105 protein-coding genes and 2 riboswitches (1 of these 107 running past the window's edge) are annotated in these 114185 nt (G+C 70.8%); of the genes, 67 read left to right on the plus strand and 38 right to left on the minus strand.

What is annotated here, in order from left to right; all coding sequences use genetic code 11:
* Window positions 1–96: 96 nt before the first annotated feature.
* The 4 genes from AB0C75_RS04380 to AB0C75_RS04395 form a co-directional block, all read right to left on the minus strand.
* Entirely contained in the window at window positions 97–1656 is a 1560-nt protein-coding gene (locus tag AB0C75_RS04380) for a leucyl aminopeptidase (protein ID WP_362886946.1), read from the minus strand.
* Window positions 1657–1889: 233 nt separating this feature from the next.
* Complete coding sequence (gene cobS, locus AB0C75_RS04385) at window positions 1890–2672, minus strand: adenosylcobinamide-GDP ribazoletransferase (RefSeq protein WP_362886948.1); 783 nt, start codon at window positions 2670–2672, stop codon at window positions 1890–1892.
* 311 nt (window positions 2673–2983) lie between these two features.
* Window positions 2984–4105 carry a nicotinate-nucleotide--dimethylbenzimidazole phosphoribosyltransferase gene (gene cobT, locus AB0C75_RS04390; RefSeq protein WP_362886949.1) on the minus strand — a complete coding sequence of 374 codons (1122 nt, stop codon included), beginning with the start codon at window positions 4103–4105 and terminating at the stop codon, window positions 2984–2986.
* Between the two features lie 114 nt (window positions 4106–4219).
* A complete protein-coding gene (locus tag AB0C75_RS04395; protein WP_362886951.1) occupies window positions 4220–5422 on the minus strand; it encodes a bifunctional adenosylcobinamide kinase/adenosylcobinamide-phosphate guanylyltransferase in 1203 nt (400 codons plus the stop codon).
* A gap of 86 nt (window positions 5423–5508) precedes the next feature.
* Between AB0C75_RS04395 and AB0C75_RS04400 the strand changes: the two genes are divergently transcribed.
* On the plus strand, window positions 5509–5709 hold the full coding sequence (locus tag AB0C75_RS04400; protein ID WP_362886953.1) for a hypothetical protein: 201 nt from the start codon (window positions 5509–5511) through the stop codon (window positions 5707–5709).
* A 96-nt stretch (window positions 5710–5805) separates the two neighbouring features.
* Here the strand turns inward: AB0C75_RS04400 and AB0C75_RS04405 are convergent, their stop codons facing one another.
* The 3 genes from AB0C75_RS04405 to AB0C75_RS04415 all read right to left on the minus strand — a co-directional run bounded on the left by AB0C75_RS04405 (window position 5806) and on the right by AB0C75_RS04415 (window position 8356).
* Entirely contained in the window at window positions 5806–6882 is a 1077-nt protein-coding gene (locus AB0C75_RS04405; protein WP_362886955.1) for a trypsin-like peptidase domain-containing protein, read from the minus strand.
* 74 nt (window positions 6883–6956) lie between these two features.
* Window positions 6957–7691, minus strand: a complete 735-nt coding sequence (locus tag AB0C75_RS04410) for a class I SAM-dependent methyltransferase (protein WP_362887593.1) — start codon at window positions 7689–7691, stop codon at window positions 6957–6959.
* Between the two features lie 65 nt (window positions 7692–7756).
* Window positions 7757–8356 (minus strand): DUF3043 domain-containing protein, encoded by a 600-nt coding sequence (locus tag AB0C75_RS04415; protein WP_362886957.1) that lies wholly within the window; start codon window positions 8354–8356, stop codon window positions 7757–7759.
* A gap of 295 nt (window positions 8357–8651) precedes the next feature.
* Between AB0C75_RS04415 and AB0C75_RS04420 the strand changes: the two genes are divergently transcribed.
* The 5 genes from AB0C75_RS04420 to AB0C75_RS04440 all read left to right on the plus strand — a co-directional run bounded on the left by AB0C75_RS04420 (window position 8652) and on the right by AB0C75_RS04440 (window position 15229).
* Entirely contained in the window at window positions 8652–9434 is a 783-nt protein-coding gene (locus AB0C75_RS04420) for a PspA/IM30 family protein (RefSeq protein WP_362886959.1), read from the plus strand.
* A 10-nt stretch (window positions 9435–9444) separates the two neighbouring features.
* On the plus strand, window positions 9445–9723 hold the full coding sequence (locus AB0C75_RS04425) for a hypothetical protein (protein ID WP_362886961.1): 279 nt from the start codon (window positions 9445–9447) through the stop codon (window positions 9721–9723).
* Between the two features lie 124 nt (window positions 9724–9847).
* Complete coding sequence (locus AB0C75_RS04430) at window positions 9848–11110, plus strand: sensor histidine kinase (RefSeq protein ID WP_362886963.1); 1263 nt, start codon at window positions 9848–9850, stop codon at window positions 11108–11110.
* Window positions 11111–11115: 5 nt separating this feature from the next.
* Window positions 11116–11802 (plus strand): response regulator transcription factor, encoded by a 687-nt coding sequence (locus tag AB0C75_RS04435; RefSeq protein ID WP_362886965.1) that lies wholly within the window; start codon window positions 11116–11118, stop codon window positions 11800–11802.
* Between the two features lie 271 nt (window positions 11803–12073).
* Window positions 12074–15229, plus strand: coding sequence for an efflux RND transporter permease subunit (locus tag AB0C75_RS04440; RefSeq protein ID WP_362886967.1), 3156 nt, complete (start codon window positions 12074–12076; stop codon window positions 15227–15229).
* Window positions 15230–15322: 93 nt separating this feature from the next.
* Here AB0C75_RS04440 and nadA read toward each other — a convergent pair whose 3' ends face one another.
* Entirely contained in the window at window positions 15323–16510 is a 1188-nt protein-coding gene (gene nadA, locus AB0C75_RS04445; protein WP_362886969.1) for a quinolinate synthase NadA, read from the minus strand.
* 220 nt (window positions 16511–16730) lie between these two features.
* Here nadA and AB0C75_RS04450 point away from each other — a divergent pair, with 220 nt between their 5' ends.
* Window positions 16731–17087: an iron-sulfur cluster assembly accessory protein gene (locus tag AB0C75_RS04450; protein WP_327119342.1), complete on the plus strand. Its 357-nt coding sequence runs from the start codon at window positions 16731–16733 to the stop codon at window positions 17085–17087.
* 84 nt (window positions 17088–17171) lie between these two features.
* Here the strand turns inward: AB0C75_RS04450 and AB0C75_RS04455 are convergent, their stop codons facing one another.
* A complete protein-coding gene (locus tag AB0C75_RS04455; RefSeq protein WP_362886971.1) occupies window positions 17172–18605 on the minus strand; it encodes a hypothetical protein in 1434 nt (477 codons plus the stop codon).
* 130 nt (window positions 18606–18735) lie between these two features.
* A complete protein-coding gene (locus AB0C75_RS04460; RefSeq protein ID WP_362886973.1) occupies window positions 18736–18942 on the minus strand; it encodes a hypothetical protein in 207 nt (68 codons plus the stop codon).
* A 160-nt stretch (window positions 18943–19102) separates the two neighbouring features.
* Here AB0C75_RS04460 and AB0C75_RS04465 point away from each other — a divergent pair, with 160 nt between their 5' ends.
* Complete coding sequence (locus AB0C75_RS04465; RefSeq protein WP_362886975.1) at window positions 19103–20077, plus strand: carbohydrate kinase family protein; 975 nt, start codon at window positions 19103–19105, stop codon at window positions 20075–20077.
* Window positions 20078–20108: 31 nt separating this feature from the next.
* Here AB0C75_RS04465 and AB0C75_RS04470 read toward each other — a convergent pair whose 3' ends face one another.
* Window positions 20109–21491 carry an aminotransferase class V-fold PLP-dependent enzyme gene (locus AB0C75_RS04470; RefSeq protein ID WP_362886977.1) on the minus strand — a complete coding sequence of 461 codons (1383 nt, stop codon included), beginning with the start codon at window positions 21489–21491 and terminating at the stop codon, window positions 20109–20111.
* Between the two features lie 274 nt (window positions 21492–21765).
* Here AB0C75_RS04470 and coxB point away from each other — a divergent pair, with 274 nt between their 5' ends.
* From coxB to AB0C75_RS04490, 4 genes are all read left to right on the plus strand, one after another.
* Window positions 21766–22734, plus strand: coding sequence for a cytochrome c oxidase subunit II (coxB, locus tag AB0C75_RS04475; RefSeq protein ID WP_362886979.1), 969 nt, complete (start codon window positions 21766–21768; stop codon window positions 22732–22734).
* Entirely contained in the window at window positions 22731–24467 is a 1737-nt protein-coding gene (gene ctaD / locus AB0C75_RS04480; protein WP_362886981.1) for a cytochrome c oxidase subunit I, read from the plus strand. Before coxB ends, ctaD begins: the two co-directional genes overlap by 4 nt.
* Window positions 24464–24862: a cytochrome c oxidase subunit 4 gene (locus AB0C75_RS04485; protein WP_362886983.1), complete on the plus strand. Its 399-nt coding sequence runs from the start codon at window positions 24464–24466 to the stop codon at window positions 24860–24862. The genes ctaD and AB0C75_RS04485 overlap by 4 nt, the downstream gene beginning before the upstream one ends.
* 124 nt (window positions 24863–24986) lie before the next feature.
* Window positions 24987–26246, plus strand: a complete 1260-nt coding sequence (locus AB0C75_RS04490) for an Ig-like domain-containing protein (RefSeq protein ID WP_362886985.1) — start codon at window positions 24987–24989, stop codon at window positions 26244–26246.
* An 86-nt stretch (window positions 26247–26332) separates the two neighbouring features.
* Here AB0C75_RS04490 and AB0C75_RS04495 read toward each other — a convergent pair whose 3' ends face one another.
* Complete coding sequence (locus AB0C75_RS04495) at window positions 26333–26734, minus strand: hypothetical protein (protein ID WP_362886987.1); 402 nt, start codon at window positions 26732–26734, stop codon at window positions 26333–26335.
* Window positions 26735–26931: 197 nt separating this feature from the next.
* Here AB0C75_RS04495 and AB0C75_RS04500 point away from each other — a divergent pair, with 197 nt between their 5' ends.
* The 6 genes from AB0C75_RS04500 (at window position 26932) to AB0C75_RS04525 (ending at window position 34076) form a co-directional block, all read left to right on the plus strand.
* Window positions 26932–27552, plus strand: coding sequence for a heme-copper oxidase subunit III (locus AB0C75_RS04500; RefSeq protein ID WP_205019672.1), 621 nt, complete (start codon window positions 26932–26934; stop codon window positions 27550–27552).
* Window positions 27553–27607: 55 nt separating this feature from the next.
* Complete coding sequence (locus AB0C75_RS04505; RefSeq protein ID WP_362886989.1) at window positions 27608–28417, plus strand: c-type cytochrome; 810 nt, start codon at window positions 27608–27610, stop codon at window positions 28415–28417.
* Complete coding sequence (locus AB0C75_RS04510) at window positions 28414–29466, plus strand: Rieske 2Fe-2S domain-containing protein (protein WP_362886991.1); 1053 nt, start codon at window positions 28414–28416, stop codon at window positions 29464–29466. The genes AB0C75_RS04505 and AB0C75_RS04510 overlap by 4 nt, the downstream gene beginning before the upstream one ends.
* Window positions 29463–31088, plus strand: a complete 1626-nt coding sequence (locus AB0C75_RS04515) for a ubiquinol-cytochrome c reductase cytochrome b subunit (RefSeq protein WP_362886993.1) — start codon at window positions 29463–29465, stop codon at window positions 31086–31088. The genes AB0C75_RS04510 and AB0C75_RS04515 overlap by 4 nt, the downstream gene beginning before the upstream one ends.
* Window positions 31089–31254: 166 nt before the next feature.
* On the plus strand, window positions 31255–32319 hold the full coding sequence (gene trpD, locus AB0C75_RS04520; protein ID WP_362886995.1) for an anthranilate phosphoribosyltransferase: 1065 nt from the start codon (window positions 31255–31257) through the stop codon (window positions 32317–32319).
* Window positions 32320–32403: 84 nt separating this feature from the next.
* Window positions 32404–32521, plus strand: a riboswitch (SAM riboswitch).
* 178 nt (window positions 32522–32699) lie between these two features.
* Window positions 32700–34076, plus strand: coding sequence for an aminotransferase class V-fold PLP-dependent enzyme (locus AB0C75_RS04525; protein WP_362886997.1), 1377 nt, complete (start codon window positions 32700–32702; stop codon window positions 34074–34076).
* 84 nt (window positions 34077–34160) lie between these two features.
* On the opposite strand, the gene AB0C75_RS04530 is transcribed toward AB0C75_RS04525, so the two are convergent.
* Together AB0C75_RS04530 and AB0C75_RS04535 are read right to left on the minus strand one after the other, a co-directional pair.
* Complete coding sequence (locus AB0C75_RS04530) at window positions 34161–34442, minus strand: Lrp/AsnC ligand binding domain-containing protein (protein ID WP_362886998.1); 282 nt, start codon at window positions 34440–34442, stop codon at window positions 34161–34163.
* The gene (locus AB0C75_RS04535; RefSeq protein WP_362887000.1) at window positions 34439–35188 is read right to left on the minus strand and encodes a rhomboid family intramembrane serine protease; all 750 of its coding nucleotides are present in this window, start codon (window positions 35186–35188) and stop codon (window positions 34439–34441) included. Before AB0C75_RS04535 ends, AB0C75_RS04530 begins: the two co-directional genes overlap by 4 nt.
* A 170-nt stretch (window positions 35189–35358) precedes the next feature.
* On the opposite strand from AB0C75_RS04535, the gene AB0C75_RS04540 reads away from it, so the two are divergent.
* From AB0C75_RS04540 to AB0C75_RS04560, 5 genes are all read left to right on the plus strand, one after another.
* On the plus strand, window positions 35359–35601 hold the full coding sequence (locus AB0C75_RS04540; protein WP_311312862.1) for a hypothetical protein: 243 nt from the start codon (window positions 35359–35361) through the stop codon (window positions 35599–35601).
* A 36-nt stretch (window positions 35602–35637) separates the two neighbouring features.
* Entirely contained in the window at window positions 35638–36999 is a 1362-nt protein-coding gene (locus AB0C75_RS04545) for an NYN domain-containing protein (protein WP_362887002.1), read from the plus strand.
* A gap of 293 nt (window positions 37000–37292) precedes the next feature.
* Window positions 37293–38318, plus strand: coding sequence for an NlpC/P60 family protein (locus tag AB0C75_RS04550; protein ID WP_362887004.1), 1026 nt, complete (start codon window positions 37293–37295; stop codon window positions 38316–38318).
* Window positions 38319–38556: 238 nt separating this feature from the next.
* On the plus strand, window positions 38557–39573 hold the full coding sequence (locus AB0C75_RS04555; protein ID WP_362887006.1) for a C40 family peptidase: 1017 nt from the start codon (window positions 38557–38559) through the stop codon (window positions 39571–39573).
* 16 nt (window positions 39574–39589) lie between these two features.
* Window positions 39590–40843 (plus strand): hypothetical protein, encoded by a 1254-nt coding sequence (locus AB0C75_RS04560; protein ID WP_362887008.1) that lies wholly within the window; start codon window positions 39590–39592, stop codon window positions 40841–40843.
* Here the strand turns inward: AB0C75_RS04560 and AB0C75_RS04565 are convergent.
* On the minus strand, window positions 40800–42056 hold the full coding sequence (locus AB0C75_RS04565; protein WP_362887010.1) for a glycosyltransferase family 87 protein: 1257 nt from the start codon (window positions 42054–42056) through the stop codon (window positions 40800–40802). The genes AB0C75_RS04560 and AB0C75_RS04565 overlap by 44 nt on opposite strands.
* A 77-nt stretch (window positions 42057–42133) precedes the next feature.
* Between AB0C75_RS04565 and AB0C75_RS04570 the strand changes: the two genes are divergently transcribed.
* Window positions 42134–43276, plus strand: a complete 1143-nt coding sequence (locus tag AB0C75_RS04570; protein ID WP_362887012.1) for a glycosyltransferase family 4 protein — start codon at window positions 42134–42136, stop codon at window positions 43274–43276.
* A 65-nt stretch (window positions 43277–43341) separates the two neighbouring features.
* Here the strand turns inward: AB0C75_RS04570 and AB0C75_RS04575 are convergent, their stop codons facing one another.
* Window positions 43342–45138, minus strand: coding sequence for an AMP-dependent synthetase/ligase (locus AB0C75_RS04575; protein ID WP_362887014.1), 1797 nt, complete (start codon window positions 45136–45138; stop codon window positions 43342–43344).
* Between the two features lie 309 nt (window positions 45139–45447).
* Between AB0C75_RS04575 and AB0C75_RS04580 the strand changes: the two genes are divergently transcribed.
* The 6 genes from AB0C75_RS04580 to AB0C75_RS04605 all read left to right on the plus strand — a co-directional run bounded on the left by AB0C75_RS04580 (window position 45448) and on the right by AB0C75_RS04605 (window position 50411).
* Complete coding sequence (locus AB0C75_RS04580) at window positions 45448–46227, plus strand: metallophosphoesterase (protein WP_362887016.1); 780 nt, start codon at window positions 45448–45450, stop codon at window positions 46225–46227.
* A 73-nt stretch (window positions 46228–46300) separates the two neighbouring features.
* Window positions 46301–46750, plus strand: coding sequence for an SRPBCC family protein (locus AB0C75_RS04585; protein WP_358977582.1), 450 nt, complete (start codon window positions 46301–46303; stop codon window positions 46748–46750).
* Between the two features lie 4 nt (window positions 46751–46754).
* On the plus strand, window positions 46755–47936 hold the full coding sequence (locus AB0C75_RS04590; protein WP_362887017.1) for an ArsA-related P-loop ATPase: 1182 nt from the start codon (window positions 46755–46757) through the stop codon (window positions 47934–47936).
* Between the two features lie 80 nt (window positions 47937–48016).
* A complete protein-coding gene (locus tag AB0C75_RS04595; protein ID WP_362887019.1) occupies window positions 48017–48496 on the plus strand; it encodes a DUF5304 domain-containing protein in 480 nt (159 codons plus the stop codon).
* 120 nt (window positions 48497–48616) lie between these two features.
* The gene (locus tag AB0C75_RS04600) at window positions 48617–49558 is read left to right on the plus strand and encodes an ROK family glucokinase (RefSeq protein WP_362887021.1); all 942 of its coding nucleotides are present in this window, start codon (window positions 48617–48619) and stop codon (window positions 49556–49558) included.
* A 91-nt stretch (window positions 49559–49649) separates the two neighbouring features.
* Window positions 49650–50411, plus strand: coding sequence for an endonuclease/exonuclease/phosphatase family protein (locus tag AB0C75_RS04605; RefSeq protein WP_362887023.1), 762 nt, complete (start codon window positions 49650–49652; stop codon window positions 50409–50411).
* Between the two features lie 6 nt (window positions 50412–50417).
* Here AB0C75_RS04605 and AB0C75_RS04610 read toward each other — a convergent pair whose 3' ends face one another.
* Together AB0C75_RS04610 and AB0C75_RS04615 are read right to left on the minus strand one after the other, a co-directional pair.
* The gene (locus tag AB0C75_RS04610; protein ID WP_362887025.1) at window positions 50418–51089 is read right to left on the minus strand and encodes a hypothetical protein; all 672 of its coding nucleotides are present in this window, start codon (window positions 51087–51089) and stop codon (window positions 50418–50420) included.
* On the minus strand, window positions 51082–51861 hold the full coding sequence (locus tag AB0C75_RS04615; protein WP_362887027.1) for an alpha/beta fold hydrolase: 780 nt from the start codon (window positions 51859–51861) through the stop codon (window positions 51082–51084). The genes AB0C75_RS04610 and AB0C75_RS04615 overlap by 8 nt, the downstream gene beginning before the upstream one ends.
* 153 nt (window positions 51862–52014) lie before the next feature.
* On the opposite strand from AB0C75_RS04615, the gene AB0C75_RS04620 reads away from it, so the two are divergent.
* From AB0C75_RS04620 to AB0C75_RS04635, 4 genes are all read left to right on the plus strand, one after another.
* Window positions 52015–52734 carry a lysophospholipid acyltransferase family protein gene (locus AB0C75_RS04620; RefSeq protein WP_362887029.1) on the plus strand — a complete coding sequence of 240 codons (720 nt, stop codon included), beginning with the start codon at window positions 52015–52017 and terminating at the stop codon, window positions 52732–52734.
* Between the two features lie 67 nt (window positions 52735–52801).
* Window positions 52802–54025, plus strand: a complete 1224-nt coding sequence (locus AB0C75_RS04625) for a DUF5931 domain-containing protein (protein WP_362887031.1) — start codon at window positions 52802–52804, stop codon at window positions 54023–54025.
* Window positions 54022–54723: a response regulator transcription factor gene (locus AB0C75_RS04630; RefSeq protein ID WP_362887033.1), complete on the plus strand. Its 702-nt coding sequence runs from the start codon at window positions 54022–54024 to the stop codon at window positions 54721–54723. The genes AB0C75_RS04625 and AB0C75_RS04630 overlap by 4 nt, the downstream gene beginning before the upstream one ends.
* A 113-nt stretch (window positions 54724–54836) precedes the next feature.
* On the plus strand, window positions 54837–55841 hold the full coding sequence (locus AB0C75_RS04635; RefSeq protein ID WP_362887035.1) for a 2-hydroxyacid dehydrogenase: 1005 nt from the start codon (window positions 54837–54839) through the stop codon (window positions 55839–55841).
* Between the two features lie 22 nt (window positions 55842–55863).
* Here AB0C75_RS04635 and AB0C75_RS04640 read toward each other — a convergent pair whose 3' ends face one another.
* Entirely contained in the window at window positions 55864–57771 is a 1908-nt protein-coding gene (locus AB0C75_RS04640; RefSeq protein WP_362887037.1) for an anthranilate synthase family protein, read from the minus strand.
* 96 nt (window positions 57772–57867) lie between these two features.
* Window positions 57868–57924 carry a trp operon leader peptide gene (locus tag AB0C75_RS04645; protein ID WP_079159714.1) on the minus strand — a complete coding sequence of 19 codons (57 nt, stop codon included), beginning with the start codon at window positions 57922–57924 and terminating at the stop codon, window positions 57868–57870.
* 104 nt (window positions 57925–58028) lie between these two features.
* Between AB0C75_RS04645 and AB0C75_RS04650 the strand changes: the two genes are divergently transcribed.
* Together AB0C75_RS04650 and AB0C75_RS04655 are read left to right on the plus strand one after the other, a co-directional pair.
* Window positions 58029–59375, plus strand: a complete 1347-nt coding sequence (locus AB0C75_RS04650; RefSeq protein ID WP_362887039.1) for a class II 3-deoxy-7-phosphoheptulonate synthase — start codon at window positions 58029–58031, stop codon at window positions 59373–59375.
* A gap of 164 nt (window positions 59376–59539) precedes the next feature.
* The gene (locus tag AB0C75_RS04655) at window positions 59540–59809 is read left to right on the plus strand and encodes a (2Fe-2S)-binding protein (protein WP_362887041.1); all 270 of its coding nucleotides are present in this window, start codon (window positions 59540–59542) and stop codon (window positions 59807–59809) included.
* Between the two features lie 3 nt (window positions 59810–59812).
* On the opposite strand, the gene bfr is transcribed toward AB0C75_RS04655, so the two are convergent.
* Window positions 59813–60292, minus strand: a complete 480-nt coding sequence (bfr, locus tag AB0C75_RS04660) for a bacterioferritin (RefSeq protein WP_362887043.1) — start codon at window positions 60290–60292, stop codon at window positions 59813–59815.
* A gap of 156 nt (window positions 60293–60448) precedes the next feature.
* Here bfr and AB0C75_RS04665 point away from each other — a divergent pair, with 156 nt between their 5' ends.
* Window positions 60449–61081, plus strand: a complete 633-nt coding sequence (locus AB0C75_RS04665) for a sulfite oxidase-like oxidoreductase (RefSeq protein ID WP_362887045.1) — start codon at window positions 60449–60451, stop codon at window positions 61079–61081.
* 18 nt (window positions 61082–61099) lie between these two features.
* Here AB0C75_RS04665 and AB0C75_RS04670 read toward each other — a convergent pair whose 3' ends face one another.
* The 5 genes from AB0C75_RS04670 to thiO form a co-directional block, all read right to left on the minus strand.
* The gene (locus tag AB0C75_RS04670; RefSeq protein WP_362887047.1) at window positions 61100–61963 is read right to left on the minus strand and encodes a deoxyribonuclease IV; all 864 of its coding nucleotides are present in this window, start codon (window positions 61961–61963) and stop codon (window positions 61100–61102) included.
* A 22-nt stretch (window positions 61964–61985) separates the two neighbouring features.
* Entirely contained in the window at window positions 61986–63908 is a 1923-nt protein-coding gene (gene pknB, locus AB0C75_RS04675) for a Stk1 family PASTA domain-containing Ser/Thr kinase (protein WP_362887049.1), read from the minus strand.
* Between the two features lie 125 nt (window positions 63909–64033).
* Window positions 64034–64828, minus strand: a complete 795-nt coding sequence (locus AB0C75_RS04680; protein ID WP_362887051.1) for a thiazole synthase — start codon at window positions 64826–64828, stop codon at window positions 64034–64036.
* Between the two features lie 2 nt (window positions 64829–64830).
* The gene (thiS, locus tag AB0C75_RS04685; protein WP_362887053.1) at window positions 64831–65109 is read right to left on the minus strand and encodes a sulfur carrier protein ThiS; all 279 of its coding nucleotides are present in this window, start codon (window positions 65107–65109) and stop codon (window positions 64831–64833) included.
* Window positions 65106–66308 (minus strand): glycine oxidase ThiO, encoded by a 1203-nt coding sequence (gene thiO, locus AB0C75_RS04690; protein ID WP_362887055.1) that lies wholly within the window; start codon window positions 66306–66308, stop codon window positions 65106–65108. The genes thiS and thiO overlap by 4 nt, the downstream gene beginning before the upstream one ends.
* Window positions 66306–66418: riboswitch (TPP riboswitch) on the minus strand. Its footprint overlaps the gene before it by 3 nt.
* A 71-nt stretch (window positions 66419–66489) precedes the next feature.
* Here thiO and AB0C75_RS04695 point away from each other — a divergent pair.
* The 5 genes from AB0C75_RS04695 to AB0C75_RS04715 all read left to right on the plus strand — a co-directional run bounded on the left by AB0C75_RS04695 (window position 66490) and on the right by AB0C75_RS04715 (window position 71078).
* On the plus strand, window positions 66490–67728 hold the full coding sequence (locus AB0C75_RS04695; RefSeq protein ID WP_362887057.1) for an FAD-dependent oxidoreductase: 1239 nt from the start codon (window positions 66490–66492) through the stop codon (window positions 67726–67728).
* A 73-nt stretch (window positions 67729–67801) separates the two neighbouring features.
* Window positions 67802–68167 (plus strand): Rv2175c family DNA-binding protein, encoded by a 366-nt coding sequence (locus AB0C75_RS04700; protein WP_326697067.1) that lies wholly within the window; start codon window positions 67802–67804, stop codon window positions 68165–68167.
* Window positions 68168–68366: 199 nt separating this feature from the next.
* Window positions 68367–69017: a thiamine phosphate synthase gene (gene thiE, locus AB0C75_RS04705; protein ID WP_362887059.1), complete on the plus strand. Its 651-nt coding sequence runs from the start codon at window positions 68367–68369 to the stop codon at window positions 69015–69017.
* A gap of 106 nt (window positions 69018–69123) precedes the next feature.
* Window positions 69124–70041 (plus strand): methylenetetrahydrofolate reductase [NAD(P)H], encoded by a 918-nt coding sequence (gene metF, locus AB0C75_RS04710; RefSeq protein WP_362887061.1) that lies wholly within the window; start codon window positions 69124–69126, stop codon window positions 70039–70041.
* A gap of 50 nt (window positions 70042–70091) precedes the next feature.
* Window positions 70092–71078 (plus strand): hypothetical protein, encoded by a 987-nt coding sequence (locus AB0C75_RS04715; RefSeq protein ID WP_362887063.1) that lies wholly within the window; start codon window positions 70092–70094, stop codon window positions 71076–71078.
* Window positions 71079–71109: 31 nt separating this feature from the next.
* On the opposite strand, the gene AB0C75_RS04720 is transcribed toward AB0C75_RS04715, so the two are convergent.
* The 5 genes from AB0C75_RS04720 to AB0C75_RS04740 form a co-directional block, all read right to left on the minus strand.
* Window positions 71110–72606, minus strand: coding sequence for an NAD(P)/FAD-dependent oxidoreductase (locus AB0C75_RS04720; RefSeq protein WP_362887065.1), 1497 nt, complete (start codon window positions 72604–72606; stop codon window positions 71110–71112).
* 10 nt (window positions 72607–72616) lie between these two features.
* The gene (locus tag AB0C75_RS04725) at window positions 72617–73207 is read right to left on the minus strand and encodes a DUF4126 domain-containing protein (protein ID WP_362887067.1); all 591 of its coding nucleotides are present in this window, start codon (window positions 73205–73207) and stop codon (window positions 72617–72619) included.
* A gap of 353 nt (window positions 73208–73560) precedes the next feature.
* Window positions 73561–74172, minus strand: a complete 612-nt coding sequence (locus AB0C75_RS04730; protein WP_362887069.1) for a TetR/AcrR family transcriptional regulator — start codon at window positions 74170–74172, stop codon at window positions 73561–73563.
* Between the two features lie 29 nt (window positions 74173–74201).
* On the minus strand, window positions 74202–76289 hold the full coding sequence (locus AB0C75_RS04735) for a YhgE/Pip domain-containing protein (RefSeq protein WP_362887071.1): 2088 nt from the start codon (window positions 76287–76289) through the stop codon (window positions 74202–74204).
* Window positions 76261–77034, minus strand: a complete 774-nt coding sequence (locus AB0C75_RS04740) for an ATP-binding cassette domain-containing protein (protein ID WP_362887073.1) — start codon at window positions 77032–77034, stop codon at window positions 76261–76263. The genes AB0C75_RS04735 and AB0C75_RS04740 overlap by 29 nt, the downstream gene beginning before the upstream one ends.
* Before the next feature lie 165 nt (window positions 77035–77199).
* Between AB0C75_RS04740 and AB0C75_RS04745 the strand changes: the two genes are divergently transcribed.
* The 3 genes from AB0C75_RS04745 (at window position 77200) to AB0C75_RS04755 (ending at window position 79332) form a co-directional block, all read left to right on the plus strand.
* A complete protein-coding gene (locus AB0C75_RS04745) occupies window positions 77200–77739 on the plus strand; it encodes an SAV_6107 family HEPN domain-containing protein (protein ID WP_362887074.1) in 540 nt (179 codons plus the stop codon).
* A 117-nt stretch (window positions 77740–77856) separates the two neighbouring features.
* A complete protein-coding gene (locus tag AB0C75_RS04750; RefSeq protein ID WP_362887076.1) occupies window positions 77857–78621 on the plus strand; it encodes a methyltransferase in 765 nt (254 codons plus the stop codon).
* Between the two features lie 306 nt (window positions 78622–78927).
* The gene (locus AB0C75_RS04755; protein ID WP_362887078.1) at window positions 78928–79332 is read left to right on the plus strand and encodes a DUF3040 domain-containing protein; all 405 of its coding nucleotides are present in this window, start codon (window positions 78928–78930) and stop codon (window positions 79330–79332) included.
* Between the two features lie 136 nt (window positions 79333–79468).
* On the opposite strand, the gene AB0C75_RS04760 is transcribed toward AB0C75_RS04755, so the two are convergent.
* From AB0C75_RS04760 to AB0C75_RS04775, 4 genes are all read right to left on the minus strand, one after another.
* The gene (locus AB0C75_RS04760) at window positions 79469–81889 is read right to left on the minus strand and encodes a DUF3488 and transglutaminase-like domain-containing protein (protein ID WP_362887080.1); all 2421 of its coding nucleotides are present in this window, start codon (window positions 81887–81889) and stop codon (window positions 79469–79471) included.
* Complete coding sequence (locus AB0C75_RS04765; RefSeq protein ID WP_362887082.1) at window positions 81886–83250, minus strand: DUF58 domain-containing protein; 1365 nt, start codon at window positions 83248–83250, stop codon at window positions 81886–81888. The genes AB0C75_RS04760 and AB0C75_RS04765 overlap by 4 nt, the downstream gene beginning before the upstream one ends.
* Window positions 83250–84296 (minus strand): MoxR family ATPase, encoded by a 1047-nt coding sequence (locus tag AB0C75_RS04770; RefSeq protein ID WP_362887084.1) that lies wholly within the window; start codon window positions 84294–84296, stop codon window positions 83250–83252. Before AB0C75_RS04770 ends, AB0C75_RS04765 begins: the two co-directional genes overlap by 1 nt.
* Window positions 84297–84485: 189 nt before the next feature.
* Entirely contained in the window at window positions 84486–85046 is a 561-nt protein-coding gene (locus tag AB0C75_RS04775) for a carbonic anhydrase (protein WP_362887086.1), read from the minus strand.
* 409 nt (window positions 85047–85455) lie between these two features.
* Here AB0C75_RS04775 and rsmH point away from each other — a divergent pair, with 409 nt between their 5' ends.
* The 16 genes from rsmH (at window position 85456) to AB0C75_RS04855 (ending at window position 103464) form a co-directional block, all read left to right on the plus strand.
* Entirely contained in the window at window positions 85456–86421 is a 966-nt protein-coding gene (gene rsmH, locus AB0C75_RS04780) for a 16S rRNA (cytosine(1402)-N(4))-methyltransferase RsmH (protein ID WP_362887087.1), read from the plus strand.
* A 52-nt stretch (window positions 86422–86473) separates the two neighbouring features.
* Window positions 86474–87028, plus strand: a complete 555-nt coding sequence (locus tag AB0C75_RS04785) for a septum formation initiator family protein (protein WP_362887089.1) — start codon at window positions 86474–86476, stop codon at window positions 87026–87028.
* 4 nt (window positions 87029–87032) lie between these two features.
* Window positions 87033–89024 carry a penicillin-binding protein 2 gene (locus AB0C75_RS04790; RefSeq protein WP_362887091.1) on the plus strand — a complete coding sequence of 664 codons (1992 nt, stop codon included), beginning with the start codon at window positions 87033–87035 and terminating at the stop codon, window positions 89022–89024.
* Between the two features lie 163 nt (window positions 89025–89187).
* Window positions 89188–90771, plus strand: coding sequence for a UDP-N-acetylmuramoyl-L-alanyl-D-glutamate--2,6-diaminopimelate ligase (locus AB0C75_RS04795; RefSeq protein WP_362887093.1), 1584 nt, complete (start codon window positions 89188–89190; stop codon window positions 90769–90771).
* Between the two features lie 4 nt (window positions 90772–90775).
* The gene (gene murF, locus AB0C75_RS04800) at window positions 90776–92194 is read left to right on the plus strand and encodes a UDP-N-acetylmuramoyl-tripeptide--D-alanyl-D-alanine ligase (RefSeq protein WP_362887094.1); all 1419 of its coding nucleotides are present in this window, start codon (window positions 90776–90778) and stop codon (window positions 92192–92194) included.
* Window positions 92191–93261 carry a phospho-N-acetylmuramoyl-pentapeptide-transferase gene (gene mraY, locus AB0C75_RS04805; protein ID WP_362887096.1) on the plus strand — a complete coding sequence of 357 codons (1071 nt, stop codon included), beginning with the start codon at window positions 92191–92193 and terminating at the stop codon, window positions 93259–93261. The genes murF and mraY overlap by 4 nt, the downstream gene beginning before the upstream one ends.
* Window positions 93243–94685 carry a UDP-N-acetylmuramoyl-L-alanine--D-glutamate ligase gene (gene murD, locus AB0C75_RS04810; protein WP_362887098.1) on the plus strand — a complete coding sequence of 481 codons (1443 nt, stop codon included), beginning with the start codon at window positions 93243–93245 and terminating at the stop codon, window positions 94683–94685. Before mraY ends, murD begins: the two co-directional genes overlap by 19 nt.
* An 83-nt stretch (window positions 94686–94768) precedes the next feature.
* Window positions 94769–96229 (plus strand): putative lipid II flippase FtsW, encoded by a 1461-nt coding sequence (gene ftsW / locus AB0C75_RS04815; protein ID WP_362887100.1) that lies wholly within the window; start codon window positions 94769–94771, stop codon window positions 96227–96229.
* A gap of 6 nt (window positions 96230–96235) precedes the next feature.
* Entirely contained in the window at window positions 96236–97330 is a 1095-nt protein-coding gene (gene murG / locus AB0C75_RS04820; RefSeq protein ID WP_362887102.1) for an undecaprenyldiphospho-muramoylpentapeptide beta-N-acetylglucosaminyltransferase, read from the plus strand.
* A gap of 48 nt (window positions 97331–97378) precedes the next feature.
* Window positions 97379–98173, plus strand: a complete 795-nt coding sequence (locus AB0C75_RS04825; protein WP_362887104.1) for an FtsQ-type POTRA domain-containing protein — start codon at window positions 97379–97381, stop codon at window positions 98171–98173.
* A 276-nt stretch (window positions 98174–98449) separates the two neighbouring features.
* Window positions 98450–99664, plus strand: a complete 1215-nt coding sequence (ftsZ, locus tag AB0C75_RS04830) for a cell division protein FtsZ (protein ID WP_362887106.1) — start codon at window positions 98450–98452, stop codon at window positions 99662–99664.
* Between the two features lie 17 nt (window positions 99665–99681).
* Complete coding sequence (pgeF, locus tag AB0C75_RS04835; RefSeq protein WP_362887108.1) at window positions 99682–100413, plus strand: peptidoglycan editing factor PgeF; 732 nt, start codon at window positions 99682–99684, stop codon at window positions 100411–100413.
* A gap of 6 nt (window positions 100414–100419) precedes the next feature.
* Window positions 100420–101139: a YggS family pyridoxal phosphate-dependent enzyme gene (locus AB0C75_RS04840; protein ID WP_362887110.1), complete on the plus strand. Its 720-nt coding sequence runs from the start codon at window positions 100420–100422 to the stop codon at window positions 101137–101139.
* Between the two features lie 127 nt (window positions 101140–101266).
* Complete coding sequence (sepF, locus tag AB0C75_RS04845) at window positions 101267–101878, plus strand: cell division protein SepF (protein WP_033303289.1); 612 nt, start codon at window positions 101267–101269, stop codon at window positions 101876–101878.
* 67 nt (window positions 101879–101945) lie between these two features.
* The gene (locus AB0C75_RS04850; RefSeq protein WP_362887112.1) at window positions 101946–102242 is read left to right on the plus strand and encodes a YggT family protein; all 297 of its coding nucleotides are present in this window, start codon (window positions 101946–101948) and stop codon (window positions 102240–102242) included.
* A gap of 49 nt (window positions 102243–102291) precedes the next feature.
* Complete coding sequence (locus AB0C75_RS04855; protein WP_362887114.1) at window positions 102292–103464, plus strand: DivIVA domain-containing protein; 1173 nt, start codon at window positions 102292–102294, stop codon at window positions 103462–103464.
* 262 nt (window positions 103465–103726) lie between these two features.
* Here AB0C75_RS04855 and ileS read toward each other — a convergent pair whose 3' ends face one another.
* Window positions 103727–106876, minus strand: coding sequence for an isoleucine--tRNA ligase (gene ileS / locus AB0C75_RS04860; protein ID WP_362887116.1), 3150 nt, complete (start codon window positions 106874–106876; stop codon window positions 103727–103729).
* Window positions 106877–107440: 564 nt separating this feature from the next.
* On the opposite strand from ileS, the gene AB0C75_RS04865 reads away from it, so the two are divergent.
* The 5 genes from AB0C75_RS04865 (at window position 107441) to AB0C75_RS04885 (ending at window position 112001) form a co-directional block, all read left to right on the plus strand.
* Window positions 107441–108082, plus strand: coding sequence for a TraR/DksA C4-type zinc finger protein (locus AB0C75_RS04865; protein WP_362887118.1), 642 nt, complete (start codon window positions 107441–107443; stop codon window positions 108080–108082).
* Between the two features lie 120 nt (window positions 108083–108202).
* Window positions 108203–108847, plus strand: a complete 645-nt coding sequence (gene lspA, locus AB0C75_RS04870) for a signal peptidase II (RefSeq protein WP_362887120.1) — start codon at window positions 108203–108205, stop codon at window positions 108845–108847.
* 23 nt (window positions 108848–108870) lie between these two features.
* Window positions 108871–109812 (plus strand): RluA family pseudouridine synthase, encoded by a 942-nt coding sequence (locus AB0C75_RS04875; RefSeq protein WP_362887122.1) that lies wholly within the window; start codon window positions 108871–108873, stop codon window positions 109810–109812.
* Entirely contained in the window at window positions 109809–110309 is a 501-nt protein-coding gene (locus AB0C75_RS04880; protein ID WP_362887124.1) for a GNAT family N-acetyltransferase, read from the plus strand. Before AB0C75_RS04875 ends, AB0C75_RS04880 begins: the two co-directional genes overlap by 4 nt.
* Before the next feature lie 105 nt (window positions 110310–110414).
* On the plus strand, window positions 110415–112001 hold the full coding sequence (locus AB0C75_RS04885) for a Na+/H+ antiporter (RefSeq protein ID WP_362887125.1): 1587 nt from the start codon (window positions 110415–110417) through the stop codon (window positions 111999–112001).
* A gap of 33 nt (window positions 112002–112034) precedes the next feature.
* Here the strand turns inward: AB0C75_RS04885 and AB0C75_RS04890 are convergent, their stop codons facing one another.
* The gene (locus tag AB0C75_RS04890; RefSeq protein WP_362887127.1) at window positions 112035–113177 is read right to left on the minus strand and encodes a mechanosensitive ion channel domain-containing protein; all 1143 of its coding nucleotides are present in this window, start codon (window positions 113175–113177) and stop codon (window positions 112035–112037) included.
* Between the two features lie 38 nt (window positions 113178–113215).
* Here AB0C75_RS04890 and AB0C75_RS04895 point away from each other — a divergent pair, with 38 nt between their 5' ends.
* Window positions 113216–113794 (plus strand): dienelactone hydrolase family protein, encoded by a 579-nt coding sequence (locus tag AB0C75_RS04895; protein ID WP_362887129.1) that lies wholly within the window; start codon window positions 113216–113218, stop codon window positions 113792–113794.
* Window positions 113795–113892: 98 nt separating this feature from the next.
* Here AB0C75_RS04895 and AB0C75_RS04900 read toward each other — a convergent pair whose 3' ends face one another.
* Window positions 113893–114185 carry the 3' portion of a thioredoxin domain-containing protein gene (locus AB0C75_RS04900; protein ID WP_362887130.1) on the minus strand. Its footprint extends 523 nt past the window's final position, so the window shows 293 of its 816 coding nt (coding positions 524–816); the start codon falls outside the window, past its right edge; it ends in the stop codon at window positions 113893–113895.

Here is a 114185-nt window from a genome sequence, read left to right on the forward strand (position 1 = left end):
ACCCAGTATCGGGGCGACCCTCCGCCTTGCGATCGCACGCACCGGACGCCGCCGGGCCCGCCCTTCGGGCGGACGGCGCTACTTTCGAAACGCGCCCTAGCCGAGGTCGCCGGCCGCGGTGCGCTCCACCAGCCGCACCAGGGTGCGGACCGAGGATCCGGTGCCGCCCTTGGGCGTGTAGCCGTACGGCGCGCCCTCGTGGAAGGCCGGGCCCGCGATGTCCAGGTGCGCCCAGGCGATGCCCTCGCCCACGAACTCCTTCAGGAACAGACCGGCGACCAGGCCGCCGCCCATCCGCTCGCCCATGTTGGCGATGTCGGCGGTCGGGGAGTCCATGCCCTTGCGCAGGTCGGCGAGGAGCGGCATCGGCCAGGACGCCTCGCCGACCTCCCCGGCGATCTCGTGGATCGACGTACGGAACGCGTCGTCGTTGCTCATCACGGCGAAGGTGCGGTTGCCCAGGGCCAGCACCATCGCGCCGGTCAGGGTCGCCACGTCGACGATCGCGTCCGGGTTCTCCTCCGAGGCGCGGGTCAGCGCGTCGGCGAGGACGAGCCGGCCCTCGGCGTCGGTGTTGAGGACCTCGACGGTCTTGCCGCTGTACATGCGCAGCACGTCACCCGGGCGGGTGGCGTTGCCGGACGGCATGTTCTCGGCGAGCGCCAGCCAGCCGGTGACGTTGATCCGGAGGCCGAGGCGGGCGGCCGACACGACGGTGGCGAGCACGGCGGCGGCGCCGCTCATGTCGCACTTCATCGTCTCGTTGTGGCCCGCGGGCTTGAGTGAGATGCCGCCCGAGTCGTAGGTGATGCCCTTGCCGACCAGGGCGACCGTCTTCTCCGCCTTGGGGTGGGTGTAGGCGAGCTTGACCAGGCGCGGGCCGTGCGTGGACCCCTGGCCGACGCCGAGCAGACCGCCGTAACCGCCCTTGACCAGCGCCTTCTCGTCCAGCACCTGCACCTTGATGCCGTGCTCCTTGCCGGCGGCGGTGGCCACGGCGGCGAAGGACTCGGGGTACAGGTCGTTGGGCGGGGTGTTGATCAGATCGCGGGCCCGGTTGATCTCCTCGGTGACCGAGAGGGCGCGCTCCGCGGCGGCCTTGAAGGCCTTGTCACGCGGCTTGGTGCCGAGCAGGGCGACCTCTGCGAGCGGAAGCTTCGCGCCGTTCCTGCCGGACGTGGCGCTCTTCGGGGCGACCTTGTCCTCGCCGCCCTGGTAGGCGGTGAAGGCGTACGCGCCCAGCAGGGCGCCCTCCGCGACGGCGCCCGCGTCCTCGGCGGACTCCGTCGGCAGGGCGAAACCGGCCTTCTTCGCACCCTTCAGCGCACGCGCGGCGCTGCCCGCGGCCCGGCGCAGTGCCTCGGCGTCGTACGTCTCGCCCTTCGCCGGGGCAGGACCGAGTCCGACCGCGACGACGACCGGGGCCTTGAAGCCGGACGGGGCGGGGAGCTTGGTCACTTCGCCCTCGGCACCTGAGGCGCCGAGGGTCTCCAGGACGGCGGCGAGCTTTCCGTTGAACGCCTTGTCCACGGCCTCGGCGCCCGGTGCGACGACCAGGTCCCCGGACTTGGACCCAGCGCCCTTGGCGACGCCGACGACGAGTGCGTCGGCGCGCAGCGTCGCCGCACCTGAGGTGCTGAGAGTGAGAGCAGTCACGGTGGTGAATTCTCGCTTCCGTTGAGTTGTGTGCCGGTCTGTGCCGGTCGAGGGGTTGGCCGACCGTGCCCGGCGCATCGTAGACGGGCCCCCGGGATGCGCCGGGAACGAGCCTACGCGCGCCCATGGCGACGGCTCACGGGGGCGGGGCCCGTCCGGGGAAGGGGACGGCCGAAAGGCCCCGAAAGGAAGCAGGAAGGAAGCAGGAAGGAGGCGAACGGCCTCGGGTCCGGCTAGCCGACGGACAGCGCCAGAAGTGCCACCGTGGCGGCCGTCTCCTCCAGTGCGCCGAACACGTCGCCGGTCACCCCGCCGAAGCGCCGCACACAGTGACGCAGCATCACCTGGGCGGCACCGAGGCCGGCCAGGGCGGCGACGGTGAGGTGCAGGGCGGCGCCGTAGCCGCCCAGGGCGCCGCCGGCCGCCGCGCAGCAGACGACCACCGCGCAGACCACGGCCGTGGCCCCCCGGGGCGGGACGCTGCCCGCCACCGCGGCCCCGAGACCCTCGGGCCGGGCGGGCGGGACCCCGCGGCGCGCGGCCAGGGTGAGCGCGAGCCTCGCGGTGACGGCGGCGGCGACCGTGCCCAGCGCGCCCTGGGCCCAGCCGCGGCCGTAGAGCTCGTGGAGCGCCGCGACCTGGGCCAGCAGCACGAACAGCAGGGTGATCACGCCGAACGGGCCGATGTCCGACTGCTTCATGATCCGCAGCGCGTCCTCGGCCGGCTTGGCGCTGCCGAGCCCGTCGGCGGTGTCCGCCAGCCCGTCCAGATGCAGCCCGCGGGTCAGCGCAGCGGGGAGCGCGGCGGAGACGACCGCCGCCACCAGGGGCCCCGACCCGCCGAGCAGGAACAGCACCCCGGGAACGGCAGCGAGCAGCCCCACGGCGAGTCCGGCGAGCGGGGCGCACAGCATGCCGGCGCGGGCGGTGTCACGGTCCCAGCGGGAGACGCGGACGGGGAGCGCGGTCAGGGTGCCGAAGGCGAAGCGCGCGCCGTGGCTGTTCAGGGAGGTCACCGCGCGCAGGCTAGCCGGTGCGTACAAGGCCCGCGGTGGCACTAGATTGGGTAAATCGACCCAAAAGCCTCATGGGTGGGTCTTCCGGTGGAGGTGGCATGGGTCACTGGTTCCAGCAGAACATCGTCGAGCCGGGCAAACTCCCTCTGCTGCTGCCAGGGCGGTGCTGAGGGCGTACCACCACGATGTGCGCTGGGTGGGACCGCGCCGCCGGTTCCAGGACCTGATCGGCGGGGCCCCTGACCGGAACCCGCTGCCCGGCCCCCCGCCCGGCGGGAGCCCCTGACGCACCGCCACCCGGGCGGCGGCGCTCAGGCCGTCGTGTCCGCGGGCTCCGCGTCCCCGGACGGCTCCTTCGCGTCCGCTTCCTCCTCCTCCTCCTCCTCGGCGGGCTCTTGGGCGCGTTCGGGAAGCTCCGCGGACAGCGCAGCCGCGGCCTGCACGAGCGGCAGCGCCAGCAGGGCTCCGCTTCCCTCGCCCACCGTCACCCCGTGGTCGAGCAGCGGGGTCAGCGCCATCCGGTCCAGCGCCTTCAGCTGGGCGGGCTCCCCGCTGAGCTGCCCCGCCAGCCACCAGTCCGGCGCCCGGAAGGCCGCCCGCTGGGCGACCAGCGCGCAGGCCGCCGAGACCACCCCGTCCAGCACCACTGGCATCCGGCGCACCGCGCTCTGGAGCAGGAATCCCGTCATGGCCGCCAGGTCGGCGCCGCCCACGGTCGCCAGCAGCTCCAGCTGGTCACCGAGGACCGGCCGGGCCCGCCGCAGCGCGTCCCGGACCGCCGCGCACTTACGCATCCACGCCAGGTCGTCGATGCCCGCGCCGCCGCGCCCGGTCACCACCGAGGCGTCCGTACCGCACAGGGCGGCGATCAGCGTCGAGGCCGCCGTCGTGCCACCCACACTCAGATCACCCAGCACCACCAGATCGGTGCCGGAGTCGGCCTCCTCGTCGGCGATGCGCATCCCGAGCCGTACTGCCTGCTCGGCCTCCTCGGCCGTCAGCGCGTCCTCGACGTCGATGCGGCCGCTGCCGCGCCGCACCCGGTCGCGTACGACGGCTTCGGGCAGCAGCTCCGGATCGCAGTCGAGACCGGCGTCCACGATCCGCAGGGGGACGGAGAAGCGCCGGGCCAGCACCGCGACGGGGCTCGCACCGTCCAGCACCGCCCTGACGAGCTCGTGCGCGGTGCCCGCGGCCCGGCCCGAGACCTCCAGCTCCGCCACCCCGTGATCACCGGCGAACAGCACGACACGTGGCCGCTCGACCGCCTTGACGGGGACCGACTGCTGGGCGGCCGACAGCCATTCACCCAGCTCGTCGAGCCGTCCGAGCGCGCCGACGGGAACGGCGAGCCGCTCCCGGCGTTCCTCGGCATCACGTCGTACGCCCCCGTCGGGGCGTTCGATCAGGTCGGAGAAGTCGTCCAGATTCACGGAGGTCTGCCTCGCGGGTCGTCGCAGGGTGGGCCGGAACCCGCCGGGGGGCTCCTGTGCGGAACAGTACCCGGCGCTCCCTCCCGTACCCCCGGCCCCGCACCCGCCCACGCCTCAGCCCCGAAGCACCAGCGCCCGTCCCGCCACCACCAGCAGCACCTGCTCGCACTCGGCCGCGAACGCGTTGTTCAGCCGGCCCAGTTCGTCCCGGAAGCGCCGCCCCGACGCCGTCGCCGGGACCACGCCCGAGCCGGTCTCGTGGGTCACGGCGACGACCGTACGGCGGGTTCCGCGCACCGCGCGCACCAGCTCGGCGACCCGGTCGCGCAGCTTCGCCTCCCCGCCGCCCGCCCACCGGGCGTCGTCCCAGGCACCGGTCCGGTCCATCGCGTCCGTCAGCCACAGCGACAGACAGTCGATCAGCAGCGGCGGGCCGTCCGCCTCCAGCAGCCCCGCCAGCTCGCAGGTCTCCTCGGTGCGCCACGCGGCGGGCCTGCGCTCCCGGTGCAGCCCGATCCTGGCCGCCCACTCCGCGTCCCCGTCGCGGCGGCCACCCGTCGCCACGTACACCACCTCGGGGAAGGTCTCCAGGCGCTGTTCGGCCTCCACCGACTTCCCCGACCGGGCCCCTCCGGTGATCAGCGTGCGCCGGGGCACATCGGGCAGGGCGCGGTAGACGCCCACCGGCAGTGTCGTCCCGTCGGGCACAGCGCGCGCCCCGCCGGCCGCGAGCCGGCGGTCCAGCTCGGGTCCTGGCGGCGCGTCGTGGTCCAGATGGACGGCGATCACCTCGGTGGTGGGCCCGACGGCCTCGACGGCCCGCAGCCTGGCCACGGCGTCAGGGCGCCCGATCACATCGCACACGACCATGTCGTACGGCTCCGCCACCGGGTCGGCCAGGCCGGCGGGGGAGGCCCCGGGCGGCAGATAGAGCAGACGCTCACCTTCCGGTGCCGTCACCTCGTAACCGGTGCCGGGTGAGTCCATCGCCAGCGCCCTGATCCGGTGCCCGCTGATCAGCGTCAGCTCCTGGCCGTCGGGGACCCGGCCCGCGGGCGGCAGCGAGGCGGGCAGCTCCACCGCCGGCCCGTCATGGGGGTGGGTCAGCAGCACCTGCCGTACGCCGGCGAGCGAGCGACCCGCACGGGCGGCGGCGAACACGGCGCCCGGGGTGAGATCCAGCAGCAGCGCGTCGTCCACGAGCAGCGCGGTCGCGGCACGCGCCCCGGTGCCGCGGGAGGACGCGCAGACGGCGCAGGGGCAGTCGGGCCGCGGCAGCCCGTCGGGGGCTCCGGTGCCGAGCAGTGTCAGTTCCACGTCTCGATCCTGCCGTGTCCATCAGCCACCTGCGCGCCCGGGACACCGACTAGTCTTCGGGGAGCAACGTGACCCAGGAGGCGGACATGGCGTGGACGTGGCGGTTCGAGAAGTCCGACGGTACGGAGACGGAGCCGGCGCTGCAGCCGGAGGAGTTCACGACTCAGGGCGACGCGGAGTCCTGGATCGGTGAGTTCTGGAAGGAGCTGCTCGAAGGCGGTGCGGACCAGGTGACACTCTTCGAGGACGCGACCAAGATCTACGGCCCGATGAGCCTCCAGGCCTGAGGCGGTCGTAAGGCCTGACAGCTTCTCCGGGGCTGTCAGGCTCCTCGGGGCCGCCGGCCTTCTGGGGGGCCGCCGGGCTCCTCGGGGCCCTCGGGCTCAGATTTCGCCCAGGGTGACATCGGCCGTCCTCTTCGAGTCCGACCGGGTGTACGTCACCGAGACCTTCCGGCCCGGTCTCTCGCCCGCGAGCACCTCCGAGAGCGAGGTGATCGTCGTGACCCGGGTCCCGCCGATCCGGGTGATGACGTCCCCGACGCGCAGGCCCGCCTTCGCCGCGGCCCCGCCCTTCGAGACGCTCACGATCGCGACACCCGCGGGCTGGTACGAGCTGTCGACGACGGTGCGGCCCGTGATGTCCAGAGCCGCGCGGCCCGAGTCGGTGACCTTCCCGGACTTGATGATCTGGTCGGCGACCGTCCGCACCATCGAGACGGGGATGGCGAAGCCGATCCCCGGCGCCGCGCCGCCGCCCTGCTCCGAGTCGGTCGCCGCGAGGGTCGGGATGCCGATGACCTCGCTGTCGAGGTTCACCAGAGCGCCTCCGCTGTTGCCCGGGTTGATGGCCGCCGAGGTCTGCACCATGTCGGCGAGCGTCGCCCCGGTGCCACCGTCCGAGCTGCCCTCGCTGACGGTGCGGCCCACGGCGGAGACGATGCCCTGGGTGACGCTGCTGGACAGCCCGAGCGGTGAACCCATCGCCAGGACGATCTGCCCCACCTCGACCTCTTCGGTGTCCCCGAACTTCGCGGGCCGCAGCCCGTCGGGGACGTCGTCGAGCTTGATGACGGCGAGGTCCTGCTCTGGATAGGAGGACACCAGGGACGCCTTGAGCACCTTCTCGCCGGTGGCGACACTGACGTCGAAGGTCTTCTCGCGGCCCACGACATGGGCGTTGGTGACGATGTGGCCCTGGTCGTCGTAGACGATGCCCGAGCCGAGCGAGTCCCCGGCGCCGATCTGCACGACGGAGGGCAGCACATCCTTGATGACGGCCTGGTACTGGTCCTCCAGGGCGTCCGTCGCCCGGGACACCGCCGCCTGCTGCCGGGCGGGGGCGGCGGACGGGGCTGTGCCGGAACCGGCGCAGCCACCCGCCAGGGCGATCACGCAGGCACCGGCGGCCAGCGGTGTGAGCGAGCGGCGTACCCGCCTGCGGGAAGGGGTTGCGTCCATGCCCGGAGTATGGCCAGGACAGGCCGCCGACGGCCTGCGCTGCTGGGCCGATCAGGCGTACGAAGGCTGCGGACTCAGCCGCGTACGCCGCACAGGTGCAGCAGCGCGGCCACCCCGCGGTACGGGTCGGTGCGACCCGCCCGGTCCTCGGCGGCGAACAGCCGCGCGAGCTCGTCGGGTGCGGGCAGCTCCGCGTCTTCGCCGACGTTGTCCGTGAAGACCCGCACGCCGTACCACGCGTGCAGCGGGGCGGCGATCCCGGCGAGGGTGGCCCGCAGGACACCGAGCCGGTCGGCCCTGACGTCCAGGCCCAGCCTGTTCGTGTACGTGTCGCTCTCGAACGCCGCGAGAGCCGCGCCGAAGTCACCGGACGTCCCCGGGCGCATCGCCAGCGCGTCGGCGTTCCGCACGAGCAGCGAGAGCAGCCCGCCGGGCGCCAGCATCCGGGCCAGGCCGGCCAGCAGCGGATCCGGCTCCGGGACGTACATCAGTACGCCGTGGCAGAGCACCACGTCGAAGCTGCCGGGCAGGAAGTGCACCCCGGTGTCACGGCCGTCGCCCTCGATGAGCCGCACCCGCTCCCGGATGCCCTCGGGCTCGCCCGTCAGGGCCTCCCGTGCCGAGCGCAGCATCCCGGGGTCGGACTCCAGGCCCGTCACGGAGTGCCCGGCCCGCGCCAGCCGCAGTGCCTGGGTGCCCTGTCCCATGCCGACGTCGAGCACCCGCAGCCGCTGCCCCACCGGGTAGCGCGCGGTTATCTGCTCGTCGAGCTGCCGGGCGACGAGCTCCTGGCGGACCGTGTTGCGCAGCCCGCCGAGCCCGCCCAGCCACCGGGCGGACACTCCGGCGAAGCCGGAGGTCTCCGTGCCCGTGCTCAGGGCCGCTCTCCCCGCTTGACCTGAGGCTTGGGAAGACGCAGCCGGCGCATCTGGAGCGTACGCATCAGGCCGTAGGCCACGGCGCCGCGCTTCGGGGTGTCGGGGAAGCGCTGGGCCAGCTGCTTCTTGAGACGGAAGCCGAGACTGACGGAGTCGACGACGATCAGCACGATCACGCCGAGCCAGAGCAGCAGCGAGATGTTCTGGATGTTCCGGATCTGGATCACGCTGAGGATCAGGATGATCACTGCGAGCGGAAGGAAGTACTCCGCGATGCAGAAGCGCGAGTCCACGAAGTCACGGACGAAGCGCCGCACGGGCCCCTTGTCACGGACCGGCAGATAACGCTCGTCACCGGACGCCAGTGCTTCGCGCTGCCGGGCCATGTCGGCCCGGCGTGCTTCCCGCTGGCGCCTCGTCGCCTCCTTGCGATCGGTCGGCGCACCACTGGAGGCACGCCTGCGCTGCGTCTGGGCCTCGCTGCGCTTGGGGGTGGGGCGACCTTTGGGAGCCTGAGGGTCGCGGGGCTGCTTGGAGAGGTCCGCCGTCACCTTGCCGGTGGGGGCCTTCTCTTCCTTGGAACGGCTACGGAACACAAAACCCAAGGGTACGGGGTCGGCCGGGAGTAGCGAGGACCGGCCGGGAACGATCCGGCAACGGCCTGCGTCCTGAAAGTGTCCCGACAGGGGCAGAACGGACGTTGCCGATCGATCCCCCAGGGGCTTCTACTCCCTGGGCGGGAGCGGTGACAGGCGGCAGTCGTCCTTGCGGAGGACCACATCCGTGCTCGAACAGTGCGGTAATAGAGGTAGGGCCCGTACTGTGGGTTCTGTTGGAGTGCTGGAGCTCAGTTAAGTCAGAAGGGGGCGCGCGAAGCCCATGAGCGGTGTCATGAAGCGTATGGGAATGATCTTCCGCGCGAAGGCAAACAAGGCCCTTGACCGGGCCGAGGATCCGCGCGAGACCCTCGATTACTCGTACCAGAAGCAGCTCGAACTGCTTCAGAAGGTGCGCCGCGGCGTCGCCGATGTGGCGACCTCGCGCAAGCGGCTCGAGCTGCAGCTGAACCAGCTGCAGGGACAGTCGTCCAAGCTGGAGGACCAGGGCCGCAAGGCACTCGCGCTCGGCCGCGAGGACCTGGCCCGGGAGGCGCTGTCCCGGCGCGCCGCCCTCCAGCAGCAGGTCACGGACCTGGAGACGCAGCACCAGACGCTGCAGGGCGAGGAGGAGAAGCTCACTCTCGCGGCCCAGCGTCTGCAGGCCAAGGTCGACGCCTTCCGTACGAAGAAGGAGACCATCAAGGCCACCTACACCGCTGCCCAGGCCCAGACCCGGATCGGAGAGGCCTTCTCCGGCATCTCCGAGGAGATGGGCGACGTCGGCCTGGCGGTCCAGCGGGCCGAGGACAAGACGCAGCAGCTCCAGGCACGTGCGGGAGCCATCGACGAGCTGCTGGCCTCCGGCGCCCTCGACGACTCGACCGGCACGGCGAAGGACGACATCGCTGCCGAGCTGGACCGGCTCTCCGGTGGTACGGATGTAGAACTGGAACTGCAGCGCATGAAGGCCGAGCTGGCCGGCGGTTCCGCCGGGCAGCAGCAGGCCATCGAGGGCGGCGCCGAGGACGCGGCACCGCAGTCGCAGCAGTCCCCGCACAAGTTCGACAAGCAGTGAGGGCGGCGTCATGATCGTACGGATCATGGGGGAGGGCCAGGTCGTACTGGCCGACAGTCAAGTCGCCGAGCTGAACAAGCTCGACGACATCCTCCTCGCGGAGATGGAGAGCGGTGACGGACCCGGCTTCCGCACCACGCTCCACGCTCTCCTGGACAAGGTGCGCGAGCTCGGCTCGCCGCTCCCCGACGACTCCCTGGAGCCGTCGGAACTGATCCTTCCGGCCCCTGACGCCACGCTCGAAGAGGTGCGCTCCATGCTTCGCGACGACGGGCTGATCCCCGGCTGACCGGGCGCCTCGCTCCGCACTCCCACAGTGCCCCGCCCGGTCCGCCCGGCGCGGGGCACAGTGCTGCGTACACACCAGGACACGCCAGGACCACCCGGTCGGCCGCACGCCGTACCGTTGCTCCGTGACCACCCTCGGAACCGGGCTCGTGCGCGCCCGCCGCTGGCTGCGCGGCCATTCCCTCGCCTTCGACGGTGCCCTCGCCGCGGTCGTGCTCGTCTGCATGCTCTGCGCGTCGTTCGCCGAGCCGAGCCAGGGCCATGGCGGGCCCGTCCTCGCGGCCAGGCCCCCCGAGGCTTCGAGCGTGCTGCTGATGGTCCTGGCTGCCGCGGTGCTCGTCCTGCGCAGGCGCAGGCCCATTACGGTGCTCGCGGCGACCGGAGCGCTGTCCGTCATCGAATTCGTCCTGACCGATCTGCCCTCGCCCATCGTGGCGAGCGCGGCCATCGCGCTGTTCACCGTCGCGGCCAGCACCGACCGCCCCACCACCTGGCGGGTGGGCCTGCTGACCATGGGAGTGCTGGCCCTGGCCGCGATGGTGGCCGGTCCTACGCCCTGGTACAGCCAGGAGAATCTCGGCGCCCTGGCCTGGACCGGGCTCGCCTGTGCCGCCGGGGACGCCGTACGCAGCAGACGCGCGTTCGTCGACGCCATCAGGGAACGGGCCGAACGCGCGGAACGCACCCGCGAGGAGGAGGCGGGCCGCAGGGTCGCGGAGGAGCGCCTGAGGATCGCCCGGGACCTGCACGACGTCGTCGCCCACCACATCGCCCTGGTCAACGTCCAGGCCGGGGTCGCGGCGCACGTCATGGACCGGCGCCCCGACCAGGCGAAGGAGGCACTCGGCCACGTACGGGAGGCGAGCCGCTCCGCACTCAACGAACTGCGGGCCACGGTCGGGCTGCTGCGGCAGTCCGGCGACCCGGAGGCGCCCACCGAACCCGCCCCGGGGCTCGCCGTCCTCGACGCCCTGGTCGACACCTTCCGCAACGCCGGACTTCCCGTGGAGGTCGCCCGCACCGACCCGGACAGCCCGCTGCCCGCCGCGGCCGACCTCGCGGCCTACCGGATCATCCAGGAAGCGCTGACCAACGTACGCAAACACGCGGGCGCCGGTGCGAAGGCCGAAGTGAGCGTCGTACGCGTCGGGAGGACCGCGGAGGTCACCGTGCTCGACGACGGCACGGGAGCGGACCCCGGCGCCGCGCCGGACGACGGTGGCGGGCACGGCCTGATCGGCATGCGCGAGCGTGTCAGCGCGCTGGGCGGCACCCTCACGGCGGGGCCCCGTTACGGAGGCGGGTTCAGGGTCCATGCGATCCTGCCCGTCACATCCCGCACACGCGCGCCGGAAGGGCCGGACGCGGTGGGGACCACGGGGGGATGACGCGCATGACGCCCATCAAGGTGCTGCTCGCCGACGACCAGGCGCTGCTGCGCAGCGCCTTCCGGGTGCTGGTCGACTCCGAACCCGACATGCGGGTCGTCGGTGAGGCGGCCGACGGCGCCGAAGCGGTGGAGCTGGCCCGCTCGACCCTCGCCGACGTCGTGCTGATGGACATCAGGATGCCTGGCACCGACGGTCTCGCCGCCACCCGGATGATCAGCGCCGACCCGGATCTGGCGGGCGTACGGATCGTCATGCTCACCACCTTCGAGGTGGACGAGTACGTGGTGCAGTCCCTGCGCGCCGGTGCGTCGGGCTTCCTGGGCAAGGGCGCGGAACCGGACGAACTCCTCAACGCCATCCGTGTCGCGGCGGCCGGTGAGGCGCTGCTCTCCCCGGTCGCGACCAAGGGGCTCATCGCCAGCTTCCTCGCCCAGGGCGGCAGCGCCCATGACCCGCACGGCACGGAGTACGCCGAGCGCCTCGCCGCGCTCACCGGGCGCGAGCGGGAGGTACTCGTCCAGGTCGCGGGCGGACACTCCAACGACCGGATCGCCGACCAGCTGGTCGTCAGCCCTCTCACCGTGAAGACCCATGTGAACCGGGCCATGGCGAAACTGGGCGCGCGGGACCGGGCGCAATTGGTGGTTATTGCCTACGAATCGGGCCTTGTCCGTCCCAGGGTGGAGTGACGGGTGGAGACCCGGCTACTCCAGCTGCGGTATGCGGGGGACCGGGAAAGCAGCCCGGGGGCCGACGTTTTCGTATCGGGAACCGGCGATCGTATAGATGGGCGGGCTGTGTCCCCGCTGTGTTTTCGGCGGTTCGGCGGTTCGGCGGTTTCGTGTTTCCCCGCGTGTTCGTGTTTTCGCGTGTTCGCGGTTCCGCTGATCCTCTGCCCACCGACGTGGGCGTGGGGAACCCGTCCACCTGCCGCGTACGCCACAGAAGAGAGACCTACCCATGTCCTGGCTGTCCAGATTCAGCCTCGCGCAGAGGGCCCTGATCGGGCTGATCTCGATCGTCGCGCTCGTCTTCGGAGCGATCGCGATCCCGCAGCTCAAGCAACAGCTGCTGCCCACCATCGAGCTCCCGATGGTGTCGGTGCTGGCCCCGTACCAGGGCGCGTCCCCCGATGTGGTCGAGAAGCAGGTCGTCGAACCTCTCGAGAACGCCATCAAGGCCGTCGACGGCGTCGACGGCATCACCTCGACCGCCAGCGAGGGCAACGCCGTCATCATGGCGACCTTCGACTTCGGTGACGAGGGCACGAAGCAGCTCGTCGCCGACATCCAGCAGGCCGTGAACCGTGCCCGCGCCGAGCTGCCCGACACCGTGGACCCGCAGGTCGTCGCCGGTTCGACGGACGACATCCCGACCGTCGTGCTCGCCGTCACCTCGGGCAAGGACCAGCAGGCGCTCGCCGACCAGTTGGACCGCACGGTCGTTCCGGCGCTCGAGGACATCGAGGGCGTCGGCCAGGTCTCGATCGACGGCGTCCAGGACCTCCAGGTCTCCGTCGTCCCCGACGACAAGAAGCTCGCCGCTGCGGGCATGAACGCCGCCTCGCTGGCCCAGGCACTCCAGTCCGGCGGTGCCACCGTCCCGGCCGGCTCCTTCTCCGAGTCGGGCAAGAGCCGCACCATCCAGGTCGGCGGCTCCTTCACCTCGCTCCGGCAGATCGAGGACCTGAAGGTCGCCGCGAAGGACCCGGCGACGGGTGAGTCCGGCAAGGCGGTCCGTGTCGGTGACGTCGCCACGGTGAAGCAGGAGCCCGCCACCGCGGTCTCCATCACCCGTACGAACGGCGAGCCGAGCCTCGCCGTCGTGGCGACGATGGACAAGGACGGCAGCGCCGTCGCCATCTCGGACGCCGTCCAGGACAAGCTGCCGGACCTGCGCAAGGACCTCGGCTCCGGCGCCGAGCTGACCGTGGTCTCCGACCAGGGACCCGCCGTCTCCAAGGCGATATCAGGACTGACCACCGAGGGCGCGCTCGGCCTGCTCTTCGCCGTGATCGTGATCCTGGTGTTCCTGGCGTCGATCCGCTCGACGCTGGTCACCGCGGTCTCCATCCCGCTCTCCGTGGTCCTCGCGCTGATCGTGCTCTGGACCCGTGGCCTGTCGCTGAACATGCTGACGCTCGGCGCGCTGACCATCGCGATCGGCCGGGTCGTCGACGACTCGATCGTGGTCCTGGAGAACATCAAGCGGCACCTCGGCTACGGCGAGGAGCGCCAGTCGGCGATCATCACCGCGGTCAAGGAGGTGGCCGGCGCGGTCACCTCGTCCACGCTCACCACCGTCGCGGTCTTCCTGCCCATCGGTCTGGTCGGCGGCATGGTCGGCCAGCTCTTCGGCTCGTTCTCCCTCACCGTCACCGCGGCCCTGCTGGCCTCCCTGCTGGTCTCGCTGACCGTGGTCCCCGTCCTCTCGTTCTGGTTCCTGCGGGCCCCCAAGGGCACCGCCGTCGACCCGGACGAGGCACGCCGCAAGGCCGAGGAGAAGGAAGCCGCCAGCCGGCTCCAGCGGATCTACGTCCCGGTGCTGCGCTTCGCGACCCGGCGCCGCATCACGAGCATCGTCATCGCCTTCGCGGTCCTGTTCGGCACCTTCGGCATGGCGCCCCTGCTGAAGACGAACTTCTTCGACCAGGGCGAGCAGGAAGTCCTCTCCATCAACCAGGAGCTGACTCCGGGCACCAGCCTGGACGCGGCCGACAAGGCCGCGCGGAAGGTCGAGAAGGTCCTGGCCGCGGACGAGGGCGTCAAGGAGTACCAGGTCACCGTCGGCTCCTCCGGCTTCATGGCGGCCTTCGGCGGCGGCACGGGCGCCAACCAGGCGACCTACCAGGTCACCCTCAAGGACTCGGCGGACTACGACGCCACCGAGGGCCGGATCGACGAGGCCCTGGGCAAGCTCGACGGCATCGGCGACACCACGATCGCCGGGGGCGACGGCTTCGGCAGCCAGGACCTCAGCGTCGTGGTCAAGGCCTCGGACGGGGACGTCCTGAAGAAGACCTCCGAAGCGGTGCGCGGTGAGGTCGCCGAGCTCAAGGACGTCACCGACGTCCAGAGCGACCTCGCGCAGAGCGTCCCGCGGATCTCGGTCAAGGCCAACGACAAGGCGGCCGACGCCGGGTTCGACCAGACCACCCTCGGCGCGGCGGTCGCCGCCGCAGTGCGCGGCACCCCGTCGGGCACGGCGATCATGGACGACACCGAGCGTGACGTCCTGGTGAAGTCCGCCGAGCCGGCCACCACCATGGCCGAGCTGAAGGCACTCAAGCTCGGTCCGGTCGAGCTCGGCAGGATCGCCGACGTCAAGCTGGTCCCCGGACCGGTCTCGATGACCCGTATCGACGGCCAGCGCGCGGCGACGATCACCGCCAGGCCGACGGGCGACAACACGGGCGCGGTCACCACGGCGCTCCAGCAGAAGATCGACGCCCTGGATCTCCCGGAGGGCGCCACCGCGACCATCGGCGGTGTCTCCGCGGACCAGGACGACGCCTTCGTCAAGCTGGGTCTTGCCATGTTGGCCGCCATCGCGATCGTCTTCATGCTGCTGGTGGCCACCTTCAGGTCGCTCATCCAGCCGCTGATCCTGCTGGTCTCCATCCCCTTCGCCGCGACGGGCGCCATCGGCCTCCTGATCGTCACCGGCACCCCGATGGGCGTCCCGGCGATGATCGGGATGCTGATGCTGATCGGCATCGTGGTGACCAACGCGATCGTGCTGATCGACCTCATCAACCAGTACAGGTCGCAGGGCATGGGCGTCGTCGAGGCAGTCATCGAGGGCGGCCGCCACCGTCTGCGTCCGATTCTGATGACCGCCCTGGCGACGATCTTCGCCCTGCTTCCGATGGCGCTCGGCGTCACGGGCGAAGGTGGCTTCATCTCCCAGCCGCTGGCGGTCGTGGTGATCGGTGGTCTGATCACCTCCACGCTGCTGACGCTGCTGCTGGTGCCGACGCTCTACGCGATGGTCGAGCTCCGCAAGGAGCGCCGCGCGAAGAAGAAGGCGGCCAAGCGTGAGGCGAAGTCCGGCGCCGCGGTCACCGACACGGCTCAGGAGACCACCTCCGAGGAGCCGGAGCCCGCGAAGGCCTGATCGGCTTCCCGCAGCGACAACAGGAAGGCCCCCGGCGCCGCACAGCGGCGCCGGGGGCCTTCCTGTTGTTTTCTTTTTCCGGGGCCCGGTCGGTTACGGCAGCGCCAGCATCCGCTCAAGCGCGAGCTTGGCGTACTTCTCCGTCTCCGGTTCGACCTCGATCCGGTTCACGAGCTTGCCCTCGGCGAGCGACTCCAGCGTCCACACCAGGTGCGGCAGGTCGATCCGGTTCATCGTCGAGCAGAAGCACACCGTCCTGTCCAGGAAGACGATCTCCTTGTCCTCCGCGGCGAAACGGTTCGCCAGCCGGCGCACCAGGTTCAGCTCGGTGCCGATCGCCCACTTGGAGCCGGCCGGGGCCGCCTCCAGCGCCTTGATGATGTACTCCGTCGAGCCCACCTGGTCCGCGGCGGCCACGACCTCCTGCTTGCACTCCGGGTGCACCAGCACGTTGACGCCCGGGATCCGTTCCCGTACGTCGTTGACGGACTCCACCGAGAAGCGCCCGTGCACCGAGCAGTGCCCGCGCCACAGGATCATCTTCGCGTCGCGCAGCTGCTCGGTGGTGAGGCCGCCGTTCGGCTTGTGCGGGTTGTAGAGGACGCAGTCCTCCAGGGTCATTCCCATGTCCCGCACGGCGGTGTTCCGGCCCAGGTGCTGGTCCGGCAGGAAGAGGATCTTCTCTCCCTGCTCGAAGGCCCACTCCAGGGCGCGCTTCGCGTTGGACGAGGTGCAGATCGTCCCCCCGTGGAGGCCCGTGAAGGCCTTGATGTCGGCGGAGGAGTTCATGTAGGAGACCGGCACGACCTGGTCGGCGACGCCGGCATCCGTCAGCACGTCCCAGCACTCGGCGACCTGCTCGGCGGTGGCCATGTCGGCCATCGAGCAGCCGGCGGCCAGGTCCGGCAGGACGACCTTCTGGTCGTCGCCCGTCAGGATGTCGGCGGACTCGGCCATGAAGTGCACGCCGCAGAAGACGATGTACTCCGCCTCGGGCCGTGCCGCCGCGTCCCGGGCGAGCTTGAAGGAGTCGCCGGTGACGTCCGCGAACTGGATGACCTCGTCGCGCTGGTAGTGGTGCCCGAGCACGAAGACCTTGTCCCCGAGCTTCTCCTTGGCGGCGCGAGCCCGCTCCACCAGGTCCGGGTCGGACGGGGAGGGCAGGTCGCCGGGGCATTCGACGCCTCGCTCGCTCAGCGGGTCGGCCTCACGGCCGAGCAGCAGCAGCGCGAGGGGCGTCGGCTGGACATCCAGGGGCTGGGCGGTGGTCACGACACGCACCCTTTCTTTTCAGCGAAAAGCCTTCTCGTCTAATTGACGTTATCTATCATAACCGCTTCGTGTCAGCTTGACGATGCCCATAGCGTCGATGTGACGCATCCCCTGATGCGGTGGTGTGCGAGCATGAGGGGAGCAGGCACGCCCCTGGCCCGGAATGAATCCGTGGCCCCGATGGTTGGACCGTCGGCAAGCAGTCCGTACAACCCCGGGAGAGAAGCAGATGTCCGTATCGGACGAGACCACCACCGTGAGCGACGGCATCCTCCTGTCCGACGCCGCCGCATCCAAGGTCAAGACCCTGCTCGAGCAGGAAGGCAGGGATGACCTCGCGCTGCGCGTCGCCGTGCAGCCCGGAGGCTGCTCGGGCCTGCGTTACCAGCTCTTCTTCGACGAGCGCTCGCTCGACGGGGACGTCGTGAAGGACTTCGGCGGCGTCAAGGTCGTCACGGACCGGATGAGCGCCCCGTACCTGGGCGGCGCCTCCGTCGACTTCGTGGACACCATCGAGAAGCAGGGCTTCACGATCGACAACCCGAACGCCACGGGCTCCTGCGCCTGCGGTGACTCCTTCAGCTGAACCCAGCGGCTGTACGACAGCGGCGGCTCTCCCGGACCAGGGAGAGCCGCCGCTGTCGTACGCGCGGGCGCCGACGGCGCACCACTACCGCTTGGGCACCGTCCCGCCCGACCCGGCGTCGACCACCTTCCGGCCGTCCAGCGGCGCGTCCAGCGTCACTGTCCGGGTGATCTCCTTGGCGATCATGATGCAGGCCTTCCCGGGGTCCGGCTCCGACACATCGATGGTGACCCGCACCGTCGTGGCGTCCTCCGTGGCACGTGCCTTGTACGTGCTGCACGCGCCGCCCCAGAAGGTCACCTCCAGTGTCCGCCCGTCCGCGCTGTACGCGATGAGGCTCGCGCCCTTGCCCTGCGGGTCCTTCGTGGGCTCAGGGGCCGGGCTGCTGCTCGGCGCCAGATGGTCCGGATCCACCGCGACCCGGACGACCGTGTGCTCGGGCCCGCCGCCTTCGGGCCGTACGGAGAAGAGCCACGACGGCACGAGGATCCGCTCGCCCTGGGCGGACTGCTGCGCCGAGAGCCCGAACCTGGCCTTCTCGACCGTCACCGTGGCGGCCGGGGCAGTGCCGCAGTCGGTCCTCGGTGTGCTCGGGCCGCCCTCCAGCGGCTCGGCGGTCGCACAGTCGCCGGCGCCGGACTTCGCGGCCCGACGGCTCTGCGCGTTCAGCTGCTCCAGGGCGTCGGCCGCGCCGGTCACCGGATAGCTGTCGCCCTTCTCCAGGGCCTTCAGGCGCCCGCTGCCGCCGACGATCTCGCCCCCGGCACCCACCTGGACGCCGGTCGACCATCCGTAGGTCGGCAGCCCGCCCACCACCGGGTCGGCGTTGACCACCCGTACGGAACCCATCAGCTGGGCCGCGTCGAGCGCGGCGTCGTCCTGCCCCACGGCCTTCAGTACGGGAGCCGCAGCGGCCTTCGCCGCCTTCTCGCCGACAGGAGAGCCGGACGCGGGGGTGTGGTCCTGCTTCGCACAGGTACGCGCGGACTCGCACGCGTCCGTGCCGCCGGAGCCGTACCGGGCGAACGTCCAGGTCCCCGGCGCCTGCTTGGTCACCTTCAGGACCGGTCCCGAACCGTCTCCGTCGCTGCCCACCTTCCAGGAGGCACCGTCCGCGTGCGGTGTGCCCGCGACCCCGAGCGCCTTCGCCAGCCGCGCCACCTCGGCCGAGGTCACCGCGGATCCGGTCCGGTGGACGGCGGCGCTGCCGGGGCCGTCGGGCAGCTCGCCCGAGGCGCGGTACACGACACCGGCGCCGTGCGGGTCGGGCTCACCGGGCGCGATGCCGGGGGGCTGCGTCGCCGGGCTGTCCGCGAGGTCCAGCGCGAGCGGCGGCGGGGAGCTGTCCCCGGAGGCCGCCCTGCCCGCGCCCGTACCGCTCTCGCCCGACGCGGTCGAGGCCCAGTACGCTGCCCCGCCGCCGGTCAGCAGCACGGCCGCCGCCACCGAGGCCACGGCGAGCGGCGGTCGCCGCCGCCGGGGGCCGGTCACGTCATTCTCGGGTCGCTCGGTGCTCACCGGATCGCTCCTTCGGCTGCCTGGCCGTCACTGGCGCATCATCCGTCCCCGGGGTGAGGACATCGGTGGGACGGGCCGGAGGAGCGCACGGTTCCCCCGTACGTGTGAGGGAGCGCGGTGAGTGGTCCGGTCAGTCGCCGTAGTCCGACATCGCGTCGATCAGACGGGCGGACGACGGCGGCACCGTGACCCCGTGGATCCGGGAGTGCTCCACCGGTTCCACCGGCTTCGCGGTGGTCCTCGCGGGGGCGGCCCAGTGTGGCGCCATCCGCGCGCAGTCACCACGCAGCTCGGCCAGGCTCATCTCGGACTCACGCGGAACGATCGTGTTCGACATATCCGCACCGTACGCATGGGAGCGCTCAGGTAGAAAGACCTACTATCGGGTAGTTTTGCCCCTTCAGGCACGGTGGCGTCACCGGGTAGCGTGAACTGTCACGCCGTCCCGGAGGGCGCGCTCACGCGTTCCCTTCGCCTTCCGCAGGAGCAGCCTCCCCGTGCGCATCGCAGTCACCGGCTCCATCGCCACAGACCACCTCATGACCTTCCCCGGCCGATTCGCGGACCAGCTGGTCGCGGATCAGCTGCACACGGTCTCGCTCTCCTTCCTCGTCGACAACCTCGACGTGCGCCGCGGCGGGGTCGGCGCCAACATCGCCTTCGGCATGGGCGTGCTCGGCACGCAGCCGATCCTCGTGGGCGCTGTCGGCTCCGACTTCGACGACTACCGCGCCTGGCTCGACCGGCACGGTGTCGACACCGGCTCGGTCCGGGTCTCCGAGGTCCTGCACACGGCACGCTTCGTCTGTACGACGGACGCCGACCACAACCAGATCGGCTCCTTCTACACGGGCGCCATGAGCGAGGCCCGGCTGATCGAACTCAAGAGCGTCGCCGACCGGGTCGGCGGCCTCGACCTCGTCTCGATCGGCGCCGACGACCCCGAGGCGATGCTCCGCCACACGGAGGAGTGCCGTTCGCGTGGCATCCCGTTCGCCGCGGACTTCTCGCAGCAGATCGCGCGGATGGACGGCGAGGAGATCCGGATCCTGCTCGACGGTGCGACGTACCTCTTCTCCAACGAGTACGAGAAGGGGCTCATCGAGTCCAAGACCGGCTGGAGCGACGAGGAGATCCTCTCCAAGGTCGGCCACCGGGTCACCACCCTCGGCGCCCGCGGCGTCCGCATCGAGCAGGCCGGCCAGGACCCGATCGAGGTCGGCTGCGCCGAGGAGGAGCGCAAGGCCGACCCGACCGGCGTCGGCGACGCCTTCCGGGCAGGCTTCCTCTCCGGCCTCGCCTGGGGTGTGGACCTGGAGCGCGCCGCCCAGGTCGGCTGCATGCTCGCGACCCTGGTCATCGAGACGGTCGGCACCCAGGAATACACCCTGCGCCGCACCCCCTTCATGGACCGCTTCACCAAGGCCTACGGCGACGAGGCCGCCTCCGAGGTCCGCAAGCACCTCTCCTGAAGCCGGCCTCGGCTGCATCGGCGGCACGCGCTCACAGGAGCCGGCGGACCACATAGGCCGAACCGTGGTCCGCCGGCTCCTCGCCCACGTACTCCTGTTCGCGCATCGCGCACCAGGCCGGGATGTCGAGGCGGGCGGCCTCGTCGTCCGAGAGCACCGTCACCGTGCCGCCCACGGGTACTCCTTCGATCACCTTTGCGAGTTCGATCACCGGAATCGGGCAGCGCCTGCCCAGCGCGTCCACCACGAGCGAGTCCCGTGACGCCGGGGAAGGGGCCGCCGAAGCGGGCGCGCCGAGCTTCGCCCGTACCCCGGCCACCACGCCCGGCAGTACGCCGAGGAAGGTGTCGACCTCTTCCCCCGTCGTCCCGGACGGAAGCGAGACGCGGACGTTCCCCTCCGTGAGAACGCCCATCGCCTTGAGGACATGGCTGGGCGTCAGGGTGCTGCTGGTGCAGGACGAACCGGACGAAACGGAGAATCCGGCCCGGTCCAGTTCATGGAGCAATGTCTCTCCGTCGACATAGAGACAGGAGAAGGTGACCAGATGCGGCAGCCGCCGCACCGGATCGCCGACCACCTCCACATCGGGCACCAGGCCGCCCACCGCCGCCCGGATCCGGCCCACCAGGGCGCGCAGCCGTTCGGCCTCGGCCTCGGCCTCCGCGCGCACCGCACGCAGCGAGGCCGCGGCCGCCACGATCGCCGGGATGTTCTGGAAGCCGGCCGCCCGGCCCGACTCCCGCTCGTCGACGGGGCCTTGGGGCGCGAAGCGCACCCCCTTGCGCACGACCAGCAGCCCGACCCCGGCCGGCCCGCCCCACTTGTGGGCGCTTGCCGCCAGCAGTGACCAGCGGCCGGGCACCGGTGCCCAGCCGAGCGACTGCGCGGCGTCCACCAGCAGCGGCACGCCCGCCTCGGCGCAGACCTCGGCGGTCTCCACCACCGGCTGTTCGGTTCCCACCTCGTGGTTGGCGGACTGCAGACACGCCAGCGCGGTGTCCGGGCGAAGGGCCTGGCCGTACGCCGTGGGGTCCACCGCCCCGGTCCGGTCCACCGGCACCTCGGTGAACGAGCCCCCTGCCGCGTCCAGGGCGGCTGCCGCGTGGAGCACCGAGGAGTGTTCGACGGCCGAGAGCACAAGATGGCGGCCGACACGCCGACGCCCGGAAAGAGCCCCGGAGACAGCCGAGTGCACCGCCCGGGTGCCCGACGAGGTGAAGACGAGCTCGTCAGGACGGCAGCCGACGGCCTCGGCCGCGGTCTCCCTGGCCGCGTCCAGCAGCAGGGCGGCCCGCCGCCCCTCGCGGTAGAGCCGGGCGGGATCGGCCCAGCCCTCGTCCAGTGAGGCATGCAGCGCCTGGCGGGCGACAGGGTGCAGAGGGGCGGAGGAAGCCGCGTCGAAGTAGGGCACACCGTCACGCTAGCCCGCAGGGGTGCGCGATCGGGTGGCCCGCTGTTCTCGTAAGGGGGGAGAGGGGGCGTCAGATGGAGGCCGGAGGCTCGCATTCCACCCCTTCGGGGTGTCGTGCGGCGCGTTGGGCACCCTCCCCGCGCGACCCCAAATAGCGTCCAGTAGGGTTTGGTCCGCATAAACATCCAAACCCCTGCCCGCGTCAGGGCCGGCGACCGACCAAGTGAGACGGCCGCGCCGAACCGTGCGGGCGAGACTCTCGGGAAGGCGCTACGTGAGTCCCAACGGCTCCGACCGCTTGTCGCGGCGCCCGATGCGGCGGAAGCTGCCGCAGGTGCTGACTGCGGGCCTGGTCCTGGCGACGGCCTCCGGTTGTTCATACAACTGGGAGGATTTCCCCCGCCTCGGTATGCCCACACCGGTAACGGAAGAGGCCCCTCGGATCCTCTCCCTCTGGCAGGGCTCGTGGGCGGCAGCGCTCGCCACGGGCGTCCTTGTCTGGGGGCTGATCATCTGGAGTGTCATCTTCCACCGGCGTAGCCGGACCAAGGTGGAGGTACCTCAGCAGACCAGGTACAACATGCCTATCGAGGCGCTGTACACAGTGGTCCCCCTCATCATCGTCTCGGTGTTCTTCTACTTCACCGCGCGCGACGAGTCGAAGCTCCTCTCCCTCAGCCCGAAGCCGGCCCACACGGTCAACGTGGTCGGCTACCAGTGGAGCTGGGGCTTCAACTACATCGAGCACGTGGAGGGCGAGCCCTCCACCGGCAACGAGGTCCCCAAGGAGCTCGACGCCATCCCCGACAAGTTCCGGAAGGACTTCCCCGCGGACGCCAACGGCGTCTACGACGTGGGTATCCCCGGTACGCGTAACCCGCAGAACGGCAACCCGGGTCCGACCCTGTGGCTGCCGAAGGGCGAGAAGGTCCGTTTCATCCTGACTTCGCGTGACGTCATCCACTCCTTCTGGGTGGTGCCGTTCCTCATGAAGCAGGACGTCATTCCGGGCCACACCAACTCCTTCGAGGTCACGCCGAAGAAGGAGGGCACCTACATGGGTAAGTGCGCCGAGCTCTGCGGCGTCGACCACTCCCGGATGCTCTTCAACGTCAAGATCGTCTCTCCCGAGCGTTACCAGCAGCACCTCAAGGAGCTGGCGGAGAAGGGTCAGACGGGCTACGTGCCGGCAGGCATCGAGCAGACGGACCCGGCCAGGAATGCGGAGACGAACAAACTGTGAGCATCCTCAATGAATCCCAGGGTGCCGCGGCGGCAGACGCCTCGTTCGAGGACGAGCTGCCGGTACGGCGCAAGCAGCCGGGAAGTGTGGTCATCAGCTGGCTGACGACCACCGACCACAAGACCATCGGCACGATGTACCTGGTCACCTCGTTCGCCTTCTTCTGCATCGGCGGCCTCCTGGCGCTCGTCATGCGCGCCGAGCTGGCCCGTCCGGGTACGCAGATCATGTCGAACGAGCAGTTCAACCAGGCGTTCACGATGCACGGCACGATCATGCTGCTGATGTTCGCGACGCCGTTGTTCGCCGGGTTCGCGAACTGGATCATGCCGTTGCAGATCGGCGCGCCCGACGTGGCGTTCCCGCGGCTGAACATGTTCGCGTACTGGCTGTACCTCTTCGGTTCGCTGATCGCCGTGGCTGGCTTCCTCACCCCGCAGGGTGCGGCCGACTTCGGCTGGTTCGCCTACTCCCCGCTGTCGGACGCGGTCCGCTCGCCGGGCGCGGGCGCCGATATGTGGATCATGGGTCTGGCCTTCTCCGGCTTCGGTACGATCCTCGGTTCGGTCAACTTCATCACCACGATCATCTGCATGCGCGCACCCGGCATGACGATGTTCCGTATGCCGATCTTCACCTGGAACGTCCTGCTGACCGGTGTTCTGGTCCTGCTCGCGTTCCCGGTTCTGGCCGCCGCGCTCTTCGCGCTTGAGGTCGACCGAAAATTCGGCGCACATATCTTCGACGCGTCCAACGGTGGCGCATTGCTATGGCAACACCTCTTCTGGTTCTTCGGGCATCCAGAGGTGTACATCATCGCGCTACCATTCTTCGGAATTATTTCCGAGATCATCCCGGTGTTCAGCCGCAAGCCGATGTTCGGCTATGTCGGTCTGATCAGCGCGACGATCGCCATCGCCGGCCTCTCGGTGACGGTGTGGGCGCACCACATGTATGTGACGGGCGGCGTACTCCTACCGTTCTTCTCCTTCATGACATTCCTCATCGCGGTGCCGACCGGTGTGAAGTTCTTCAACTGGATCGGCACGATGTGGAAGGGGTCGTTGTCCTTCGAGACACCGATGCTGTGGTCCGTCGGCTTCCTGATCACCTTCGCCTTCGGTGGTCTGACCGGCGTGATCCTGGCCTCGCCGCCGCTGGACTTCCACATCTCCGACTCGTACTTCGTGGTCGCGCACTTCCACTACGTCGTCTTCGGCACCGTGGTCTTCGCGATGTTCGCCGGATTCCACTTCTGGTGGCCGAAGTTCACCGGCAAGATGCTGGACGAGCGGCTCGGGAAGCTGACGTTCTGGACGCTGTTCATCGGCTTCCACGGCACCTTCCTCGTGCAGCACTGGCTCGGTGCCGAGGGCATGCCGCGACGCTACGCGGACTACCTCGCGGCCGACGGCTTCACCGCCCTGAACACGATCTCGACGATCTCCTCGTTCCTGCTCGGACTGTCGATGCTTCCGTTCATGTACAACGTCTGGAAGACCGCCAAGTACGGCAAGAAGATCGAGGTCGACGACCCCTGGGGCTACGGCCGTTCGCTCGAATGGGCGACGTCCTGCCCGCCCCCGCGGCACAACTTCCTCAGCCTGCCGAAGATCCGTTCCGAATCCCCGGCGTTCGACCTGCACCACCCGGAGATCGCGGCACTCGAGCAGCTCGATCACCTGTCCGAGGGTGACAAGGTCCTCGTCGGTGGCAAGGAGGACGGCAAGTGAAGATCCAGGGCAAGCTCTTCATCTGGCTGAGCGTCTTCATGCTGGCCATGGCCGTCACGTACGGCGTCTGGTCCAGGGAGCCGGTCGGTACCACCGCGCTGGTCCTGGCCTTCGGGCTGACCATCATGATCGGCTTCTACCTGGCCTTCACGGCCAACAGGGTCGACGCGATGGCCCAGGACAACAAGGAAGCCGACGTCGCGGACGAAGCCGGTGAGGTGGGCTTCTTCTCCCCGCACAGCTGGCAGCCGCTCTCGCTGGCCATCGGCGGAGCCTTCCTGTTCATGGCCGTCGTCTTCGGCTGGTGGCTGGCCTACTTCTCGGCCCCGCTGCTCCTGATCGGCCTCTTCGGCTGGGTCTTCGAGTACTACCGGGGAGAGAACCGCACCCAGTAGGACACGCCTTCACCGGCGCGTCGCACGCGTACGGGGGCCCGGTCCGCTCAGTGATGAGCGGGCCGGGCCCCCGTTTGCAGTCATTGAACGCGCTGGATCGGATGAATCTTCTTAGCGTGGGTTCATGAACCACACGCCGCGCATCCGCACCGTAGTGAGCTGCACTCTGCTGGTCGTGACCCTGGTTGCAGGTGCGACCGCCTGTGGCGAGCCGGACGGCCAGTCACTGTCCCTGAAGCCGTACGACGCAGCCGACTCGATCTCCTTCAACGGTCCGGCCGAGGACAAGAAGGCCGACCCCGAAAAGCCCCTCGAAGTCACCGTCAAGGACGATGACGCGAAGATCACCGACGTGACGGCCATCGACACCGAGGGCCGCCACCTGGCGGGTGAGCTCGACGCCGACGGGAAGCGGTGGCACTCCACCACCTCGCTCGCCGCCGGCACCCGATACACCGTCAAGGTCGCCACCGAGAACGGCGACGGCGCCCCCGGCAGCCGTACGTACGCCTTCGGTACGACCGCGGCCAAGAAGTTCCTGAAGGTCTCCTTCGGCCCGCAGGCGGGCACCTACGGTGTCGGACAGCCCCTCACAGCGGAACTCAGCGCTCCGGTCGCCGACAAGGCCTCCAGGGCCACCGTGGAGCGCGGGCTGCAGGTCCGGTCCACCCCCGCCGTCACGGGCTCCTGGTACTGGGTCGACGACAAGACCCTGCACTACCGGCCCAAGGAGTACTGGCCGGCGGACGCCACCATCGACGTCCGCAGCAACCTCAAGGGCATCAAGGTCACCAACGCCCTCTACGGCGACGCCACCAAACCCCTGAAACTCACCACGGGGGACCGCATAGAAGCGATCACCGACGCCTCGGACCACACCATGACCGTGATGCGCAACGGGGAAGTGATCAACACCCTGCCGGTCACCACGGGCAAGCCCGGCTTCGACACCCGTAACGGCGTCAAGGTCGTGCTGGCCAAGGAACAGTTCGTACGTATGCGCGGTGAGACCGTCGGCATCGCCTCCGGCTCGTCGGAGTCCTACGACCTGCCCGTCTACTGGGCGACACGCGTCACCTGGAGCGGTGAGTACGTCCACGCGGCGCCCTGGTCGACGGGCTCGCAGGGCAGTGCCAACGTCAGCCACGGCTGCACGGGGATGAGCACCGCCGACGCCGAATGGTTCTTCGACACCGTCCGTGAGGGCGACATCGTCAAGGTCGTCGGGAGCGACGGCGAGACGATGACGCCGTTCGACAACGGCTTCGGCGACTGGAATCTGGGCTGGGACGCCTGGCAGAAGGGCAGCGCTCTGAACGGCGGCAGCGACACGCCCGACTCGGGAACCGACGTCCGGACGGCGCGGCTGCGCCCCCAGGTCTGACCCGCCCGGGAGTGCGCCGCACTCCGGAGGAACGCAGCGGAGGGGGCCCAGTCCCCTCCGCCGATCAGAGGTCGCCCGACAGGCTCTCAGGCCTCCACGGAGAGCCTCTGGCGCAGCAGGGAGGCCAGGGCGTCCGCGAAGTCGACCGGGTCCACCGGATGCGTCACAGCGGCGTCCGCACGGCTCCACGTGGCCAGCCAGGCGTCCTGCGGACGTCCGATCAGCAGCAGGACGGGCGGGCAGTCGAAGATCTCGTCCTTGATCTGCCGGCAGACGCCCATGCCGCCCGCCGGGGCCGTCTCGCCGTCCAGCACGCAGACATCGACACCACCCCTGTCCAGTGCGCTCAGGACGGCGGGCAGGGTGGCGCACTCCAGGAACTCCACCGGCGGCACGTCCGCCGCAGGCCTGCGCCCGGCTGCCAGCCTCACCTGCTCGCGGGTGTTGGCATCGTCGCTGTAGACCAGGACCGTGGCGGTCGGCTGCATTGTTCCTCCGTGACGTCTGTGTTCCCGGGGGCTCTCGGGGCTCTGTGGGCATGAACCGATGGGCGGATCGTACTCCGGCGGACTGCCTGTCAGCACCGGTAAAGACGGCGATTCGATGGGCTGTTCGGTGAGGACACACCCCGCTGACACACCGAACGGCACCCCCCGGAGTGAGGGCGGGATAAGCGACCGACATAATGTCGGTCGTGGCGACAGCAACGACAGTAGAAACCGGGCACGCGCACCCGTCGGTCAATCGACCGAACCTCACCAGCGTCGGAACCATCATCTGGTTGAGTTCCGAGCTGATGTTCTTCGCGGCCCTCTTCGCGATGTACTTCACCCTGCGATCGGTGATGGGACCCGATCACTGGAAGGAGATGGCTCACCATCTGAACTTCCCGTTCTCGGCGACGAACACCACGATCCTGGTGCTTTCCTCTCTGACCTGCCAGCTCGGCGTCTTCGCCGCGGAGCGGGGCGATGTGAAGAAGCTCCGCACCTGGTTCATCATCACGTTCGTGATGGGTTCGATCTTCATCGGAGGTCAGGTCCTCGAGTACACCGAGCTGGTCAAGGACGCGGGGCTCTCCCTCTCCTCCGACCCGTACGGTTCGGTGTTCTACCTGACGACCGGCTTCCACGGTCTGCATGTGACAGGCGGCCTCATCGCCTTCCTGCTCGTTCTGGGCAGGACATACGCGGCCTCGAGATTCACCCATGAGCAGGCCACCGCCGCCATCGTCGTGTCCTATTACTGGCACTTCGTCGATGTCGTCTGGATCGGTCTGTTCGCCACGATCTACATGATCAAGTAACCGGGCTCGCACCCACCCATCATCGACGCAGAAGATCCTGACACCGGGGTAATCCGTGAAAAAGCTCTCCGCACGACGACGCCATCCACTGGCGGCCGTCGTCGTACTACTCCTCGCGCTGGCGGCTACCGGGGGGCTGTACGCCGCGTTTGCGCCTGCGGGTAAGGCGCAGGCCGACGACACCGCCCAGTCCCTCGCCATCGACGAGGGCAAGAAGCTCTACTCCGTGGGCTGTGCCAGCTGCCACGGATCCGGCGGTCAGGGCACCACCGACGGGCCCCAGCTCGTGGGCGTCGGCTCCGCCGCCGTCGACTTCCAGGTCGGTACCGGACGCATGCCGGCTCAGCAGCCGGGCGCCCAGGTGCCGAAGAAGAAGGTCATCTACAGCCAGGCCGAGATCGACCAGCTCGCGGCGTACGTCGCGTCCCTGGGCGCCGGCCCGATCACGCCGACCGGCAGCCAGGTGGACCCCTCGGGTGCCGACGTGGCCAAGGGCGGCGACCTGTTCCGCACCAACTGCGCTCAGTGCCACAACTTCACGGGCAAGGGCGGTGCGCTGACGGACGGCAAGTACGCCCCGGACCTCGAAGGCGTGAACCCGAAGCACATGTACGAGGCCATGCAGACCGGCCCGCAGAGCATGCCCTCCTTCCCGGACAGCACCATGCCCGAGCAGGAGAAGAAAGACATCATCGCGTACGTCAAGACCGTCAACGGTGATGAGTCCGCGAACCCCGGCGGCCTCTCGCTCGGTGGCCTCGGCCCCGTCAGTGAGGGTCTCTTCGGCTGGATCTTCGGCCTGGGCGGCCTGATCGCCATCGCCGTATGGGTCGCGGCCCACACCGCTAAGGCCAAGAAGTCATGAGTAGCCAACAGATTCCAGAAGAGAACCTGCCGGTAGAGCAGGGCACCGCGCACGGCGCGGTAGAGGGTGCGGGCGACCCGTTCGCCGACCCGGGGCTGCCGGCCCACAAGCCGCGCATCCAGGACATCGACGAACGGGCCGCGAACCGCTCCGAGCGGGTCGTCGCGCTCATGTTCACGTTGTCCATGCTGTCGACGGTCGGCTTCATCGCCTCGTACGTCATCTTCCCGGTCGACAAGATCGTCTACATCTGGCCGTTCGGCAATGTGAGCGCGCTCAACTTCTCCCTGGGTCTCACCCTGGGCCTTGCGCTCTTCCTCATCGGCGCGGGCGCCGTCCACTGGGCGCGCACCCTGATGTCCGACGTGGAGGTCGCCGACGACCGGCACCCCATCGAGGCGGAGCCCGAGGTCAAGGCCAAGGTCATGGCCGACTTCGCGGCCGGTGCCAAGGAGTCCGCGCTCGGACGGCGGAAGCTGATCCGCAACACCATGTTCGGTGCGCTGGCCCTGGTGCCGCTCTCCGGTGTGGTGCTGCTGCGCGACCTCGGTCCGCTGCCGGAGAAGAAGCTCCGTAAGACCATGTGGGCCAAGGGCAAGCAGCTCGTCAACATGAACACCATGGAGCCGCTGCGTCCCGAGGACGTCGCCGTCGGTTCGCTGACCTTCGCCATGCCCGAGGGCCTGGAGGAGGACGCGCACGACTTCCAGACCCAGATCGCCAAGGCCGCCCTGATGATCATCCGCATCGAGCCGGACAACATCAAGGACAAGCAGGAGCGCGAGTGGGCCCACGAGGGAATCGTGGCCTTCTCCAAGATCTGCACCCACGTCGGCTGCCCGATCAGCCTGTACGAGCAGCAGACGCACCACGTGCTCTGCCCGTGCCACCAGTCCACCTTCGACCTCTCCGACGGCGCCCGCGTCATCTTCGGTCCGGCCGGTCACCCCCTTCCGCAGCTGCGGATCGGCGTGAACAGCGAGGGCAACCTCGAGGCGCTCGGTGACTTCGAAGAGCCCGTCGGTCCTGCCTTCTGGGAGCGCGGATGAGTACTGCGACGGAAACACAGCGCAAGGCGCCCGCCGGTGAGCGGGTGGCCGACTGGGCGGACGGCCGGCTGGGCATCTACGGCCTGGCCAAGGCCAACATGCGGAAGATCTTCCCGGACCACTGGTCCTTCATGCTCGGTGAGATCTGCCTCTACAGCTTCATCATCATCATCCTCACGGGTGTGTATCTGACGCTGTTCTTCGACCCGAGCATGTCCGAGGTCGTGTACCACGGCTCGTACGAGCCGATGCAGGGCATCCGGATGTCCCAGGCCTACGCGTCGGCGCTGGACATCAGCTTCGACGTCCGCGGTGGTCTGCTCGTCCGGCAGATCCACCACTGGGCCGCGGTGATCTTCCTCGCGGGCATGTTCGTGCACATGTTCCGGGTGTTCTTCACCGGTGCGTACCGCAAGCCGCGTGAGATCAACTGGCTGTTCGGCTTCCTGCTGTTCGTCCTCGGCATGTTCACCGGCTTCACCGGCTACTCGCTCCCGGACGACCTGCTCTCCGGTACGGGTGTGCGCTTCACACAGGGCGCCATCCTGTCGATGCCGATCGTGGGCACGTACATCTCGATGTTCCTGTTCGGCGGGGAGTTCCCGGGGACCGACATCATCCCGAGGTTCTATTCGATCCACATCCTGCTGCTGCCGGGCATCATGCTCGGGCTCGTGGTGGCCCACCTCATCCTGGTGTTCTTCCACAAGCACACGCAGTTCGCGGGGCCGGGCAAGACGAACAAGAACGTCGTCGGCATGCCGCTGCTGCCGGTGTACATGGCCAAGGCGGGCGGGTTCTTCTTCCTGGTCTTCGGTTTCATCGCGATCATCGCGGCGATCGCCTCGATCAACCCGATCTGGGCGCTCGGCCCCTACCGGCCCGACCAGGTGTCCACGGGCGCCCAGCCGGACTGGTACATGGGCTTCGCCGAGGGCTTCGTCCGGGTGATGCCTGGCTGGGAGATCAACCTCTGGGGCCACACACTGGTCCTCGGAGTGCTGATCCCGCTGGTCCTGTTCGGCCTGATCCTCGGAGCGCTCGCGCTCTATCCGTTCATCGAGTCGTGGATCACCGGGGACAAGCGCGAGCACCACATCCTGGACAAGCCGCGCAACGCTCCGACCCGGACGGCGCTCGGTGTCGCCTGGGTGACGATCTACTTCGTCATGCTGATCGGTGGCGGTAACGACATCTGGGCGACGCACTTCAGTCTGTCGCTCAACGCGATCAGCTGGTTCGTCCGGGTCGCCTTCTTCGTCGGACCGGTCCTGGCGTTCGTCGTCACCCGGCGGATCTGCCTCGGCCTCCAGCGCCGGGACAAGGAGAAGGTGCTGCACGGTCGCGAGTCGGGCACCATCAAGCGCCTGCCGCACGGTGAGTTCGTCGAGATCCACGAGCCGCTCAGCCAGGAGCAGCTGCACACGCTCACGGCGCACGAGCAGTACAAGCCGGTCGAGATCGGCCCGACGGTCGACGAGAACGGTGTCGAGCGCAAGCCGTCGGCGCTGCAGAAGCTGCGGGCCAGGCTCAGCAGGAGTTACTTCGGCGAGGACAACCAGATCGCCAAGCCCACTGCCGAGGAGTACAAGGAGATCACCAGCGGCCACGGCCACCACTGATCACCTCAGCTGACCGCCACAGCCAGGAGCCCCGTCCTTCCCCAAGCTCTCGACTTCGCTCGAGCAGGGGAGACCCCAATGATGGGACGGGGCTCTTCGCTGTCCCCCGGCCTGGATAGGGTGGGAGACATCCTTGTACCGGCTGTGGACCCCCCAGGAGCGGACCATGAACGTTGTGACCCCGGACGGCGGCGACAGCGTGGCGGCCCGTACCTGGCCCGGCATCCTGACCCCTCTGCTGCGCGGCGAGCACCTGGGCGCGGACGACACCGCGTGGGCCATGGACCGCATCATGAGCGGTGAGGCCACGGACGTGCAGATCGCCGGCTTCGCCGTCGCGCTGCGGGCCAAGGGGGAGACCGTCGACGAGGTCACCGGACTCGTCCGCGCCATGTACGAGCACGCCCACACGATCGAGGTGCCCGGCCGCACGGTCGACATCGTGGGCACCGGCGGCGACATGGCCAAGACGGTGAACATCTCCACCATGTCGGCGATAGTCGTCGCGGGCACGGGCGCGAAGGTCGTCAAGCACGGCAACCGGGCCTCGTCGTCGGCGAGCGGGGCCTCGGACGTGCTGGAGAAGCTCGGCGTCAACCTCGAACTGACGCCGCGGCGTGTCGTCGCCGTCGCCGAGGAGGCGGGCATCACCTTCTGCTTCGCCGTGAAGTTCCACCCCGCCCTGCGCTACGCGGCCACGGCGCGCAAGGAGCTCGGCACGCAGACCACGTTCAACATCCTGGGCCCGCTCACCAACCCGGCCCGGGTGCGCTCCCAGGCCATCGGGGTCGCCGACCCCAGGATGGCGCCCATCGTCGCCGGCGTGCTCGCGGACCGGGGGAATTCCGCGCTCGTCTTCCGGGGTGACGACGGCCTCGACGAGCTGACCACCACGGCGACCTCGCGGGTCTGGATCGTCCGCGACGGCACGGTCCGCGAGGAGGCCTTCGACCCGCGTGACGTCGGCCTCGACCTGGTCCCGGTCGAGGCGCTGCGCGGGGCGGACGCCTCGTACAACGCGGATGTGGCCCGTCGGCTGCTCGACGGGGAGCCCGGGCCCGTGCGCGAGGCGGTCCTGCTCAACTCGGCCGCCGCCCTGGTCGCTCTGGACCCGGCGGAGGCCACGCTGAACGACCAGCTCGCGGCCGGTATCGCGCGGGCAGGGGAGTCGATCGACTCGGGCGCGGCCAAGAGGGTGCTGGAGCGCTGGGTGGCGGCCAGCAACGCCTGAGGGAGCACGGTGTGTGCAAGGGCGCGGTCCGCATCGCGGACTGCGCCCTTGCGCGTCGTCACCGGTATGGCAAGATGCTGGGCAGGTCATGAGTGACAGCGACTACGGCCCCGGCCCGCTGTCCGGCAACCCTCCGTCCGTGGCGGGGTGCCCCGGGTGAAGACCAGGCCGCAGGCAGCGAGGTCTGTGGCAAGCGCGGGCCCCTCGGCATCGTTGGATGTCACCCCTTGGGGTCCTGGTCCCGAGGAGCCTCTTGTGAGCAAGCGAATGCGATAGGGCACTACGCCCTCCTCCGCACACCCCTCTTCTCTTTCGTTCCCCGCGCTGCCGCGCACTGCCGCCGGCGCGAGGTTCTCGCCTGCCTCTTACGGGAGTTCGCCATGTCTGTCTCCACCGCTGCCGCCGACCAGTCTCTTTGTGCCCCCCTGCCGGTTCTGGGTGCTGATGTCATCGTTCCGCTGGTGACGGGCGGCGATGTCACCTATGCCGCCCTCGACTACGCGGCCAGCGCCCCGGCTCTCCAGCGGGTGTGGGACGACGTGGCGGCCTACGCCCCGTACTACGGCAGCGTGCACCGCGGCGCCGGGTACCTCTCACAGCTCTCCACGGATCTGTTCGAGGGCAGTCGCGAGACCGTCGCCGAATTCCTCGGCTGCCGTGCGGACGACCAGGTGGTCTTCACCCGCTCGACGACCGACTCCCTCAACCTGCTCGCCGCCGCGCTGCCCGCCGACTGCCAGGTGTTCGTGTTCGAGACCGAGCACCACGCCTCGCTGCTGCCCTGGCGTGACGCCCGGGTGACCTACCTCGACGCCCCGCGCACCCCGCAACAGGCCGTTGCCACGCTGGAGCGCGCCCTGGAGGAGCGCGAGCCCCAGGGCCCCGCGCTGGTCTGTGTGACGGGAGCCTCCAACGTCACCGGTGAGCTGTGGCCGGTGAGGGAGCTGGCCGCCGCCGCCCACGCGCACGGGGCCCGGGTCGTGCTCGACGCGGCGCAGCTGGCGCCCCACCACCCGGTGGACATCGCCGAGCTGGACGTCGACTGGGTCGCCTTCTCCGGGCACAAGCTGTACGCGCCCTTCGGCTCGGGCGTGCTCGCGGGCCGGTCCGACTGGCTGGTGGACGCGGAGCCGTACCTCGCGGGCGGCGGCGCCTCCCGCAAGGTCGCCCGGCGCACCGACGGCGGTGTGGACGTCGAGTGGCACACCACCGCGGCCCGGCACGAGGCCGGTTCGCCCAACGTCATCGGTGTCTACTCCATCGCCGCCGCCTGCAAGGCCCTGACCGAGGCCGGATTCGACCGGCTGGTCGACCGGGAGCAGCAGCTGGTGACCCGGGTCCTGGCAGGGCTCGCCGAGGTCCCCGAGGTCAAGGTGCTCTCGCTGTTCGGCGACGACGCCCCGAGGGTCGGTGTCATCTCGTTCGTGGTCGAGGGGTGGAACAGCTCGCACTTCGCCGCGGCGCTCTCCGCCGAGTACGGCATCGGGGTGCGCGACGGACTGTTCTGCGCGCACCCGCTGGTGCGGACCCTGCTCGGCAGCGAGCCCCAGGACCCCGGCGAGTGCGGTGCGCCGGAGGCCGGGCCGGGGGAGAGGTTTCTCAACGCGATCCGGGTGAGCTTCGGCGCCGGCACGCCGGACGAGCACATCGAGCGGTTCCTGGGCGCCGTCCGTGAGCTGGTGAGCAAGGGCGCCCGCTGGACCTACCGCACCGAGGAGGGCCGCTGCGTGCCCGACCGTGGCGCGGCGCAGGTCTGACCGGTACGACGTACGGCTCCGGCCGGGCACGGGAGGTGTCTCCCGCACCCGGCCGGAGCCGTACGCGTATGTCCTGCGTGGATGTCAGCCGTCGAGCCCGATGGCGAAGGCCGCCTCTAGGTCGTGCTGCGAGTACGTGCGGAAGGCCACATGGGTGTCGGTGGCCTCGACGCCCTGGATCTTGCTGATCCGGCCGGGGATGACATCGGCCAGATCGTCGTGCCGGGGCACCCGGACCATGGCGATCAGGTCGTACGTACCGGTGACCGAGAAGACCTCGCTGACACTGTCCAGCGCGGCGATGGCCTCGGCGATCTCGGGAATCCGGTCCACGCTGGTTTTGATGAGCACGATCGCGGTGATCACGGCTGGCTTTCTCCCTCAGTGGCCGTGGCTGGAGCCTTCACTCTAGTCCCCCGGAATCGCACCCAGGCGTAGAGGAAGCCGCCCGAGAAACCCGCCACGTGCGCGAGGTAGGCGACGCCGGGGCCGCTGCCCGCGCCCTGCGCCGCCAGCCACTGCAGGGCGAACCAGAACACCAGCACGATCCAGGCGGGGAAGCGCAGCGGCAGGAAGAAGAGGAAGGGGAAGAGGCTGGTGACACGGGCCCGGGGGAAGAGGCAGAGGAACGCGCCGAGCACCGCGGAGATCGCTCCGGACGCGCCGACCAGCGTCTGGTCGGACCCCGAGTGCACCACCGCGTAGGCGACCAGTGCGAAGTAGCCGCACACGACGTAGAAGAAGGTGAACTCGGTGCGGCCCATGCGCTCCTCGGCCATCGCGCCGAACACATGGAGGAAGAGCATGTTGCCCAGCAGGTGCAGCCAGCTGCCGTGGACGAAGAGCGCGGTCAGCGGGGTCAGGGCCGCGTGCGCGGAGCCGTCCATGAGCTCGCTGGGGATCACGCCCCACCGTTCGAAGTACCCGGCCTGGGCTGCCAGGAGCGCGTCGGCGCCGCCGGGGACGGGACTGAACCCGGAGAGCGGGCTGAGCAGGAACACCGCGCAGCACAGCGCGATCAGCCCGTACGTGACCGGAGCACCGCCGGCGGCTGCCGCCGCCCCGAGCTCTCCGGCCCGCTTCCGCCAGTGGACTTTCCGCAGCTCGGTCACGTACAGAGCATGACGCACCGGGCGAGAACGGGACAGAGCGCCTCGCCGTGTCGATAGGTATGCGCAAGGCCGTAGGGTTACGGCAGGACATCCGCAGTTCGACGGCGCACCGCGAGATCGAAGACCTGGGCACACACGAGACTCGACGAACGACGAAAGAGGACGCAACGATGACGACGGTTCCCCAGCCGACGGACGGGACCCGCTGGCGCTGCACGCTCTGCGGCAACCTCACCCGTTTCGATGTGACGCGCTCCTCGAAGGTCGTCGAGTACGTGCATCTCGACCTGGCCGGGGAATCGAGTATCGAGGAGCGCGAGGTGGTCAGTGAGACCATCGAGTCGGTGCGCTGTCGTTGGTGCAACGCCGTGGACCAGATCGAGCTGGTCGACAGGCCGGGTGCCGACTCCTGACGGGGCCGTGCGGACAGACTATTGGGGTGATGGATGGTGGAGCAGCCGACAGGCGGCGCCGGACCGGCCGACGCGGCCGACGGCACCGCGGAGTCGCTCGACCGTCCGCTGCCCGAGGGCGTACGCCGCAAGGTCGTGGCGCTGGTCTCGGACGCCTTCGGGGGTCTGACCGTCGGCGAACTCCCGGCCCAGCTGCGGCAGTACGCCCGCTTCACCCCCAGCAGGCGGGCCAAGTTCGCGGGTAACGCGATGGCCGCAGCCCTGGAGAGCGACCCGGTGTTCCGCCGGCGCATCGGTGAGCGGATCGGCCAGACCCAGCCGGAGCTGGCCGATGCCCTCACATCCGGTGCGCCGCCCGCCGCGGCCGACCCCGTCGATGTGGCCGCCGCCGCCTATGTGCTGCGGCCGGCCGGCTGGGTCAAGCTGGTGGCCGCGGCCGGCGAGGAGGTCCAGCGCGCGCACGCGGAGCGGGTGGACGAGGAGACCAGGCGCGAGTTGCGGCGGCTGCGCGAGGAACTCGACCGCGCCCGCGGCCAGACCAGGGCCGACACCGAGCGGCTGCGCTCGGAGCTGGACGCCGCGCGCAGGGAGACCGATTCCCTGCACCGCAAGCTGCGCAGCGCCCTCAGCGAGGTGAAGCGCGGCGAGGCCGCCCTGCGCAAGGCCGGGGTGGAGACCGACGCCGTACGGTCCGAGGCCGCGGCCCAGGTGTCAGCCGCCGAGAGCGAGTCCCGCCGGCTCAAGGCGCGGCTGGCCGAGGCGGAGGCCGCCGTCGAGGCGGGCCGCCGGGCGGCCAGGGAGGGGCGCTCCGTGGAGGACATGCGGCTGCGGCTGCTCCTGGACACCGTGCTGGACGCGGCCCAGGGGCTGCGCCGTGAGCTGGCGCTGCCTCCTTCCTCGCTCCGCCCCGCGGACGGTGTGGAAGCGGTGGAGCCCGGCCGGATGTCACCGAAGGACATCGCGGCCAGGGCCCTTTCGGACACCGACCCGGCGCTGCTCGACCAGCTGCTGGCCCTGCCGCAGGCGCATCTGATCGTCGACGGCTACAACGTCACGAAGACCGGCTATCCGCAGATGCCGCTGGAGAAGCAGCGGTTGCGGCTCCTGGGCGGCCTCTCCGTCCTCGCGGCGCAGACCGGCGCCGAGATGACCTGTGTCTTCGACGGAGCCGAACTGGCCGCCCCCGTCCTGCTCGCGCCGCCGCGCGGAGTGCGTGTGCTGTTCAGCAAGGCGGGGGTGACCGCGGACGAGCTGATCCGGCAACTGGCGCGCGCCGAACCCTCGGGCAGGCCCGTCGTCGTGGTCTCCACCGACCGCGAGGTGGCCGACGGGGTGGCGAAGGCGGGAGCGAGGCCGGTCGCGTCCGCCTTGCTCCTGAAGCGGCTTTCGCGCGTCTGATGCTTCATGTGCGACATGAGCGACTTGCCGGAATTTATGGAACGTACCGTCAAGTGGCCGCTACGCGCAGTGTGATGAAAGTAAAGAAGTGCCTGGTGTGACGAGATTTTCCTCGTGAGGATTTGAACTGATCACAGGATGGTCACTAGGGTCAGGCCTCGAACCTTCGCACGGTTGATCGCCCACCAGGGGTGACGGCGAAGGAACCGCCGAGTCCGTGAGTGCACGGAGCCGGGGATTCACACGTCCCCCCATACCCGGTAGGCGGCTCGAGGAAGAAGGAGCTCGCCTTCGTGGCGTCCCACCGTCGTCCCAAGCAGCCGAGCCGCACCCGCGTGACCGTGCTCACCGCGACCGCCGCCGCAGCAGTGGCCCTGACCTCTCAGGCAGCCCACGCCGACCCGAAGCCGACCAAGAACGAGGTCCAGGCCAAGGTCGACAAGCTCTACGACGAGGCCGAGGTCGCGACCGAGAAGGCCAACGGCGCCAAGGAGCAGCAGGACAAGCTCAAGAAGCAGGCTGACGCGCTCCAGGACAAGGTCGCCCGCGGCCAGGACGAGCTCAACACCCTGCGCGGCGAGCTCGGTTCGCTCGCCACCGCGCAGTACCGCTCCGGTGGTCTCGACCCGTCGGTCCAGCTGCTGCTCTCCTCGGACCCCGACAGCTTCCTCGACCAGGCCTCCGCGCTCGACCAGCTGACGGCCAAGCAGGCCGAGTCGCTGCAGAAGATCCAGGCGAAGCAGCGCACCCTCGCGCAGCAGCGCAAGGAGGCGCAGGGCAAGCTCGACGACCTCGCCGACGTCCGCAAGACGCTGAACGAGAACAAGACGAAGTACCAGGGCAAGCTCGCCGACGCCCAGAAGCTGCTGAACACCCTCACGGCCGCCGAGCGCCAGGCGATCGCCGACAAGGAGGTGCGCGCCAGCCGCGACGCCGGCGACCGGGTCGACCTCGGCAACGAGGTCCCCGCGTCCGCCCGTGGCGCCAAGGCCCTCCAGGCCGCCTCCACGCAGCAGGGCAAGCCGTACGTCTCCGGCGGCACGGGACCCAACTCGTTCGACTGCTCGGGTCTGACCCAGTGGGCCTACGCCCAGGCCGGCGTCCAGATCACCCGCACCACGTACACCCAGATCAACGACGGTGCCCAGATAGGCCGCAGCGCCCTCAAGCCGGGCGACCTGGTCTTCTTCAACAACACCTCTCACGTGGGTCTGTACGCGGGCAACAACCAGATCCTGCACGCCCCGAAGCCCGGTGCCGTGGTCCGTTACGAGTCGATGGACTACATGGGCACCTTCCAGGTCGGCGTCCGCATCTGACGCCCGAACGGGCGAATCGCGGCACCACTCGACGACACCCCGCCCCGCCGGAGACCACAGGTCACCGGCGGGGCGGGGCTGTTTCGTCCGCATTTCCGCGTCCGGCGCGGCCTTTGGCCGTCGCGTAGCCATCCGGTTACTGTCTGCGCTGCCGCGCAGCTCCCGGTCGTCGGTCCGCCCGCCCAGGGCGGCAGGGGCTGCGCACATCTGCGTACAGCGGAAGGGAGTGCGGCTTCCTGTGGTGTCGCATCGCCGCCCCACCAGACCCGGCCTCAGCCGTGGCGTCCGGGCCACCGTCCTGTCCGCCGCCGCGGCCACCGCGACGGCCGGCATCGGCGCCGCACCCGCGAGTGCCGCGCCCGACGACACCCACGAGACGGCGAAGGCCACCGTCGACCGGCTGTACGGCGAGGCGGAGCGCGCCACCGAGCAGTACAACGCCGCCAGGGAGCGCCTCGGCGGGCTGCGCACCCGGGTCGGCAGGGCCCAGGACGCGGCGGCCCGTACGCAGGAGGACATCAACCGGATGCGGGAGTCCCTCGGTTCGATGGCGGGGGCGCAGTACCGCTCAGGCGGCATCGACCCCTCGGTCGCGCTGCTGCTCTCCTCGGACCCCGACACCTTCCTGGACCGCGCCGCCGCTCTGGACCGGGTGGGCGAGCGCGGGGCCGTGACACTGAGCAAGCTCCACCGGGCCCAGCGGAAGATCGCCCAGAGCCGCGCGGAGGCCACCGGAGCCCTTGCCGCCATGGAACGCGACCGCTCGGCGGCGGCCCGCCACAAGAGCACCGTGGAGGGCAAGCTGGCCAGGGCCAGGGAGCTGCTGCGCGCGCTCCCGGCCGCCGATCGCGCCTCGCTGGGCCACGCGGACCTCGGCACCGGGACGCTGCCGGACGGCGCCGGCGCCTCCGCGCGCGGTCTCGCCGCGCTCATGGCGGCCCGGCAGGCCCTGGGCCGCCCGTATGTGTGGGGCGCCGCCGGTCCCGCCGGATTCGACTGTTCCGGGCTGATGCAGTGGGCGTACGCGCAGGCCGGGGTCGCCCTGCCGCGTACCTCGCAGGCGCAGCGGTACGCGGGCCGCATGGTGCCGCTCGCCGAGGCGCGGCCGGGCGATCTCGTGGCCTACCGCGCGGACGCCGGCCACATCGCGATGTACGCGGGAAACGGGCAGGTCATCCATGCCCCGCACCCGGGCGCTCCGGTGCGCTACGACCCCGTCGGCATGATGCCCGTCTCCTCGGTCACCCGCGTCTGACCGTACGATCGGCCCGATGGCTGTTCGGACGCAGGACGCACGGCGGGAGCGCACCCGCAGACGGAGCACGGCGGGCGCCGTGCTCGCCACTCTGCTGCTCGCGCCCGCGTGCGCCGGTCCCCAGGACTCCGCCGGCGGCCTCACCGCGCGGGAGGTCGGCGCCACCCTGGACCGCCGGGCCACGGCGGTCATGGAGCACGACACCGACGCCTACCTGGCCGCGCTCGACCCCCGTGCCGCGTCCTTCCGGGCCGCACAGCGCACCGAGCTGCACAACCTCGCCGACGTACCGCTGGAGTCCTGGGCGTACAAGGTGAAGGACGTGAGCGCCAAGGGGGACGGCGAGGTCACCGCCGAGGTCGAGCTGCGCTACCGGATCAAGGGCTACGACAAGGCGCCCATGTCCTCGTCCCGCACGGTGGAGCTGGTCCGCAGGGGAGAGGGCCGCACCTGGTACATCGCCGCCGACCGGGCCGCCGACGGGGCCCCCGGGCAGCTCTGGCAGCAGGGTGACGTCGAGGTCGTACGGGGCACGAGCAGCCTGGTCCTGGGGGTCGGCCGCCGGAAGGCGGAGCTGAGCGAGATCGCGGACACCGCCGACCGCGCCGTCCCCGCCGTCACCGGCACCTGGACGGAGCCCTGGGCGGAGCGGGTCGTGGTGCTCGTCCCCGAGTCCGTGGAGGACATGGCGGGGCTCCTGGGCTCACCCGCGGCGAGCTACCAGGACATAGCCGCCGTCACCACGGGCGAGGTCGGCGGCAGCGGCCGGGCACCGGCGGACCGGGTGATCGTCAATCCGCAGGCGTACGCACTGCTCGGCGGCTTCGGGCAGAGGGTCGTGCTGACCCACGAGACCACGCACGTGGCGACCCGGGCGTACACCTCGCCCGCCACACCCGTCTGGCTCTCCGAGGGGTTCGCGGACTGGACCGCCTACCGCCAGGAGAGCCGTACCGCCCCCGAGGTCGCGCCGGAGCTCGCCGAAGCGGTCCGCGGCGGTGATCTGCCCGCCGGACTGCCGACGGACGAGGACTTCGGCTTCGGTGAGGACCCGGCGAAGCTCTCCCGGGCCTACGAGGGCGCCTGGCTGGCCTGCGAGATGATCGCGCGGGACTGGGGCGATGAGCAGCTGATCGCCTTCTACAAGGCCGTGGGGAGCCGTGCCGGGCGTGACGGTGCCGTGGAGCAGGCCATGCACACGGTGCTCGGCACCACGCCCCAGGACTTCACGGCGCACTGGCGGGAGTATCTGAGCGCCCAGCTGGGCTGATCCGCTCCGCCGCGAGCCCCTGCCGCGCCCCCGGTACGGTGTCCCGCCACAGACGCAGCGCCGCGACGGGCGCCGCGGCGGCCAGCAGACCGTTGCGTACGGCCATGAGCGCCACGCCCTGGGCGTCACTGGCCACCACGTGCGCGAAGCCCAGCGGGAACTCCAGCAGGGTGACAGCGGTGGCCACCAGGACCAGGCACGCGGGCAGTACCATCCGGCTGCCCCGGAAGACCAGGCACACCGCGGCGACCCCGAGCGGCCACACCAGGTACTGGGGGCTGATGACCCGGCTGGTCACGGTGAACAGCAGCACCGCGGTGAACGCAGCGTCCGCGGGGGTGTGCACCGCGAACGTACGGGCCCGCAGCCGCCACACCAGCAGCCAGCCGAAGGCGAGCACGCTCAGCGCCAGCGCCAGTGTGCTCACCAGCGCCACGTGCGGGCCCGCGAACTCCATCGAGCCGTAGCGCAGCTCCACCGCGCCCTGCCAGCCGAACTGTCTGGCCACATGGAAGACCAGCGCCCCCAGCGACTCGATCTCCAGGCCGCGGTCCCGCTGGAACGTCAGGAAGGCGTACGCGCCCGGCGCCGCCAGCGCGGCCACAAGACCCAGCACGGCCGCCGTCACCGCCGCCGCCGACCAGGAGCGGCGGGTGGCCCGGCCCCGGGCGGTGCCCACGAGCAGCAGCACCGGCCATACCTTCAGCAGCGCGCCGAAGGCGGCGAGGGCCCCCAGCACCCTGGGGTGACGTACCCCCGCCAGCAGCGCCGCCACCGCGACGGCCGTCACCATCAGGTCGTAGCGGGCGTACACCGTCGGCCCGAGCAGCGGCACGCCCACCACCCACAGCCACGCTCCCGCGTCGCGCGTGCCTGGACGGCCTCCCGCGTACAGCAGCAGCCCGAGGACCAGGGCGTCACACAGCAGCACGAGGACGAAGAAGGCGGAGGCGTACTCCAGGAAGGGCAGCAGATCGGGCGAGAGCACCGCGAGAGCGGCGCCGGGCGGGTACTGCCAGGTGACGTCGTCCAGCGGGTACGAGCCGGTGCGGAGCACCTCGTACCAGCCCCGGTAGATCACCGAGACGTCGCTCGTGACATCGGGCCCCGGCACCGTGAACACCTTGAAGACACAGAGCAGCAGTACCGCCCGGGTGAGGCCCCATACGGCGAGTGACAGACCCCGGCCGCTCGTACCTGTCCTGACCGTCATGCACGCCATGATGCAGGCCGGGGCTGTGCCGGAGCCGTCAGGCAGGGCCGTCGGGCGGCCCGGTACTGTCGGCGGCGATGGACAAGACGCTGATCGTGACGAACGACTTCCCGCCCCGGCCCGGCGGCATCCAGGCCTTCCTGCACAACATGGCGCTGCGCATGGACCCCGAGCGGATCGTGGTCTACGCCTCCACCTGGAAGCGCGGCCCGGAGGGCGCCGAGGCCACCGCGGCCTTCGACGCCGAACAGCCGTTCACCGTCGTGCGCGACCGTACGACGATGCTGCTGCCCACCCCGCGCGTCACCCGGCGGGCGGTCGGGCTGCTGCGCGAACACGGCTGCTCCTCCGTGTGGTTCGGCGCCGCCGCCCCCCTCGGGCTGATGGCGCCCGCGCTGCGCGGGGCCGGTGCCCGCAGGATCGTGGCCACCACGCACGGCCACGAGGCCGGCTGGGCACAGCTGCCCGCCTCCCGGCAGCTGCTGCGCCGCATCGGTGAGGGCACCGACACGATCACCTACCTCGGTGAGTACACCCGCTCCAGGATCTCCGCCGCGCTCACCCCGCGGGCGGCGGCCCGCATGGTGCAGCTGCCGCCCGGGGTCGACGAGAAGACCTTCCATCCGGCCTCCGGCGGCGAGCGGGTCAGGGCGGGGCTGGGGCTCGCGGACCGGCCCGTCATCGTGTGCGTGTCACGGCTCGTGCCGCGCAAGGGCCAGGACACCCTCATCCTGGCCATGCCCGCGATCCTGGCGCGGGTCCCGGACGCGGTCCTGCTCGTCGTCGGCGGCGGTCCGTACGCCGGGCAGCTGAAGAAGCTGGCCGCCGAGACCGGCGTCGAGGACTCCGTGCGCTTCACAGGACCTGTGCCCTGGGAGGAGCTGCCCGCGCACTACGGCGCGGGTGACGTGTTCGCCATGCCCTGCCGCACCCGGCGCGGCGGGCTCGATGTCGAGGGCCTCGGCATCGTCTATCTGGAGGCGTCCGCGACCGGACTGCCCGTCGTGGCGGGCGACTCGGGGGGCGCCCCGGACGCGGTGCTCGACGGCGAGACCGGCTGGGTGGTGCGGGGCGGATCGGCCGAGGACTCCGCCGACCGGACCGCCGCACTGCTCCGCGACCCCGAACTGCGCCGGCGCATGGGGGAGCGGGGCCGGGCGTGGGTCGAGGAGAAGTGGCGCTGGGACCTGCTCGCGGAGCGGCTGAAGTCGCTGCTCTGACACCCCGTACGAGGGCCCCGCACCGGTGTGTCACGGTGCGGGGCCCTCGTACGGGGTGTCCGGATTCAGCCGCGGTAGATCGACTCGACCTCTTCCGCGAAGTCCTTCGCCACGACGTTGCGCTTGAGCTTCAGCGACGGTGTGATGTGGCCCGCCTCCTCGGTGAACTGCGCTCCCAGGACCCGGAACTTGCGCACCGACTCCGCCTTGGACACCGCGGCGTTGCCGTCGTCCACCGCACGCTGCACCTCGGCCAGCAGCTCGGGGTCCTCGCGCAGCGAGAGGGCCGTCGACCCGGCCGGCTTGCCGTGTTCCTCGGCCCAGCGGGACAGGAACTCCTCGTCCAGGGTGAGCAGCGCGCCGACGAACGGCCGTCCGTCGCCGACCACCATGCACTCGGCGACCAGCGCGTGTGCGCGGATCCGGTCCTCGATCACCGCCGGGGCGACGTTCTTGCCGCCCGCCGTGACGATGATCTCCTTCTTACGGCCCGTGATCGCGAGATAGCCGTCCTCGTCGAGGGTGCCGATGTCACCGGTGTGGAACCAGCCGTCGGCCAGCGCCTCGGCCGTCGCCGTCTCGTTCCTCCAGTACCCGGTGAACAGGTGCTCGCCGTGCAGCAGTACCTCGCCGTCGTCGGCGATCCGCACCACCGAGCCCGGCAGCGGCTGCCCGACCGTACCGATCTTCTGCCGGTCCCACGGGTTGAACGCCGTGGCGGCGCAGGATTCGGTGAGGCCGTAGCCCTCCAGCACCGTGAAGCCGATGCCCCGGAAGAAGTGGCCGAGCCGCTCGCCCAGCGGGGCGCCGCCGGAGATCGCGTACTCGCCGCGGCCGCCGAGCACCGCCCGCAGCTTGCTGAACACCAGCTTGTCGAAGACCTTGTGCTTGACCTTCAGGCCCACCGAGGGGCCTTCGGGGGCGCCCAGCGCGCGGCTGTACGCGATCGCCGTGTCGGCTGCCCGGTCGAAGATCTTGCCCTTGCCGTCGGCCTGGGCCTTGGCCCGCGCCGAGTTGTAGACCTTCTCGAACACCCGCGGCACACCGAGGATCAGCGTCGGCCGGAACGAGGCGAGCTCATCGGTGAGGTTCTTGATGTCCGGCACGCAGCCGAGCTTGATCGGGGCCATCACCGACGCGACCTCGACCAGCCGGCCGAAGACGTGCGCGGTGGGAAGGAAGAGCAGGACCGAGCACTCGCCGGTACGGAAGAGGGGCTTGAGCCGCTCCACGATGTTGCCGCACTCCGCGAAGAAGCTGCGGTGCGTCAGCACACAGCCCTTGGGGCGGCCGGTGGTGCCCGAGGTGTAGACGATCGTCGCCGGGTCGTCGGCCTTCGCGCTGACCATGCGCAGGTCCAGCGTCTCGTCGGAGACGCCCGCGCCCGTGGCGACGAGCTCGTCGACGGCGCCCCGGTCGATCTCCCACACATGGTCGAGGCCGGGGAGCCGGTCCCGCACGGCGGAGACGGACTCCGCGTGGACGTCGCTCTCCACGACGACCGCGACCGCGCCCGAGTCACCGAGGATCCACTGGACCTGTTCGGGGGAGCTGGTCTCGTACACCGGCACGGTGACGGCGCCCGCGCTCCAGACGGCGAAGTCCAGCAGGACCCACTCGAAGCGGGTGCGCGACATGAGCGCGACGCGGTCACCGGGCTGGATGCCCGAGGCGATCAGCCCTTTGGCGGTGGCTCTGACCTCGGCGAGGAAGCGGGTCGCCGTGACATCCGTCCAGACGCCGGCCACCTTCCGGCTCATCACCGCGACATCGGGATGCTGAGCGGCGTTGCGGCGGATGAGATCCGTCAGGTTGCCGTCCGCGGGGACCTCGTACAGGGCCGGAAGGCTGAACTCGCGCAAGACTGCTGCTCCTCATCGGGCTCCGGTTCACGGCTCTGTGCGACGCACCGGATCGGTCCAAGACTGGCAGATGCTCAGTGGGGTGAGCACGACTGGACTGGCGGGACGTTACCCACCGGTACTCGGTTCCGGAAAGGGGGTTCCGGCCAGATGTCTCATGCGTCACACCTCTTGGTGGTCCTTCGGCGCACATTAGTCCACCCGTGTCCTGATCCGGAAGTAATCGCAGGTCCGGCGGCCTCTACCCAGAGCAGCCGACGGAGACCTAGGGTGACCTCCATGGGCGCCGGTACACCGCACGATCAGCACATGATTCCCACTCGACGCACACGCGTGCACGTGGTCAGTGACGTCCACGGCAACGCGGAGGCACTGGCGCGCGCCGGGGACGGTGCCGACGCCCTGATCTGCCTGGGTGACCTCGTGCTCTTCCTCGACTACGCCGACCATTCGCGCGGCATCTTCCCCGACCTTTTCGGCGTCGCCAACGCCGATCGCATCGTCGAGCTGCGCACCGCTCGCCGTTTCGACGAGGCGCGTGCCTTCGGCCGTGAACTGTGGGCCGGTGTCGACCGCAACGCGGCGATCCTGTCCGCCGTGCGCAAGCAGTACGCCCAGATGTTCGCGGCGATGCCCACCCCGACCTACGCCACCTACGGCAACGTCGACGTGCCCACGCTCTGGCCCGAGTACGCCCATTCCGGTACCACCGTGCTGGACGGTGAGCGTGTGGAGATCGGAGGCCGGGTCTTCGGGTTCGTCGGGGGCGGCCTCAGGACCCCCATGAACACCCCGTACGAGATCAGCGACGAGGAGTACGCCGCCAAGGTCGAGGCACTCGGTCCGGTGGACGTCCTGTGCTCGCACATCCCGCCGGAGGTCCCGGAGCTGACGTACGACACCGTGGCCAGGCGCTTCGAACGCGGCAGCCGCGCCCTCCTGGACGCCATCCACCGCACCCGCCCCCGCTATGCGATTTTCGGTCATGTTCACCAGCCGTTGGTGCGCCGGATGCGGGTGGGCGTCACCGAGTGCGTCAACGTGGGCCACTTCGCCGCGACCGGGCGGCCCTGGGCCCTGGAGTGGTGACAGCACGCGATAGCCTGCAGACGGCAGGCTTCTGCCGAACGCGACCGGTACACCGCACTGGAGGGCCACGGCGATGGCTGAACACACCAGCTCGAGCATCACGATCGAGGCGGCACCGGCCGACGTCATGGGAGTGATCGCCGACTTCGCCCGCTATCCGGAATGGACCGGCGAGGTGAAGGAGGCCGAGATCCTGGCCACCGACGACCAGGGCCGCGCCGAGCAGGTCCGCCTGGTCCTGGACGCCGGAGCGATCAAGGACGACCACGTCCTCGCCTACACCTGGAACAGCCCGTACGAGGTCGACTGGACCCTGGTCAAGTCCCAGATGCTGCGCGCCCTCGACGGCAGCTACGCACTGGCACCCCTGGGCGACGGCGACCGCACCGAGGTCACCTACCGACTCGCCGTCGACGTCAAGATCCCGCTCCTCGGCATGATCAAGCGCAAGGCCGAGAAGGTCATCATCGACCGGGCACTCGCCGGGCTGAAGAAGCGCGTCGAGTCCGTCCCGAAGGCCTGAGCACGTGCGTACGGTCCTCGTCACCGGCCCCGGCGGCGCAGGCCGTACCACCGTCGCCGCGGCGACCGCGCTCGCCTCGGCGCGCGGCGGACGCCGCACCCTGCTGATCACCACCGACGCCGTGCCCGCCCTCCCGGCGGGGCCCGAGCCCGCCGAGGCAGCCGAGCGGCTGTCCTGCGTCCGCGTCGACTCCGCCGCACACTTCCGGGCCGAGCTGCTCGGCCTCCAGGGCCGGGCGTCCGGGGTGCTCGACCTGCTCGGCGCCAACCGGCTCGACGCCGAGGAGCTCACCGAGCTGCCGGGCAGCGCCCAGCTCGCCCTTCTGCACACCCTGCACAGGGTGGCCGCGGGCGACCGGTCGAAGGACGGCTACGAGGTCGTCGTCGTCGACCTGCCTCCGCTCACCGACGCCCTGGCCCTGCTCGCCCTCCCGGGGCAGCTGCGCCGCTATCTGCGCCGGCTCCTGCCCCAGGAGCGCCAGGCGGCCCGCGCCCTGCGCCCGGTGCTCGCCCAGCTCGCCGGTGTGCCCATGCCCGCCCAGTGGCTGTACGAGGCCGCAGCCCGCAAGGACACCGAACTCGCCGCCGTCGAGGCGCTGATCGAGGACGAGGCGACCACCGTGCGACTGGTCGCCGAGCCGGGGCGGGCCGCAGCTGAGGCGCTGAGCTCCGCCCGTACCGGACTCGCCCTGCACGGACTGCGCGTGGACTCCGTCGTGGCCTCCCGGGTCCTGCCCCGCCACGCGGGCGACCCCTGGTTCGCCGATCTCGCCGCCCGGCAGGAGAAGTGCCTGGACCACTGGCATCAGGAATGGGCGCAGGACGCCTCCGTACGCGAGAGCGCCCACCTCGGCCGCGAGCCGCGCACGGTGGAGGACCTGGCCCTGCTCGCCGAGACCTGCGCACCCGATGACCGCACGCCGGGACACGCCGGGGACCCCTGGTGGACCGAGGACGCGGGCGACGGCGTCATAGCCTGGTGCCTGCCGCTGCCCGGGGCGGTCAAGGAGGAGCTCCAGCTCGTCCGGCGCGGCGACGAACTCTTCCTCACCGCAGGACCGTTCCACCGGATCGTCCGCCTGGAGTCCGCACTGCGCCGCTGCACCGTCTCGGGAGCCGCGCTCACCGACGGTGTCCTGCGTGTCCGGTTCACACCTGACCCCGCGCTCTGGCCCCGGACACCATGAACCGCGTACCACCGTTCGGGTAACGTCGGTAGTACGTGGCCCGCACGGTCACGCAGACAACCGCGCCGCAGGAGCCCGCCATGAGTGAAGCCACCGATCGTCCCGTCGACGACGACGCGTGGGCGGAGGCCTGCGCCGAGGACCTCGAAGCGGAGAAGGCCCGCCGCCGGGCCGAGTACGGCCCGCAGCCGGGCTCCGCGGCCGAGGAGCTGCGCAAACTGATCGACGCCGTGGCCGACAAGGTCTCCACGCTGCAGTCGCCGCTGCTCGGCATGGCCGCCCAGGGCACCGTCCAGCAGGTGATCCGGCAGGCCAGGTCCGCCGTCGAGCCGGTCATCGAGCGCAACCCGGACCTCTTCGACCATCTCGCCGCCGCGGGAAACGAACTCCTGGCCGCCTACCGCTCCGCGGTCGAGGGCCAGGAAGGACGCTGGACCAAGGGCACCGAGGGTGCCGGCGGCACCGGAAGCGCCCCGGGCACCGGGAAGACGGCGGCCGACGACACCTCGGACCCGCGTGACGAGGGCACCGGCGGCAGCGAGCACATCGACCTGGACTGACAAGCTGTCGTCCTGTCCCGGCCGGAGCAGGACAACAGCTTCTGCCCCTGGGCAGGAAATGCCCGTCCCCGGCTCGGGTACGGTTGGCCGTAGCGGGGCTCGACCGAAACTGAGGGATTCATGGGACTCACCATCGGCGTCGATATCGGCGGCACGAAGATCGCGGCTGGAGTGGTCGACGAAGAGGGCCGGATCCTCTCGACGTTCAAGGTATCGACCCCGCCGACTGCCGAAGGCATCGTGGACGCGATCAGCGCCGCTGTGGGCGGGGCGAGCGAGGGACACGACGTCGAGGCCGTAGGCATCGGCGCGGCCGGATACGTCGACGACAAGCGTGCCACCGTGCTGTTCGCCCCGAACATCGACTGGCGCCACGAGCCGCTCAAGGACAAGGTCGAACAGCGCGTCGGCCTGCCCGTGGTCGTCGAGAACGACGCCAACGCCGCGGCCTGGGGCGAATATCGCTTCGGAGCAGGCCAAGGCCACGACGACGTCATCTGCATCACGCTCGGCACCGGCCTGGGCGGCGGCATCATCATCGGCAACAAGCTGCGCCGGGGACGCTTCGGTGTGGCAGCGGAATTCGGTCATATCCGGGTCGTCCCGGACGGGCTGCTCTGCGGTTGCGGCAGCCAGGGCTGCTGGGAGCAGTACGCCTCAGGGCGTGCGCTCGTGCGGTACGCACAGCAGCGCGCCAACGCCACCCCGGAGAACGCCCCGATCCTGCTGGGACTCGGCGACGGCTCCGTGGAGGGCATCGAGGGCAAGCACATCAGCGAGGCCGCCCGGCAGGGCTGCCCGGTGGCGATCGACTCCTTCCGTGAGCTGGCCCGCTGGGCCGGAGCAGGACTGGCCGACCTCGCCTCGCTGTTCGACCCTTCGGCCTTCATCGTCGGCGGTGGTGTGTCGGACGAGGGCGAGCTGGTCCTCGACCCGATCCGCAAGTCGTTCAGGCGCTGGCTGATCGGCGGAGAGTGGCGCCCGCACGCGCAGGTCCTCGCGGCCCAACTGGGCGGCAAGGCGGGCCTGGTGGGCGCGGCGGACCTGGCACGCCAGGGCTGATCCGGCACGCCGGGCCGAAGGCCGGGCGCAGCACGTCCGACGCCCGTCGCGCCCTTCGGGGTGCGGCGGGCGTCCGTCGTATCGTGCTTCCATGGTCATGTCGCCGATGCCGCTTCCCGACTCCCGTACCGAGCCCGACGGTTCGGCCGTCATCAGGGTGCTCAGCTACAACGTCCGCTCGCTGCGCGACGACACCGAGGCGCTGGCCCGCGTCATCCGCGCCTGCGCACCCGACCTGGTGTGCGTCCAGGAGGCCCCGCGCTTCTTCCGCTGGCGCAAGGCGGCGGCCCGGCTCGCGGCCAGGACCGACCTGGTGGTCCTCAGCGGCGGGGCGACCGCGGCCGGGCCCCTGCTGCTCTGCTCCCTGCGCGCCACCGTGGAGCGCACCGAGGACGTCCTGCTGCCGCTCACCCCCGGGCAGCACCGGCGGGGGCTGGCCACCGCGGTCGTACGGATCGCCGGGACCCGGATCGGCGTCCTGAGCTGCCACCTCGGCCTCCAGCGGGAGGAACGGCAGACGCAGGCGGAGCTGTTGCTCGAACACGTCGACGCGATGGGGGTCCCGCACACCGTCGTGGCAGGCGACCTCAACGACGTACCGCGGGGGAGCGCCTTCCGCCGGCTGGCGGGGCGGCTCCAGGACTGCCGGACCGTGCGGCCGTGGGGCGGTGAGCTCACCTTCCCGCCGGACGCGCCGCGCAAGCGGATCGACGCGGTGTTCGCGACCCGGGGCATCGAGGTGCTCGGCTGCGGCGTCCCCGATGAGCTGCCCGGTGTCAGCGGCGGCGACCTGCGGGCGGCCACGGACCACCTGCCCGTGCTCGCCGCCCTCAGGGTGCCCGCGGGGCGCTGAGCCGGATCAGACGACCGCGCCGCGCCCCGGGTCGTCGTCCTCCTCGTCGTCGGGAGGCATGCGCGCCACCAGGGTGACGAACCCGCCGAGGAAACCGCCGATGGAGAGCGTGGTGAGCCACCACGTCATCTCCCACTGCATCAGCACCGCGATCAGCATCAGCACCGGGCCGCCGACGACCGCGAGCCAGGCGAACTTGGCCGTCACATCGGCCTCGGGAAGCGGCGGCGGCTCCGGCGGGACGAAATGCCCCTCCTCGCTGTCGTCCGGATCGTTGATACCGCTGTCCTTTGGCTCCTCCAGGCCGTAGTCGCGGGGTCCCGCGACACCGGGCGCGAAGACGACCGAACCGCCGAGCGGCTTCCTCTCCCGGGGACCGTCCGGTGCCTTCCCGTCCACGCCCTTGTCCGCGTCATCGCCCGCGGCGGACTCCGGAGCGGGATCCAGGACGTTGACCTGGTCGTCCTCCAGCAGGGCCAGATCCTCGATCGACTTGAACGGCTTGGCGCCCGGCGGGTCCGGCGGTTCCTCGCCGTATCCCGCGACGATCGCCTCCCAGGCCGCGGCCTCGTCGATCGGCCCGGCCTCCTCCGTACCCTCGGGGACGGCCGTACCTTCCGTGGGGCGCGGTTCGCGCTCCTCGTCACTGCCCGCGCGCTCCGCGTCATGCTCAGCCACCGGACGTGCTCCCCTTCTTGACAGCGTCGGTTGCGAGGCGATCGATGAACCGGTAGCTCTCGTCGAAGATCCGCCCCGCATCGTGGTCCAACGTCGCGACGTGGTAGCTCTGTTCCAGGAGGATCTCCTCGACATCCCTGGACGAGACCCGGCTGAGGATCCGCGCCGAGTCCGCGGGCGGCACCACATGGTCCTGCGGACTGTGCAGCAGCACGATCGGCTGGGTCACCTGGGGCAGGGCGGCGTCGACCTGCCGGAAGAACGCCCGCAGGGAGTGCGCCGCGTGCAGCGGCACCCGGGCGTAGCCCACCTCCTGGGCGCCCTCAAGGGCGATGTCGCCGGTCAGCCCCTTCGTCGTCCGCACCAGATGACGGGCCACCGGCAGGGCGTACGCCGAGAGGCCGTGCACCTTGTTCGCCGGATTCACCAGCACCAGGCCCGCGATCCCGTCCCCGTGCTTCGCGGCGAGGCGCAGCGCCAGGGCCCCGCCCATGGAGAGGCCGAAGACGAAGACCCGCTCGCACCGCTGCCGCAGCTCGCGCAGCTCGCGGTCCACCTCCGCATACCAGTCCTGCCAGCCCGTGACCGCCATGTCCTCCCAGCGCGTGCCGTGTCCGGGCAGCAGCGGAAGGGACACGGTCAGCCCGCGCTCCGCCAGATAGCCTGCCCAGGGGCGCAGGGACTGCGGTGAGCCCGTGAATCCGTGACAGAGGAGGACACCGACCTCTCCGCCCTCGTGGCGGAACGGCTCGGATCCAGGGAGGACCGGCACCGGGGTCTCCTGTTCATGAAGCGGGACGGGGGCGGGGTGCGGGGGGTGTGCGGCAAGGATTACTTCACCGTACGCGACCGGACCGACACCGACCAGGGCCGTCACCGTCGCACAGGTTAAGGTCTCATCGACGGCACACAGGAGGCATCCGAGTTGATCTACGGCGCAATGAAGTTCTCCATCGGCGGGTCTCTGAAGCTCGCCTTCAGGCCGTGGGTGGAGGGCCTGGAGAACATCCCCGCGCACGGTCCTGCGATCCTCGCGAGCAATCACCTGTCGTTCTCCGACTCCTTCTTCCTGCCGGCCGTGCTCGACCGCAAGGTGACCTTCATCGCCAAGGCGGAGTACTTCACCGCACCCGGGGTGAAGGGCAAGCTCACCGCGGCCTTCTTCAAGGGCGTGGGACAGCTTCCGGTGGACCGCTCGGGCGGCCGGGGCGCCGGGGAGGCCGCCATCAGGGCGGGTATCCAGGTGATCGAGAGCGGCGGGCTCTTCGGCATCTACCCGGAGGGCACCAGATCGCCCGACGGACGGCTCTACCGGGGCAAGCCGGGCGGCCTCGCCCGGGTGGCCCTCGCCACCGGTGCGCCCGTCATCCCCGTGGCGATGATCGACACGGAGAAGATCCAGCCGCCCGGCCAGGTGGTGCCCAAGCTGATGCGGCCCGGGATCAGGATCGGTGAGCCGCTGGACTTCAGCCGCTACCAGGGCATGGACGGCGACCGGTTCATCCTGCGCTCGGTCACCGACGAGGTGATGTACGAGATCATGAAGCTCTCGGGCCAGGAGTACGTGGACATCTACGCCACGGCTGCCAAGCGGCAGATCGCCGAGGCGGCGAAGAAGAAGGAAACCGAACGGCCCGGTACGTAGTGGCCGTGCCCGCCGTCCGGAGCGGGCAGCACGCGAGGGCGAGAGCCGGGGGAGGGGACACGGGGACATGGCCGGGCGCGAACGAGTCGTACGGATGTCGGTCGAGCAGCCGCTGTGGCGGGCGCTGACCGCCTACCGCGTACTGACGCTGGTCTACGCGGCGCTGCTCTCCGGCTTCGGCCACACGAAGTACGAGCGGCCCTGGGTGGCCGTGGCCTTCCTGGCCTGCCTCGCCGCCTGGACACTCGCGACCCTGCCCCGGGTGGCCAACGCGGCCAGCTGCACCAAGCGCTTCCTCGGCCTGGACCTCACCGTGGCCCTGGCCGGGATCCTGCTGACCCCGCTCGCCGACTTCGACGCGCAGAGCATCGACGGCCCGACGCTTCCGTCGATCTGGACCGCGGGTTCCGTCCTCGCCTTCGCCCTCAAGGGCGGCTGGCGCTGGGCGGCCTTCGCCTCCACCCTCGTCGCCGTCGTCAACATCATCGAGCGCGGTGAGCCCAGCGAGGACACCTTCCACAACGTGGTGCTGGTCTGGGTCGCCTCCATCGCCATCGGCTACGTCGTCGAGGTGGCCCGCGCCAGTGAGCGCACCCTCGCCCGTGCCCTGGAGATCGAGGCCGCCACCCGGGAACGCGAGCGGCTCGCCCGCGACATCCACGACAGCGTCCTCCAGGTTCTGGCCATGGTCCAGCGGCGCGGCACGGCCCTGGGCGGCGAGGCCGCGGAGCTCGGCCGGATGGCCGGGGAGCAGGAGGTCGCCCTGCGGACCCTGGTCTCCAGCGGCCTGGTGCCCACGGCCCGGCCCTCACGGGACGGCGCCGACGGCGCCGATGTCCGGGCCGCGGGCGCCGACAGCGACGGTGCGCAGAGCGACGAGGACGACCTGCGCGCGCTGCTCGCCCCGCACGCCGGCTCCCGGGTCAGCTTCGCGGAGCCCGGCGCACCCGTGGTGCTCGCGGCGGACGCGGCGCGCGAGCTCGCCGCCGCGGTGAGCGCCGCACTGGACAACGTCCGGGTCCACGCGGGGCCGGACGCCCGGGCGTGGATCCTGGTCGAGGACGAGCCCGACGAGGTGATCGTCACGGTCAGGGACGACGGGCCCGGCATCCCGGAGGGCAGGCTCGACCAGGCGGAGGGGGAGGGCAGGCTCGGTATCGCCCTCTCGATCCGCGGCCGGCTGCGCGATCTGGGCGGCACAGCAGAACTGATCTCGGTCCCGGGACAGGGCACCGAGGTCGAATTGAAGGTCCCGAAGGTTTCACGGGGGAAGGCAGGAACGACCCGATGAGCACACCGCGTACACCGCAGACACAGGAATCAGGGGAGCGCGCCATCAAGGTGATGGTCGTCGACGACCACCCGATGTGGCGCGACGCCGTGGCCCGCGACCTGGCCGAGTCCGGGTTCGACGTGGTCGCGACCGCGGGCGACGGCCCGGGGGCCGTGCGCCGGGCCAGGGCCGTGGGGCCCGACGTCCTGGTGCTCGATCTGAACCTGCCGGGGATGCCCGGCGTGCAGGTCTGCAAGGAGCTCGTCGGATCTCACCCCGGGCTGCGTGTCCTGGTGCTCTCCGCCAGCGGCGAGCACGCCGATGTCCTGGAGGCCGTGAAGTCGGGCGCCACCGGCTATCTGCTGAAGTCGGCCAGCACCCAGGAGCTGACCGACGCCGTGCGCGCCACCGCGGCCGGCGACCCGGTCTTCACTCCGGGCCTCGCCGGACTGGTACTCGGCGAGTACCGTCGGCTCGCCTCCGACCCGGCCCCCGCGGCCCCGGACCAGCGGGCGGTCCCGCAGCTGACCGACCGTGAGACGGAGGTCCTGCGGCTGGTCGCCAAGGGCCTCTCGTACAAGCAGATCGCCGAGCGCCTGGTCATCTCCCACCGCACCGTGCAGAACCATGTCCAGAACACCCTGGGCAAGCTCCAGCTGCACAACAGGGTGGAGCTCGTCCGCTTCGCCATCGAGGCCGGCCTCGACGACGCCTGAGGGACAACTCGCCCGTGCTGTAGCGGAGGCGGGGGTCTTCTTCGGCTGAGCGGCGCCCCCGGGGTGCGGGCCGTATATTCGCCACAGCTCGTACCCACGACCCGGGAGCTACCGTGGAAATCCTGGCATTCGGCGTGCAGTCCGACGAGAAGCCGCTGATCGAGAAGGCCTTCGCCGGCCTGCACGACGTCCGGTGCCTGGACGTCTTCCTCACCGAGGACACCGCCCCGATCGCCGCGGGCTACGAGATCATCTCCACCAGCGTCAACGCCGACCTCGGCCCCCACGTCCTGCAGACCCTGGCGGCGGGCGGCACGCAGATGATCGCCCAGCGCTCCACCGGCTTCAACAACATCGACCTCGACGTCGCCGAACGGCTCGGCCTGCGCGTCGCCCGGGTCTCCTCCTACTCTCCCTACTCGGTCGCCGAATTCGCCTGGACCCTGGCCATGGCCGTCAACCGCCGCATCGTCCGCGCGGTGAGCCGCACCCGGGACTTCGACTTCCGGCTCGACGGGCTCCTCGGCCGGGACATGCACGGCCGCACGGCAGGTGTGGTCGGCACCGGCAAGATCGGTGAGGCGTTCACCCGGATCGCCCACGGCTTCGGCATGAATCTGCTCGGCTGGGACATCGCCGAGAACCCCGCCTGCACCGAGCTCGGCATGACGTACGTGGACAAGGAGCGCCTCTTCGCCGAGGCCGACCTGATCAGCCTCCATGTGCCGCTGCTGCCGGCCACGCAGCACATCATCGACGGGGAAGCCCTGTCCTTGATGAAGGACGACGCGATCCTGGTCAACTCCAGCCGAGGCGGCCTCATCGACACCCGCGCGCTCGTCACCGAGCTGCGGGCCGGCCGTTTCACCGGTGTGGGGCTCGATGTCTACGAGGCGGAAGCAGGGCTTTTCCACGTCGACAAGTCCATGGAGGGCATCGACGACGACACCCTCGCCCGGCTCGTCACCTTCCCGAACGTCATCGTGACCTCGCACCAGGCGTACTACACCCGTGACGCCGTGGGGCAGATCATCGACGCCACGGTGCGCAACGTCACCGACCACCTGGCGGGCCGCCGCAGCGAGAACGTCCTGGTCCCTGCGGCGCCCACACCGTAGTCCGTGCCCCGCACCGGACGCCTCAGCCGGGCACCGGCAGCGCCGCCAGCAGCCCGGTCACGATCGCGGCGCCGCGCAGCGTCAGCACCGACTCCGGGTGGAACTGCACCGAGGCGAAGCCCCGCCCCCGAAGCGCGTGCAGCTCACCGGAGGCCGTGTCCCGGCTCGCCTCGATGCCGTGCGCGCCCAGCTCGGTGGCCGCCGCCTCGTCGCAGAGCGCGGTGAAGCTGTTGTAGAAGCCGACCGTCTCGGGCCTGCCGAACAGATCGATCCGGGTCTGCGCCCCCTGGTACGGCACGGCCTTCCTCGCGATCTCCAGGCCCAGCTCCGCCGCGATCAGCTCATGGCCGAGGCAGACGCCGAGCAGCCCGTGGCGGTGTTCCCGCACCAGCTCGGCGGCCAGCCCGCGCAGCAGCCGCATCTTCGGATCGGCGGCGTCACCAGGGTCGCCGGGCCCGGGCCCCAGTACCACCGGCCCCTCGTGCGCCCGTACGGCCTCGCGGAGCCCGGGCTCGTCGTAGCGGCGCACCGAGACCGTGAGGCCCGAGGAGCGCAGCAGATGGGCGAGCATCGCGGTGAAGGTGTCCTCGCAGTCCACCACCAGCGTGTGACCGGACAGCTCCTGTGTGCGCTCCTGCATCCGCAGCCAGAAGGGGGCCAGGCCGCCGCGGCGGTCGTCCAGCGCCGCCTGCACCCGCGGATCGGACGCCAGCCGCGGGCGGTCCGCCTCCGCCTCGGGCCGCCCCGGCCGGACACCCAGCGCCGCGAGCACACCGGCAGCCTTCGCGTGGGTCTCGGCGACCTCCCCCGCCGGGTCGGAGTGGCGTACGAGCGTGGCCCCGACCGGCACCCGCAGCCGGCCGGACGCGGAGACGTCGGCGGTGCGGATCAGGATCGGCGAGTCCAGCGTCCGGTCCCCGCCGGGCTCCTGGCGCACCAGTGCCAGCGCGCCGGCGTAGTAGCCGCGGCCCCCCGGCTCGTACCGTTCGATCACACGGCAGGCGTTCTGCACGGGCGAGCCGGTGACCGTCGCCGCGAACATGGTCTCCTTCAGGACGTCGCGCACATCCAGCGAGGAACGCCCGCGCAACTCGTACTCGGTGTGCGCGAGATGGGCCATCTCCTTGAGACGGGGCCCGACCACCACACCGCCCATGTCGCCGACGGTGCACATCATCTTGAGCTCCTCGTCGACCACCATGGAGAGCTCCTCGCTCTCCTTGCGGTCGTCCAGGAAGGCCAGCAGACTCTCGGCGGTCGGCCCCTCGGCGGGGTAGCGGTAGGTCCCGCTGATCGGGTTCATCACGACGGTCCCGCCGGACATCCGCACATGGACCTCGGGGCTCGCGCCGACCAGCGTCCTGTCCCCGGTGTGGACGACGAACGTCCAGTACGCCCCGCGCTCACCCGCCAGCAGTCGCCGGAACAGCGCCAGCGCGTCGGCCCTGCCGAAGCCGGGGATCTCGCCGCCGAAGGTCCGCCGGATCACGAAGTTCGCACCCTCGCCCTGCCCGATCTCGTCCCTGATGACCCGCCGGACGACATCGGCGTACTCCTCGTCGGGGACGTCGAAGGCACCGCCCTCCACCCGCACCTCATGGCCGGGCAGCGCCGCGAGGACCTCGGCCAGCGGCAGCTCGTACGCCTTCTCGGCGACCAGCACGGCCAGCGGGGTGCCGTCGTCCCGCACGTCGAAACCGCGCTCGGCGATCTGCCGGAAGGGCACCAGGGCCAGCGAGGGCAGCTCCCCGACCGGGATCTCGGCGAGCCGGTCGAGCTCCCGCACTTCGCCGGTCAGCACCTCGACGACGTCGTGGTCCCGTCCTGGCGTGCGCCTGCGCAGCAGTGCGAAGGGCGGGGCGTCGTCACGGAGCAGCGCGGACAGCACGTCCACGGCTGGGGCGGCACGGTCGGGCGTGGGGTCTGGCATGGGTGTTCCTTCCTGCTGGAGGAACGGCTCCCTGCCCCGTAACGCGGAGAAGGCCGCCCCTCGGGCGGCCTTCGCGAAGTCTGTACGCGCGATGAATCAGCGGGCCGCCGGATGAGCGGTCCACCACCAGTTCTGGATTGTCTGCGCGAACATGCCACGTACCCTAGCGGAAGCGGGGTACGGATGAGCGCGTGTCTCAATTGCTGAGCGGGCGGACGGACCGCACGCGCCGACCCCGTAGTGTTGTCGAGGTGACCGTGAACGCCAATACCTCCGTCGCCGGTGGCCACACCTGGCGAGACCTTCCCGCGGCGCAGCAGCCCGAGTACCCCGATGCCGAGGCTCTGCGCGATGTACTCGCGGACCTCGAGTCGTATCCTCCGCTCGTCTTCGCGGGCGAGTGCGACCAACTGCGCGCCCGTCTGGGAGCCGTCGCCGAGGGCGAGGCGTTCCTGCTCCAGGGCGGCGACTGCGCCGAAGCCTTCGACGCCGTGTCCGCCGAGCACATCAGGGCCAAGCTGAAGACGCTGCTCCAGATGAGCGCCGTTCTGACGTACGCGGCCTCGGTGCCGGTCGTCAAGATCGGCCGCATCGCGGGGCAGTACTCCAAGCCGCGCTCCAAGCCGACCGAGACCCGTGACGGCGTGACCCTGCCGACCTACCGCGGCGACTCCGTCAACGGCTTCGAATTCACCGAAGCGGCCCGCATCCCGGACCCCGAGCGGCTGAAGCGGATGTACCACGCGTCCGCTTCCACCCTGAACCTGGTGCGTGCCTTCACCACCGGCGGCTACGCCGACCTGCGCCAGGTGCACGCCTGGAACCAGGACTTCGTGAAGTCCTCGCCGTCCGGGCAGCGTTACGAGGCCCTGGCCCGCGAGATCGACAACGCGCTGAACTTCATGAAGGCGTGCGGCACGGACCCGGCCGAATTCAAGGCCGTCGAGTTCTACGCCTCGCACGAGGCGCTGCTGCTGGACTACGAGTCGTCGCTGACCCGCACCGACTCGCGCACCGGCCGGCTGTACGACACCTCGGCCCACATGGTCTGGATCGGTGAGCGCACCCGCCAGATGGACGGCGCGCACATCGAGTTCGCCTCGAAGATCCGCAACCCCATCGGCATCAAGCTCGGCCCGACGACCACCGTCGACGACGCCCTCGGCTACATCGACCGCCTCGACCCCGAGCGCGAGCCGGGCCGGCTGACCTTCGTCGTCCGCATGGGCGCCGACAAGGTGCGCGACAAGCTCCCCGAGCTGGTCGAGAAGGTCACCGCCTCCGGTGCCAAGGTGGTGTGGGTGACCGACCCGATGCACGGAAACACCTTCGAGGCGGCCTCGGGCCACAAGACGCGCCGCTTCGACGACGTCCTGGACGAGGTCAAGGGCTTCTTCGAGGTGCACAAGGAGCTCGGGACGCACCCCGGCGGCATCCACGTCGAGCTCACGGGTGACGATGTCACCGAGTGCGTCGGCGGCGGCCACGAGATCTTCGTGGACGATCTGCACCAGCGCTACGAGACGGCCTGCGACCCGCGCCTCAACCGCAGCCAGTCCCTCGACCTGGCCTTCCTGGTCGCCGAGATGTACCGCGACCAGTAGGACCGCACCCGTGAGGTGAAGCCTGTGGGGCATGGATCGATGTGATTCGTGCCCCACAGGCGTACCCGGGGCTTTACGTGCGCGCGCTCGTAGGTAAGGTTAGGTTAGCCTCACCGAATAGATCGGGACGGCGCAGCGACCGAACCCGTCGGGAGGTGAACCGCGTGTACGTCTGCTCCTGCTTCGGCATCACGGAGGACCAGGTCAAGCAGCATGCGGACGGCGGAGCGTGCACGCCTCGCCAGATCGCCTCCGCCTGCAAGGCCGGCACCGACTGCGGCGGCTGCGTCCGTCGGATCCAGGCGCTGCTGGGCCGCGGCAGCTGCCCCCGCCGTGAGCTCGTCGAAGGACGCACGGCGCCGGAGGGCGCCACGGCAGGAGTTCCCGTCGCTCTCGGCGGCACGCCGGACGTCAGGCTTTCCGACGCCGCCTGAGGATCAGCTGTCCGGCTGCTCGATCACCTGGGCGATGTAGAGCGGCTCACCGAGCTTCTCGACCAGATCCAGCTGGGTGTCGAGATAGTCGATGTGATGCTCCTCGTCCTCCAGGATGGACTCGAAGATGTTCGCCGAAGTGATGTCGCTCTTGCCGCGCATCACCTCGATGCCGCGCCTGAGGCGGTCGATCGCCTCCACCTCGATCTGACGGTCGGCCTGGAACATCTCGGTGACCGTCTGGCCGACCCGCACGTGGAAGAGCCGCTGATAGTTGGGCAGCCCGTCCAGGAACAGGATCCGGTCGGTGAGGATCTCCGCGTGCTTCATCTCGTCGAACGATTCTGCCCTGGTGTACTTGGCGAGCTTCGTCCAGCCGAAGTTGTCCTGCATCTTCGCGTGCAGGAAGTACTGATTGATGGCAGTCAATTCGGCGGTCAGCTGTTCGTTCAGGAACTCGATGACCTCGGGGTCGCCCTGCATCGCAGAGGCTCCTTCCAACCGGTGAACCAGGCATGTTTGCGCGCATCCTCGCATCGCGCCGTCACGGCCGTCCAGTAAGTGCATGCTTAGTATGAGTTGCCCGAATCGGCTCTCCCCTGGTCATCACCACCCCTGCCTGTCTGTCACCATGGAGGTATGGGTCAGCCGGATAGCCGGGTAAGCGGCACAGCAGGGCAAGCCGGGCTTCCGCCGGGACAACGGCTGCAGCGCGGCTGGCCGGTCACCCATTACGGTCCTGTTCCCAAGTTCAAACCGGACCGCTGGGAGTTCCGGGTCTTCGGGGCCACGGCCGACGGCGACAAGCACTGCTGGAATCATCAGGAATTCACGGAGCTTCCCTTCTCGTCCGTCGTCGCCGATCTCCACTGCGTGACGAAATTCAGCATGCTCGGAGCCGAATGGGGCGGAATCCTGGCCCGCGATGTGGTGGAACTCGCGCCGCCCGCGCCCCAAGTCACCCATGTCATGGTCTGGGCCGAATACGGATTCAGCTCGAATCTGCGTATCGCCGACTTCATCTCGGACCGAACGCTGTTCGCCACCCATAAGGACGGTGAACTGCTCACGGCCGAACACGGATTTCCGCTGCGCCTCGTCGTACCCGGCCTGTATGCCTGGAAGGGGCCCAAATGGGTCCGGGGCATCGAATACATGCAGGCCGACCGCCGTGGCTTCTGGGAAGAGCGCGGATACCACAACATCGGTGACCCGTGGAGCGAGCAGCGCTACTCCTACCAGGAGGAGCCCGGGGACGGCCCCGAGCTCTGAGCCCCCGCGGTCCTCAGCTCACCCGGCGACGGAGCCCCGGAGCTCCTTCAGCCGCGCCACGTCCGCGGCGTGGCCTTCCTTGCCCCCGGGCGTCTCGATGATCAGCGGCACGCCTTCGGTCGCCGGGTGCGAGAACAGCTCACGGAACGGCCCGGCACCGATATGGCCGGCGCCGATGTTCTCGTGCCGGTCCTTGTGGGCGCCCACCACGTCCTTGGAGTCATTGGCGTGGATCAGCTTCAGCCGGCCTTCGCCGACCGTGTCCACCAGGAGATCCAGGGTCTGCCGCATGCCGGCGGGGCCGGTCAGGTCGTGGCCCGCCGCGTAGATGTGGCAGGTGTCCAGACAGACCCCCAGCCTGGGGTGCGAGTCCAGCGCCTCGAAATACGGACCGAAGTCCCAGGTGCGCGAACAGAGCGAGAAGCCCTGTCCTGCGGTCGACTCCAGCAGCAGGAAGGGGTCGTCGTCCCGCGTCAGCTCGTCCAGCAGCGGAAGCATGTGCGTACGCACCTGGGCGAGTGCCACCTCGCGCGGGCGTCCGCCGGTCGCCGAGCCGGTGTGCACCACCACCCCCAGGGCGCCGATCTCCCGCGCACGGCGCAGCGAGTGGCGCAGGGACAGGACCGACCGCTCGACGGTGGCCTCGGTGTGCGAACCGAAGTTGATCAGATACGGGGCGTGGACGTACGCGGGCACCGACCTGGCCGCGCACTCCGAGCGGAACAGCTCGTCCTGCGCCGGGTTCCCGGGCGGTGTCGCCCAGCCGCGAGGGTTGGCGACGAAGACCTGCACGGTCTCCGCCGCCAGCTCCTGGGCGTAGCCGAGGCCGGTCTTGGCGAGTCCGCCGGCCACGGGAACGTGGCCACCGATGGGGTTGCGCATGTGCTGCCGGTCCTCGGGGTCGCTACAGGGTCTTGGTCTTGATCGTGATCGTGGAGCCTTCGGCGGCCTTCTCGCCGCCCTCCACCGACTGGCTCTTGACCGTGTCGCTGAAGGAGAGGAGCGGGCGGTCGACCTTGACCTCGAACCCGGCGTCCTCCAGTGTGTCGCGGGCCTCGTCGACGTCCTTGCCCGTGACATCGGGGACCTGGAGCATGCGCGGGCCCTTGGAGACCGTCAGCTCCACGGTCTCACCCTCGGCGGCCTCCGCGCCGTCCCCGGGCGACTGCCGGGCGATCTCGCCCGCAGCCTCGGGGGAGTTGACCCGGTCGGGCAGCACCTTCGCCTTCAGACCCTCCTCGTCCAGAGCGGCCGTGGCGTCCTCGACGGAGAGACCGGTGACATCGGGCACGTCGACGGGGCTGCCCTTGCTGACGACCAGGGCGACCGCCGAGTCGGGGTGACGCTCGGTGCCTGCCTGCGGATCCGTACGGATCACCTTGCCCCGGTCGATCTCCTCGCTGAACTCCCGGGTCTCCATTCCGGGCGCGAGGCCCGTCTTCGTCAGCTCACGCCTGGCGTCGGCGAGGGCGAGCCCCTCGACATCGGGAACCTTCACGATCTCGGGGCCGCGCGAGATCACCAGCTTCACCGAGGCGTTGCCGCGGACCCGCTCACCGGAACCGGGATCGCTGCTGATCACCGTGCCCCGCTTCACCGTGTCGCTGTAGGCGCGCTCGACACCCTTCAGATCGAGGCCCTCGCCCGCGAGCCGCTTCTCCGCCGCGCTCCGGGTCTGGCCCAGGAGGGACGGGACCCGGGTGAACTGGCCCGAGTTGATGTACCAGACGCCCGCGCCGGTCCCCAGCACCAGCAGGACGGCGACGACCACGGCGAGCATCCCGCGCCGGCCGCGGACCGCGAACGGCCCGAGCCGTCCGCGCCCGGGCCGCAGGGGGGAGGACGGGGGCATCTCGAGACGGCTGGTGTGGTGCGCGGTGCCCTGGCCTGCCGGGATCACCCGGGGGATCACGCTCGTACGGTCCTCGGCCGCGTCGTGCTCGTCCGAGACGGCCTGCGGAGGCATCGCGGCGAGCTGCTCATCGGTGAGCGCCGCCCGTATCTCACGGGACCGGGCCAGCAGGGCCACGGCGTCGGACGGACGGCCGTCGGGGGTGCGCGCCGTCGCGGCGGCGACCAGCTCGTCAAGACCGGTGGCCAGGCCGGGAACGGCACGGGAAGGCGCCGGGACGTCCTCGTTCAGATGCTGGTAGATGACCTGGGCGGCGGTGTCCCCGCTGTGGGGCTTGCCGCCGGTCAGCATCTCGTAGAGCACGACACCGCAGGCGTACACATCGGACCTGGTGTCGGCCGTGCCCTGCTCGATCTGCTCCGGAGCGAGATACGAGACCGTGCCGAGCAGCGAGCCGGTGGTGTCCGTGGAGGTGCCCACCGCCCGCACGAGCCCGAAGTCGGCGACCTTCACCCGGCCGTCGTCCCCGATCAGGACGTTCTCCGGCTTCATGTCGCGGTGGACGAAGCCCGCGCGGTGCGCGGCGCCGAGAGCCGCCAGCACCGGTTCGAGGATGTCCAGCGCGGCCCGGGGCTGCAGCGCCCCGCGCTCGCGCAGAACATCGCGCAGGGTGCACCCGGCGACGTACTCCATCGCCAGGTAGACGTACGCACCCTGGGCGCCCTGGTCGAAGACGGCCACCACATTGGGGTGGGCGAGCCGGGCGACGGACTTGGCCTCGCGGATGAAGCGCTCGACGAACGCCGCGTCGGTCGCCAGCGCCGGGTGCATCACCTTGAGGGCGAGCACCCGGTCGAGCCGGGTGTCCATGGCCCGGTAGACCGTGGCCATGCCACCGACGGCGATGCGTGCGTCGATGCGGTAGCGGCCGTCGAGCAGCTGCCCGACAAGGGGGTCCTGGAGGGTCGTGTCCACAGTGCGAGTCTACGAGCTGCCACGGACACCACGGGATGGGCCAGGTGTTCCGGACGGATCCGGTGCCGAGCCGTGACAGGGACATGCGCATGTTGTGACGGGAGGGAGCCGCAGGCGCCCGGACCTCAGAACGCCGGGCGCTCCGGATCCAGCACCGCGCGGCCCGCCACGGGCGAGGACGCCTCGGCGAAATGACGGCGCGGGATGCGTCCCGCCCGGTACGCCAGGCGTCCGCCGTCCACCGCGTGCCGCATCGCCGCCGCCATCAGCTCGGGCTCCTGCGCCCGGGTCACCGCCGAGGCGAGCATCACAGCGGCGCAGCCCAGCTCCATCGCCAGCGCCGCGTCCGATGCGGTGCCCGCTCCGGCGTCCAGGATCACCGGGACCCCGGCCTGCTCGACGATCAGCTGGAAGTTGTGCGGATTGCGGATGCCGAGCCCGGAACCGATGGGAGAGCCCAGCGGCATGATCGCCGCGCACCCCACGTCCTGGAGCTTGCGGGCCAGGACCGGGTCGTCATTGGTGTACGGCAGGACCGTGAAGCCGTCGTCGACCAGGATCTCGGCGGCGTCCAGCAGCTCGACGGTGTCGGGCAGCAGGGTCCGCTCGTCGGCCACGACCTCCAGCTTGATCCAGTCGGTGCCCAGCGCCTCCCTGGCCAGCCGGGCGGTGAGCACGGCCTCGCCCGCCGTGAAACAGCCCGCCGTGTTCGGCAGGATCTGGATGGAGAGGCGTTCCAGGACGGAGAGCACGGAGCCCTGCACGGTCGGGTCGAGCCGGCGCATCGCCACGGTGGTCAGCTCGGTGCCCGAGGCGATCAGGGAGCGTTCCAGCACATCGAGGCTGGGCGCGCCGCCCGTCCCCATGATCAGCCGCGACGAGAACGCGGTGGGCCCCAGGGTGAAGAGATCGTCGGACATGGTCAGCCTCCCTGGACGGCGGTGAGGACCTCGACGCGGTCGCCGTCGGCGAGCGTGGTGGCGGACCACTGGCCGCGCGGGACGACGGCCTCGTTGACCGCGGCGGCGACCCCGGCAGGCGCGGTGGTCAGCGCCGCGATCAAGGTGTCCAGCGCGGTGCCTACGGGGACGGTGCGGTGTTCTCCGTTGACGGAGACGGAGACGGAGACGGAGACGGAGGCGGCGGCGGAGGCGGGGCCGGGGACGGCGGCGGGACCGGCGGCGGGCACGGGCTGTGTCATACGGGCTGCTCCTGCGACGCGGGGGCGGTGTCTTCGGGGGAACGGGGCCGGGCAGCCGCCGTGAAGCGGCGCGGCGAGAAGGGGCGGCCGAGCTCGGGCAGCTCGCCCGTGGTCAGCACCTGGGCCATCACATCGCCCGTGACGGGGGTCAGCAGCACCCCGTTGCGGTGGTGCCCGGTGGCGAGATGCAGGCCGGGCAGGGCGGTGGGGCCCAGCAGCGGCGCGTTGTCGGGCGAGGCGGGGCGCAGACCGGCCCGGGTCTCGGTCAGCGGCAGCTCGGTGATGCCGGGCACCAGCTCATGGGCGTCCCGCAGTAGCTCGTACACCCCGCCGGCGGTGACCGTGGTGTCCCAGCCCAGCTCCTCGGTGGTCGCACCGACCACCAGCTCGCCGTTGGCACGCGGGACCAGATAGACATGGCTGCCGCGTACGACGGCCCGCACCGTCCTGCTCAGGAAGGGGGCGTACGCGGGCGGCACGGTCAGCCGCAGCACCTGCCCCTTGACCGGACGTACGGGCGGCACGACCGATTCGGGCAGCCCTTCGAGCCGGCCGCTGAGGCTGCCGCCCGCGAGTACCACCTGGCCTGCGGCGAGCCGCGCACCGTCCGCCAGGACGACGCCCGTCGCCCTGCCGTCCGTGACGGAGAGCCGCTGGACCCAGGCGCGGCGGAAGCCCACCCCCGCCCGCTCGCACGCGGTCAGCAGGGCCGAAGCCAGCCGCCTGGGGTCCACCTGGTGGTCGCCGTCGACCCGCAGCCCGCCGCGAACCCCGGGGGCGAGCATCGGCTCGAGCCGGCGGCACTCACGGCCGCTCAGCCACTCGGACTCGAGCCCCGAGCGCTGCTGCAGCACGTGCAGCTCCCGCAGATGCGCCCGGTCGTCGGAGTCCAGTGCGACGGACAGGGTGCCGCAGGCACGGAAGCCGGTCTCCTGCCCGCTCGCCTCCTCCAGCTCGGCGACGAACGCCGGATAGCGCGCTGCGGAGGCCACGTTGAGGCCGAGCAGCGTCTGCTCGCCGTAGTGGAGTTCGGTGACGGCTGCGAGCATCCCCGCCGCGACCCGGGCGGCGCCGCCGCCCGGGTCCGGATCGGCCAGCGTGGTGCTCAGGCCCTGCTGGGCGGACCGCCAGGCGGTCACCAGACCGATGATGCCGCCCCCGACGACCAGGACGTCGGAGCTGTTCGTGGAGATACGCATGGGCGTCCAGCCCCTCCCTTCGCCGGCATGACCCGGATCAGGTTCGTACGGTCGGAGGCCGGTCAGCCTCCCTCTCAGCCCGGTGCGTCCGGACTCCCGCGAGTCTCTTACGGTGGCCAGCCTAGACCCCGCCCCCGACAGCCGGATACGGGCCCGGGAACCCGGTCATTAGGGTGGACGGGTGAGCGAGCAGACACCGGAACCGGCGCCGGGACAGCCGGCGCGCGCAGTCGTGATCGTGGGCGCCGGCATGGCCGGTGTGCAGACGGCCGTGGCCCTGCGTGAACAGGGCTTCACGGGCCAGGTCACCGTGCTCGGTGCCGAACCGCACCAGCCGTACGACAGGCCGCCGCTCTCCAAGGCGGTCCTGCTCGGCAAGGCGGAGCACTCCGCCTTCGACATCGACTTCGAGGCACTGGACATCACCCTGCGCCTGGGGCTCCATGTGACGGGCCTGCGCGCCGGTGAGCACGAGGTGGACACCCTGGAAGGGCCCGTCGCCTACGACGCGCTGGTCATCGCCACCGGAGCTGAACCCGTCGCACTGCCCGGTTCCGACGGCGTGCCCGGTGTCCATCTGCTGCGCACCCTCGACGACGCCGCGCGGCTGCGGCCCGTCCTCGAACAGCAGCACGACATGGTCGTCGTCGGAGCGGGCTGGATCGGCGCCGAGTTCGCCACGGCGGCCCGCGCCGCCGGCTGCGCGGTCACCGTCGTGGAGGCCGCGGACCGCCCCCTCGCGGGCACGCTGCCCGCCGAGGTCGCCGCTCCGATGGCCCGCTGGTACGCCGAGAGCGGAGCCGGTCTCCTCACCGGTGCCCGGGTCGCCCGCGTCGGACAGGGCGCCGTCCACCTGGCGGACGGCCGGGTGATCCCCGCAGGGGCGGTGGTCGTCGGCATCGGCGCCCGGCCCGCCACGGGGTGGCTCGCGGGCTCGGGCATCGAGCTCGGCCCGGACGGCTCGGTCATCGCGGACGGCTCGCTGCGCACCTCGCTGCCGGATGTCCACGCGGTGGGCGACTGCGCCTCCTTCCCGTCCGCCCGCTACGGGGAGCGGCTGCTGGTCCATCACTGGGACAACGCCCTCCAGGGGCCCAGGGCGGTCGCCGCGGCCCTCGCGGGCGGTGAGGCGGGCACGTACGACCCGGTGCCCTACTTCTGGTCCGAGCAGTTCGGCCGCTTCGTGCAGTACGCCGGCCATCACGCCGGAGCCGACACGCTGCTGTGGCGGGGCGACCCGGCCGAGCCGTCCTGGACGGCGCTCTGGCTGCGGCAAGGGGCGCTCGTCGCCGTACTGGCCGTCAGCAGGCCCCGTGACCTGGCACAGGGGCGCAAGCTCGTCGAAGCGGGGGCGCGGATCGATCCGGCGAGGGCCGCGGACTCCTCCGTACCGCTGAAATCCACGGTGAAGGACGCCTGAGGGGCCCTTGGACACGGCCTCGTACGCCCGGCCTGGCTACCGACTGTCGGTCCGGGATGGCACGCTTGTCCCTGTGACCGAGATTGACGCAAAGATCGATGCTCTCGTCCCCGCCTGGCTCCACCTTCCCGACATCGCGGAAATGCTCGATGTCGAGGTGACGCGTGTACGGCAGCTGGTCAAGGAAGGCCAGCTGATCGCCGTGCGACGTGGTGAGAACCGGACGCTCCAGGTGCCTGCCGCCTTCATCGACGGCGACAAGGTGGTCAAGGGTCTCGCAGGGACCCTGACGCTCCTGAGGGACGACGGCTACAACGACGAAGAGATGCTGGACTGGCTCTTCACCCCCGACCCGAGCCTGCCCGGCACCCCCGCGCAGGCCCTGAGTGAGAATCGCGGTACGGAGGTGAAGCGCCGGGCCCAGGCGCTCGCCGTCTGACCGGACAACCGTGAGACGGGGTGCGGGCCGTGACACACACGGCCCGCACCCCGCTGTCACGGGGCTTCCGGGACGGCCATCCGTCGACGTACGGGCGATTCGCGTACGGGCGATTCGTCGACTCGTCGCCGTACCAGTGATCCAACCGATCCAACGACGCACCGAACGATCCAACGACGCACCGACGGGGGATTTCATCATGTCCACGCTCCGTGACCGGCTCTCCGACGCCCGGCTCTATCTGTGCACCGACGCCCGCGAGCGGCAGGGGGACCTCCCGGAGTTCCTCGACGCCGTGCTGTCCGGCGGTGTGGACATCGTGCAGCTGCGGGACAAGGGCATGGAGGCGGCCGATGAGCTCGAACACCTCGCGGTGTTCGCCGACGCCTGCAAGCGCCACGGAGCGCTCCTCGCCGTGAACGACCGCGCCGATGTGGCCCATGCCATCGGCTCCGACGTGCTGCACCTCGGGCAGGGCGATCTGCCGGTGCCCGCGGCCCGCGCCGTCATCGGCGAGGACGTGGTGATCGGCCGCTCGACCCACGCCGAGGCCGAGGTCGACGCGGCCGTGGCCCAGCAGGGCGTCGACTACTTCTGCACGGGCCCCTGCTGGCCGACCCCCACCAAGCCCGGCAGGCACGCCCCGGGCCTCGGCCTCGTGCGCTACGCCGCCTCGCTCGGCACGACCCGGCCCTGGTTCGCCATCGGCGGGATCGACGCCGGGAATCTCGACGAGGTGCTGGACGCCGGGGCACGTCGCGTCGTCGTCGTGCGGGCGATCACCGAGGCGCAGGATCCGGCCGAGGCGGCCGCCTCGCTCGCGCGGCGCATCCGGGCGCGCGCCGCCTGACCCGGGGCATCGCAGAGGTGTCCGAGGGGTGGACACGACCCATCGCATTCCGGTCAATTCGGTCCCTGTGGTTGGGGTACCGCCGGGCCCTGGTTAACCTCCCAGTATGGCCCTAGGTACACCTTCCACCAGGACAGATCACGCACGGACCGTGCGTGAGCTGCTCGCGTCCGGCGAGACGTCGTTCTCGTTCGAGTTCTGGGCGCCCAAGACCGAGAAGGGCGAGCGGAATCTCTGGAACGCCCTGCGCCGGGTCGAGGCGGTGGGGCCGAGTTTTGTCTCCGTGACCTACGGGGCAGGCGGCTCGACCCGCGCCGGGACGGTCCGGGCGACCCAGCAGATCGCCGCCGACTCCACGCTGACCCCGGTCGCGCACCTCACCGCCGTCGACCACTCCGTGGCCGAGCTGCGCAACATGGTCGGGCAGTACGCGGACGCCGGCATCCGCAACATCCTCGCGGTGCGCGGTGACCCGCCCGGCGACCCGATGGGCGAGTGGATCGAACACCCGCAGGGCGTGCGGTACGCGGCGGACCTGGTCCGGCTGATCAAGGAAGCCGGTGATTTCTGCGTCGGCGTCGCGGCTTTTCCCGAAATGCATCCGCGGTCCACCGGCTGGGACTCCGACATCGGGCATTTCGTGGACAAGTGCCGCGCCGGTGCCGACTATGCGATCACCCAGATGTTCTTCCACCCGGAAAGTTATCTGCAGATGCGTGACCGTGTGGTCGCTGCGGGTTGCGACACCCCGGTCATTCCCGAGGTGATGCCGCTCACCAGCGTCAAACAGCTGGAAAGATTCGCACAGCTCAGCAACGCGTCCCTGCCTTCCTCGCTGAAAGAACGCATCCTCGCCGCGAAGGACGACCCGGCCGCTGTACGCTCCATTGGCATCGAGTTCGCCACGGAGTTCTGCGCGAAACTGCTCTCCGAGGGTGTCCCGGGGCTGCACTTCATCACGCTCAACAACTCGACGGCGACACTCGAGATCTACGAGAATCTCGGACTGCACAAGCAGTCGTGACCGGCCGTACCCGCCACCAACCGGGGCGGTGGCCGTAGGAGGGGGCGGGCGTGGGCTGGACGGTCCTCTACATCGCATTCGGCATAGTGGCGTTGTGGCTGCTGGGCGAGGTGCTGCTGCAGTACAAGGCGCGTCTGCGCTGGCGTCTGCTGGCCTTCGTCGGCTTCCTCGTCGTGGTCCTCGGCGTACTGATCCCCTCCGTGCCGGTGATCGCCCTCGGGGCGATCGCCTTCGCGACGGGCCAGACGTATGTGACGCTCTCCTTCCGGCGCGGCTTCTCGACGGGATGGGCCATAGGCGGCAGCCCGGGCGAGAGCCGCCGTCGGCGCGGGTCGGGCGGGGCAGCCGCCGCGAGCAGCCAGGAGCCCGTACTCGAGGTCTCCGGCCTGGAGTACGAGGGATACGCGCAGGACGGGCCACAGGAAGAGCACGGGCCGTCGGCCGGCCCCTCGGCGGTCTACGAGCCGGAGCCGCTGCCCGACGACACCGGGCAGTACGGCGTCTACAGCGACCCCGCACCGGCCGGCCGGGACGACGGGCAGGCCCAGTACGACGGGCAGCAGCCCCAGTACGCCGGCTACGACCCGTACAACGGCTACGGCCAGCCGTCCGCCCAGGACCCCTACGCGGGCCAGGGCGGCGGCTACCCGGGTCAGGACCCGCACCAGGAACAGGGCGCCTACGCCGGCCAGTACGGCTACGGCACGGACCAGACGGGCTACGCCGCGTACTCCGACCCGTACAGCGGGGCAGGGGCCGGGACGGGGGCGGGCACCGACATGGGCACCGGGCAGTACGCCGCGTACGACAGCTACGGCGCCGGCTTCGACCCCTTGAACGACCCCTCCTACGGCACCGGGCAGCAGCCCACCGATCCGTACGGCGGGCAGTACACCGACACCCCGCCGGGCGGGGTGTGGGTCCCGCAGCAGCGCGAAAGCGATCCGTACGCCCCGCTGCCGCCGGAGGCACCCGGCCGGCCCGCCCCGTACGGCAACGGCTACGACACCGGCCAGAACGACCCGTACCGCTACTGACCTGTCGACGGCAGGCTCTGGCACTCCTCGCTCACCGGGAGCCGCGGAAGCCGTCACCCTCCACCACGAGCCCCGCGACCAGGGCACCCGACATCCCGGCGTGGGCCGGCCCGCCGCCGGGGTGGGACCAGCCGCCCGCCAGATACAGACCCGGCAGCGCGGTGCGGTTGCCGGGGCGCAGATATCCGCCCCCCGCCCCGGCAAGGGCCGGGGCGGGCACCGAGCCGCCCTGGGCCCCGAGGTCTGCCTCGGTCTCGGCGGGTGTGCGCACCTCGGCGTGGAGTATCCGCTCGCGGAGGCCGGGAACGGCCTCGGCGGCCCGGCCGATCACCGCGTCTGCGAACCGCTCGCGCAGGGCCGCGTCCGTCCAGTCGACCGGACCGTGCGGCGCCACCGTCACCGTCAGGGTCACCGCCTCGTGCTCCTCGTCGGGGCGGGTCGCCGGGTCGTCGGGACGCAGCACCGTCACCGTGGGCCGCTGCGCGGTCCGGCCGCCGAACACCGCGTCCTGCTCGGCGGCCGGGTCCGCGGCGTGCACCACGGTCCGGTGGAAGGCGCCGGCCTCCCGGGCGCCGCGCAGCGACAGCAGGACCATGAAGCGGCCCGGCACCGGAGCCTCGGGCGCCCCGGCAGGCGGCTCCTGCGGGACCGGGAGGAGTCCGGGCAACGGCCGCGCGCCCAGGACCACATGTCCGGCGTCCACGCTCCTGCCGTCCGCCAGCTCGATCCCGGCAGCCCGTCCGTCCTTCTCGGACACCCGGACCGCCTCGGCGCCGAAGACGAACTCCACCCCACGGGCCAGGCACCGCTCGTACACCGCGTCGGCCAGCGCGCGCATGCCCCCCGCGACGTACCAGGTGCCGAACGTCTCCTCCATGTACGGCAGGAGGGCCGCGGCGGCCGGGGCGCGGCGCGGGTCGAGGCCGTACGACAAGGCGTAGCCGTCGAGCAGGGCCGCGAGGCGGGGGTCCGTCAGCTCCCAGGCGCCCACCTCGGCCACCGTCCCCGCCTGCCGGGCGGCGCGCAGCAGCCTGCGCCGGCGCACCGCGGGATAGGGATCACGGGCCAGCGTCATCGGGTCATCGGGTAGCGGCTCCTCCAGCAGCGGCCTGCGGGACCTGTCCCAGGCGGTCCCCGCCCGGTCCAGGAAGTCCCCCCAGCGGGCCCCGGCTCCCTCGCCGAGCGCCCTGTCGAGCGCGCCGACGACCCCGGCCCGCGAGGCGTTGGGCAGGGAGACCGCTGTGCCGTCCGCGAAGAGATGGCGGCTCGCCGGGTCGACCTGGGTGAGCGTGACGCACTGCTCCAGGCTCTCCTTGCCCGTCTTCACGAACAGGTCGCGGTAGACCGCGGGAAGATGCAGCAGCCCGGGGCCGGTGTCGAAGACGAAGCCGTCACGCGCATGCCGGCCGAGCGAGCCGCCGTGGGTCTTCGACCGCTCGTACACCGTCACCCGGTGGCCTGCCACGGAGAGCCGGGCAGCCGCCGCCATCGCGCCGGTCCCGGCGCCGATCACCGCAATTCGTGCCATGTCAGTGACCCTAAGGGGTGCCACTGACAACGCGGCCCCGTGCCCTGCGCCGAAGGAACCGGCGGATCCGGGACGCCAGGAAGAGCACGGTCGCCAGGCCGAGCAGGAGCAGGACCCCGGCGATGACGGCCGCCGCCACCGGGTGGAAGACCGCGAAGACGATGATCCCCGCGACACCGAAGTCCTCGGCGACGCTGACTCCGATGTTGCTGAAGGGTTCGGGTGAGGTGTTGACGGCCATCCTCGTGCCGGCCTTCACCAGATGGCTCAACAGCGCGGTCGAACCGCCCACGGCTCCCGCCGCGAGCTGCGGCAGCGACCCGCTGTCCCCGGCCAGCAGCGCCGCGACGACCGCGCCCGCCACCGGCCGGATCACCGTGTGCGCCGCGTCCCAGGCGGAGTCCACGTACGGGATCTTGTCGGCCACCGCCTCGCACACGAACAGCACACCGGCGATCACGAGGACGTCGGTGCGCTGGAGGGAGACGGGCACCTCGTCGGTGAGACCGGTCGCGCCGAAGAGGCCGAGGAGGAGGACCACCGCGTAGGCGTTGATCCCGCTCGCCCAGCCGCTCGTGAACACCAGGGGGAGTACGGACACGGACGTGATCGTAACCAGTCGCGGGGAGTGCCGGGTGAGCGCTGCCGCACAGGCCTGAGTACCTGTACCTAGTGCGGGAGATGAGTAGGGGCGCGGATGGGCCGCCACCTGCGCGGACGGAAGAGTGGGGACCACGGAAAGGGCGCGGTGCCCGGACCGCCGGCACGGGGCGGCGGAACGGCGCGGCACCCCGGACGTAACGGGGGCGCACGAGCGGAGCTCCGGGACCACGGGGGACACACGGGGTCACGGGGGAGGGCTCCGCAGGCGCTACGGGACGCCGGTCCGGCGGAATTCGGGGGGATCGAATTTCACCGGAACGGCGTTTTCCGTACGTGGGCCCGGTGGACGCCTCAGCGTCCGCTGACCCTCCCGTGCAGCAGCAGGGACAGCGCGGAGTGCACGTCGTCGATCGTCCGCTCGGGCTGGAACGCCTGCCAGTCGAGGGCCGCGACCAGGACCATCCCGACCAGTGCGGCGGCCGTCAGCTGGATGTCGATCTCCTCGCTGAGCTCGCCGCCCGCGACGCCTTCCCGCAGCACCCCCTCGACGACGGCCACGGCCTCCTGACGCACCACCAGGAGGGTCGACTGCCAGGCACGGTTGGTGCGCCAGAGTTCGGCGACGTAGAGCTGGGTGAAGGCCGGGTAGCGGTCGATGAAGACGAGACCCGCCCTGATCATCGCGTCCAGCGCCTCCACACGGGTGCCGCGGCGGGCGTCCGTCGAGTCGGCGGCGGAACGCAGCGACTGCGTGAGCAGCCCGACACCGTGCCGCAGCAGTTCCTCGAACAGCTCGGTCTTGCTCTTGAAGTTGTAGTAGACCGTGCCCTTGGCGACCCCGGCGCGTTCGGCGATCTCGTCCACCGTGGTGGCGGAGAACCCCTTCTCCGCGATGAGGGTCACCGCCGCCTCGTAGAGCTTCTGCCGGGTGGCCTGGCGGCGCGTGGTGCTACTGCTGTCCATGCCTCCGATTCTCACAGGTCCCGGCGCGGTCACAGACTCAGCTCCGGGTGCAGCCGGTCCAGGGTCCACACCTGCTTGCGGCGTGCGGAGAGCGCGGTGAGTGCCAGCGCGCCCGCGGTGAAGGCCAGCAGCACGGCGCAGCCCTGCCAGACCGGGCCGAGACCGCCCCCCGTGATCAGCCGGCGCAACCCGTCCACGACATAGGTCATCGGCAGGTAGGGGTGGATCGCGCCGAAGAACCCCGGACTGGTCTGCACGGGATAGGTGCCCCCCGCGGAGGTCAGCTGGAGCATCAGCACCGCCAGGACGAGGATCCGCCCCGCCGCGCCGAAGCGGGCGTTGAGCCACTGCACGATCGCGGCGAAGCAACAGGTCACCAGCGCCAGGAAGCCCAGCGTCCCGGCGGCGTGCGCCATCTGGAGACCGAGCTGCCAGTGCAGCACGGACATCAGGGCGGCGACCTGGAGCAGGCCCGTCGCGGCGACGGGCAGCCAGCCCGCGAAGGCGATCCGCCAGGCCGGGGCCCCGGCCGCGAGCGCCCGCCGGCTGAGCGGCTGGATCAGCATGTACGCCACCATCGCGCCCACCCACAGCGAGAGCGGGATGAAGTACGGGGCGAAGCCGGTGCCGTAGTTGGGCGCCGCGTGCAGCGAGGAGGACGCCAGCTGCACGGGGTCGGCCATGACGCCGGTGCGGGCGTCACGGTCGTCCTTGTCGTAGTCGGGGATCTTGCCGACCCCGTCGTTCAGCCCCTGGGCGAGCGTCGCGGAGCCGTCACCCAGCCGGTAGAGACCGCTGTCCAGTGTCTTGGCGCCCGCCTTGAGCTTCTTGACGCCGGCGTCCAGGTCACCGGCTCCCTTCTTCGCGGTGCCGAGGCCGGTGTGGAGCGTGTCGGCGCCCTTGGCGACCTTGTGCGCGCCGGTGTTGAGCGTGTTGATCTTCTTCACGGCGGATTCCAGGTCCGTGTCGAGGTTCGGCGCGCGCTTCGCCAGGGCGTCGGCCTGCTTCTCCAGGGAGGTCAGCTGGGTGCGCAGCTTCGCCAGGTCGCCCTTCTGGTTCGTGACCAGCGCGTTCACGTCGTCGGACACCTCGGCGACGTCCTGTGCGGCCGTCCTGGCGCGCTTCAGCTGCGGGCAGACCCCGGGGTCGGGCACCGGCTGGTCGTCGCAGCGGGTGCGGTAGACCTCGGTCAGGTCGTCGGAGGCCGTGTGGGCGGCGGCCGATGCGGTGGGCGCCGCTTCGGCCAGCAGGTCGAGGTTGTCCCGTACGGCCTTCGAGGAGTCGGCGACCAGCCGGGCGGTGTCCCCGATGGCCTGGCCGTTGTCCTTCAGGAAGGGACGTACGTCGCCGGCGACCGCGTTGACCTTGTCGGCGAGCAGCTGGGTGCCGCCGGCGACCTGCTCGGATCCCGTCTTCAGTTCGCCCGCGCCCTTGTTCAGCTTGGTGACGCCGGAGGAGAGGGTGCCGCTGCCCGACTTGGCGGTCGTGAGGCCGTCCGCGAGGTCCTTGGAGCCCTTCTTCGCCTTCGTGAGGCCGCTCTCCAGGTCGTCGGCTCCCTCGGCCGCCTTCGCCGTGGCGTCGTGCAGACCGGAGAAGTTGATGAAGATCCGGTCCAGGAAGCCGCGCGAGGCCTTGGTGGACGCGGCGCTGCGGACCTCGGCAAAGACCGTTCTGGAGATCTGCCCGACGATGTAGTTGTTGGCGTCGTTCGTCCGCACCCGCAGGGCGCCTGTCTCGGGGGAGTCCCCGCCGCTCGACGCGATCTGCTTGCTGAAGTCCGCGGGCATGGTCAGGGAGAGGTAGTACGTCCCGTCCTCGACGCCCTTCTCCGCCTCGGTGGAGCCGACCTCGTGCCAGTCGAAGACCTTCGAGTCGAGCAGCTTGCCGGTTATCTCGTCACCGGCCGCGAGGTGTTCGCCCCCGGTGCTCGCGCCCTTGTCGTCGTTGACGAGTGCCACGGGGATGCGGTCGAGCCGCCCGTACGGGTCCCAGAACGACCAGAGGTAGAGCGCTCCGTACAGCAGGGGCAGCAGGAGGAGCGCGACGAGTGCGGCGCGCGGCATCCGGCCCCTGCCGAACCGCCGCAGCTCAAGCGCGGCCAGTCTCGGCGATCGCATCGGCCGTTTCCTTCCCGGTCGTCGTGTCATCGGGGGTGTCTGCCGTGGCCGTCGGGCGGGTGCGCACGGTGAGCGCGTCCTCGGGGGACTCCTCGCAGACGGCCAGCACGGTGGTCCCGCCGGCCGCGACGTCGCGCAGCAGATCCCAGGCCAGGGCCCGGTCCGTGACGGAGAGCTTGAGGTCGGTGTCGTCCACGGCGAGAAGCCGCGGACGGCTCATCAGGGCGAGGGTGACGGACAGCCGCAGGGCCTCCAGACGCTCCAGGTCCCGTACGGAGGTCCGTTCGGCCTTGGGCAGCTCCGCGAGGTCGAGCCCCGCACCGTCGAGCGCGGTGTCGATCGCGGCCCGCGCCGTGGCGGCCCGCTCGGCGCGGGGCCGCAGCAGGGCGCGCGGCGAACCGCTGAAACGGCGCCGCAGCAGGGCCCGTTCGCGCAGATGCTCGGCGACCGTGAGGGAGGGGTCCAGATCGCTGACCCCGGGGACCGGGCCGAGCGCGCTGAACCCTCGTACGGCGGCGAGCCGTCCGGGCAGGCGCTCACCGCCCACCTCGGCGTGGCCCCGGGTGGAACGCATCCGGCCGGTGAGCGCGAGCAGCAGACACGTGCGGCCCGAGCCGGACGGCCCCTCCAGCGCGACGAGCGATCCGGGGCCCGCGGTGAACTCCACCCCCCGGAAGGCCCAGCCGCGCGGGCCCTTCAGTCCGAAGTCCTCGGCGCTGAGCGACGCCCCGTGCGGGCTGTCCACGACCCACCCCTTATTTGAACTGACTGGTCAGTGCAAAAAGTAGCCCGAACTCTCGCTCGAAGCAAAGCGCCTGGTCAGAGCCGACTTCTGAGGGATTGTCAGTGGTGGCCGTCACGATGGATACAGACGGCCACGGAGTCGTCACACGACGACAGGAGGTTCGTCATGGCCAGCTCGTCCGCAGCCGCCGCCCCGCGGCGCCGCGCAGGCAGCCCTGCCCCCTCACTGGCCGGTCCGGCAGCCGACGTCCACCCCGTGCCGCGCCGCACCACGGCGCCGCCCGCCGCCCTCGATCTGCTCGCCCAGGCCCACGCCGGCCTGGACGAGGCCGCCGTGCTCGACGTGCCCAACGAGCGGTATGCCACCGCACACCTCGCCGCGCTGCGCACCGCGGCCGCCGTGCTCGCCGCTCGCGGGCGGCCCGAAACGGGCAGGCGCCGCAGGGAGCGGATCCGCAGCGCCTGGGAGGTGCTCCCGGACATCGCGCCGGAACTCACCGAGTGGAGCGCCCTGTTCGCCTCGGGGGCCCGGCGCAGGGCCCGTGCCGAGGCGGGCATACCCGGCGCGGCGACCAGCCGCGACGCCGACGACCTGCTGCGCGACGTGGCCATGTTCCTGCGCCTCGTCGAGCGGATGCTGGTCCTCCAGCCCGTCCTTCCGCGGCCACGCGGGGACGGTCCAGGGCGGCGGACCGAAGCGGGGTGACCGACGCGGGGGTGACCGTCGGGGCGGTGCGAGGCAATAGGGTGGAGAGCACCCGTACCACCTGCACCGTTCACGCTCCGCCGTCCGTGGCGGCACCGTGCCGAGGAGTCAACTGCCGTGTCGGACCAGCTGCGCCCCCGCGCGTCCCTCCGTACCGCTGTGGTCTGGGAGGTCCTCAGGGACGCTCTCGAGCGCCGGGTCAAGGCGACCGGCAGGGAAGTCCTGGACGTGCTGGACACCGGCGGCGGCACCGGCAATTTCGCCGTGCCCGTCGCCCGGCTCGGCCACCGGGTCACCGTGGTCGATCCCAGCCCCAACGCCCTGTTCGCGCTGGAGCGCCGCGCGGAGGAGGCCGGAGTCGCCGACCGGGTCCGAGGCGTCCAGGGCGACATCCTCGGCCTCTTCGAGGTGGTGGACCGCACGGGGTACGACGCGGTCCTGTGCCATGGCGTCCTGGAGTACGTCGACGACCCGGCCGAGGGCGTGCGCAACGCGGTCGACGCGCTGCGCCCCTCCGGTGCGCTCAGCCTGCTCGGCGCGGGCCTCGGCGGCGCCGTCCTGGCGCGGGCCCTCGCGGGGCACTTCGCCGAGGCCAGGCAGGCGCTGGCGGACCCCGCGGGGCGCTGGGGCGAGGGCGACCCGGTGCCCCGCAGGTTCACCGCCGACCAGCTGACCGGACTGGTCGGCGACGCGGGCATCGAGGTGAGCGCGGTCCACGGCGTGCGGGTCTTCGCCGACCTCGTCCCGGGCGTTCTCGTGGACACCGAACCGGGCGCGATGGAGGAGCTCCTCAGGCTGGAGGCGGCCGTCGCGGAACTGCCGGCGTTCCACTCGGTGGCGACCCAGCTGCACGTTCTGGGGGAGAAGCGCGCCCGAGCGTGACGGTGACAAGACGCCGACACCGCCGGAGTACCGCCGCGAAAGCGACGGGAGCACGGCTGATCAGCAACGCAGCTGCAGACGGAGTACTGCCGGGAACACCCGATCGGGCCGCGAGCCCCGTATGATCGGATGACACCATCCGGCATGACGGATCGGAGGTCGGGGAATCTACGCCTCAGCAGCCGAGCCGAAATGGCGGTCCGGACTGGCTATGGCTAGAGGGCGGGTTTCACGGGGGCGAATCCCTGCCTATCCTGGAAGGGCCGCATACCGGTCGCCCCCGCGGCCGACGACGAGGAGGACTCCGTGCCGCTCTCGGAGCACGAGCAGCGAATGCTCGAGCAGATGGAGCGAGCGCTGTACGCCGAAGATCCCAAGTTCGCTACAGCGCTTGAGGGAAGCGGGCTGCGCAGGTACACCCGACGACGGGTCTACCAGGCGGTAGCCGGTTTTCTGGTGGGTATCGCGCTCCTCATGGCCGGAATGGTTTTCCAGCAGACCTGGGTCAGCGTGGCGGGATTCCTCGTCATGCTGGGCTGCGCCGTGCTGGCGGTCACCGGATGGCGCAAAGCGCCGAAGCCCGGTGAGCAGCAGCCGGCGGGGAGTGCGAGCGGGGGCGAAGGCGAGCGCCGACATCCCAAGCAGCGCCGGTCGATGATGAACCGGATCGAGCAGCGGTGGCAGCGCCGCCGCGACGAACAGGGCCAGTGAGTTCACCGCTTCCCGGTGGGTGGTGGGCAGAACACGAACGCCGGACCTGGCTGAACCTCAACGCTCATGCATGAGGGGCGGTCGCTCACAGCGACCGCCCCTCACGCGTTTCCCGTACGCCCCGGCTCCCTGGGGATCAGCCCTGCTGCCGTGACGGGCGGCGCAGCCTAGCCGCCCGGCGGAAGCCTCCCGCCCGGTCCGACCACCGGCGGCCGAGCTCGGTCCGACGTTCCGCGACCGCCCAGATCACCCGGACGGCCGAACGCGGAGCGAGCGTCGCCCGCACCCGGGCCCACCGTCCTGACGAGGCCCCGAGCCCCGCACGGACGGCCCGCACATCCTCGGCCGGCACGGAGACGGCGCCCGGCTCCGGTGCGTACAACACCTGCTCCACCGCTCCCGCGGCCCGGTGGACCGCGGCGCCGGACCGGCCGTCGAGCCGCCCCAGCCGCACGACGCGTGCCGCTGCCTTGCGAGGGGTCTGCGACTCGTCCGGCGCAATGCCGTGGTCCCAGGCCGAATCGGTGATCTCCCACCAGGCGGCCAGCACCCTGGCCGAGGCATCGGCGGGCGTACGTCCGCCCGATGAGCCCAGCCGCCGGGCACGGACCCGCATCCGCCAGACCATCGGAGCCAGCGGGAGCATGAGCACCACCAGGGCGCCGAGCACCCACAGCACCACGGTGCCCGTCGGGGTGCCGGGACCGGCGGAATCCGTCGCCCCGGGAGCCGTGGACGCACCGCACTCACCCTGCCTGCGCGCCTGCTCGGGGCAGGACTCCGATGCGGAGGGGGCGGCCGTGGGCTCCGCGGAGGCGGCGTCCGTCGGCTGCGCGGAGGCACTGGGGTCCTGCGAGGGGGCATCCGGCAGCGTGTACGCCGGAGCGCTGCCCCGGGACGGCGTCGGCTCGAAGCGGGTCCAGCCCACACCCTCGAAATACAGCTCGGGCCAGGCGTGGGCGTCCCGCAGCCCGACCGACACCGAACCGTCAGCCTGGGCCGTGCCGGGGGTGAAGCCCACCGCGACCCGGGCCGGTATGCCGAGGGTCCTGGCCATCGCGGCCATCGTGAAGGAGAAGTGGACGCAGAAGCCCTCCTTCTCCTTCAGGAACCGGGCGATCGCTGCCGTGCCCGTACCCGACGTCACCGTCGTGTCGTAACGGAAGCCGCCGTCCGAGGCGAACCAGTTCTGGAGCTTCACGGCCCGCTCGTAGTCGTTGGCGGCGCCCTCGGTGACCTGCCGGGCGGTCTGTTCGACCAGATCGGGCAGAGACGCGGGCACCTCCGTGTACTCGCGGACCACGTCCGAAGGCGGTGCCATCGACCCGGCGAGCTGCGCGGCCGTCGGCTCCACCACCAGACTGCCGACCTCGTACCGGGCGCCACCCGTCGTCTGGCCGTCATCGCCGACGAGGGTGCGCCCCTCGGGCTCGAACCGCCAGCGGCCCTCGATGTCCACGTCGCTCGCCGGGTAGGGGAGCGGCAGATACGTCTGCTGGTAGGAGGGCGACGCCGAGATGTTCGTCCGGACCTCGGTGACGGAGACGCCCCCGTCCAGCCCGGGCGGCTGCGGCAGCGTGTCCGGGACGTCCTTCAGCCTGCGGGGCGAGGGCCGCCACTCGCTGCCGTTGAACTGGTCGAGGGACAGGATGCGCAGATAGAAGTCCTGAGGGTTGTCGGAGTTGGTGTGGTACGACATCACCTCCCGGTTCTCCGGCTGGTTGAGGTTGTTCTGCAGCGAGACCAGCGGGTTCACCGCGGAGATCGTGCCCCCGCCGCCCCCTCTGCCCGACCCGCCGCCCGTGCCGCCCAGCAGCCCGCCGTCCAGGGCGGGCAGGGCCGCAGGCACGACCAGCGCGATGCCCAGCGCCATCACGCCGATGCGCCGTCCCGTACGGACCGACGCCACGGTGCGGCCCGACCCGTCCAGGCCGGCCGTCAGCCCGCCCGACGTAGGGGACACACCGCCGAACACCCGGCCCCACCGGGACAGCCGGTCCCGGCCCTCGGCCAGCAGCAGAAGCAGGAAACCGCACGCCGCGAGCAGGAACCAGAGCCAGCCGGCCCCGCCGTCGGAGAGCCCGGCCGCGACCGAGTAGAGGGCGAGCAGCGGCAGACCCGCGGGCGCCGCGGCGCGGAGGGTCACCGCGAGGACGTCCACGACGAGCCCGACCAGCAGTACCCCGCCGACCAGCATCAGCCGGATGCCGTCCGTCTCCGGTGCGCGAATCGAGTACGTGTTGACGTCCTCGGCGCCCGCGGACAGCAGCTCGGCGAGCCCTTGGACCGCCTGGGGTCCGGGCAGCACCCCGAACAGGGCGTGCTCCCCGGCGAACACCACGGTCACCGCCAGCAGGGTGACGAGCACCTGGAGGGAGACCGTCAGGATCCGGGCCAGATCCATCCGGCGGGCCAGCACACCCACACCGCCCTGGAGGGCCAGCAGGAACGCGGCCTGCGGGACCCAGTCCGCCGTCTCGACCAGGGGCAGCAAGGACCCCGCCGCCAACAGTGTGGCCGCGAAGGCGCACAGCGCCAGCCGGGTACGCCCGCTCATGACCAACCCCCGGAGAACCCCGTCGTCGCGCCGGCCGCGGAGGACCGGTCGGCCGATCCGTCCTGGCCCGCCTGCCGCCACAGCCCGGCGAGATCCGCGCCGGGCGGTACCGCCACCGCCGTCCATCCCGCTTCACGCAGCAGCCGCAAGCGGCCGGCGGCGGGGGACGCCCGCTGCCCGCCGAGCGCCCAGTCCTCGCTGTCCAGCACGAACGCGACGGCCCCCCGGCTGCGCCGGCGCATCCTGGCCGCCACCGAGGCCTGCTCCTCGTCGAGATCGCCGAAGAACGCCACCAGCAGCCCCTCGTTGCTTCCGCGCAGTACGTCGTGGGCGCGGGAGAGCCCGCCCCCGTCGGAGTGGTCGACGACCGCCAGGGTGTCCATCATCAGGCCCGCCGAGTCCGCGGACTCCTGCGACCCGGCGAAGCCGTCGGAGCCCTCACCGGGCACGGCGCTCCCCTCGTCGGTGAGCAGCCGCACCGCGAAGCCGCGCTCCAGCATGTGCACCAGCGCGGACGCGGCCCCGGACACCGCCCACTCGAAGGCCGAACCGGGCCCGCCGCCCTCGTAGGCGATCCGCCGGGTGTCCAGCAGCACCGTGCACCGGGCACGCTGCGGCTGTTCCTCCCGCCGCACCATCAGCTCGCCGTAGCGCGCGGTGGAGCGCCAGTGCACCCGTCGCAGGTCGTCACCGTGGCGGTAGCCGCGCGGAATGATGTCGTCCTCGCCGGCCAGCGCCAGCGAACGCTGCGTGCCGTCGCCGTATCCGGAGGCCGACCCGGCCAGCCGCAGCGCGGGCAGCGGCTCGGTGCGGGGAATGACCACGAGGGTGTCGTAGGCGCTGAAGGAGCGCGTCAGCTCGCACATCCCGAACGGATCGCTCAGCCGCAGCTGCAACGGCCCCAGCGGGTAGCGCCCGCGCAGGTCGGAGCGGACGCGGTAGGACACCTCGCGTACGCCGCCGGGCTCCACCCGGTCCAGCACGAACCGTGGCCGGGGGCCGAGGACGTAGGGGACGCGGTCCTGGAGCATCAGCAGGCCCGTGTGCAGCCGGGAGACGTTGTCCATGCGCAGATGGACCCGGGCCTCCGAGCCCGCCGGCACCCGGGACGGCGAAAGCCGCCGGCTGCCCGCCACCCGGTAGCGGGTGCGGTAGAGGACGGTGACACACACCAGCGGCAGCACGGCCAGCAGCAGGCCGACCCTGAGCAGGTCGTCCTGGCCCAGCACAAAGGCGCAGACCGCCGCCGCCACGCCGGCTGCCAGGAAGGAACGCCCCCGCGTCGTGAGTCCCCCCAGGGCCGCCCGCAGGCCGCCCTTGTCGTCGCTGTCGTCCACGGGGCCGGGCGCCCCGGCGGCCATCACAGCCGCCGTACGCCGGGCTGCCCGCCGTACACCGGGCTGACCGGCCGGTGCTGGGGCTGCGCGGGGGCGGCGGTGCCGCCCGAGGTCGGCACGGCGGTGCGCTGCAGGATGTCCAGCACGACCTGCTCGGCCGTACGGCGGTTGAGCTGCGCCTGCGCCGTCGGCAGCAGCCGGTGGGCGAGCACCGCGACCGCGAGGGCCTGGACGTCGTCCGGCAGGGCGTAGTCCCGGCCGCTCAGGGCTGCCGATGCCTTGGCGGCGCGCAGCAGATGCAGGGTGGCGCGCGGTGAGGCCCCGAGTCTGAGGTCGGGGTGCTGCCGGGTGGCGGCGACCAGCTCCACCGCGTACCGCCGGACGGCGTCGGCCACATGGACCGTGCGCACCGCTTCGATCAGTTTCACGATCTCGTGGGCATGCGCCACCGGTTGCAGGTCGTCCAGCGGGGAGATCCCGCCGTGCACGTCGAGCATCCGGAGCTCCGCCTCGGCGTCCGGGTAGCCGATCGACACCCGGGCCATGAAGCGGTCGCGCTGCGCCTCGGGGAGGGGATAGGTGCCCTCCATCTCCACCGGGTTCTGGGTGGCCACGACCATGAAGGGATCGGGCAGCTCGTAGGTCTGCCCGTCGGTCGTGACCTGGCGTTCCTCCATCGACTCCAGCAGCGCCGACTGGGTCTTGGGCGACGCGCGGTTGATCTCGTCGCCGATCACGATCTGGGCGAAGATCGCACCCGGCTTGAACTCGAACTCCCGGCGCTGCTGATCGAAGATCGAGACCCCGGTGATGTCCGACGGCAGCAGGTCGGGCGTGAACTGAATACGCCGCACCGAGCAGTCGATGGACCGGGCCAGCGCCTTGGCCAGCATCGTCTTGCCGACCCCGGGCACATCCTCGATCAGGAGGTGTCCCTCCGCCAGCAGCACGGTCAGCGAAAGCCGTACGACCTCAGGCTTGCCCTCGATCACACCCTCGACCGACCTGCGTACCCGCTCGGCTGTGGTGGTCAGATCTGTGAGGCTCGCTCGATCGTCATAGGTCGTCACCCGGCCCTCCTCGGCCCTTTGTGCACGGGCCGACGCACAGAACTGCCCGGCCCACCCCGAAATACGGACACTCTCCGGAGGACCCGGAGAGATGTCATCACCGCATTCTTGTTGCCGTTACCGCTTCGTGTCACTCGCCTGTGGACAAGTGAGGGCGATATGCCGGATGTGGGCCGTATGTCGGAGGCTTCAGGAGGCGGGCAGGATCTCGCGCAGCGTGCCGGTGGTCACGTCGAAGACGAAACCGCGGATGTCGTCGGTGTGCAGGAGGAACGGCGAGGTGCGCACGCGCTGCATCGACTGCCGTACGTCCTGGTCGGCGTCCGTGTAGGCCTCCACCGCCCAGACCGGGCGCTGTCCGACCTCGACCTCCAGCTCCTGCCGGAATTCCTCGGTGATCGACTCGAGGCCGCAGTTCGTGTGGTGGATGAGCACGACACTGCGGGTGCCGAGCGCCCGCTGGCTGATGGTCAGCGACCGGATGACGTCGTCGGTGACGACGCCGCCCGCGTTACGGATGGTGTGACAGTCGCCGAGTTCCAGGCCGAGTGCGGCGTGGAGGTCGAGGCGGGCGTCCATGCAGGCGACCACGGCGACGTGCAGCACGGGCCGCGCGTCCATGCCGGGATCGCTGAACGCCTCTGCGTAACGCGAGTTCAGTTCGACCAGGCGGTCGGTGACCGTCTCTCCGGAACGGGCTGCGGAGGTGGCGGGGGATGTCTCGGCGGAAGGCTGCGCAGAAGTCGACATACTGATGACGTTAGCCTTCGTGGCCCCCGTCGGCGTGCTGTGGAAGGGGACAAAGAACGTCAACGTGGCTTGTTGTGAGGTAACCCACAAGCCTCACGGTCAGGCACCCGGCCGGGTGAGCTTCCCCGTCCGCCGCGGGGGTGCGACGCGCTGCGCGGTTCGTTGATCGGGAATGGATCGAATGGCAGGGTGGACTAAAGTGACGCGAAGTTACTGACACGCATGCACATTCTGCATATTTTTACATGTTTCGAATCCCCCGTGATGTGCGGTGTACATGCGGCCCGGCCCTCTCCCGCTCGTCGGCCGGCCGACGCCACCTTCCCCGGCGCCGGCCGACCTCCCCTTCCGGGCGGGCGGGGACCAGACCGTATGTGCGGCCACACGGGACATAGCCTGAGAGGGCGCTTTGAGCCAGACCCGACATGTCCCGGTGATGCTCCAGCGATGCCTGGACCTGTTGGCCCCGGCTCTGGAGGAGACGGGGCCACGGCCCCCCGTCGTCGTCGACTGCACCCTCGGGCTCGGCGGGCACAGCGAAGCCCTGCTCGCGGCCTTCCCGGAGGCCAGGCTGATCGCCCTGGACCGGGACAAGGAGGCGCTGCGGCTCTCCGGTGAACGCCTCGCCCCGTACGGCGACCGCGCCACGCTGGTGCACGCGGTCTACGACGAACTCCCCGAGGTCCTGGACCGGCTGGGGATCCCCAAGGTCCAGGGGGTGCTGTTCGACCTCGGCGTCTCCTCCATGCAACTGGACGAGGCGGACCGCGGCTTCGCCTACGCGCAGGACGCGCCGCTCGACATGCGCATGGACCAGACGACCGGCATCGGCGCGGCCGAGGTGCTCAACACCTACCCGCCGGGTGAACTCGTACGGATCCTGCGCGCGTACGGCGAGGAGAAGCAGGCCAAGCGCATCGTGTCGGCTGTCGTGCGCGAACGCGAGAAGGAACCCTTCAGCAACAGCGCCCGTCTGGTGGAGCTGATCCGCGACTCCCTGCCGCAGGCCGCCAAGCGCACCGGCGGCAACCCGGCGAAGCGCACCTTCCAGGCCCTGCGCATCGAGGTGAACGCCGAACTCGGCGTCCTGGAGCGGGCCGTTCCCGCGGCAGTGCAGAGCCTCGCCGTCGGTGGCCGGATCGCCGTCCTCTCGTACCACTCGCTGGAGGACCGGCTGGTCAAGCAGGTCTTCGCGGCCGGCGCGGCCAACACGGCGCCGCCCGGACTGCCCGTCGTACCCGAGCGCTACCAGCCCCGGCTGAAGCTGCTGACCCGCGGCGCCGAGCTGCCCACCGAGGAGGAGGTCGCCGAGAACCGGCGTGCCGCCCCCGCCAGGCTGCGTGGCGCCCAGCGGATCCGCGAGGAGGAGCGATGAACGCGCCGTACCGCCGGGTCCGACCGGTGCGGGCGAGGACGGTGGCGACGCGGTGACCCGAACGGCCGAGCAGATGAAGGGGCGGGCGGGCCGGCTCGCCCGGCTGATGCCGTCGGGGCCGAGCAACGCCGCCCGCACCCCCTTCGTCCTGCTGGTCGTGCTGCTGCTCGCGGGTGGCCTGATCTCGCTCCTCCTGCTGAACTCGGCGCTCAACGAAGGATCGTTCAGGCTGAGCAAGCTGAAGCGGGAGACCACCGAGCTCACCGACGAGCAGCAGGCACTCCAGCGGGACGTCGACAACTACTCCGAGCCCGACGCGCTGGAGCGCCGGGCCAGGGAGCTCGGCATGGTGCCCGGCGGCAGCCCCGCCTTCCTCGACCCGGACGGCACCGTCCGCGGAACGCCCGAGCAGGCCACCGCGCGACCTTCCCCGGCCGCTGCCCCCGATCCGGAGGCGAGCTCCTCCCCGCCGGCCTCCCCCTCAGGCTCGGCGACCGCTTCGCCGTCCGCGTCCCCCACGACGCCGTCGACAGCCCCGGCCGCCCAGGACACAGCCGGCCCGACCGCGAACACCCCGACCCCGAATCCGACGAGCTCCGGCAGGTGACGCAGTGCCGTCCAAGGAACCGCCGCGCCGCCGTGTACCCGGCCCCGCGCGCTCCCGCAACGCGGCCGGAGGACCGGGGCGCCCCCGGCCCTCCGCCCGTCCTGACCCCAGGCGTCCCGGGCGCCCGGCGGCCAGGAAGCGACGCGGCGGCTCCGCACGGTCCATCCGGCTGGGCAGCCCGCGCCCCCGGCTCCGCCTGATCAGCCTCTGTCTGACCCTCGTCATGATCGCGTTCGTCGTGCGGCTCCTCCAGGTCCAGGCCGTCGACGCCGGTACGTACGCCGCGAAGGCCGACAAGAACCGCTACCTGGAGTACGCCATCGCCGCCGAGCGCGGCGAGATCACCGACCGCAGTGGCATCGCCCTGGCCACCAGCGTCGACGCGCACGACATCACGGCCGACCCGATGATGTTCACGCCCAAGGAGAGCAAGGCCCCGGACGCGCCGCAGCAGGCGGCCGCCCTGCTCGCCCCGATCCTCGGCCAGGACGAGGCGGACCTGGTCAAGAAGCTCTCCACCCCCAAGAGCCGCTACACGGTGCTGGCACGGCGGCAGACCCCGCAGGTCTGGAAGCAGATCAAGGACCTCAAGGCCGTCTTCGCGGACAAGGCCGCCGCGGACAAGGCGAAGGGCGGGCCCGGGGCCGACGTACTGGCCGGAGTCCTCCAGGAGCCCACCACCAAGCGCGTCTACCCCAACGGCGACCTCGCCGCCGGGATACTGGGATTCGTCAACGCCGAGGGCAAGGGCGGCGGTGGTCTGGAAGCGCAGCTGAACAAGGAGCTCCAGGGCGAGGACGGCAAGATCCGCTACGCCCAGGCGGGCGGCCGCCCCGTGCCCACCGCCGGCTCCACGGAGATCCCGGCCGTCGCCGGCACCGACGTCGAGCTGACGATCGACCGCGACATCCAGTGGGCGGCCCAGCGCGCCATCGCCGACCAGGTCAAGAAGTCCAAGGCGGACCGTGGCTACGTGGTCGTCCAGAACACCAGGACCGGGGAGGTACTGGCCATGGCCAACGCCCCCGGCTACGACCCGAACGACCTCGCGCAGAGCAACTCGGCGGCCCTCGGCAACGCGGCCCTCCAGGACGTGTACGAACCCGGGTCCACCAGCAAGGTCATGTCCATGGCTGCGGTGCTCGAGGAGGGAGCCGCCACGCCCGGCACGCACGTGACCGTGCCCAACCGGCTACAGCGGGGCGACCGGCCCTTCAGGGACGACATCGACCACCCCACCTGGTACCTCACGCTCAACGGCGTACTGGCCAAATCGAGCAACATCGGCACCATCCTGGCCACCGGGCAGCTCGGGAAGACCCAGGCGGAGGCAAACAAGGTCCTGTACTCCTACTTGCGTAAATTCGGCATCGGCAGCACCACGGGGCTCGGCTACCCGGGCGAGTCGCCCGGCATCATCGCCAAGCCCCAGGACTGGTCGACCTCGCAGCAGTACACGATCCCGTTCGGCCAGGGGCTCTCCCTCAACGCCATGCAGGCCGCATCGGTCTACCAGACCATCGCCAACGGCGGGGTCCGGATCGAGCCGACCCTGGTCCGCGGGACGAAGGACGGGGACGCCGGCTACACGGCGTCCGAGGCCCCGAAGCGCACCCGTGTGGTCAGCGAGGAGACCGCCAAGACGCTGGCGAAGATGCTGGAGTCCGTCGTGGACGACGAGCAGGGCACCGGGGCCAAGGCCCACATCCCGGGCTACCGGGTCGCGGGCAAGACGGGCACGGCCAACCGGGTCGACCCCGTACGCGGCGTCTACAAGGGCTACACGGCGTCCTTCGCGGGGTTCGCCCCCGCCGACGATCCGCAGATCACCGTCTACTGCGCCATCCAGAACCCCACCAAGGGCAGCTACTTCGGCGGCCAGATCTGCGGCCCGATCTACAAGGAGGTCATGGAGTTCGCCCTGAAGACCCTCCAGACGCCTCCCTCAGGCAGCGATCCGGCCCGGCTGCCGGTGTCCTTCAAGCCCGGCGAATGACTCGGGGGAACCCTCAGTGACCACCATCACCCCTGATCACGGGAACCGGGACGAGAAGTACCGCAACCCCGGCCCCTCACTTCGCGAGAGGCCGGGTCCGCCCGGTACGCTCACCGCCGTGCCCCACGCTGATCAGTGTCAAACCACTCAGAAGGACGCGTCTGTGACCTACCCGGGAGCGCCCCGACCGGACCGGCTGCGGCCGACGTCCCTCGGAGAGCTGGCCGCCCGGCTCGGTGCGGGACCGCAGGATGCCGGTGAGGTCACCGGCATCACCCACGACTCCCGGGCCGTGCGCCCGGGGGACGTGTACGCGGCCCTGCCCGGAGCCCGTTTCCACGGCGCCGACTTCGCCGCCCAGGCCGCGGGCCTCGGCGCGGCCGCGATCCTCACCGACCCCGCGGGCGCCGAGCGCGCCGCCGCCACCGGCCTCCCGGTCCTCGTCACCGACGACCCGCGCGGCCGGATGGGCGACATCGCGGCCGAGATCTACGGACGGCCCGGCGTCGGCCTCCTCCAGATCGGCATCACCGGGACGTCCGGCAAGACCACCACGGCCTACCTCGTCGAGGGCGGACTGCGCGGCGCCGGACGCAGCACGGGACTGATCGGCACCGTCGAGATGCGGATCGGCGACGAGCGCATCAAGTCGGAGCGCACCACGCCCGAGGCCACCGACCTCCAGGCCCTGTTCGCCGTCATGCGCGAACGCGGGGTCGAGGCGGTCGCCATGGAGGTCTCCAGCCACGCCCTGGTGCTCGGCCGGGTCGACGGCTGTGTCTTCGACGTCGCCGTGTTCAACAACCTCAGCCCGGAGCACATGGAGTTCCACTCCGGGATGGAGGACTACTTCCAGGCGAAGGCGCAGTTGTTCACCCCGCAGCGCAGCAAGCTCGGGGTCGTCAACTTCGACGACGAGTACGGTCGCAGGCTGGTCGACGAGGCGTCCGTCCCGGTCGTCACCTTCTCCGCGGAGGGCCACCCGGACGCCGAATGGCGGGCCGAGGACGTCGAGGTCGGCCCCCGGGACAGCACCTTCACCGTGATCGGCCCCAAGGGCGAGCGCATCACCGCCAAGGCCCCGCTGCCCGGCCCGTTCAACGTCGCCAACACCCTGGCCGCGATCGTCACCCTGGCCGTCGCGGGCATCGACCCGCAGACCGCCGCCGACGGCGTCGCGGCCGTCCCCGGCGTGCCGGGCCGGCTGGAGCGTGTCGACGCCGGACAGCCGTACCTCGCGGTCGTCGACTACGCGCACAAGACCGACGCCGTCGAATCCGTCCTGCGCTCCCTGCAGAAGGTCACCGAGGGCCGGGTGCACATCGTGCTCGGCTGCGGCGGCGACCGCGACACGACGAAGCGCGGTGCGATGGGCGCGGCCGCGGCACGGCTCTCCGACACCGCCGTGCTGACCTCCGACAACCCCCGCTCGGAGGACCCGCTCGCGATCCTCGCCGCGATGCTCTCCGGCGCGGCCGAGGTGCCCGTCCACGAGCGCGGCGACGTGCTCGTCGAGGCCGACCGGGCCGCGGCCATCGCCGCCGCGGTCGCCCGGGCCGAGGCCGGCGACACCGTGCTGGTGGCCGGAAAGGGACACGAGCAGGGCCAGGACATCCACGGAGTGGTACGCCCCTTCGACGACCGCAAGGTCCTGCGCGAGGCCATCGAACGCTCCCTGGGTCGCACAGACACCGCGCAGGCCCCCGAGGGCCGCGTACACACCCCCGAGAACAACAGTCAGGGATGACCAAGTGATCGCCCTTTCCCTCGCCGAGATCGCCGGAATCGTCGGCGGGCAGCCGCACGACATCCCGGACCCGTCCGCCGTCGTCACAGGACCCGTCGTCATCGACTCCCGGGAGGTGCGGCAGGGCTCGCTGTTCGCCGCGTTCGCGGGCGAGCGTGTCGACGGCCACGACTACGCGCACCGCGCCGTCGAGGCCGGCGCGGTGGCCGTGCTCGCCGCCCGTCCCGTCGGTGTGCCGGCGATCGTCGTCGACGACGTGGTGGCCGCGCTCGGCGCGCTCGCCCGCGCCGCCGTGGAACGCCTCGGGACCACCGTGGTCGCGCTGACCGGTTCGGCGGGCAAGACGTCCACGAAGGACCTGATCGCCCAGATCCTGGAGCGCAAGGCACCCACGGTCTGGACACCCGGTTCCCTCAACAACGAGATCGGCCTGCCGCTCACCGCGCTGCGCGCCACGGCGGAAACCCGCCATCTCGTGCTGGAGATGGGCGCGCGCGGTATCGGCCACATCCACTACCTCGCCGACCTGACGCCTCCGCGGATCGGCCTGGTCCTCAACGTGGGCAGCGCCCACATCGGGGAGTTCGGCAGCCGCGAGGCCATCGCCCAGGCCAAGGGCGAGCTCGTCGAGGTCCTCCCGGAGGACGGCGCCGCGATCCTCAACGCCGACGATCCGCTCGTGCGGGCCATGGCGTCCCGCACAAAAGCCCGGGTGCTCCTCTTCGGAGAGGCCGCGGATGCGGACGTACGGGGAGAGAACGTACGGCTCACCGGCGACGGGCGCCCCGCTTTCGCGCTCCACACACCCACCGGGTGCAGCGACGTGACCTTGCGCCTGTACGGTGAGCACCACGTGTCGAACGCGCTCGCCGCGGCCGCCGTCGCCCATGAGTTGGGCATGTCCGTGACCGAGATCGCCGATGCGCTCTCCGAAGCGGGCACCCTCTCCCGCTGGCGCATGGAGGTCACCGAGCGTCCGGACGGTGTGACGGTCGTCAATGACGCCTACAACGCGAACCCCGAATCCATGAAGGCCGCACTCCGTGCCTTGGCCGCCATGGGCAAGGCCCGACAGGCGGACGGGGGGCGCACGTGGGCGGTGCTCGGTCAGATGGCCGAGCTCGGCGACGTGTCGCTCGCCGAGCACGACGCGGTCGGGCGGCTCGCCGTCCGGCTCAACGTCAGCAAGCTCGTCGCTGTCGGAGGAACAGAAGCCTCCTGGCTGCAACTGGGCGCATATAACGAGGGTTCGTGGGGTGAGGAGTCGGTGCACGTGTCCGACGCACAGGCGGCCGTCGACCTGTTGCGCAGTGAACTGCGCCCGGGAGACGTCGTGCTGGTGAAGGCGTCCCGGTCGGTCGGCCTGGAGAAGGTCGCCCTGGCACTGCTGGAGACGACCGAGGGCGAGGTCGCCGTCCGATGAGGCAGATCCTCTTCGCAGGGGCCATAGGGCTCTTCCTGACTCTGGTCGGCACACCGCTGCTGATCAAACTTCTGGCCCGCAAGGGCTACGGGCAGTTCATCCGGGACGACGGCCCGCGCACCCATGGCAGCAAGCAGGGCACGCCCACCATGGGTGGTATCGCCTTCATCCTGGCGACGATCATCGCGTACCTGCTCGCGCACGTGATCACCGGCGCGGACATCCGCTTCTCCGGCGTCCTCGTCCTGTTCCTGATGGCAGGGATGGGCCTCGTCGGCTTCCTCGACGACTACATCAAGATCGTCAAGCAGCGCTCGCTCGGCCTGCGCGCCAAGGCGAAGATGGCCGGGCAGCTGATCGTCGGCATCGCCTTCGCCGTTCTCTCGCTCCAGTTCGCCGACCTCAGGGGCAACACCCCGGCGTCCACCCGGCTCTCCTTCGTCGAGGACTTCGGCTGGTCCATCGGACCGGTGCTGTTCGTCGTCTGGGCGCTGTTCATGATCCTGGCCATGTCCAACGGCGTGAACCTGACGGACGGTCTGGACGGCCTGGCCACCGGCGCCTCGGTGATGGTCTTCGGCGCGTACACCTTCATCGGTCTCTGGCAGTTCCAGGAGTCCTGCGCCAACGCGATCACCCTCACCAACCCGGAAGCCTGTTTCGAGGTGAGAGACCCACTCGACCTCGCGGTCGTGGCCTCGGCGCTGATGGGTGCCTGCTTCGGCTTCCTGTGGTGGAACACATCGCCCGCGAAGATCTTCATGGGTGACACGGGGTCCCTGGCACTCGGCGGCGCCCTCGCGGGTCTCGCCATCTGCTCGCGCACCGAGTTCCTGATGGCGATCCTCGGCGGCCTCTTCGTGATGATCACCATGTCGGTGGTCATCCAGGTCGGCTCGTTCAAGACGACCGGCAAGCGGGTCTTCCGCATGGCACCGCTCCAGCACCACTTCGAACTCAAGGGGTGGTCCGAAGTCCTTGTCGTGGTCCGCTTCTGGATCATCCAGGGCATGTGCGTGATCGTCGGACTCGGCCTCTTCTACGCGGGATGGGCAGCCAAGAAGTGAGCGACGTGGACTGGCGGGGCAAGCGCGTCACGGTGGCCGGACTCGGCGTCAGCGGTATTCCCGCCGCCCGCGCCCTGCACGCGCGGGGAGCCCTCGTCACCGTCGTCAACGACGGCGACGACGAGCGCTCCCGCGCCCAGGCGGCGGAGCTGGAAGCCCTCGGCATCACCGTGCGCCTCGGCGACGGCGACACCCTGCCCGAGTCCACCGAGCTCGTGGTCACGGCCCCCGGCTGGAAGCCCGGCAAGCCGCTCTTCCTGGCGGCCGCCGATGCGGACGTACCCGTCTGGGGCGACGTCGAACTCGCCTGGCGGCTGCGGGGCCGGGACGGCAGGAAAGCGGCACCCTGGCTCGCGGTCACCGGTACCAACGGCAAGACGACGACCGTGCGGATGCTCGCCTCGATCCTCGAAGCGGCAGGCCTGCGCACGGCCGCCGTCGGCAACATCGGGGTGTCCCTGCTGGACGCGGTGCTCGGCGACGAGACGTACGACGTGCTCGCCGTCGAGCTCTCCAGCTACCAGCTCCACTGGGCGCCCTCGCTGCGGGCCCACTCGGGGGCCGTGCTGAACCTGGCCCCCGACCACCTCGACTGGCACGGCTCCATGGCCGGCTACGCCGCCGACAAGGGCCGGATCTACGAGGGCAACAGCGTCGCCTGCGTCTACAACGCGCAGGACAAGGCGACGGAGGACCTCGTGCGCGAGGCCGACGTCGAGGAGGGCTGCCGGGCCATCGGCTTCACCCTCGGCACGCCGGGCCCCTCGCAACTCGGCGTGGTCGACGGCATCCTCGTCGACCGGGCGTTCGTCCCCGACCGCCAGAAGCAGGCCCAGGAGCTCGCCGAGACCGGCGACGTCAATCCTCCGGCCCCTCACAACATCGCCAACGCCCTGGCGGCGGCGGCCCTGGCCCGCGCCTTCGGCGTACCGCCGGCCGCCGTACGGGACGGGCTGCGGGCCTTCCGCCCTGACGCCCACCGCATCGAACATGTCGCTGATGTCTCCGGCGTCGCCTACATCGACGACTCCAAGGCCACCAACACCCATGCCGCCGAGGCCTCCCTCGCGGCCTACGACCCGATCGTCTGGATCGCCGGCGGCCTCGCCAAGGGCGCCACCTTCGACGAGCTGGTCGGCGGGGCCGCGAAGCGGCTCAGGGGCGCCGTGCTGATGGGCGCCGACCGGGCCCTGATCCGCGAAGCCCTGGCGCGACACGCCCCCGAGGTACCGGTGGTCGACCTCGAACGGACCGACACTGGGGCGATGTCCGCAGCGGTACGCGAAGCGGCACGGCTGGCCCGGCCGGGTGACACCGTCCTGCTGGCCCCGGCCTGCGCGTCGATGGACATGTTCGTCAACTACAACAAGCGGGGCGAGGCGTTCGCGGACGAGGTCCGCCAACTCGCCGCCGAGAGCGCCTGACGGGCCCGGTCCCCGCGTCGTACTGTCCCGGAGGACCCGAGGGTCAGGGGACCCGGTCACGAGCAGTGGAGGGGACAGCGACAATGCCGGCCGACGAGAGCTCAGCCGCGCGCGGAGCCGGCCGCACGCGAGCCACCGCCGCGATCAGCCGGGCGCTCACCCCGCCCCTGCTCGCCGCACCGCTGCCCGCGGGCCCCGGCACCCTCGCGGGGCTCGCCCTGCGGAGCCGGCCCGCCACCGGCCCCCGGAGGCCTCCCGTGCCGCGTGCCGGGAGAGCGCCTGGGGCAGGCGGCAGGCAGCCGCGCCGGGGTCCTGGGGTGCGGCGGACGTACGAGCGGCTCCGACGGGCCTGGGACCGCCCTCTGACCGCGTACTACCTGATCCTCGGCTCCAGCCTGCTGATCACCGTGCTCGGCCTCGTGATGGTCTACTCCGCCTCGATGATCAAGGCGCTGGAGCTGGCGCGGCCCGGGACGTACTTCTTCCGTAAGCAGTTCATCGCCGCCGTGATCGGCGCCGCACTGATGCTGCTGGCCACCAGGATGCCCCTCAAACTCCACCGGGCGCTTGCCTACCCGCTGCTCATGGGCACGGTCTTCCTGATGGTCCTGGTCCAGGTGCCGGGGATAGGGATGTCGGTCAACGGCAACCAGAACTGGATCTATCTCGGCGGCCCCTTCCAGCTCCAGCCCAGTGAGTTCGGCAAGCTCGCCCTCATCCTCTGGGGCGCGGACCTGCTCGCCCGCAAGCAGGACAAGCGGCTGCTGGCCCAGTGGAAGCACATGCTCGTGCCGCTCGTGCCGGTCGCCTTCATGCTGCTCGGACTGATCATGCTCGGCGGCGACATGGGCACCGCGATCATCCTCACCGCGATCCTCTTCGGGCTGCTCTGGCTGGCCGGCGCTCCCACCAGGCTCTTCGCCGGTGTGCTGGCCTCCGCGGCGCTCATCGGATTCCTGCTCATCAAGACCAGTCCCAACCGGATGTCCCGGCTCGGCTGCATCGGCGCGTCCGAGCCAGGACCCGGCGACTCGTGCTGGCAGGCGGTGCATGGAATCTACGCGCTCGCCTCCGGCGGATGGTTCGGTTCCGGTCTCGGTGCGAGTGTGGAAAAATGGGGTCAACTCCCGGAACCGCACACCGACTTCATCTTCGCCATCACCGGGGAGGAACTGGGCCTGGCGGGGACGCTGTCGGTACTGGCCCTCTTCGCGGCTCTAGGCTATGCGGGTATCCGCGTGGCCGGACGCACGGAGGACCCCTTCGTGAGGTACGCAGCGGGAGGCGTGACCACCTGGATCACGGCGCAGGCCGTGATCAACATCGGTGCGGTGCTCGGCCTGTTGCCGATCGCCGGTGTCCCGTTGCCGCTGTTCTCCTACGGGGGCTCCGCCCTGCTGCCGACCATGTTCGCTGTCGGACTCCTGATCGCCTTCGCGCGAGAGGACCCCGCGGCGAGAGCGGCCCTGGCCATGCGGAGGCCCGGGGTCAGATGGAAGACGATGAGACGGCGCGTCATGAAGCGTCCGTCCGGAGAGCGGTGAATTTCGGTGCATGTCGTACTCGCCGGCGGGGGGACCGCCGGGCACATCGAGCCCGCGCTTGCCCTCGCAGACGCCCTGCGGAGGCAGGACCCGACCGTGGGAATCACTGCCCTCGGCACGGAACGCGGACTCGAGACCAGGCTCGTACCCGAGCGGGGGTACGAACTGGCACTGATCCCCGCCGTACCGCTGCCGCGCAAGCCCACACCGGAGCTGATCACCGTCCCGGGGCGGCTGCGCGGCACCATCAAGGCCGCCGAGCAGATCCTGGAGCGCACCAAGGCGGACTGCGTGGTCGGCTTCGGCGGCTACGTCGCCCTGCCCGGCTATCTGGCCGCCAAGCGCGTCGGGGTCCCGATCGTCGTCCACGAGGCCAACGCGAGGCCGGGCCTGGCGAACAAGATCGGCTCCCGGTACGCCCACGGGGTCGCCGTCTCCACCCCCGACAGCAAGCTGCGCGGTGCCCGCTACATCGGCATCCCGCTGCGCAGGACCATCGCCACCCTCGACCGGGCCAGGGTCCGCCCCGAGGCGCGTGCCGCCTTCGGCCTCGACCCCAACCTGCCGACGCTGCTCGTCTCCGGGGGTTCGCAGGGCGCCCGCCACCTCAACGAGGTCGTCCAGCGGATCGCTCCGCTGCTCCAGCGGTCCGGAATCCAGATCCTGCATGTGGTCGGCCCGAAGAACGAATTGCCGCGTATCGACAACATGCCCGGGATGCCGCCCTACATCCCGGTACCGTACGTGGACCGGATGGATCTCGCGTACGCCGCGGCCGACATGATGCTCTGCCGCGCGGGTGCGATGACCGTCGCCGAGCTGTCGGCCGTCGGGCTGCCCGCCGCCTACGTCCCGTTGCCGATCGGCAACGGCGAACAGCGGCTCAACGCCCAGCCGCTGGTCAACGCCGGCGGTGGTCTGCTGGTGGACGACGCGGCGCTCACTCCGGAATGGGTGCAGGGCAACGTCCTTCCGGTGCTCTCGGACCCGCACCGGCTGTACGAGATGTCCCGTGCCGCCGCGGAGTTCGGGCGACGGGACGCCGACGACCTGCTCGTCGGCATGGTGTACGAAGCGATTGCCGCACGCCGTAAGGGCTGAGGCGACGCAGGCCCGGGGCGTCGCCCCGGGCCCGGCGAAGGAGCGAGCGTGGCCGGACCGACGACCGCCCAGCGCGGCGAGGCCGGGCGGGCCGACACCCCGGCCCGCCCGCCGCACATCGGCCCCCAGGGGCGAAGGCTGACCGGCCGTACGCGGCTTGTCCTGGCCGCGGCCGGCCTCGCGCTGGTCGCCGCGGCGACCGTCTGGGTGCTCTACGGCTCGTCCTGGCTGCGGCTTGAGCGTGTGACGACCAGCGGCACCGACGTCCTGACCCGGACCGAGGTGGAGGCCACCGCGGCGGCTCCGGTCGGTTCTCCGCTCATCTCCGTGGACACCGACGCGATCGCGGACCGGTTGCGCCAGAAGTTGCCTCGTGTCGATTCTGTGGATGTCGTGCGGTCATGGCCGCACGGTGTCAGCCTTAAAGTGACCGAACGGAAACCGGTTCTGTTGGTCGAAAAGGGCGGAAAGTTCATTGAAGTGGACGCAAAAGGCGTGCGCTTCGCGACTATTGACAAAGCGCCACCGCATGTGCCGCTGCTGAAATTGACGCCGGGTCAGTCGGCTAGTCTGCGCCGCTTCGGCAGTGACCGTCTGCTGCGGGAGGCGGTCGGCGTCGCGGGAGACCTTCCGGGGAAGGTGGCGGGGGAGACCCGGACCGTGCGGGTCACCTCGTACGACTCCGTCGTCCTGGAACTGACCGGTGGACGCACGGTGATGTGGGGAAGCGGTGAGGAAGGTCCCGTGAAGGCGCGGGTGCTCACCGCTCTCATGAAAGCGTCTCCCAAAGCGGGACACTTCGACGTGAGTGCCCCCACCGCCCCTGCGGTATCGAAGAGTTGACGCACGTTTGGCCTGGCCAGCCCCCTGGTTGGTCAGCGCTACGGGTGATCACATAGGGTGAAAAGAAAAACGGGAGGTTCGGCGTGTTCGTTGAACGTGCGCCACTTGTCGACTTAGTGTCCTGTTCGGAAGAGTCCAAGAAACAGACACACTGGTAACCCTGAACTTCAAGGTTAGGGTTTGGGTCGGCGTTCGGACCGACCCAATCGGCATCCGTCGTCGCGGCGGGACTACCGCGAAGCGACGACACGTAACTCGAGGCGAGAGGCCTTCGACGTGGCAGCACCGCAGAACTACCTCGCAGTCATCAAGGTCATCGGTGTCGGCGGCGGTGGTGTCAATGCCATCAACCGAATGATCGAGGTCGGTCTCAAGGGCGTCGAGTTCATCGCGATCAACACCGATGCGCAAGCACTGTTGATGAGCGACGCCGACGTCAAGCTCGACGTCGGCCGTGAACTCACCCGTGGCCTCGGCGCCGGGGCGAACCCGGCCGTCGGTCGTAAGGCGGCAGAGGACCACCGTGAGGAGATCGAGGAGGTCCTCAAGGGGGCCGACATGGTCTTCGTCACCGCCGGCGAAGGCGGCGGCACCGGCACCGGCGGCGCACCCGTCGTCGCCAACATCGCTCGCTCGCTGGGCGCCCTGACGATCGGCGTGGTCACACGCCCGTTCACCTTCGAGGGCCGGCGACGCGCGAACCAGGCGGAGGACGGCATCGCCGAACTCCGCGAAGAGGTCGACACCCTCATCGTCATTCCCAACGACCGGCTGCTGTCCATCTCGGACCGCCAGGTCAGCGTGCTCGACGCGTTCAAGTCGGCCGACCAGGTGCTGCTCTCGGGTGTCCAGGGCATCACCGACCTCATCACCACCCCGGGACTGATCAACCTCGACTTCGCCGACGTGAAGTCGGTCATGTCCGAGGCCGGATCGGCGCTCATGGGTATCGGATCGGCCCGTGGCGACGACCGCGCTGTCGCCGCCGCGGAGATGGCGATCTCCTCGCCGCTCCTGGAGGCGTCCATCGACGGCGCCCGCGGTGTCCTGCTCTCGATCTCCGGCGGCAGCGACCTCGGTCTCTTCGAGATCAACGAGGCCGCCCAACTGGTGAGCGAGGCGGCCCACCCCGAGGCGAACATCATCTTCGGCGCGGTCATCGACGACGCGCTCGGCGACGAGGTGCGGGTCACCGTCATCGCCGCGGGCTTCGACGGCGGACAGCCGCCGACCCGCCGGGAGAACGTCCTCGGGGCGAGCTCCGGCAAGCGTGAGGAGGGCGCAACGCAGTCCCGGCCCTCCGAGCCCACGCGCCAGCCCGGCGGACTGGGCTCCGTGCCCACGCGTGAGGAGCCCCAGGCACCGGCCGAGCCCGCGCCGGTGGCGAACGAGACCTCGCTGCCGCCGGTCAACCCGCCGCACGTCCCGACGGCCCGTCCCTACCAGGACAACCAGGCCGAAGAGCTGGACGTACCGGACTTCTTGAAGTGATAGGTCCGCAGCACGCGGTGAGAGCCGCGGAGTCTTCGGCGGGCGGCGCCCATTTCGCCTTCACCGACAGGTGGGGCGGAGTGAGCGCCGTTCCGTACGAGGAGCTCAACCTCGGCGGTGCGGTCGGCGACGACCCCGCCGCCGTCGGCGTGAACCGTGAGCGTGCCGCCCGTTCGCTCGGCCTCGACCCGGCCCGGGTGGTCTGGATGAACCAGGTGCACGGGCGGGACGTGGCCGTCGTCGACGGCCCCTGGGGTGATCTTTCCGACATTCCCGCCGTGGACGCGGTGGTGACGGCTCGACGCGGACTCCCGCTCGCGGTGCTCACCGCCGACTGCACGCCCGTACTGCTCGCGGATCCGGCGGCCGGTGTGGTCGCGGCCGCCCACGCGGGGCGTCCCGGTCTGGTCGCGGGTGTCGTACCGGCCGCCGTCGAGGCCATGGTGGCACTCGGCGCCGAACCGTCCCGGATCACCGCGCAGACCGGACCTGCCGTCTGCGGACGGTGTTACGAGGTCCCGGAGCAGATGCGCGCGGAGGTCGCCGGGGTCGTCCCGGCGGCATGGTCGCAGACTTCCTGGGGAACCCCGGCGGTGGATGTCACCGCCGGTGTCCATGCCCAGCTCGCCGAGCTCGGCGTCGGGAGCCGGCACAGGTCACCGTCCTGCACGCTGGAATCCGGCGACCATTTCTCGTACCGCCGCGACCGCACCACGGGACGGCTCGCCGGATATGTCTGGTTGGACTGATAGGGCATGACGGATCGCAGGGATCGACTCGCGGCAAATCTGGCACATGTGGAGGAACGCATCGCTTCGGCGTGCGCCTCCTCCGGCCGCAAGCGGGAGGAAGTGACCCTCATCGTGGTCACCAAGACCTACCCCGCGAGCGATGTGCGCATTCTGCACGAACTCGGTGTGCGCCAGGTCGCGGAGAACCGTGACCAGGACGCGGCGCCAAAAGCCGAGGCTTGTGCGGATCTGTCGCTCACGTGGCATTTCGTCGGACAGCTACAGACCAATAAGGTCCGTTCTGTGACTGGTTATGCCGATGTGGTGCAGTCGGTGGACCGCGTGAAGCTGGTCACGGCTCTCTCGGCGTCGGCGGTACGGCGTGAGCGTGAGCTCGGCTGCCTCATCCAGGTCGCCCTCGACGCGGAGAGCGGCGAGCGCGGGGACCGGGGCGGTGTCGCGCCCGACGCGATCGAGGAGTTGGCGGCGGCGGTGGAAGAGGCACCCGGGCTCAGGCTCGACGGCCTGATGACCGTGGCCCCGCTCGCAGGCCCCTACGCGGGCCGGCAACGCGCCGCGTTCGACCGCCTGATGGAATTCTCATCCGGCCTGCGCGGGAACCATCCGGCTGCGAACATGGTCTCTGCTGGGATGAGCGCGGATCTCGAGGACGCGATCGCGGCCGGAGCGACACATGTACGCGTCGGTACGGCGGTACTCGGAGTCCGACCCCGGCTCGGGTAACGTCGCGAAGCAAGTCGGACCACAGCAGAAAATATGGTCATTCCCGCTCCACGCGGGCAGACCGACGTGGATCTCGGGCACTTGGTGACACGAATGCCGATCCACCACAGAGCGGAGGACTCGGAGCATGGCCGGCGCGATGCGCAAGATGGCGGTCTACCTCGGCCTCGTGGAGGACGATGGGTACGACGGTCCGGGGTTCGACCCCGACGACGAATTCGAACCCGAGCCGGAGCCCGAGCGGGACCGGCGTCGGCATCAGCCCGCGCACCCGGTGGAGCGGGAACGGGACGAACCGGTGCGAGCGGTACAGCCGCCCGCGCCGCGCGAACCGGTTCAGCTCCCGGCGGAAAGCGGACGACCCGCCCGAATCGCCCCCGTGGCATCCATCACACCTGACCGCCCGAACATGGAGAAGAACGCACCGGTGATCATGCCCAAGGTCGTGTCCGAGCGGGAGCCCTACCGGATCACCACGCTGCACCCCAGGACCTACAACGAGGCCCGTACCATCGGGGAACACTTCCGCGAAGGCACTCCGGTGATCATGAATCTCACGGAGATGGACGACACGGATGCGAAGCGACTTGTCGACTTTGCCGCGGGACTCGTCTTCGGTCTCCATGGCAGCATTGAGCGCGTGACGCAGAAGGTGTTCCTGTTGTCGCCTGCTAACGTCGATGTCACGGCGGAGGACAAGGCCCGCATCGCAGAGGGCGGGTTCTTCAACCAGAGCTGAGAACACCGGGAACAACCCGGCCGGGAGGCCGGGGCTACGAGAGCCAGGGGAGAGGGAAGCGCGAGACATGGGCGTCGCACTGGATGTGGTCTATATCGCGCTGATGTGTTTCCTCATCGTGCTGATCTTCCGGCTGGTCATGGACTATGTCTTCCAGTTCGCACGTTCATGGCAGCCAGGCAAGGCGATGGTGGTCGTTCTCGAGGGCACTTACACTGTCACGGATCCACCGTTGAAGCTTCTGCGGCGGTTCATACCGCCGTTGCGTCTCGGGGGCGTGGCACTTGACCTGTCCTTCTTCGTTCTGATGATCATCGTCTACATTCTGCTCCAGTTCGTGGGCAAGCTTGCGAGCAGCGTGTGAACGATACGGTCTTGCCGACTGCCGACGACTACGTAGAGGTGAAGAAGAGATGCCGCTGACCCCCGAGGACGTGCGGAACAAGCAGTTCACGACCGTCCGCCTCCGAGAAGGCTATGACGAGGACGAGGTCGATGCCTTCCTCGACGAGGTCGAGTCGGAACTGACGCGTCTGCTCCGTGAGAACGAGGACCTGCGCGCCAAGCTGGCCGCTGCCACGCGTGCGGCTGCGCAGAACCAGCAGCAGAACCAGCAACAGCAGGGAATGCGTAAACCGCCTGAGCCGCAGGATCGGCCAGGGGCCCCGGTGCCCGCCGCCATATCGGGTCCGCCGGTACAGCAGCAGCAGCCCCCGCAGATGGGTCCCCCCCAGCTGCCCGGTGGCGCTCCGCAGCTGCCTGCCGGTCCCAGCGGTCATGGCCCCCAGGGCGGCCACGGTCCCGGTCCGCAGGGCCCGCACGGCCCCGGTCCGATGCAGGGCGGTCCCATGGGCGGCCCGATGCAGGGCGGCCCCATGGGCGGTCACGCCCCGCAGCAGCAGCAGATGCAACAGCAGATGCAGCAGCAGCAACAGCAGATGCAGCAGCCCGGTCAGGGCCCCGGCGGCGACAGTGCCGCCCGTGTCCTCTCCCTTGCCCAGCAGACCGCCGACCAGGCGATCGCGGAGGCCCGTTCCGAGGCCAACAAGATCGTCGGTGAGGCGCGCAGCCGTGCCGAGGGTCTCGAGCGTGACGCCCGTGCCAAGGCGGACGCCCTGGAGCGGGACGCGCAGGAGAAGCACCGCGTGGCGATGGGCTCGCTGGAGTCGGCCCGCGCGACGCTGGAGCGCAAGGTCGAGGACCTGCGTGGCTTCGAGCGCGAGTACCGGACCCGTCTGAAGTCCTACCTGGAGAGCCAGCTGCGTCAGCTGGAGACCCAGGCCGACGACTCACTGGCCCCGCCGCGTACCCCCGCCGCTGCCTCGCTGCCGCCGTCGCCTTCGCTGGCTCCGGCCGGTGCGGGTGCGATGGGGCACACCATGGGCGGCACCCACGGTGGTCACGGCAACCAGCAGATGGGCGGCGGCAACCAGTCGATGGGCGGTGGCCCGTCCTACGGCGGTCAGCAGCAGATGTCGCCCGCGATGACGCAGCCGATGGCGCCGGTGCGGCCGCAGGCGCCGCAGCCGATGCAGCAGGCGCCCTCGCCGATGCGTGGGTTCCTCATCGACGAGGACGACAACTGAGCGGGTCGCGCTCGCTGAGCGCGTAGCCGTCGGCAGGCAAAGGGCCGGGCCCCGGGGTGTTCCCCGGGGCCCGGCCCTTTGCCGTGTGAGGGCGAGGCCGGGGCCGCTGCGCGGGGCTTGTCCCCTACCCGCCCCGTCCCGTGACCGGGGTCTCTGCCCCCGGATCCCCGCTCCTCAATCGTCGGAGGGCTTGACTGTGCGGGCTTGGCGCAATTGCGAGGGGCCCGGCCGAGTGCTCGGCCGGGCCCCTGCCTGCCGCTGGTTACCGCTCCGTCCTGCGGAGGCGGAACGTCAGCGAAAGGCCCTCGTCCTCGAACGGGGCGCCGTACGTGTCGTCCGCCTCGCCCTCGGCGTAGTCCAGGGCGAGCACCTCGTCCGCGATCAGGCCGGCGTGCGCGGTCAGTGCCTCGGCCGTCCCGGGGGACGTGGACGTCCAGCGGACCGCGATCCGGTCCGCCACGTCCAGACCGCTGTTCTTGCGCGCCTCCTGGATCAGCCGGATCGCGTCACGGGCCAGTCCGGCCGCCCGCAGCTCCGGGGTGATCTCCAGGTCCAGGGCGACGGTCGCACCCGAGTCGGACGCCACCGACCAGCCCTCGCGGGGGGTCTCCGTGATGATGACCTCGTCGGGGGCGAGCGTGATCAGCTCGCCGTCGACCTCCACCGAGGCCGTGCCCTCGCGCAGGGCGAGGGAGAGGGCCGCCGCGTCGGCGTTCGCGACGGCCTTGGCCACCGCCTGGACGCCCTTGCCGAACCGCTTGCCCAGGGCGCGGAAGTTGGCCTTCGCCGTGGTGTCGACCAGCGAGCCGCCGACATCCGAGAGCGAGGCCAGCGAGGAGACGTTCAGCTCCTCCGTGATCTGCGCACGCAGCTCCGGGGTGAGCGCGTCGAAGCCCGAGGCCGCGACCAGGGCCCGTGACAGCGGCTGGCGGGTCTTGACCCCCGACTCGGCACGTGTCGCACGGCCGAGCTCCACCAGCCGGCGCACCAGCGCCATCTGCGTGGAGAGCACCGGGTCGACCGCGGCCGTGTCCGCCTTCGGCCACGACGACAGGTGCACCGACTCCGGGGCGTCCGGGGTGACGGGGACGATCAGGTCCTGCCAGACCCGCTCCGTGATGAACGGCGTCAGCGGGGCCATCAGCTGCGTGATCGTCTCCACGACCTCGTGCAGCGTGCGCAGCGCCGACGCGTCGCCCTGCCAGAAGCGGCGGCGCGAACGGCGGACATACCAGTTGGACAGGTCGTCCACGAACGCCGACAGCAGCTTGCCGGCGCGCTGGGTGTCGTACCCCTCCAGGGCCTTGGTGACCTCGTCCACCAGGATGTTGAGCTCGCTCAGCAACCAGCGGTCCAGGACCGTGCGGTCGGCGGGCGCCGGATCGGACGCGGAGGGCGCCCAGTTCGACGTACGGGCGTACAGGGCCTGGAAGGCCACCGTGTTCCAGTACGTGAGGAGCGTCTTGCGGACGACCTCCTGGATGGTGCCGTGGCCCACGCGGCGCGCCGCCCAGGGGGAGCCGCCTGCCGCCATGAACCAGCGGACCGCGTCGGCGCCGTGCTGGTCCATCAGCGGGATCGGTTCGAGGGTGTTGCCCAGGTGCTTGGACATCTTCCGGCCGTCCTCGGCGAGGATGTGGCCCAGGCAGACCACGTTCTCGTAACTGGACTTGTCGAAGACCAGGGTGCCGACCGCCATCAGCGTGTAGAACCACCCGCGCGTCTGGTCGATGGCCTCCGAGATGAACTGCGCCGGGTAGCGGCTCTCGAAGATCTCCTTGTTCTTGTGCGGGTAGCCCCACTGAGCGAAGGGCATCGAACCCGAGTCGTACCAGGCGTCGATGACCTCGGGGACGCGGTACGCCTCCAGCTGGCAGTTCTCCTGCGAGCAGGTGAACGTGATCTCGTCGATGAACGGGCGGTGCGGGTCGAGTGCCGACTGGTCGGTACCCGTCAACTCGGTGAGTTCCGCGCGCGAACCGACGCAGGTGAGGTGGTCGTCCTCGCAGCGCCAGATCGGCAGCGGGGTGCCCCAGTAGCGGTTACGGGAGAGCGCCCAGTCGACGTTGTTGTTCAGCCAGTCGCCGAAGCGGCCGTTCTTGACCGAGTCGGGGAACCAGTTGGTCTTCTCGTTCTCCTGGAGGAGCCGGTCCTTGATCGCGGTCGTTCGGATGTACCAGGACGGCTGCGCGTAGTACAGCAGGGCCGTGTGGCAGCGCCAGCAGTGCGGGTAGCTGTGCTCGTACGGGACGTGGCGGAAGAGCTTGCCGCGCGCGGCCAGGTCCTCGGTGAGGGCCTCGTCGGCCTTCTTGAAGAAGACCCCGCCGACCAGCGGGAGGTCCTCCTCGAAGGTGCCGTCGGGGCGGACCGGGTTCACCACCGGAAGGCCGTACGCACGGCAGACCTGGAGGTCGTCGGCGCCGAACGCGGGGGACTGGTGGACCAGACCCGTGCCGTCCTCGGTCGTGACGTAATCGGCGTTGACGACGTAGTGCGCCTCGCTCGGGAACTCCACGAGCTGGAACGGGCGTTCGTACGTCCAGCGCTCCATCTCGCGGCCGGTGAAGGTCTCGCCGGTGAGCTCCCAGCCCTCGCCGAGCGCCTTCTCCAGCAGTGGCCGGGCGACGACGAGCTTCTCCTCGCCGTCCGTCGCGACGACGTAGGTGACGTCGGGGTGCGCGGCGACGGCGGTGTTGGAGACCAGGGTCCAGGGGGTCGTCGTCCAGACGAGCAGCGCGGCCTCGCCGGCCAGCGGTCCGCTCGTCAGCGGGAAGCGTACGAAGACCGAGGGGTCGACGACCGTCTCGTACCCCTGGGCGAGCTCGTGGTCCGAGAGGCCGGTGCCGCAGCGCGGGCACCAGGGGGCGACGCGGTGGTCCTGGACCAGCAGGTCCTTGTCGAAGATCTCCTTCAGCGACCACCACACGGAGTCGACGTACTCCGGGTCCATCGTGCGGTAGGCGTCGTCCAGGTCGACCCAGTACCCCATGCGGGTCGTGAGCTCGGTGAAGGCGTCGGTGTGGCGGGTCACGGACTCACGGCACTTCGCGTTGAACTCGGCGATGCCGTAGGCCTCGATGTCCTTCTTGCCGTTGAAGCCCAGCTCCTTCTCCACCGCGAGCTCGACCGGCAGGCCGTGACAGTCCCAGCCGGCCTTGCGGCCGACGTGGTAGCCCTGCATGGTGCGGAAGCGCGGGAAGACGTCCTTGAAGACGCGGGCCTCGATGTGGTGGGCCCCCGGCATGCCGTTGGCGGTCGGCGGGCCCTCGTAGAAGACCCACTCGGGGCGGCCCTCGGACCGGTCGAGGCTCTTGGCGAAGACCTTGCTGTCGTGCCAGAAGTCGAGCACGGCGTGCTCGAGGGCGGGCAGGTCGACCTGGGCGGGTACCTGGCGGTACTGCGGCGATGTCATGTGCGGGCTTCCTCCGGCGGACGTCTTCCACTTCCGTCGGAGGGACGAGAGCCGGATCAGCTCCCGCGGTACCACCCTCCTTGGCCACGGGCGTGCGCCCACGGCCCCCTCATTGGGGTCGCGATGCCGGGTCTATTGGCCTTGTGCCGATGGGCTCCGCCCACGGTCCAAAGCGTTCTTCCGGCGGCTCCGGGGTGATCTTCACGGCGCGCTCGCCCCCGGGCTCCCACCGTCCCCGGGTCGCTCCTGGCTGCGTACGACGCTACTCGTCCCATCCATGCCTCTCGCTGCGGCCAGTGTACGGGCCCGTGGCGTCGACGGCCGACCGGTTTATCCACAGGCGGTGCTTGACCCGAATGGCCAGTCGGGCCCGACGACATATCCGGAGAGCGCACGGGGCGGATTACCGGGCGGGGAGCTGGGCACAACGGTTGCAGGTGTGTCCCTGCCCGGCGACGGGGAGGGACGAACCGGCGGCGTGCCCCGTTGCCGCGGGGCTGGGGTCGATTTATCGTCCCAGCACGATTCGCGTGCAAGATCACAATATGTGAAGGGGCCGCGGCCATGGTGGCGAAGAAGACCGACACGGGCGGGGAGAAGCCGGTCAGTAAGGCCGCCGGGAAGAAGAGCGCGGCGAAGAAGAGCACGGCCAAGAAGGCGTCGGAGAAGGCCACGGGGGCGACCCAGGCCGCCGAGCAGACAGGAGCCCACACGGTGGTAGCCAAGAAGAGCGCGGCCCGGACCACGGCTGTCGGAGAGGGCACCGCGACCGCGGTGTCCCCGGCCAGGGCCGGCCTGGCGACGGCGGCCGGAGACCTGGCGGTCAGGCCGGGGGAGGACCCCTGGACCCCGGAGGAGGCCGAAGCGGCCCGGACCGAGCTGGCCGGCGAGGCCGAGCGGCTGCGCACCGAGTTGGAGGCGTCGGGCGCGGCGCTGGCCGGGCTGATGCGTGACTCAGGGGACGGCGCCGGGGACGACGACGCGGACACCGGCACGAAGAACATCACCAGGGAGCACGAGCTGTCCCTGGCGGCCCACTCCCAGGAGACCCTGGAGCAGACCGAGCGGGCTCTCGCACGGCTCGACGCGGGGACCTACGGGCTCTGCGAGGTCTGCGGCAAGCCGATCGGCAAGGCCAGGATGCAGGCCTTCCCCCGGGCGACGCTCTGCGTGGAGGACAAGCAGAAGCAGGAGCGGCGCGGCTGATCCGAGCGAGAGACCCGAATCTCCGCCTCGCGACGTGGGTGCCGGACCCCGGTCGCTCCCTGATCGCCCGGGTGTGTCGTACCCTCGTCCTCAGTCAGGCACCTAGGTTGAGGGACTCACGTGGCAGAGGCGGAGAGCATCATCGGTACGCCGGATATCCCTGATGCCGAGGGGGTCGACGGGGCTGAGCCCCAGCAGCCCGCCGAGGGCTCGACCCCGGCCGGCAGCGGCAAGCCGGGCAGCCACGAGGCCGGCAGCGACGAGCCGGGCAGCGGCCGGGGCAGGAAGAAGATCCCGGTCCTCCTCGGGGCGGCCGTCCTGGCCTATCTCCTGGACCTGATCAGCAAGATGATCGTGGTCGCGAAGCTGGAGCACCAGGAGCCGGTCGAGCTCATCGGCGACTGGCTGAAGTTCGACGCGATCCGTAACGCGGGCGCCGCCTTCGGGATCGGCGAGGCGTTCACCGTGATCTTCACGGCCATCGCGGCCGTCGTGATCATCGTGATCGTCCGGCTCTCCCGCAAGCTCTACAGCCTGCCCTGGGCCATCGCCCTCGGGCTGCTGCTCGGCGGGGCGCTCGGAAATCTCACCGACCGCATCTTCCGTGCGCCCGGCGTCTTCAAGGGCGCGGTGGTCGACTTCATCGCCCCCGCGCACTTCGCCGTCTTCAACCTCGCCGACTCCGCGATCGTCTGCGGCGGAATCCTCATCGTGATCCTTTCCTTCAAGGGCCTCGACCCCGACGGCACCGTGCACAAGGACTAGTGCGCGCAAGGCATACTCGACTGGTGAGTACGTATCCCGAGGTCCGCACCCTGCCCGTACCCGACGGCCTGGAGGGCGAGCGTGTCGACGCCGCCATCTCCCGGATGTTCGGTTTCTCCCGCACCAAGGCCGCCGAGCTGGCCGCTGCCGGGAAGGTACAGGTGGACGGCGCGGTGGCCGGGAAGTCCGAGCGGGTGCACGGCGGTGCCTGGCTGGAGGTGGAGATGCCCCAGGCGCCCGCTCCGGTCCAGATCGTCGCCGAACCCGTCGATGGCATGGAGATCGTCCACGACGACGACGACATAGTCGTGATCATGAAGCCGGTCGGTGTGGCCGCCCACCCCAGTCCCGGCTGGACCGGCACCACCGTCATCGGCGGCCTCGCCGCGGCCGGCTACCGCATCTCGACGTCGGGCGCCGCCGAGCGCCAGGGCATCGTGCACCGGCTGGACGTCGGGACCTCGGGTCTGATGGTCGTGGCCAAGTCCGAGCGGGCCTACACCCTGCTCAAGGCACAGTTCCGCGACCGGGTCGTCGAGAAGAAGTACCACGCGCTGGTGCAGGGCCACCCCGACCCGATGAGCGGCACCATCGACGCCCCCATCGGCCGCCACCCGCAGCACGACTACAAGTGGGCCGTCACCGCCGAGGGCAAGCCCTCCGTGACGCACTACGACCTCATCGAGGCCTACCGCGCGGCCAGCCTGCTCGACATCAAGCTGGAGACAGGGCGCACACACCAGATCCGCGTGCACATGTCCGCACACCGCCACCCCTGCGTCGGCGACCTGACCTACGGCGCCGACCCCACGCTGGCCAAGCGCCTCGGCCTGACCCGCCAGTGGCTCCACGCGGTCCGGCTCGGCTTCGAGCACCCGGCCGACGGCAGCTGGGTCGAATTCGAGAGCGGCTACCCGGACGACCTGCGCCACGCCCTCGACACGATCGTGGCAGAGAGCGAATGACCCCCCGGCCCGCCGCCCCGTACAGCACCCGCAGGGCACTCGACGAGAGCGACCTCGCCGCGTGCTTCCAGGTCCGCAAGGACGTCTTCGTCGGTGAGCAGCAGGTGCCCGAGGAGATCGAGTACGACGCCCATGACGCCACCGCCGTGCACGTCGTCGCCGTGGCCGCTGACGGCACCGCGCTCGGCACCGGGCGGCTGCTGCACGGCGAGGGAGCATCGGACAGGACCGGTGGTGACCTCTCCGTCGGCTCGCTCGGCCGTCTCGCGGTGACCAGCGGGGCCAGGGGCCTCGGCGTCGGCGCCGCGCTGGTCAGGGCCATAGAGACGGAGGCCCGCGCGCTGGGTCTGGCCGCCGTCGACCTGCACGCCCAGACGCACGCCCTGGGCTTCTACGAGCGGCTCGGCTACGCCGCGTACGGCCCCGAGTTCCCGGATGCGGGGATCCCCCACCGGGCCATGCGCCGGGTGCTCCGACCGTCGGCGCCGCGACACTAGGTCCGCAGGGGGCGTCGCAGGCCCGGGGCCCACGCGTGGCACGCTGGAGCCCTCACCGGCTGATCAGCGGGCCCCGGAGGCCCGGCGCGCTGCGGAAGGCACAACGTGGACCAGATGGCACTCCTGCTCCTGCTCCTGCTGGGGGCGGTGGTCACGGTGCCGCTCGGGGAGCGCCTGCGCCTCCCGGCACCGATTCTGATGACACTGGCCGGGATCGTCCTGGCCTTCGCCAGTTTCGTCCCGGATGTGGAGATCCCACCGGAGTTCATCCTCCCCGCCCTTCTGCCGCCGTTGCTCTACGCCTCGGTGCAGCGCACCTCCTGGCGGCAGTTCGCGGCCAACCGGCGGCCGATCTTCCTGCTGGCCGTCGCCCTCGTCTTCGTCACGACGGCGGCCGTCGCCACGGTCGCCAACGCGCTGGTGCCCGGCCTGCCCATCGCCGCCGCCGTGGCCCTCGGCGCGCTCGTGGCCCCGCCCGACCCGGTCGCGGCGACCGCCGTCGCCGGCTCGGTCGGACTGCCGCGCAGGCTCGTCTCGGTGCTGGAGGGCGAGGGGCTGTTCAACGACGTCACGGCCATCGTGCTCTACCACGTCGCCATCGCCGCCGCCGTCAGCGGAACCTTCTCCCTGCCCGCCGCGTTCGGTCTGCTCGTCCTGTCCGCCGTGGTCGCCGTGGTCGTCGGCTTCGTCCTCGGCTGGCTCACCATCAAGCTGATGGGGTATCTGGGCGACGCGACCCTCCAGGTCGGCCTGACCCTGCTCGTGCCGTTCGTCAGCTACGTACTCGCCGAGGAGCTGATGGGCTCGGGTGTCCTCGCCGTCCTCACCACGGCGCTGTTCCTCGCCGAGCACACCGCGGACGCCGACGACGTCCTGGGGCGGCTCACCGGCCGGTCCTTCTGGGAGATCGTCGACACCCTCGTCACCGGCGTCGCCTTCGGCCTGATCGGCCTCGAACTCCACAACGTCTTCGGCACCGCCGACGGACGCGAACTGCGCCTGCTGGGCTGGGGGCTCGCCGTCGCGGCGGTCGTCGTCGGCGTACGCCTGGTGTGGCTGCTGCCTGCCAGCTGGCTCGCCAAGCGGCTGCACACCCGGCGTGACGTCAGCGAGGAGATCCCCACCAGCGTGCGCGAGACCGTCGTCATGTGGTGGGCCGGGATGCGCGGGGTGGCCTCCGTCGCTCTGGCGCTCGCCATCCCGCTGGAGACGGACGACGGCAAGCCCTTCCCCGGCCGTGACGAGATCGTCTTCATCGCCTTCGTCGTCATCATGGTCACCCTCGTCCTCCAGGGCCTGACCCTGCCGTGGCTCGTGCGCAAGCTCGGCGTCAAGGCGGACACGGGTGCCGAACAGGCGCTGGAGCGCGACCTCGCGATCCGCGCGGCCAAGGCGGCCAGGACCCGCCTCAAGGAGGTCCAGAACGTCGAGGAGCTCCCCGAGGAGGTGCTGGAGCGGCTCCAGCGCGCGGCGTACGACATCGGGGCGCGGATCAGTCCCGACATGGTCGACGAGGAGCGGCGCGACGCCTACGCGCAGCGTGCCGCGCGGTTCAAGGAGATCGGCCGGATCCAGCGCGAGATGATGTCGGCCGCCCGCCACGCGGTGCTCGACGCCCGCAACGAGCCGGGCTCGGACCCCGAGGTGGTGGACCGGGTGCTGCGCTATCTGGACGTGCACAGCCTGCGCTGACCGGCGGGCCCCGCCCTGCACGCCCGCGGTGGGTCAGCCGCGGCCCGTGCGGGGGGCCTTGTCGACGGTGGGGCCCCGGCCGTTGGACGGGGGCCTGCCGGTGTCCGCGCCCGTGAGCTCCCGCCAGTGGTCGCCCGGCGGCAGCGCCGCGGGTGAGGTGACGACCCGGGGCAGCGCGTACGGATGGTGGTCCCTGAGCCAGCCGATCAGCTGCTCCCGCACCACGCAGCGCACCGTCCAGATGTCGTCCGCGTCCTTGGCGGTGACCACGGCCCGCACCTCGATCGTCGTGGGGGTGGTGTCCGTGACGGCCAGGGACCAGTCACGGCCGTCCCAGGCCGCGCACTCGCCGAGGATGTCCCGCAGCTGGTCACGCATGGCCGCGATGGGGGCCGAGTGGTCGAGCTGCAGGAAGACGGTGCCGGACATCTGTGCCCCGCCGCGCGACCAGTTCTCGAACGGTTTGCTCGTGAAGTAGGACACGGGCATCGTGATCCGCCGCTCGTCCCAGGTCCGCACCGCGAGGAAGGTGAGGGTGATCTCCTCCACGGTGCCCCACTCGCCGTCCACCACCACGGTGTCCCCTATCCGGACCATGTCGCCGAAGGCGATCTGGAAACCGGCGAAGAGATTGCCGAGGGTGGACTGGGCAGCGACACCGGCGACGATGCCGACCACACCGGCCGACGCCAGCATCGAGGTCCCGACGGTGCGCATCGCGGGGAAGGTGAGCAGCATCGCGGCGATCGCGACCGTCGCCACCACCGCGGTGACCACCCGCTGGATCAGCGTGACCTGGGTCCTGACCCGGCGGACCCGGGCCGGATCGCGGGTGGAGGCCGCGTAACGCGCGTACGAGGCCTCCACGATCGTGGCGGCGGCGCGCAGCACAAGCCAGGCCGAGGCCGCGATCAGCACCAGGGTCAGGACCTGGCCGATCGCGCCCCGGTTGTCCCGCACCACATCGAGCCTGAGCTGGGGGAAGCTGGCCCGCAGCAGCGCCGTGCAGAGCACCACCTGAAGGGGCGGGCGGCAGAGCCTGAGCAGACCCCAGAGCGGGGTCTCGTGATGCCGGCTGTCCTCACGGCGCAGCAGCAGATCGACCAGCCAGCCCACCAGCAGGGTGATCGCCAGCGACCCGCCCAGCACGAGCAGCGGCCGAACGACGTTCTCCATTCCCTCAGTCCTCCAGGAGTCGGGGCAGGCCTGGCACCATGGACCGCATGAACATCATGCTTTTCCACTCGACCTACGGTTTGAGGCCTGCCGTGCACGCGGCTGCCGAGCGGCTGCGCGCAGCCGGGCACGAGGTGCGCGTGCCCGATCTCTTCGACGGCCACACCTTCGAAACGGTCGAGGACGGAATGGCTTTCCAGCAGGAGCTGGGCAAGGACGAGCTGCTCAGGCGGGCTGTCCTGGCAGCAGCGCCGTACTCGGACCAGGGCCTCGTCTACGCGGGATTCTCGTTCGGGGCCTCGGTGGCGCAGACCCTCGCGCTCGGCGACGCGAAGGCCCGCGGCCTGCTGCTGATCCACGGCACGTCGGACATCGCGCCGAACGCCTCGGTGGACGAGCTGCCCGTGCAGCTGCATGTGGCCGATCCCGACGCCTACGAGTCGGGGGACTGGCTGAACAGCTGGTACCTCCAGATGCAGCGGACCGGGGCCGACGTGGAGATCTACCGCTACCCGGGCGCAGGGCACCTGTACACCGACCCGGACCTGCCCGACTTCGACCAGCCGTCGGCGGACCTGACCTGGAAGGTCGCGCTCGGCTTCCTCGCCACGCTGTAGCGGTGCTTGCGGGCCGCGCAGCTGCGCGGCCCGCACCGGAGCCCTCGCCCGTCAGCGGACCGGACGTCGTCCAGGCCGCCCCGGTCCGCGAAGGCGGGTCAGCCCTTGAGCGCCGCGGTGATCGCCTTGTTGAAGTCGGCCACCGTCATGGGCGCGTTCTCGCTGCCCTCCGCGGTGAGCGTCTTGCCGTCCATCTTGAGGCTGGGCGTGCCCTGGACCCCGCTCTTGTCGAAGGCCTTGGACATCTTGATCGCCCAGGCGTCGTACGTGCCGTCCTCGACGTTCTTCTTGAACGCCTTGTTGCCCTTCAGCGCGTCCACCGTGTCCGCCACCTCGATCAGGTAGCTGTCCTTGGCGAACTTGTCGTCGGTCTCCTCGGGGTGGTACTTCG

The organism is Streptomyces sp. NPDC048565 (assembly GCF_040650935.1).
Classification (GTDB): domain Bacteria; phylum Actinomycetota; class Actinomycetes; order Streptomycetales; family Streptomycetaceae; genus Streptomyces.

Excerpts from the sequence above, each read along its gene's own strand:
- mraY (WP_362887096.1), top strand. The coding sequence starts at position 92,191 with ATGAGGCAGATCCTCTTCGCAGGGGCCATAGGGCTCTTCCTGACTCTG.
- AB0C75_RS04880 (WP_362887124.1), top strand. The coding sequence starts at position 109,809 with ATGACCCCCCGGCCCGCCGCCCCGTACAGCACCCGCAGGGCACTCGAC.
- AB0C75_RS04585 (WP_358977582.1), top strand. The coding sequence starts at position 46,301 with ATGGCTGAACACACCAGCTCGAGCATCACGATCGAGGCGGCACCGGCC.
- AB0C75_RS04630 (WP_362887033.1), top strand. The coding sequence starts at position 54,022 with ATGAGCACACCGCGTACACCGCAGACACAGGAATCAGGGGAGCGCGCC.
- AB0C75_RS04865 (WP_362887118.1), top strand. The coding sequence starts at position 107,441 with ATGGTGGCGAAGAAGACCGACACGGGCGGGGAGAAGCCGGTCAGTAAG.
- metF (WP_362887061.1), top strand. The coding sequence starts at position 69,124 with ATGGCCCTAGGTACACCTTCCACCAGGACAGATCACGCACGGACCGTG.
- AB0C75_RS04490 (WP_362886985.1), top strand. The coding sequence starts at position 24,987 with ATGAACCACACGCCGCGCATCCGCACCGTAGTGAGCTGCACTCTGCTG.
- AB0C75_RS04565 (WP_362887010.1), bottom strand. The coding sequence starts at position 42,056 with ATGACGGTCAGGACAGGTACGAGCGGCCGGGGTCTGTCACTCGCCGTA.
- AB0C75_RS04680 (WP_362887051.1), bottom strand. The coding sequence starts at position 64,828 with ATGTCCGACGATCTCTTCACCCTGGGGCCCACCGCGTTCTCGTCGCGG.
- AB0C75_RS04595 (WP_362887019.1), top strand. The coding sequence starts at position 48,017 with ATGAGTGAAGCCACCGATCGTCCCGTCGACGACGACGCGTGGGCGGAG.
- ileS (WP_362887116.1), bottom strand. The coding sequence starts at position 106,876 with ATGACATCGCCGCAGTACCGCCAGGTACCCGCCCAGGTCGACCTGCCC.
- AB0C75_RS04425 (WP_362886961.1), top strand. The coding sequence starts at position 9,445 with ATGATCGTACGGATCATGGGGGAGGGCCAGGTCGTACTGGCCGACAGT.
- AB0C75_RS04840 (WP_362887110.1), top strand. The coding sequence starts at position 100,420 with ATGACGGATCGCAGGGATCGACTCGCGGCAAATCTGGCACATGTGGAG.
- AB0C75_RS04560 (WP_362887008.1), top strand. The coding sequence starts at position 39,590 with ATGGCTGTTCGGACGCAGGACGCACGGCGGGAGCGCACCCGCAGACGG.
- AB0C75_RS04510 (WP_362886991.1), top strand. The coding sequence starts at position 28,414 with ATGAGTAGCCAACAGATTCCAGAAGAGAACCTGCCGGTAGAGCAGGGC.
- thiE (WP_362887059.1), top strand. The coding sequence starts at position 68,367 with ATGTCCACGCTCCGTGACCGGCTCTCCGACGCCCGGCTCTATCTGTGC.
- AB0C75_RS04625 (WP_362887031.1), top strand. The coding sequence starts at position 52,802 with ATGGCCGGGCGCGAACGAGTCGTACGGATGTCGGTCGAGCAGCCGCTG.
- AB0C75_RS04515 (WP_362886993.1), top strand. The coding sequence starts at position 29,463 with ATGAGTACTGCGACGGAAACACAGCGCAAGGCGCCCGCCGGTGAGCGG.
- AB0C75_RS04765 (WP_362887082.1), bottom strand. The coding sequence starts at position 83,250 with ATGGCCGCCGGGGCGCCCGGCCCCGTGGACGACAGCGACGACAAGGGC.
- AB0C75_RS04775 (WP_362887086.1), bottom strand. The coding sequence starts at position 85,046 with ATGTCGACTTCTGCGCAGCCTTCCGCCGAGACATCCCCCGCCACCTCC.
- AB0C75_RS04435 (WP_362886965.1), top strand. The coding sequence starts at position 11,116 with ATGACGCCCATCAAGGTGCTGCTCGCCGACGACCAGGCGCTGCTGCGC.
- AB0C75_RS04525 (WP_362886997.1), top strand. The coding sequence starts at position 32,700 with ATGTCTGTCTCCACCGCTGCCGCCGACCAGTCTCTTTGTGCCCCCCTG.
- AB0C75_RS04895 (WP_362887129.1), top strand. The coding sequence starts at position 113,216 with ATGGACCGCATGAACATCATGCTTTTCCACTCGACCTACGGTTTGAGG.
- AB0C75_RS04730 (WP_362887069.1), bottom strand. The coding sequence starts at position 74,172 with ATGGACAGCAGTAGCACCACGCGCCGCCAGGCCACCCGGCAGAAGCTC.
- AB0C75_RS04850 (WP_362887112.1), top strand. The coding sequence starts at position 101,946 with ATGGGCGTCGCACTGGATGTGGTCTATATCGCGCTGATGTGTTTCCTC.
- AB0C75_RS04495 (WP_362886987.1), bottom strand. The coding sequence starts at position 26,734 with ATGCAGCCGACCGCCACGGTCCTGGTCTACAGCGACGATGCCAACACC.
- AB0C75_RS04570 (WP_362887012.1), top strand. The coding sequence starts at position 42,134 with ATGGACAAGACGCTGATCGTGACGAACGACTTCCCGCCCCGGCCCGGC.
- AB0C75_RS04640 (WP_362887037.1), bottom strand. The coding sequence starts at position 57,771 with ATGCCAGACCCCACGCCCGACCGTGCCGCCCCAGCCGTGGACGTGCTG.
- thiS (WP_362887053.1), bottom strand. The coding sequence starts at position 65,109 with ATGACACAGCCCGTGCCCGCCGCCGGTCCCGCCGCCGTCCCCGGCCCC.
- AB0C75_RS04450 (WP_327119342.1), top strand. The coding sequence starts at position 16,731 with ATGTCCGTATCGGACGAGACCACCACCGTGAGCGACGGCATCCTCCTG.
- murD (WP_362887098.1), top strand. The coding sequence starts at position 93,243 with ATGGGCAGCCAAGAAGTGAGCGACGTGGACTGGCGGGGCAAGCGCGTC.
- AB0C75_RS04500 (WP_205019672.1), top strand. The coding sequence starts at position 26,932 with ATGTCGGTCGTGGCGACAGCAACGACAGTAGAAACCGGGCACGCGCAC.
- AB0C75_RS04440 (WP_362886967.1), top strand. The coding sequence starts at position 12,074 with ATGTCCTGGCTGTCCAGATTCAGCCTCGCGCAGAGGGCCCTGATCGGG.
- AB0C75_RS04540 (WP_311312862.1), top strand. The coding sequence starts at position 35,359 with ATGACGACGGTTCCCCAGCCGACGGACGGGACCCGCTGGCGCTGCACG.
- AB0C75_RS04745 (WP_362887074.1), top strand. The coding sequence starts at position 77,200 with ATGGCCAGCTCGTCCGCAGCCGCCGCCCCGCGGCGCCGCGCAGGCAGC.
- AB0C75_RS04400 (WP_362886953.1), top strand. The coding sequence starts at position 5,509 with ATGGCGTGGACGTGGCGGTTCGAGAAGTCCGACGGTACGGAGACGGAG.
- AB0C75_RS04735 (WP_362887071.1), bottom strand. The coding sequence starts at position 76,289 with ATGCGATCGCCGAGACTGGCCGCGCTTGAGCTGCGGCGGTTCGGCAGG.
- AB0C75_RS04890 (WP_362887127.1), bottom strand. The coding sequence starts at position 113,177 with ATGGAGAACGTCGTTCGGCCGCTGCTCGTGCTGGGCGGGTCGCTGGCG.
- sepF (WP_033303289.1), top strand. The coding sequence starts at position 101,267 with ATGGCCGGCGCGATGCGCAAGATGGCGGTCTACCTCGGCCTCGTGGAG.
- bfr (WP_362887043.1), bottom strand. The coding sequence starts at position 60,292 with ATGCAGGGCGACCCCGAGGTCATCGAGTTCCTGAACGAACAGCTGACC.
- AB0C75_RS04760 (WP_362887080.1), bottom strand. The coding sequence starts at position 81,889 with ATGAGCGGGCGTACCCGGCTGGCGCTGTGCGCCTTCGCGGCCACACTG.
- AB0C75_RS04600 (WP_362887021.1), top strand. The coding sequence starts at position 48,617 with ATGGGACTCACCATCGGCGTCGATATCGGCGGCACGAAGATCGCGGCT.
- AB0C75_RS04855 (WP_362887114.1), top strand. The coding sequence starts at position 102,292 with ATGCCGCTGACCCCCGAGGACGTGCGGAACAAGCAGTTCACGACCGTC.
- ftsW (WP_362887100.1), top strand. The coding sequence starts at position 94,769 with ATGCCGGCCGACGAGAGCTCAGCCGCGCGCGGAGCCGGCCGCACGCGA.
- AB0C75_RS04580 (WP_362887016.1), top strand. The coding sequence starts at position 45,448 with ATGATTCCCACTCGACGCACACGCGTGCACGTGGTCAGTGACGTCCAC.
- AB0C75_RS04460 (WP_362886973.1), bottom strand. The coding sequence starts at position 18,942 with ATGTCGAACACGATCGTTCCGCGTGAGTCCGAGATGAGCCTGGCCGAG.
- AB0C75_RS04665 (WP_362887045.1), top strand. The coding sequence starts at position 60,449 with ATGGGTCAGCCGGATAGCCGGGTAAGCGGCACAGCAGGGCAAGCCGGG.
- AB0C75_RS04405 (WP_362886955.1), bottom strand. The coding sequence starts at position 6,882 with ATGGACGCAACCCCTTCCCGCAGGCGGGTACGCCGCTCGCTCACACCG.
- thiO (WP_362887055.1), bottom strand. The coding sequence starts at position 66,308 with ATGCGTATCTCCACGAACAGCTCCGACGTCCTGGTCGTCGGGGGCGGC.
- AB0C75_RS04605 (WP_362887023.1), top strand. The coding sequence starts at position 49,650 with ATGGTCATGTCGCCGATGCCGCTTCCCGACTCCCGTACCGAGCCCGAC.
- AB0C75_RS04420 (WP_362886959.1), top strand. The coding sequence starts at position 8,652 with ATGAAGCGTATGGGAATGATCTTCCGCGCGAAGGCAAACAAGGCCCTT.
- trpD (WP_362886995.1), top strand. The coding sequence starts at position 31,255 with ATGAACGTTGTGACCCCGGACGGCGGCGACAGCGTGGCGGCCCGTACC.
- AB0C75_RS04670 (WP_362887047.1), bottom strand. The coding sequence starts at position 61,963 with ATGCGCAACCCCATCGGTGGCCACGTTCCCGTGGCCGGCGGACTCGCC.
- AB0C75_RS04720 (WP_362887065.1), bottom strand. The coding sequence starts at position 72,606 with ATGGCACGAATTGCGGTGATCGGCGCCGGGACCGGCGCGATGGCGGCG.